This is a genomic window from Mucilaginibacter jinjuensis, assembly GCF_028596025.1.
In the GTDB taxonomy this organism is placed as follows: domain Bacteria; phylum Bacteroidota; class Bacteroidia; order Sphingobacteriales; family Sphingobacteriaceae; genus Mucilaginibacter; species Mucilaginibacter jinjuensis.
Genome location: NZ_CP117167.1, coordinates 3,572,121 through 3,687,463, shown reverse-complemented (window position 1 = coordinate 3,687,463; position 115,343 = coordinate 3,572,121). Strand labels below are relative to the sequence as shown.

Genomic DNA, 115,343 nt, shown 5'->3' with positions numbered 1-115,343 from the left:
CTGCAACAGCGGGCTGTAATTGTGGGTAATCAAGTCTGCGCCATTCGGCAAATGCTTCGAGTCCTTCACCAAACAGGGCAATCCATTTTTGGTTACCTATTGATTTTTTATAGTTTGTAGCATCATATTTCACCGCGGCCTGAGATAAGTAATTGTTTATATCTGCACTTGAGGTAATGCCGTATTGATTAAGCGATGCCGTTATAGCCTGGTTATACAAACTGGCTGCATCCCCGCTAATAAAGCCACGTGCCACAGCTTCAGCCTGATCAAACAATACTTCGGCATAGCTCATAATCACTGCCGGAGAATGCGGCGCCAGAAAGTAAGTGCCCGGTTTAGATGTTTTACTTAAACCCAAATTGCTGGCATCGCCCACTAATAAACCGTTAGGTATACCTACATATTTTTGTGGTGTGGCATCAGCAGTTGGGCTCGCATAAATTGGTAAGCGTGGGTCGTTCAATGCAAATAATTGATCGACCATGGTTTTACTGATACGGTAATCATCGCGGGTATCAAACAAATTGCTGATGGGGTTTTGATTAGGCGAGTCGAGGTAAACCATTTGTGCTGTGGCTGCATTTGAATTAATGTAACCGCTTCCTTCCGCCTGTATATCAGCTAAAACTTGTTGGGCTTTAGCAGGTTCGCGATCGGCAATGCGAAGCGCTATCCTTAAACGGAGCGAGTTGGCGAATTTTTTCCAGGCACTAATGCTGTTCGAATAAACTACATCACCTGCAATTGCTTTTCCATTAGGGTCAAGATCGGCCTGTGCCGCTTTCAAATCATCAAGCAATGCAAAGTAAACATCCTTTTGGGTATCATAAGCAGGGGTAAGGTACTGATCAATGTTGATAGCCTGTTTGTAAGGGATGTTACCATATTGATCTGTAAGTAATGTAAACACCCACGAACGTAATACCAAGGCCACGCCTTTGTAATTAGGGTTAGCCTGGGCATCAGCCAAAGAAATGATCTTATTGAGGTTAACGATGCTTTTAGAATAACCAGTGCTCCAAAGCTCCTGAAATGAAGTGTTGGTAAAAATATACCTGTCGGGATCTGTATATTGAATTTTGGCCCAATGCTGTACAATCAGTAAAGCTGCGCCCATATTGTTGTTTACCCCCCAGTAAGTATCAGCCGTATTTTTTATAGCTGCAGTTAACAGGTAATCCGGTTGTGGGTTCTGGGTAGCATTGGGGTTTTGGTTGGTGTCTACCAATTCTTTTTTGCACGATGTCGCCATTGTTAACAACATGGTACCTGATAGTAGTATAGAGATATATTTAAGTTTCATGATTATTAAAATTTAAGGTTGATGTTAAAACCAATGTTGCGTACTGTTGGCAGGGTAAGATCTTCAAGCCCTTGGCCGTTCCCTGTATTGAATGCCGTTTCAGGGTCGATGTTAGGGGCGTTTTTATGAATGATCAATAAGTTACGACCTACTGCTGCAAAACTTGCTGCCTGGAACCCAATAGCTTTTGCCCATTTCTGCGGAACGGTGTAGCCTAATTTTATCTCCCTTAGTTTAACATAAGTTGCATTGTAAACAAATGGTGCATCGGCGTTGGTAAGCGCTTTGTAATAGCTTTGTGCCGATAAAATAGTGGTGTTTTTGCTGCCATTGGCATTCACGCCATTGTAAATAATGCCATCGTGACTAACAGCCTGGCCATTTGGCCCTACACTGGCGTTTGTTGCAATGTTGGTTGTTCCATCGGTGTAATAACCTATACCACCATTAGCTGCACCACGGCCAGGCAGGGTTGAAGCTAGTATACCTGTATAAGTTCCTGTTGCATTAGTGCCTGAATATACTGAACCACCCACATGTGCATCTATTAACACACTTAGATTGAAATTTTTATAGGTGAAGCTATTATTTACGCTTCCTAACCAGTCTGGCGTGTATTTTCCTAAATATTGTATGGTTGGGTTAACAGCTGGTGTGCCATCAGCATTTACAATAACCTGTCCGTTTGCGTTGCGTTGAAAATCTAACCCGTAAATAGAGCCATAAGGTTTGCCTACTGCAGCAAGTACCTGCACCGTACCGTCTGAACCTAACAGATAGCTTTGTAAACTGCCGGTATTATCCAACGAAACAACTTTGCTATGGTTACGCGAGTAGTTTACGGTAACATCCCAGCTAAAATCTTTAATCTTTACAGGTGTTAAACCCAATTGAACTTCTAAACCTTTGTTGTTGATTTTACCACCGTTAATAAGCTTTTGGCTATAACCGGTAGATTGGCTTACGTTAACGTTAAGGATTTGGTTAATACTATTGGTATTGTAAACACTGGCATCCAAACGTACCCTGTTGTTGAAAAATCCGGCTTCAAATCCTGCTTCTGCAGATGTGGTAGTCTCTGGCTTTAAGTTTGGATTAAGATCTGTGCTGTTGGCGCTTTGTTGCGGATTGGTGCCAAATGGAGCAGTAAAATCATAAGTATTGATCAATTGGTAAGGGGTAGTAGGTTTACCTACTTTTGACCAACCGCCGCGCAGTTTTAAGTAGCTTAATACATTGCTTTTAATATCCAAAGCTTCTGATAATACCAAGCTTCCGTTAACAGAAGGGTAGAAGTAAGATAGGTTTGCCTTTGGCAGGGTAGATGACCAATCGTTACGTGCTGTAACGTTTAAAAACGCATAGTTTCTAAAACCCAATTGTCCAGACGCGAAATAACTGTACGTTTTATATTTGCTGAAAACATTTGATGAGATCAGCGGGTCGCGCGAATTGCTTAGCGTGTATAAACCGCTAACAGCCAGTTTGGGTGCTTTTTGATCGTTTTCTTCAAATGAATTTGCTTGTATGTTACCACCTATTAACGCATCGATAGAGAAATCTTTGTTGAGTTTTTTGGTATACTGTAACCTGCCTTCGGTATTGGTTTCGCTAACATCATAAGCATCTTCTTCGTACGAACCATAAGGTGTACCATTGGTGCCGTATGCTATTCTGATTTTGCGACGATCGTTATAATAATCCGTACCGGTACGGAAGTTAGCCGATAACCCATCGATGATCTTATAGTTTAACTCCGCGCTTCCTATAAAACGATTTTTTGTTTGGCCAACTGTATTTTCATAAGCCATAAAGTATGGGTTACTGTAATAGCTGTTATTCCAGTTAAAGGTGTTACCATTGGCATCTATGTAATTTTTAAGCTGGCTTACATCAACCTGGCGGCCAAACCATGTAAATTGTAGCATTGTACTGGTAGCCCTTTTACCACCTGATCCTGGTAAATCAGCAGCATCGTCCTTAATATAATTAGCAACTGTAGTTAAAGTCAGTTTAGGGGTAAGCTTGTAGGTTGCGTTTAATATAAACGAGTTTCGGCCTTGTTCTGAGTTAGGGATCACGCCTGTTTGATGCAAATTATTATAACCCAGACGGAAATCATACTTATCACCCGAACCAGCAAGCGAAACACCATTATTTAAGGTAACGCCCGTTTTAAAGAAACTGCGCACATTATCCGGGTGAGCCACAAAAGGCACTGCTACGCCGTTAGAATTAAATTGCGGTATCAATTGTCCGTTAAGTGCAGGTCCCCAGCTTTCGTCTACTCCATCATTAACGCCTCCGCCTTTACCATCAACATAGCTAAATTTGCCATTTGATCCCTGGCCGTATTCATTTTGGTAATCAGGCAAGCCCAGGATGTTTGAAAAAGAGGTATTTGAGTTAACCGTAACACCTAAGCCTTTAGATCCTTTGCCATTTTTGGTTTTAATTAATATAACACCGTTTGCTGCGCGATAACCATAAAGTGCTGCAGCATTGGGTCCTTTAAGCACGGTAAGCGATTCAATATCTTCCGAATTAATATCAGCAATACCATTGGCGAAATCCCTCGAGCCGCCGGTGCCCAGAAACTGACTGTTATCTACAGGCACACCATCTACCACAAATAAGGGCTGGTTATTACCCGAGATAGAGGTTTCGCCACGAATAACAATGCGGGACGAACCCATATCACCCTGGCTATTGGTTACGTTTACGCCTGCAATTTTCCCGGCTAAGGCGTTAACAAGGTTAGTTTCTTTGGCTTCAGATATATCTTTTGATTTCAGTCCCTGCACGGTATAACCTAAAGATTTTTTGTCCTTAGATATATTAAGTGCTGTTACAACCACCTCGTTAAGTGAGTTCTGGCCATCTTCTAAAGCAACCTTTAAATTGGTTTCAGCTTGTTTTACGGTAATTTCCTGTGGGGCGAGCCCGGTAAAGGAAATGCGGATAACATCATTAATATGAGGGTGGAGGGTAAACTTACCGTCAATGTCTGTTTGTGTACCAGAGGTAGTTCCTTTTATGATGATACTAACACCTGGTAAAGGCAGCCCATCCGATTTGGACGTAACCACCCCGCTTACCGTTACGGCCTGTGCGTAAAGGCTTTGAGTGAAAATTACCGGCAATACAAATGCCAGTATAAGTTTGTAAATTTTTAGCATAGTTTTAATTTGTAACAGATTTATAAAGCAATACAGTGGCAGGAAGGGCTTATTTCGGGCTCTCCGGTTAAGTATTTCTTTACTTTAAAAAATGATTTGAGGAAAGACTACCTTAGAAACTAGTAACCGCCGAACGGAAAATTACTAACGGTAATCTGTTGTGTTAGCAGCAACATCGCATAGTTGCCATGCCGGGAAGAAGCGCATAGCATTTATATGCCAGGGTATGAGATTTCTGGTGTAAAATGTTTTGACGTTGGTTGGTGTAAGTTTTTGTTTTCATTATTATTTGTGGATATCCCTGATGAGACATCCATTGTTTTATCATTCATCCTGCCTGCGTTTAGTGCATTCAGTAGGATGGTATATTATTTCTACTATTGATTGCTGCAACAGTTTAATGCAAAAGTATAATAATTCTACTAAATCCGTAGACTTTATTGTTTAAATCTTAATTTATGACATCGTTGTGCTAATTATTATTAATTAGTATGATTGAAGTGCAGTTAAAAGAATGTGAGCTTAGGATACCATTTAAAGGCGGTTAACCTGCGTATTTGAGATTTTATTGCGTAATACCGCCCTTGTTAGTTTTTTAAAAACTAACAAGGGCGGTAAGTGTAAGTTATCCAACCAAACACTTTGGTTAGTTAATCACTGGGTAATTTTGTATCGTTTTATCTGTTTTTTTTAGACGAAATAGCGTAAAACTGCATATTGATAAGCCCCAAACCCCCAAGCCTCCGTACAATAATACATTACTAAATGCATCCACAAGTACCATTTTAATATGACCAGCTGATACGCCAATTTTAGTAATAAGTATGTTGTTACCCGATATTATTCTTTCTGCCAGTGTATGTAACTCGGCGTGACTTACGTGGCCGGGCACAAAGCTTTTAATGTTGTGAAATATCCCATTAATTAATATAAGCCCCATAACTGCAATGTTGATGGCGAGGGTTATTAACCGTGCACTTGTATCAATACCCGAAGCCATTCCTACCCGGTCATTAGATACAGAGCCCGTTGCCGTATTAGTAACCGGCGTATTGGTTAAACCCAAACCTATGCCTGCTACCAACATCCCACCAAGTAACGTTTTCCAGCTTGCGCTTTCTATTATACAGCCATATCGCATTAGTAAGAAACCGGCACCGATTAAGAACAGGCCAGTTGGGATAACAACTTTTGCTTTATAGCGTAGTGTAAGATATTCTGCCAATGGAGGTACTACCAACGATGGTAAAGTATATGCTAATAAGCAAATCCCGGTAAAAATTACGCTATAGCCAAACCCTGTTTGAAACAAAATAGGCAGGTAGATAATGAAAGGCCAGAAACTAAAATTCATGCCGATTGAACCCATGATAGCCCCTGAAAAAGTATTGATCTTAAATACAGAAAAATCAAACATAGGATAGCTGCTTTTCTTTTCAATCCATATAAATATAATGAAACTTGCAACCGAGCATAGTAACACACCAATCATTTTAAAACTGCTGAAGCCGGCATCAGGGCTTTGTATGATGAAATAAGTAAGACTAAAAATAGCTATGGCCAGCAAAATTATTCCACCAATGTCTAACTTTTGGGCATTGCTATCTTTCGATTCCCTTATAAACCGGTAGCCAAATAATAATGTTATTAACGAAAGCGGTACATGTATTAAAAAGATCCAGCGCCAGTTTAATTCAGTCATAATGGCGCTGCCAATAATAGGCCCAAAACCCAAACCAACCCCCACAATTACGCCCCATACTGAAAAGGCCTTAGCGCGTTCCTTTGCATCTGGAAATTGATTGGACAGGTTGGCAATTGTGCAAATAAACATAGCTCCGCCACTTAAACCCTGTAAAAACCGGCTGATAATTAATATGGGCATATTTTGCGCTAATCCGCAAATAAGTGAGGTGATGCCGAATAGTATAACATTGTAGATAAATATCCGCTTACGACCATACTTATCGGCCAGTGTGCCCGCAGCCATAAGCACTGTGCAACAGGCAATTGTATAGGCGTTCATGATCCATTGAATGTCCTTGAAATTTCCTTGTAATTCTTTTTCAATAACTGGTAGCGAAACGGGTACGCTCGAAATTTCGAAGCCAAACATTAATGCGGCCAGGCAAACTGCTATCAGCGAGCCATTGTATCCTTTAGTTTGTAGTGAATTATTCATTTTGGTTAAATTTTATGACAAAATTATACCGATAAATAGCTATTTAATAGGTATATTTTTGTTATAATTAGGTAGATTTACAACATGCGGAAAGAAAGTTTAAGTCAGTTAGTAGAGGTATTGCATAGTAAATATGAGCAGTGTACTTACATAGCCCAGTTAACCTTTTTTCAAATTGTTTATGTAGTTTCTGGCAGTGGATTTTTGCATATTAATAACAACAAAATTTCTTACCAGGAAGGGAACCTGATGTTGCTTACACCTAATGATGAGTACCGCTTTGAAGTTGTGTGCCCTACTGAATTTCTTTTAGTAAAGTTTGCAAGAAAATATGTGCGTGATGCATCACGAGAGGATGTTAACTGCCTAGAATGTGTATTATACCATGCCCCTCATGTGCTGGGTTGCGTCTTAAAAAACAAACCAGACGAACCAATAGTAAAGCATATTGCCCAGGCTTTGATTCATGAAATTGCCAACAACGATGTGTACAGTAAAGAAGCTATATTACATTTTGTAAATGCCCTTATTGCAGTAACAGCACGAAACCTGACCAAAATGAAATCGGAGCATATCCAGGCTAATGCTGATAGCAGAATTCACTCCATAATAGATTATATACAGACCAATATTTATATACCCGAAAAATTGCGGGCCAATGTTATAGCGCAGAAATTTAATTTGTCTGAAACTTATTTGGGTACCTATTTTAAAAGAGAGAGCGGGGAAACACTTTCATCATTTATTACCCAATACAAATTGAGGTTAATTGAACACAAATTAAAATTTAGTGATATGCGTATTAATGAAATTGTGGCTGAATTTAAATTTTCAGACGAAAGCCATCTCAACAAATTCTTCAAAAAACACAAAGGCATTAGTTTAACAAAATTCAGAAGGGATTAAATTTAAAATCCGGACTTCAATTTTATCAGTTCACCTAACAACAGGGTTTGCTGGACTGCAATTTCCATATTCAAAGTTTTTGCAATTTCAACAATTTGTAGATTGAGGGTATCAATTTCTGTTGGCCTGTTATTGTTAATGTCTTGCAGGGTTGAAATAAGCTGACCATCTGATAATTTACTGATCTGTAAAACACTTTCGGTAACCTCATCTACAGTTAACATAATGCCTTTAGCCTGTGCAACACCAACACATTCTGTAATTATACGTTTGGCCATAAGCAGGGCAGAGGCATCCCGTTTAAAAATGCCGTTATCGATATTTAGCAAGGGGCATATAGAGTTAAATACACTGTTTGCAATGGCTTTTTTCCAAATAATGGTTTCAATTTCATATTCGGCTTTGAATGGTAAATAAGCATTATCCAAGGCCTCTATCACGTTGTTTAAGCTGGTACTTTTGTTGGCAACAACGCCAATCGGCGAAACAGCAACCGGTTTGTAGTTTACCTTGCCAGGTGCAATAACTACGCTGGTAATAAATAATACACAACGATATATTTCGGTGAACCCGGTCTCAATAAATGGTTGTTCGACACCAAGACCGTTTTGTAATAGCACAATAGGGGAGTTACCGGCTTTGCTTTTAAGTGTTTGGGCCAGTTGCTTATTTCCGTAAGATTTAGTGGTTAAAACGATTATTCCGTCCAGTTGCTCAAAGTTATTTAAAGTATTGATCTCGATCTTTGCTTCCAGCAAAGGTTTACCAGGTATAGCTACCTGGATGTTTTCAACACGACCTGGGCTGTTATCTGGCCTTCCCCGAAGGATAATGACATTTTTGCCTGCAAGTTTTAAAGCAACAGCCAGCGCCATGCCAACCGCACCGTAACCAATAATGTAAATTGGGTTTTCCATAAATTGCTTCTTAATCGGAGGCGAAATCAAGTATAGTATTACGCCGGTATACTCTTAACGTCCTTTTGCTTTATCCTCGTATAATGTCATCACGGTGCTGGTTACTGTAGCTACAACCTTGTCCTCGTTATTTTTAACTTCACACAAATAGTGCGTAATGGTTTTACCGCTTTGCAAAGGGCGTGCAATGGCTCTTAACCGGGATTGCCATACCGGCCTGTAGAAGTTAATTTTTAGTTCGATGGTTGTAAATGATTGTCCTTCTTCCATCAGTGTAGAATGCGCCGTTCCGATGGCTGCATCGGCCAGTTCGCAAATTAGTCCCCCATGTACCGTACCTTGTTGATTGCCATGAATCGTTGTGTCTGCATTAATTTCTACAGTGGCAGTTCCGCGCGCTACTTCGGTAATACTAATGGCTAAGGTTTGTGAAATAGCTGTCGGGTATTTCATGGTACTTTCCATATCTAGTGTAAGCGTACCGGCTAGCTGGTGCTGAAGATATTCTAAAACTGAAAGTTTGGGCATAGGGAATGAATTTAAAGTGCATTAAAGTTTCGCATGGTAGTTGCAATACCTTATTCAGGTTGTCCAAAAAGTTTGTTCAAATCAGCGGTCGGTATAGCCTGGTTGCCAAAACTAAATGTTCCCTGTTGAAGCACTTCGTTAGCTGCATTTTGAAGGCCTGCATAAGCGGCACGGAAAAAACCGCCACCCAGGCTTACCCGTTTTACGCCCAGATCGGCCAGCATGCTGAGTGTAAAGTTAGTATTGGGGATACCCATAACCACATTAACCGGGCAGGGAGCTACGGCTTTAACAACCGCCTCGATATCCTCCTTAGTTTTTAAACCCGGTGCAAAAAGCACATCTGCCCCGGCATCGGCATAGGCTTCGAGCCTGCGGATCGTATCTTTGAGGTCTATGCGGCCATGGATTAAGTTTTCGGCGCGTGCAGTTAACGTGAAATCGAAGGGAAGGCTTTTAGCTGCTTGTACTGCTGCCTTTACGCGTGCCACTGCATGCTCAAAATCATAAATCGGGTTTGCATCATTACCTGTTGCATCCTCTATCGAACCTCCCGCCAAGCCTGTTTTTGCAGCAAGCAAGATGGTTTCGGCACAAAATTCAGGATCATCACCATAACAATTTTCTAAATCGGCAGATACAGGCAGATGTGTCGCTTCAACAATATCTTTTGCATTTAATAAACTCTCGTCACGCGAAACAAGGCCATTGCCGTCAACTTTTCCCAATGAAAAAGCAAGGCCCGCACTTGTGGTTGCCAGCGCGTTAAACCCAAGCGATGCTAACACTTTTGCCGAACCTGCATCCCAGGCATTGGCTACAACAAATATCCCGCTCTGTTGGTGCATTAGCTTAAATGCCTTGGCTTTTTGGGCTTGTGAATTATTATCTGTGAGATTCATTCTTAGGTAGATTTAATAGGTAAAATATAATTTTTAAAGCCTCATATCTGTTCGGCTTTAATTTATAGCCAAAGTAAAATATTCTGTAAAAATTTATACAGATACAGAATATGAATATTGTACGGTAACAGTTGTTACAGACCTTGTAAAACATTGAGCAGTTGCCAGCACCTGACTTACGCTGCATTTCTAAAAACTTTTACAGCAATACAGGAGACAACAACTGCAACTATCCCAAATAACCTGAAGGTTTGATTTAAGCCGATATTAACGATCAGACTGAAAACCAGGCTGCCTAAGCCATAACCCATGAAGAGAAAGAATGCGAACAAACCTGTTGCTGCACCTTTTTTAGGAGAAAGCGTTGTGATAATTGCTGCGTATAAAGGTTGTGTTAAATCGAAGCCCAGCGATAGGGTTGCGATAAAAATACAAGAGGCTGCGAGCGAGTAATTCATGCTTAGAAAAATTGCCGATAAAGCACCGACAAGTATTCCTATCGGGATAATTTTATTGCGGCCAAATTTATCGGCAAGCTTGCCAAGCAATGGCCCAAGTAATAATCCTGGTATACCATATCCAAGCAAGGCAAAACCAATTTCTTTCTCATTAAAGTTATAATTTTTGTAAAAGAAGTAACCGGTCCACGCGAAAACGCCACTATGGAACATGCCGTTAAAAAACACAAAAAGGTAGGTTCGCCAGCCCCGTGGCAGGCAAAAGATCTCTTTAAGCGACTTGTACATGGCACGGAAACCATCGGCGTGTTTCTCGTTTTTTTGCTTAAAATTTTTGGAGTAGCCGGTCAATACCAGTAAAATGAAGATACCAACTGCGGCTACAGTCCAGAACATCATTTGCCAGCCTAAGTGGGCAGTTAGTAAAGCCCCTGCACTTGATCCAAATGCCATACCGCCTGCCATACACCCAAAGAAAATACCCAGGGCGTGCCCCCGCTTTTCATAAGGGAAACTATCGCCAATCCACCCGATGGTAGTTGGGGCTGCACCACCTGCGCCTAAACCTGTTAATAGCCTAAGTACTATCATCTGTGTGATAGAATGGCAAAATCCGGTACATGCAGTTAATACAATAAAGCAGGTTAGTGAAAACAAAATGATCGGGAACCTGCCGTATTTGTCTGATAAAGGAGCATAAATTAATGTCGCTACACCATAGCCCAGTAAGTAGGCGGGCTCAATAAAGCTTACATGGCGCACCGATACATGAAATAACATGGCCAAACCCGGTAAAATAGGTGCAACCATGAAACCCTGAAAGAAAATGATGAAAGTAGCTAATGACAAAATACCGACCAGGAACATTGGCGGTGCAATAGTATGATCAGCTGCCCGGGGATTAGCAGTTAACTGTTGTTCTGATTTCATTTTTGGTAATTTTTGATTGCGCGTTGTAATTACCATGGCTTTGATACCATGCAGCACAATCGTAAAGTGTTAATGATGATTTTATTAGGCTTGCCTTACCAGGCAGATTGATTGTAATTCAAGTTCACTCAGGTCAATTACCTCGTTTTGTTTGATAAAACCTTCTGACTCAAAAAAACTAATGAAAGGGTTTTCGGAGTATTCTGTAATCCAGACGGCTTCGTACGGTTTGCAAACAGACCAACACTTATTGAATAAGGATTGCCGTACCGCAAGGGTGTCATATTCTTTAAGGATCCCAAAATCTGCAATCCTGATGGCGCGCTTTTGCGCTAACGTTTTTGGTCGTTCGCCTTTTGATGTAATACGGGCAAATCCCGCTGGTTTATCGTCTGTGTAAACTACCAGCCATTGGTTAGACATACTATTAACTTCAACCATCAGAACTTTTCCGCTGAAGTTTTTTAAAATGTAATTTTCAACCTCCTGTGGTGTTAATATTGATGAGAATTTCTCCCTTGCAATTACTTGGGTTAGATATAACAGGGCATCTATACCCTGATCTGTTGCTATGGTAAATTTGGTGACGATTTTTGAATCCATTTTGATGTGTTAATACGCCAAAATTATGCTATGTAATAACAGCGGTACAGATACAAAACATTTAAAAATAGCCGGTACAGTTATGTTGCTGCCAGTTGGCCGGCAAGCTCAAACGCCTGGAGTTTTTGGGCCGAATACTGATCTGCAAAAACAATCCTAAAATATCTTGAAAACACATCCGAAAAAGAGAAGGTGTAACCCGGCGTAAATTTGATACCTATTTTTTCACATTGGCTGTAAAAATTATCCATGTTTACTTTATCGGCCATTTTGACCCATAAGTTATAACCACCAGACGGTGTTAATACAGATGTACCCTCCGGGAAATGTTTCGACAGCAGGTTTATGGTAAAGTAGGCATTTTTTGCAAGCTGCATTCTAAACGCCCGGATATGCCGGTCGTAGCTTTCGCCGGATAATAAACGATTAACTGTTTCCTGGTAAACAGGGGAGACGGTGCTTCCCATGGCAAACTTTACCTGCTCTGCTTGTGGCATAAATTTACCTGCCGACAACCAACCCAGCCGGATGCCGGGAGCAAGGGTTTTTGAGTAGGAGGTATAGGTGATCACTAAACCACTTTCATCAAAAGTTTTAAGTGTTGTGGGGCGCTTTCCACTAAAGTTCAGATCGCCATAAATATCATTTTCAATTACGGCAATGCCATATTGTTGTATGATACTAAGTAGCTCCTTTTTCTGTTCATCTGCCATTAATATACCTGTAGGGTTGTGAAAGTTAGGGGTAATAACAACCGCTCTGATTTTATTGTTAATGCAGGCTTTCTTTAAGAAATTGAGGTCAAAACCATCAATATCTACCGGTATTTCAATTACTTTTAAACCGAGCACCCTTATAACCTCTAATACAGAAAATACACAGGGGCTTTCTATGGCAATTATATCACCTTTGTTGCACACAGCTGCAAAGGCAATGTGAAGTGCTTGTAAAGCGCCGTCTGTAACCAACAATTCGTGTGGGTTAATGCGGGTCTGGTAATTGGCAGCATGTTTTATTATGTTACTTTTTAATTCTTCAGAACCATTTGTAGGGTAATATTTTAGTAATGAAACACCGCTTTCCCTTATTACCTGCTGCATGGTTCTTAATAATAACTTTTGAGAAATTATAAGATCGCCCGGAGTAGCCACATTAAATTCGGCTACTTTTTTTCCTCGTGCCGAAGATGTAATAAGTTCAACGTTTCGTTCAAATATTGCGTCTCTAACTACAGGCTTAAAATCAGGATTGATTTCCAGAGTTTTACTGATATGAGATGCAACATAGTAGCCCGACTTCGGGATACTTATAACCAACCCCATTGCTATTAGATGCTCATACCCATTTTGTATGGTAGTAATGCTGGTTTGGTATTGCTTTTTTAGTTCCCGAACTGATGGTAGCTTGTGGCCAGGTTTGTAAATCCCGCCGCGGATATTCTTTTCAATGTCGGAGGTAAACGTTTCAAACTTATATATCTTCACAATTGTACTGGATATATTTCTTAATTTCACTACTGTATTCAAAGTAATGAATAATTGAAGTGTAAGCCAAGTTTATCAAATTTATTACCTCTGTCGTTAATCAGCTGTGGCATACTTAAGACGCAATTTAAAAAAAAAGCCTCCCGTGAAAACGGAAGGCTCTTACACTTTATTAGAGGGAAATTATTATATCAGCGAAACCAGTTCAGCAATGCGGTTTGATATGCCTACTTCATTATCATACCAGGCCACTACCTTAACTATGTTGCCGATCACTTTAGTTAAACCACCATCAACAATAGACGAATGGGTGTTACCAAGTATATCCGACGATACAAACTCTTCTTCTGTATACTCCAATATACCTTTTAATGAATTTTCGGCATACTGTTTAAACTTTGTGTTGATTTCTTCAATAGTTGCTGCTTTTTTAAGATTGATAGAAAGATCGACAATTGATGCATCTATAACCGGCACCCTATATGAGTAACCGTCCATCTTTCCTAAAAGGTTGGGCAGTACGTTACCAATAGCTTTGGCAGCACCGGTAGTTGTGGGGATGATGGAGTAAGAAGCAGCCCTGGCACGGCGCAGGTCTTTATGCGGCGCATCCTGCAAATTCTGGTCGGCGGTAAAGGCATGCACTGTCACCATAAAACCAGACTCAATACCATACTCTTTATCCAGGATGTAAAGAACCGGCGCAATACTCCCGGTTGTGCAAGATGCTGTTGAGTAGATCTGATCGCCCCCAATTAAATCATTATTAACGCCATGAACAATGGTTTTAACACCGCCGGTGGCAGGCGCAGTAATCAGTACTTTTTTTGCCCCTGCATTGATATGCCCTTGCGCGGTGCTTTTATCGGTAAAGCGCCCGGTTGATTCTATCACAACATCAATCTGTAATGATTCCCACGGCAACTTCTCAGGGTCTTTTTCTTTGAGCATGGTAATCCGTTTTCCGTTAACCAATAGTGCATTATCATCAATGGCTATTTCGCCCGGAAAACGCCCATGAGCGGTATCATATTTTAATAGATGCGCAAGGGTTTGTACATCTGTAAGGTCATTAATAGCTACCACCTCTACATCTGGCTGATTTTGTAAAGCTCTTAAGGTCATCCGGCCTATGCGGCCAAATCCGTTGATTGCAATTTTCATGTTTATATATAATTAAATTGAGAAAAAAATGGATAATACTTATCCGTTAACGCTCATACTATGGTGCATTTTAAATTATTTATTCGGGAAAGATTAAACTGTGTTGATGTCTTCTGGTGATTGATTAATCAGCAGGTCTTCTATTCCTGCATCTTTTAAAGCGGTCTTAAAAATGCGGCGATAGTCTGATGGAGTAGTCATCAAATGGCGCAAAAAAGTACGTCTCATAGATACCAGGTTTCCCAGGCCACATTGCTCTGCAATTCTTTCAAGCGGTATATCCGTATCCTCTAAAAACTTGCGGGCAGTTTCAACTCTAAGCTTTTCGATAAATTTGGCAGGCGGTATACCCGTTTCTTTATGAAAAACCCGGGTAAAGTTGCGCGTGCTCATATTCATTTCACCGGCAAGGCGGCTAACCTCCAACGACTCATGCAGATGCCCGATTAGCCAATACTGTATTTTTTGGGCAATATTTTCGCTCTCGTAAACAGGCAGCAAATTACCAAATTGAGTTTGGAAGCCCGGCCGGCTCAGGTAAAACACCAGTTTGCGGGCAACCCGGATGGCTATGTCCTTACCAAAATCTTCTTCAACTAAGGCGAGTGAGAGATCGATGCCCGACGAAACCCCCGCCGATGTGTAAATATTGCCATCATTGGTAAAAAAGTGATTAGCATTTACCAGTACACCGGGGTACTCTTTTTTTAGCCTGTCGCTAAGATCCCAATGAGTGGTAGCTCTTTTGCCATCCAGCAAACCAACTTTGGCCAGCGTAAATGCACCACCACATACCGAAGCTATCCGGCGCGTATTGCCGGTGTTAATTTTTGAAAGCCATTTATAAAAGTCTGTAAACTTGGCCACGCTGCTTTCCCTGAAATCATTACCGCAAATAATGAGGGTATCAATCGGCGTGGTTATTTCCATTGCACTGTATGGGCAATGGATTTCTACACCTGTATTAGCTATAACCTTACGATCTGCCGTTGGTGCCGCTATTAAGACTTCATAACCATCCGCCGATTGCAAACTTTGGAGGCAATTATTGGCATTGGTAAAAACGTCTGACGGTCCCGAAAAATCAAGTAGCATGTTGCCTGTCATAACAACAATAACTACTTTCCTTTTTTCTAGCGGGCTAAACATATATCAAATATAAACATCGCGGGCTTTGTCTCAAAGGACATTAATTATACAATTTAGGCCAAAAATATTTGATCATATCATTATACACATCGTCCCTCGTGACGGAGGATTAGGGATGTCTGTCTAATATTTGACCGCATTTTTTACGTCTGGCGATAATTTAGAAATCAAATAAATGCGTACCACTGTTGCTATATGATCAAATTTTATTCAAAGAAGTGCGTAGTGTAAAAGGTGAGTTTGATTATGAATAAAATGAACAACAATTTTTTTGCTTTTGATCTCGAATATTTAATAAATTAGGGTCAAATAAACCTTTATCATGTCTTCCGAATCACAAAAAACCTAACCGGTGTTCAGTAAGCTATTCGCTTACGCAATCTTCCATCTATCAATTTAGCCAATCTTTTATATCGCTTATTTTGCTTACATGTGAAGCCAGTTTTTGCTGTAATTTTAAAAACCTAACCCATATTTATCATGTCTGACAACTCAAACCACGAGAACAAAACAGGTGCAGAAAGCACCGAACCGTTAAATCAAAACACTGATCAAGCCAAAAGCGAACCGACTGCAAATAATGTAGTATGCTGGGATAGCCATGGTGATACAGCCATTGCAACAGAGCGCCTTAAAGAGATGTTTGTTGAAATGGGGCAAAAAACCAAGATAGAGATGGGCCAAAAACCCGCAGAGCGTGCCGTGTTTCGCAAACAACATGGCATTGCTTACGGCAGGTTCACTATCAAAAAAGACATTAATCCGGAGTTTAAAGTCGGTGTATTTGCCGGCGACACTTACGAGTGCGTAGCCCGCTTTTCGAGCGATACTACACCTACATCGCCAGATCTGCATTCCACATTAGGCTTAGGTCTGAAGCTATTCGGGGTAGATGGCCCAAAACTATTTGGAGAGGGCACCAATGCAGATTTTATTTTCCAAAATATAGATCGTTTTTTTGCCCGTGATGTACAGCAAATGTGCGCCTTTACAACCGCCGGCGTAGTAGATCATGACTATGATGCCTATATTAACAAACACCCGGAACTTGCCGCTATTCTTGCAGCTATGACCAAAGAAGAAGCGAGTTGTTTAAGCGCCGGTTACTGGGCTATATTGCCTTTTAAATTAGGAGAAAGCAATATTGTTAAATACCGCTTAGTACCGGAGGATACAGATAGGGGAACCCCATTTAATGATAATAATTATTTAGCGCTTGATCTGCAACAACGCCTGCGTACCAAACCCGCAAAATTCCGTTTTGAGATACAGCTGCGGACTAACGAAGCTACCATGCCTCTTGATGATGCCCAGGTGGTATGGAGTACAGAAGAAAGCCCTTACATCTGTATTGCAGAATTAAATTTCCCGCAACAGGATATAACTGCTATTGGTCAACCTGAATTTGGCAGTATTTTGGCTTTTAATATCTGGAGAACATTGCCCGAAAACGCGCCGCTCGGTTCTATCGCTGAGGCGCGTAAGGTGGTTTACGCAGCCAGTTCTGAGGCACGCCACCAGGCTAATGGTCAGCAATTGGAAGAACCTAAAGAGATCAACCCTCATTTTGAAGGTAATACCGATGAAGATAGCGACTGTATTGTTACTGCCGGAATTTATCCGCCTATTGGTGTAATGCGTGTTGGCAATAGTGAAAACGAGTATTTTATTGGCCCCCTGGTAGCAGAACCGGAACCCAAAACGGATGATTATGCGTATCGTGATCAAACCGGGGCCTTGAAACGGCAGGCTGCTCAATTTCGCATTTATGGTTTCAATGCTGCCGGAAAAGCTGTTAAAGAGCTTACTGCCGAAAATGCTAAAATAACCTGGCACGTGCACCTGGCTAATCAAAAATCATCCTGGTACCAGTTTCAAATAGCCTTAGATATTCCGGATGCCGCAACTGCACCGGCTTCGATGCTGCGTAATATTAATGTGCCAGACAGAAATTCACTCATTATCGATGGTGGTGCACAAACCGTAAGCGCACCTAATATTACCGATGGTCCGCAGTTTGTTGGCCAATTTCAGGGACATGAAGTTTATCTGGGAGAAATGCATACTGATGATAAAGGACGTTTGATTATGCTTGGCGGTCATGGTGTGTCTGCAAACGTAGATGGTGATATCGCCATCACTTTTGCCAATAACGAAGGCTGGTATGATGATATTTCTGATGGCCCGGTTACTGCCGAAGTAGAGTACTTAGGCGTTAAACTAAAGGCAGAGCCGGCATGGGTAATTTGTGCACCACCTGACTATGCACCGATGCAAAAATCGGTTCGTACGATGTGGGATTTAATGAGGGATGTAGCTGTAAGTTCGGGCATGCTGGTACGCCCGGCGCGACCATCCTTTACCAAAGATATTCTACCGATTTTTCAACGGATGACTAACCTGCAATGGGTTAACGCTGGTTTTGGAGCCGCCTTTGGCTGGGGTGGTCAATTTGATTATACCACATCTAAATGGATGGTAAAGTTGAACGATCCTTCGCCCGCGAATTTGGAAATGCGACGTACCATTTCTAACAATTTCCGTCGCTATGAAGTATCGGGAGCAGAAGCTCCCCAATTATGGCCTTGGTTATATGGTGATGCCATCAGCATCCCAAGTGTTGGATCTGTACGCCAGCACGCCACCTTATCTCAACTACAGTTAGAGTTTATCGATCAATGGGTTAAAGGCGATTTCGATGCTGATTATGTAGACATGACAGGCTGCCCGCATATCCCGGAACCTATCACACTGGATAAATTACCGGTTGCTGACCAACCGGAAATGTTGACCAGGGCAGCAATGGAATTTTGCCTGGCGGATGCTTTTCACCCGGGTTGTGAAATGACCTGGCCAATGCGTACTGCCGGCATGTATTCATCAGCCTTCAGGTTAAAACATGCCCCTAAAACTCCGCCTGTTAACAATTCTTATTACGGCCCGGTGATGAACAGCGATGTATTCACCTTGGCTAAGGGGCCATTATTGGGCGGGCAGGTTGCCGGTGGTATTACCCGGTGGATGGCTATCCCATGGCAAACAGATACGGCCAGTTGCCGTGATGGTTATACTTCAGCCTACGATCCTTATCTGCCAACCTTCTGGCCGGCCAGGGTACCCAATAATATTTTAAGTGAAGAAAGGTACAGGGAGGCAATGGATACTAACCTGTCGGAAGAAACACGCAGACAGGCCTTTGCCGATCGTAAAGACTGGCTGGATGACTTGCCACTGGATGGTGAAGCCCCTAACTATACAAACCAGATCAATTGCATGGTTAAGTACTTTGATAAGCTTGCTGTAGTGCAGCCTCGTCCTGGTGTGCCTCACGATCCAAACTTCCCACCAAAAATGCAGGTAGGCATTACACCAAACGCCGAACAGGAAGCTACATTATTGAGAGAGACACTAAAAGAATTACAGGGTATTTTAGATACTAACGATGCACTGAACCCAAATGCACATCGTTTATTGGGTACGGCAATGCATGATTTATCGCACAAAGATCTGTTGAATGAGCAAGATTTGATTACAGGTGCAAAAGATCAGCTGATCGCATTGGTTGAACAGGAGTTGACAGCAGATTTTAAATCAACATCAGCCGTTAAAAAACTATTGGGCTTATTAGCATCTAAAGAAGCGAAACCAATAACTCCGCTGAATGCAAAACACAAGGTGAATATCAATGCGGCAAATACGGGTGTTACAGAAAAAATGACCCGTTTTTCACGATTTATACCTAAGTAAACGGTGACGAATTGTTTGATAATTCAAATCAACCGCAGTAACGATGGATGTTGATATTGCGATTATTGGCGGGGGCGTGGCAGGTTGTACTGCCGCCATTGCCCTCGCCAAATTTTATAGCGTTGTACTGATCGATAAATTAGAAGAACCTCCCATACGAATAGGAGAGTGCCTGGCCCCGGCAACACGCAGGATTTTGAAGCAGCTTGACCTGTTGGAAGGATTAGAACGTGCAGATAAAACGATTAAGGAAGGATTGCATCTAAAAAATATTGGTACACGCTCTTACTGGGGAAGTGAAGATGTGCATATTGTAGATCATTTAAGAAACCCGGATGGATTTGGCTGGCACCTGGACCGACATGCATTTGAGATTTATCTGCGGGAAACTGCATTGCAACGCGGTGTAAATTGCCTTTGGCCAGCCAGGCTACGTAATGTTGATTATAAAGATGATCACTGGAATCTTAGCGCCGTTATGGCCGACGGGATTGACAGGCAACAAATTTATAATTATACAGCAAAATTTGTGATTGATGCAAGTGGCCGGCAATCTCACTTCGCCAGAAAAATGGATATAGATCGCCAGCATTTTGATAAATTGGTTGCGTACTGGGCTACAATACCCAATTTGGAGCAAAACCAAATGAGTACAATTTCGGCAGGTGAGTTGGGTTGGTGGTACAGCGCACCGCTGCCCCATGCTAAAAGAGTAATTGCTTTTCAAACAGATTCAGATTTGCTTAAGGGTGGGAGTATAAGAACCGTAGATGAATTTATTGAATTAGCACAATCAGATCGGGAAATGGCGATGATTCTGGAAAAAGTAGGGCGACAAATTGAGATTCATAAAACTGCTTCTGCAAACTCTACCCGTTTAACCAAGGTTGCCGGCAAACAATGGGCGGCCCTGGGTGATGCTGCTATAAGTTTTGATCCCCTGTCGTCACAAGGCATGTTCAATGCCATGGCATCTTCGGTACAGCTTACAGAATTAATAACCACTTTGGATTTGCTGAATAATATGGAACCTGCAACCATGCATGAATTTGAAAGCCGGTATACAAAGCAAATCGATCAGATCTGGATGCACTATCTCAATCACAAATCTATATTTTACCGGCAGGAAAGGCGCTGGAAAGATGCACCTTTTTGGCGTAGGCGGCAAGACCTGATGCAGCAGGCCAGCGAATAACCCGCCTGCATCAGGTTCATAATAATCCGCAGTAATAAAGTATTATTTGGTTTCCAGGGGTAAGCTAAAGTAAAAAATAGAACCTTTGCCCGGTTCGCTTTCGGCCCAGACTTTTCCGTTATGCCGGCTTATGATTTCTGAACTGAGGTAAAGCCCGATTCCGAAACCGGCAATGTGCCGCGTTTGATCGGCCTCTACCCGATAATAGCGGTCAAATATTTTAGAAAGGTCTTCTTGTTTAATACCCATACCAGAATCCTTTACGCTGATAATGACTTGTTTATTACTGGCTGTACAGGCAACTTCCACTATGGTGCCTTTAAAAGAATATTTCTGGGCATTGCTGATCAGGTTTGAGATCACTGAACCGATTTTATCCCGGTCAGCTTTTACCTCAGTACCTCCACGTTTTTCGAACCGGATTTGTTGGGTAGTTGCAGTCAGGCTGGCTTCATCGATAACCTCTGCAATCAGGGTTTCTATATCAAATACCTGTTTATCAATATGGATTTTACCCGATTCCAGTCGCGAGATATTAAGGAAGCCATTGATCATCGTAGTCATTCGTTTAACCTGCTGATTGGCCTTATTCATAGCACTGGCCAAAAAGTTATCCTCACTGTTTTTCAGTTTCGTATTGGCTGCCTGGATGATCGCGCCAAGCGAGGTTAGCGGAGTTTTTAACTCATGGCTCACCATACCGATAAAATCATTTTTACGGGTTTCATCCAATTTCTTTTCGGTGATATCACGGGCGATTTTGGAGAGGCCGATAATATTCCCCTGTGGATCACGGACTGGAGAAATAGTTAGCGACACATCGATCAAACGGCCATCTTTTGTCCGCCTTTTGGTTTCAAAATGCTGTATCCGTTGTCCGGACGTTAACTGTTGCAATATCCATGGTTCTTCGTGGTGGTGCTCTTCAGGGATCAGTTTGTAAATGCTCTCGCCGATCATTTCTTCCTCTCTGTAACCGAAGATCCGCTCGGCCGCCGCATTCCAGCTGGTAATTACGCTTTCCAGCGTTTTGCTGATGATGGCATCATCCGTAGATGCAACGATGGCTGCTAGCTTTGCAGTCCGTTCTTCCGCAGCCTTCAACTCGTGAATATCTAATACTGTACCGATAAAACGAATTGCCTGGCCGTTATCAAAAAATACGTTTCCATGGGCTTTGATCCAACGTACTTCAGCATTATCGAACCGGATAATACGGTAGCTCAAATTGTATTCGCCATCTCCGGCCGGATCAAGGGCCCGTGCGATAGCTTCGTTCACCCGCGTGCGATCATCCGGATAAATGTGTTCAGAAAAGGTATCATAGGTTGGATATTCGTCTTTTGCAAGGCCGTAAACCTCCCGGCATTCTTTTGACCAGTAAAGTTCGCCGCTTTGAGGGTTATATTCCCAGGTACCCAGGTGCGTGGATGTGATAGCCATGCGGAGCCGCGAAGCGCTATTTTCCAGTTCCTGGTTAATGGCTTCGTTCCGGCGCTGCAGTTCTATGAGCTCGTCGTTGGTGGTAGCCAATTCCTCGTTGGAGGCAGCAATCTCCTCGTTGATTGATTGGAGCTCATCAGCATAAGCAGCCTGCCGCTCTTCCCATTGTTTACGCTCGGTAACATCACGGGTGGTACCGGCAACGGCTTCTACTTCACCTTCTTCATTTAGTACCGGTATTAATATATAATCATAGATCCGCCTGCCCAGGGTGGCATGCGGGAAAGCGACTTCACCACGTACTGGCTTTTTGGTTGCCCTTACCTGATCAATCTCCCGCTCATGCATTTGGGCATGCCATTCTTCATAACCGTTTTCGCGAAGGCCCTTACCAATGGCTGTGTCCCATGTTTTTCCCCACATGGCCAGCAACGCGCTGTTTACATAAGTAAAGCGGTAATCCAGGTCCCATACATACATCAGGTCGGGAGTGCCGGAAGTGATGGCTTCATAAATTCTTCTTTGCTGTTCGGCCTGCTCACGGGTTACACGTAACGCATTTTCAATTTCCTTACGTATAGTAATGTCGCTGGCTGTGCCAAACCATTCCATGATCTCGCCCTGTTCGTTGAGAATGGGCACAGCTCTCGAAAATGTCCATCCCGGAGACCCGTCTGCACGGATGACCTGGTGTTCTAACTGAAATATCTTTTTTCCTTGGATAGCCTCCAGGATTGCTGCATTGACCCTCTCTATATCATCCGGGTGGACATTCCGCTCCCGCCACCCGGTGATCGGCTCGTGTGTGTTCTTTAAAAAACCCCTCCCATCAAGTTCCCGCATAACTTCCCAGTCCGCGCTCAGGCTATAGATCACGTCCGAAGTCGCGGTCACCAAAGCTCGTAACCGTTGTTCATCAGCTGCAACTGCCCGGCGTTCATTTACCTGTTTGGTGTTTTCCATTACCCAAACGGCCAGTTTGGTCACCTTACCTAACTCATCAATGATCGGTGCATAAACAAAAGTGACGAATATTTTTTCTTCACGCCCGTGGCGGATCAGCATCAGATCTACTTCATTGGCAAAATAAGCCTGGCCGGTTTTCACAACGTTGCTCATGTCCGCCTCAAAATAGGACCGGGCCTCTGCGAAAGGTTCCCAATACCACCTATCCACGATTTCCTCCCTGGATTTACCGGCAATTTCTATAAACTTGTCATTAAGCAATTCCGTTTTAAAGGTGGTTGCGTCCAGAATACAAATACCGATGGGCGCATTTTGTACAAGAGTGTTTAATTGCTCGTTATCCTGAAATTTCATGTGGTTCTAAAACCGAAAAATACGTATTTTGTTTGAAGCAACACCATGCTATCAAGTAGTAATTGACAATTGCGCCGATTATGAAGCATGCTAAGGTTGAAGGCTTATTTCAGGCACTGATTAAAGAAACTTCGGCTTGTTTCAACCAGGATCAGACCAATCAATTAGTCATTTAATAATATTAAAAGCTGAGCAGATCAAACACTAAGTAAGTGTTTGATGGTCTGGGAATATTATGATCTTCTGAAAAGAAAAAACCTCATAGAAAATTGATTTTACATTTTGAAAATCAACTTTTATGAGGTTTTAATTTTACTGGCGGAGAGTTAGGGATTCGAACCCCAGGAACCTTTCACAGTTCAACAGTTTTCAAGACTGCCGCAATCGACCACTCTGCCAACTCTCCGGGCACAAAAGTACAAATCCGGGGCGGATTGACAAATTTGAAATACACTTTTTTTAATATTTTTTTAACGATTATAACACATTGAAATATAATTACTTATGTGTATTTGTTTTCTTAGCCGGATTTTTGAAGGTGTTAAAACGGGGCTTACTGATCTTAATATTCCGCTTGGAAAGGTCGATACTGGCGTTAAGTTCGAAGCCAATCAGGATGATCAGCGAGTTTAAATACAGCCAGATCATGATAACAATCAGGGTGCCAATCGAGCCGTATAATTTGTTGTATGAGGAAAAATGGTTGATGTAATAGGTAAACCCCAATGATGTAAATACAGCTAAGCCAGTTGCCAGTATGGCACCCGGACTAATAAATTTCCAACGCCTTTGTTTGTGGGCAGGGCCGTAACGATATAGCACAGATACCGTAAAAAAGAAGATCACAATTACGATAAGCCATCTACTTAAAAAAATCAAATAAGGCCAGAATGATCCATTACTGTCTATCTTCGATTGTATCGCATTAACTATAGCCTGGCCAACAATCAGTATAATGATGGCAAGAAACAAAGATATACTGATTACCACGGTTAATATTAGTGCAACCCAACGCTTCCGTAACCAGGTACGGGTTTCTACTATTAATGATGACTTGTTAAAAGCTTGCATTAACTTATAAACCCCGTTGGTTGCAAAAAAAGTGGCTGTTACAAAACCTACCGACAATAACTTACCATTCTGGTTTTTGATAATGTCTTTTAACGTCGATTCAAATGCCAGATAGGCATTGGTAGGCAAGATCACCTCGATAAGCCTTAATAAAGTGTCCTGAAAGTGCGGAACCGGGATGTAAGGTATAAGGGTAAACAGGAAGATAATTGCCGGAAAGAACGCCAGCATAAAGGTATAAGCCAGCGAAGAAGCTTTATTCACCAATGATTCCTGCTGAATTTCTTTAAAAAAGAAAACAGCAACGGTATGTAGTGGTAATGGGCGGAAACCGGGCAGGTATATCACCTTAGTCCAGTCTACTAAATACTGGTAAAATTTAAAGCGGCTTAAAAAACGGTGTACCCATCTCATTTAATCAAACTTACTCAAAAAAAGGCTTTAAAGCATCCAGAAAGTCTTGATTTGGTAAGCAAGGTCGCCCGGTAGCCATATTTACAAAGGCGAGTAATGTTTCGCCTTGATGTATCAGAACACCGGTTTCGTTATAAAGTTCGTAGGCGAAATGAATTTTAACACCGGGCATCTTGGCCATTATAACCTTTACGCTAATTTCTTCGTCGTAACGTGCGGGTTTTAAGTATTTACATTTCAGCTCCAATACAGGCATCATAATACCAGAGGCTTCCATTGAAGCATAAGTTAAGCCCAAACTGCGTAGCATTTCTACACGGCCAACCTCAAAAAACTCGGCATAGTTGCCGTAGTACATATAACCCATCTGGTCGGTCTCGCCGTAACGGACACGTATTTTAGTAGTATGAGTAAACATTAGCGCTTAATATTTCTGGCGTCTAAAGCTTGCTGAAAACGGCGTGCGTTAATTTTATGATCGGCCTCGTTAGTGGCAAAACTGTGGTAGCCCGAAAAATCTTCTTTTGCACACATATACAGATAAGCATTAGTCTCGTGGTTTAACACCGCTTTAACTGCATTAACAGACGGCATCATTACCGGGCCAGGAGGCAAACCTGTGTGCGCATAAGTGTTGTATGGCGAAGGATTAACCAGGTATTTATTCAACACGCGTTTAATCGTAAAATCATTCATCGCAAATATTACTGTTGGGTCCGATTGTAGTTTCATGCCTTTATTCAATCGGTTTAAGTATAATCCGGCAATACGTGGCATTTCTTCATCGTGCAACGCTTCTGCATCAACTATAGAGGCTAAAATTGAAACCTGAATAGGGGAGAGGTTAATGGCCGCTGCCTGCTGCTTACGCTCTGGTGTCCAGAATTTTTGGTAGTTAGCATACATGCGGTTGAAAAACTTCTCGGGCGAGGTGTTCCAATACATCTGGTAACTGTTCGGTAAAAACATGGTGTACACATCATCAGTAGTAAAACCAAATTTTTGTACATAAGAAGCTGAGTCTAATAAGCTGATAATCGATAGTGAATCGGGCTCAATCTTTTTAGATATAAAGCCTGCAAACTGTGTTTTTAAACGCAGGTTATGGAATGCTACAGTAACCGGTTCCTGGTTGCCCGATGCCAGCATATTGATAAACTTACGGTTACTCATGCCACTATGTAAACGGTAGCGGCCCGGTTTAACGCGAGTAGTGTAGTTCATGTTGTGGGCAGCCCAATCGAAACTGGTGGTATCGTTAACTATTTGTTTGGTACGGATGCTATCATATACCTGCTCATAAGTTGCGCCGGTGTGGATATATAAATACTCCTGCTTATCGCTTACGTTAGGGCCAAAGAAGCGCAGGTAGTAAAATATACCTGTGCCTGCAAGGGCTATTACAATAATGATAACCAGTGCAATGATGAATTTTTTGAATGTTCCGCCGTTTGAAGGTTTTTCAGACATAATATTTTAAATAGATTGAAGCTTTTCTATTGCCAGTATGCCACCAATAAGGTTCCTGACATTTTGATAACCATTTTGTTCGAGAATTGATTTAGCTGTTTCGCTACGCAGACCAACTTTGCATATAACAATTATTTCATCATTATATTGCCACGGGAGTTGGGCAATGTGCTCAGCTAATTTACCTACCGGGATATTGAGCCCGCCAATGTTATGGGTATGGTATTCAATAGGTTCGCGCACATCAAGCAAATTAAGGGGCTCATTATTATTTAAACGCTCCTTTATTTCGCCCGCTCTAATATCATTGCTGTGGCTCATCGGTTTTTTTGCCCTGTGAAACAGTAAGATTAATACGTGTGCCTATCGGTGTTTTGCTCAATGAATCTGTTTTAACCGGGAACTGTGCCGTTACTACCACATTGGCCGAATCGGTTATGGTTCCCTGGTACATAACGGTGCCAAGTGTTAGTTTAGCCCCGCTTATGGCAAATTTAGCAGCGTCCAGGTCAAGGTGCACCAAGTCCGGGATATCAACTTCGCTGGCACCGCCGCCATCGCCCAACACCAAATCAACCTTCGAGCCTTTTGGTAATTTAGTTCCTGCAGCAATTACATTACCGCCAAAATGTACCTCAAGGATGCGGTCGCGGGCAATATCTGCCTTATAAGTAGTATCGCCAATCTTCAAACCAAAGTTTGAAAGCGTAGCCTGGGCCTCACGGTAGGTACTCTGGCTTAAATCGGGCAAAGTAACGTTAGGGGCTAACCTGGTAACCACGGTTAAATATATGGTACGGTTCTCTTTAACGTTTACACCAGCATCAGGATCCTGCTCAATTACAGTACCTGGATTATGGTCGAGCACGTAAACAGAATCAACCTGGTATCTAAAACCTTGCTGATCTAACAAAGCGGTGGCCCGTTCTATACTTAAACCTTTTAATTGAGGTACAGGTACACCTTCGCCGTGGCGGGTATAGTAGCCCAATGAAAGATATGCTACCAACAATACAAACACAACAGTGCCTATAGCAGCAAGGAAATTATTACGAAAGCTTTTGGTTTTTAAGTAATTCCAGAATTTACTCATTTGTAATATTAGTCAGAATTTACGTCCTGAATTAAGCAATCAAACATAACCATAATTTTCTAATTCAGAATCTCAAATTTACAGCACAACCATGTTGCGCTGATTATACGATAATTACAATAACAGGTTATTGTTGGATATATTATATTTGACCATTATGTCGAAGAAAAACATCGCCCTGGTAGCCGGTGGATATACCGGTGAATATGAGGTATCTATCAATAGCGCCAAAAATATAGCAGCTAATTTACCTGCCGATCAGTTTAACGTTTACACCATTTTGCTTAACCGCGATAGCTGGTTTCATGAAGCAGTAAGCGGTAAGGTTAATGTTGATAAAAACGATTTCAGCATTACGGTTGATGGCGAGAAGATCACGTTTGATGCTGCATTTATAACTATACACGGCACACCGGGCGAAGATGGTAAGCTGCAAGGCTACTTTGATATGCTGGGCCTCCCTTATAATACTTGTGATGCTGCAACATCGGCCATTACCATGAATAAGGCTTATACTAAAACCATTGTGCATGGCATTAAAAATTTAAACGCTGCAAAATCTATGCGTTTGTTTAAATCGGATCTGCATGATATAGGTACTATAAGCGCGTCCCTGAAATTCCCGCTGTTTATTAAGCCGAACAATGGCGGTAGTAGTGTGGGCATGAGTAAGGTAAATAAAGCAGCCGAGTTGCCGCATGCTTTAGAGAAAGCATTTAAAGAAGACAGCCAGGTTTTGGTTGAAGAGTTTATCAAAGGCCGTGAGTTTAGCATCGGCATTGTACGTTTAAACCATCATTTAAAGGTGTTACCCGCTACGGAGATCATTAGCTCGAAAGAGTTTTTTGATTACGAGGCTAAATATACGCCCGGAGTATCTGAAGAAATTACACCTGCCGATTTAACGCCGGAACAGAACGAAATGATCGCCGAAATTGTAACCGAGGTTTACCTGCGTTTTAACTGTAAAGGTATGGTGCGTGTAGACTTTATTTTGCAGGAGCAAACCAATGATTTTTATTTTATTGAGGTTAATACCACACCGGGTCAGTCTGCCAGTAGTTTGATACCACAACAGGTTAAAGCTGCAGGTATGGATATTAAACAGTTTTATAGCGATATTATTAATGGCGCTGCAACGAGCGCATAAACATCTTAGAGGAGACACAAAATATTGTGTCTCTACGTTTTAAAAAGAAATAAAATTATCCAATGTAGAGACACAATATTTTGTGTCTCTTTTAATAAGGCACCGTCTCATGCTCCAATTTGTAAACTTTCAAAAGAATTACGGCAATTTTGCTGCTTTAAAGGTAGATGATCTGCAGATTGGGCAAGGCCTATACTGGTTAAAAGGAGTTAACGGATCAGGCAAGAGCACGCTGTTGAAATCTGTAGCGGGGATGCTCTCATTTGATGGTGATGTATTACTGGATGGAAATATCAGCGTAAAAAAGGATGCAATCAACTATCGCCGTCTGGTGAGCTTTGCGGAAGCTGAACCCTTGTTTCCCGAATTTTTAACGGGACGGGAGATGATCAACCTGTTTGCCAAAGCACGCGGCGCAGCAACAGGACAGGAGGAACAATACATAGAAAGCATGCAAATGCAAAGCTATGTTGATAGGCCAATTGGCTCATACTCCAGCGGGATGAACAAAAAGCTATCCTTATTACTGGCATTTTTAGGCAGGCCTAAACTGATATTGTTGGATGAGCCTTTAATTACCATAGATACAGCATCTCTGCTTATACTATACAAATGGATCAACGAGCGACAGGAGCAAGATGGCACCGGTTTTATCCTGTCATCGCACCAGGCGCTTGATCGTGATATATTACCAAGTGCCGGTGAATTGTTGATCGACAATCAAACCTTAACACATATTGCCTGATGAGTGCATTAACCAATGTACTTAATAAGGTTTTTGCACACGGCTTTTATCGGGCCCATGCAGGTATGTTTATATTTATATTCCTGGTGTTGTTTGGTGCGGTGCCTGGCGATATGCTGATAAGCTACCATAAATCTTTGATGCTGGCTTTTTTAACCAGTCCGTTATTATTGGCGGTGGTATTTGGGGTTTGGTTATTGTACATGGTTAAAGCCTGGCATTACGTGGCCGGACAGCTGGCCGCACCGCATCATCAGTTTTTATTTTATAGTATTTCGGCTTATAGTAAAAGAGACCAGTTTATAAGCTGGCTGGTTATCCAGTTTAATATCCTATTGCCCATAATTGTTTATGGCGGTATAACAATAGGAGTAGGACTAACGCATCAAAGTTATCTTGCCTCATTAGGTATAGTTGTCTATTTATTACTATTGAGTGTAGCAAGCGCTTTCTTCTGCATCAGGCTCACACAGGTATTGCCAGAGGGTAAGCAATTGTCCTTATTTCTGCGCTTTGGCAAATCTATGCCTAAACCATATTTCAGTTTGTTTATCTGGCATATCTTTAATCAGAAAAAGGTTGCTTATACCATCATTAAAGTAATATCGTGGATTGTAATAACGGCTGTATTTGCCCTGTTCGATGATGTGAAGCACGATACACGTGTAGCCGGTATCGCCGTATTAGCTATAATAGTAGCACATGTTGCTATTGTGTTTGAAGAGCGCGTATTCGAAGAAACCTTTCTGCGTTTTGGCAGAAACCTTCCTTATGGCCGGAGCAGTTTATTTGGAGGCTTTGTGTTGGTTTATTTTGCCATGCTTTTGCCCGAGATTATCTGGCTGTTTACCCGTTTCGATCCCATGTTTGCTGTCGAACTTACTCTGTTTGCTTTGAGTGCTATTATGCTCTTCCATAGTTTGTTGTATCGAATTGGTTTGACGATGGATATTTATATGCAATGGGTACTGGGGTTATTTATGCTAATATTTTGGATCGTGATGTTTAAAGCGATGCTCTTAGCCACATTACTTTGTATTGCTGCCGCATTCGTTTTGTTCTATTTTAACTATTATAAATCTTTCGCAGTATTACCTGAGAGCGAAAAATAATGGCAAAAAAAGAGACACAAAATGTTGTGTCTCTACGTAAAATGCAGTTCTTAATCCCCCTTTAGGGGGTTGGGGGGCTTAATGCTGATAATGATCAATAATATCCTGCGGTAATTTAGCCGCTTTATTGGTTTTAATATCAATCAGGCTAAAATCAATCCAGCCATCACTGCAGATTTTTTTAGTTTCTTTATTGCTGATTACAAAGTGTACGCGACAGCCTCGCTCATCAATGGTCTCGATGCCTGTTTTTACCAGGAAGCGGTCGCCCAGCATTAGGGCACGTTTGTATTCAATAAATGCGGTGCGTACCACCCAGCCATAACCGCGCTCCATGAATTTCTCCATAGACATGCCGTAGCAAACATCCATTTGCTCGTAACGGGCAGCCATTACATAATCAAAGTATTTGCTGTTGTGCACATGCTGAAACATATCGATATCATCGGGCCGTACCCGGTGCTCGGTTTCAAAATGGGCGTATTTCTTTTTTTCTGTCATTCGTGTTATTTGTAAAGTTTCGTTTCGGCGCCAAAAGTATAATTAAAAGCAATTAACGCAGTAGAAGTTTCGATGGTATCTGTATTTGCCACGAATTTTAAGCTATTATACAGTAGCCCGCATTAGCGATTGCAGCGGACACCGGCCCAGTGGTTAATGCCCGTGCAGTATAAGCGGAAAGCGCGACCGTGCTGTGGGCTAAGTAGGGGAAGGGAATGCCCTTATATTTAATATTGTAAGTTTAGGTGAATTTAACTTAAAGCCTTTATCCTTTGTCTTTTATCTTTGTTCCTTCCTTTCGTCCTTAATCTTTTATCCCTCTTCAGAAACTTTCCAATGCCCCTTTTTAATTTCAACTTAAAAAACTACCTTTGTGCCACAATTAACAAAAGTAATTACGCTTTAATATCATTCAAGTAATGTATCTAAGTAAAGAAGCGAAAGCAGAGATTTTCGCAAAACACGGTGGCGAAGCTACCAACACAGGTTCGGCAGAAGGCCAGGTTGCATTGTTTACAACCCGTATCGCACACTTAACCGGTCACCTGAAAAAAAACAAAAAAGATTTTTCTACTCAATTATCATTGCAAAAATTAGTAGGTAAACGCCGCGCGCTGTTAGCTTACTTGTATAAAAAAGATATTGGAAGATACCGTGCTATCATTAAAGCTCTTGAGCTGCGTGATATCATCAAGTAACTCTTGAGAAATTTTAACAAAAAGCCGTTCGATTTATCGGATGGCTTTTTTTCATTAAAAACAACGATTTTTAAACATAGAAAACGATACGCTCTGCAAGATGAAAAGCGTATCACAACACAACAAAAATGAGTTACAACGTAATTAGAAAAACCATCGATTTAGGTGACGGCCGCACCATTGAGATCGAAACCGGTAAACTGGCCAAACAAGCAGATGGCTCTGTAGTGGTTAAAATGGGTGATACCATGTTATTGGCTACTGTAGTTTCATCAAAAGAAGCGAAAGAGGGTGTAGACTTTTTGCCACTTTCTGTTGACTACCAAGAAAAATATGCTGCTACGGGACGTATCCCTGGTGGTTTTTTACGCCGTGAGGCGCGTTTATCAGACTATGAGGTTTTAATCTCTCGTTTGGTTGACCGTGCATTACGCCCAATGTTCCCTGAAGATTATCACGCTGATACCCAAGTGATGATCTCTCTGATCTCTGCTGATAAAGATATTATGCCTGATGCACTAGCCGGTTTGGCAGCATCTGCAGCTTTATCTGTTTCTGATATCCCTTTCAACGGACCAATTTCTGAGGTTCGTGTTGCTAAAATTGATGGCCAGCTGGTTATCAACCCAACCCTAAGCCAACTGGAGCATGCTACTTTAGAGTTTATCGTAGCTGGTTCTGAGCATGACATTAACATGGTTGAGGGCGAATCGAAAGAAATTCAGGAAGCTGAATTAGTTGAGGCTATCAAATTTGCACACACTGCTATTAAATTACAGTGTTTAGCTCAAAAAGAATTAACCATTGAAGTTGGTAAAACCGAAAAACGCGTTTACAGCCACGAACACAGCAACGAGGATTTGAAAAAAGCAATCTACGCTGCAACTTACGATCAGGTTTATGCTATCGCTTCTTCTGCTTCCGGCAAAGACGAGCGTGGTGCTAAATTTAAAGAAGTACGTGATACTTATATCGCTACTTTAGGCGAGATTGATGATGTTACCAAATTCTTAGCTAAAAAATATTACCACGATGTTGAGTACGATGCTATCCGTAATCTGGTATTAGACGAAGGTAAACGTTTAGATGGCCGTAAAACTACCGAGATCCGCCCAATCTGGAGCGAAGTAAGTTACTTGCCTGCTGCTCACGGTTCTGCCGTATTTACCCGTGGCGAAACTCAATCATTAACCACTGTTACTTTAGGTGCTAAGGATGATGAGCAAATGATTGATGGTGCGTTTATTAACGGCTACCAGAAATTCATTTTACACTATAACTTCCCAGGCTTCTCAACTGGTGAGGTTCGCCCTAACCGTGGTGCTGGCCGTCGCGAAATTGGTCACGGTAACCTGGCTATGCGTTCATTAAAACGCGTATTGCCTGATGCTGATGAGAATCCATATACTATCCGCGTAGTTTCTGATATACTGGAGTCAAACGGTTCGTCGTCAATGGCAACAGTTTGTGCAGGTACCTTGGCTTTGATGGATGCTGGTGTTAAAATTACTAACCCGGTATCTGGTATTGCAATGGGATTGATCACTAACGAAATGGGTACTAAATATGCTATCCTTTCTGATATCTTAGGTGATGAAGATCACTTAGGTGATATGGACTTTAAAGTAACGGGTACTAAAAACGGTATCGTTGCTTGCCAGATGGACTTAAAAATCAATGGCTTATCTTATGAAGTATTAACCAACGCTTTAGATCAGGCTAAAGAAGGCCGTTTACATATCTTAGGCGAAATGGCTAAGACTTTAAGCGCACCTCGTGAAGATTACAAACCGTTTGCTCCGCGTATCGTTACCATTAAAATCGATAAAGAATTTATTGGTGCAGTTATCGGTCCCGGTGGTAAAATTATCCAGGAAATGCAACGCGAAACCGGTGCTACTATATCTATCGAAGAGAAAGATAACCAGGGTATCGTACAAATATTTGCAGACGACAAAGCATCTATCGATGCAGCCGTTTCACGTATCCGCGCTATCGCTTCTAAACCAGAAGTTGGTGAAGTTTACGAAGGCAAAGTAAGATCAATTATGCCTTTCGGTGCATTTGTTGAGATTATGCCAGGTAAAGATGGTTTATTACACATTTCAGAAATCGATCACAAACGTATCGAAACTATGGATGGCGTATTTGAAGTAGGCGAGATGGTTAAAGTAAAACTGATCGACATCGATAAACAAGGTAAACTTAAGTTATCGCGCAAAGTTTTATTGCCAAAGCCAGAACGTAATACCGAGCCCAAAGCTTAATTTATTGTAAATCAATAAATTAAAAGGCCTTCAGTTTTGAAGGCCTTTTTTGTTTTAATTTTTTTTCAACATTTTAAAACAATTTACGCGATTGTGTATTTTAGAGAATAATAATGTTGCGTAATCCTGTGAAATACCCCGTTTGTTTTAAACTATGATAGCTACCGGACAAGATCCATTAGATTTTTTGAATGACAAGCCGGTAATTAGTCAAACTACACAAACCGACATTGTGCAGTCGTTGCTGTACGAAATTGTGCGGGTAAAAGAGCTGATTAAGTATTACGAAGAGATTCCCAACGGCGCAGGTCAGCTTGGCGCATCCATACTCACTGAACTGGTATCCGAAGCCTATAACTCTTTGGTAAATTATGATACCGAACTCATGAATAAATACTACGACCTGTTGTTGCATTGTGATTGATTGTTGTTCATTGGTTCAATGGCTCATTAGTTCATTGTCTTTTCTATTTAGATAATACCTTTCGATATTTTGGCTATAGATATGGTTATCCATTTGTCTTTTCTATCTAAAATTGACACCAATGAACAACTGAACCAATGAACTAATAAACCAATAACATATCTTTGGCCGCATGAACCACATCATTGCACCGTCTATCCTGGCAGCTGATTTTGCCAACTTACAACGTGATACCGAAATGGTTAATAACAGTGAGGCCGACTGGTTTCACATCGATATAATGGACGGCCTTTTTGTGCCTAACATCTCCTTTGGTTTCCCGGTAATGAAGGCTGTTGCCAAATACGCTAAAAAGCCACTTGATGTGCATTTAATGATTGTTGACCCTGATCGTTACCTGCAGCAATTTAAAGAAGCCGGTGCTTATAGCATTACTGTACACATGGAAGCCTGTACACACCTGCACCGCACAGTACAAGCCATTAAAGAGCTGGGTTGTAAAGCTTCGGTTGCATTAAACCCTCATACACCGGTGGCCTCGCTGGTTGATATTATTGGCGATCTGGATATGGTGCTTATCATGTCTGTTAACCCGGGCTTCGGTGGTCAAAAGTTTATACCCAATACTTACAAGAAAATAAAAGAGCTGAAAGCGTTGGCTTCCGCAGAAAATCCGGACCTGATTATTGAAATTGATGGGGGAGTAGACCAAACAAATGTTAATAACCTGCTCGAAGCCGGGGCGACTGCACTGGTTGCAGGTAACTCTGTATTCTCGGCCGCCGATCAACAAAATGCTATTAAACAGCTCAAAAACCCACTAAAATCATAGATTTTATATAGTTTGATACTTGTGTGCCCGTAAACTTATTAAACAGATCAGTATAATAATAGCGCACTGTTAATAAATCATTGATTTTTTTGCCAAAATAATATTCCAATTCTTTAATTTCGGGGCGGCTAATCAATCCTTTTAACCCTTAGCCCAATATAAAAATAACTGATATGAAACACAATTTTGGAGCCGGTCCAGGCATCCTGCCTCACGAGGTATTAAAACAAGCTGCGGAAGCTGTTGTGAATTTTAATGGTATTGGTCTTTCAGTACTTGAGATTTCGCATCGTTCGTCCGAGTTTGAGGCAGTGCTTGATGAAGCCGTTAAGCTTGTAAAAGAGCTTTTCAGCGTTCCGGACGGTTACTCGGTTTTATTTTTACAAGGCGGTGCAAGCACACAGTTTGCTTTGGTGCCTTATAACCTGCTACCAGAAACTGGTAAAGCTGCTTATGTAGAGTCGGGCGTGTGGGCAAACAAGGCGTTGAAAGAAGCCAAATACTTTGGTGGTGTAGAGGTTATTGCTACTTCTAAAGAAAGCAACTTTACTTATATCCCTAAAGATTTTACCGTACCATCTGATGCTGCTTATTTGCATTTAACTTCAAATAATACTATTTACGGTACGCAATTGCACGAGTTCCCGGCATCATCTGTTCCGGTTGTTTGTGATATGTCTTCAGATATCTTCAGCCGTAAAGTTAATGTGGCCGATTTCGGTATCATCTATGCCGGTGCTCAGAAAAACATGGGCCCTGCAGGTGTTACTTTAGTAATTGTTAAGGATGAGATTTTAGGCAAAGCAGATCGCAAGATCCCGGCTATGTTTAACTATCAGACGCAGATTGAAGGTGGCTCAATGTACAATACGCCTCCTGTATTTGCTATCCTGGTATCTATGCTTACCCTGCGCTGGTTAAAAGCTAAAGGTGGTGTAGAAGCTATCGAAAAAGAGAACGATGCCAAAGCTGCTGCATTATATGCTGAGATTGACCGTAACCCATTATTTAAAGGTGTTTGCGTACCGGAAGACCGTTCTAAAATGAACGTTTGTTTTGTGGTAGAAAACCCGGAGCACGAAAAACCATTCCTTAAATTCTGCGATGAAAAAGGTATCGTAGGTATTAAAGGCCACCGTAGCGTGGGCGGTTTCCGTGCATCAATTTATAACGCATTGCCAATTACCAGCGTACACGTGCTGATTGATGCCATGCAGGAGTTTGCTGAGAAAAATAAGTAATTAGTTGCGTGGTTGATTGTGTGAGTAGTTGATAGGTTTTAATCAACCTAATCCAGCTCAATCAACCTAATCAACTTTAGAAACCCATTCAAAGATAACGAAATGATCAAAATATTAGCCAATGATGGCATAGACCCGATAGGCAAAAAAATGCTTGAAGAAGCAGGCTTCGAGGTTGACACAAATACTATCCCACAGGATGAGTTACCTGTTAAACTACAGGCTTATGATGGTATTACAGTTCGCAGTGCAACTAAAGTGCGTAAAGCATTAATTGATGCCTGCCCTAATTTAAAAATGATTGGCCGTGGCGGCGTTGGCGTTGATAATATTGACGTTGAGTACGCTAAAGAAAAAGGTATCCCAACTTATAATACTCCGGCTTCTTCTTCAAACTCTGTTGCTGAATTGGTATTCGGCCACCTGTTTACAGGTGCACGTTTTCTGCAAGACAGCAACCGTAAAATGCCGGTTGAAGGCGGTACCAAATTTAACGACCTGAAAAAGTCTTATGCTAAAGGTGCTGAGTTACGTGGCAAAACTTTGGGTATCCTTGGTTTTGGCCGTATCGGAAAAGCGGTAGCTAAAATTGCTTTAGGTGTTGGTATGGATGTATTGGCGTTTGATGTTTACGACTTTGATACTGAGCTGGAATTAGAATTAGGCGGTGGTAACGTTGTTAAAGCTTCTGTTAAAAAAGCAACCCAGGAAGAGATCATTGCACAAAGTGATTTCGTAACCCTGCACACTCCGTTTATCGAAAAACCAATCCTTGATGCCGAAACCTTCGCTAAAATGAAAAAAGGCGCAGGTGTAATCAACTGTTCACGTGGCGGATTAATTGACGAGCTGGCTTTGGTTGATGCCTTAAACAGCGGTCAGATCTCATTTGCCGGTCTTGATGTATTTGATAATGAACCTACACCAAGAGCAGAGATCTTAGCTCATCCTAAAATCTCTTTAACCCCTCACATCGGTGCTTCTACCAACGAAGCTCAGGAGCGTATTGGTGTTGAGTTAGCTACGTTGATCATTAATCACTTTAAAGCTTAGTTATTAGAGACAATAAGCAAGAGACAGGAAACAAGACCTGATCTTACAAATAACAAGAAAGGCTGCTCAATTTGAGCAGCCTTTCTTGTTATTTATAAGGGTGGAACGTTCCACATGTTCCATATTACAAACTTAAAAGTCGGTATTGTACCAAGTGGTATAATTATATTTATATTTATTTGATATTCAATTTATTATATCATTAAAAGATATGCTTTTTGATTCGTGCCCTGTTCCACTAAAAATGACCTGAAAGTCCTTCTTAGTGACAAAATTTTGGCCGAAAATGCTCTACACCCGTCATGCCGAACTTGTTTCGGCACCCTACAGGACAGGTCGCAGATTTTACTCTACGCATTTGTCATTGCGAGCGATAGCGTGGCAATCTCGTCGCCAATGTTTATTCGATCGGTGTAGCAACGATTGCCACGTCGTTCCTCCTCGCAATGACAAAAAAGGGATGATTTGTCTAATAATTATACCTAAAATAAGTATCCTTAAAATCCTTATGCATGGCCTGGAAACGCTCACCTACGGTCTTCAAAAACGCCTCGTCCAGTATTTCAAATACACTGTTTACGCCATCAGTTAAGTCAATTTCGGGCACTTTGTAAATCTGTTCAAAAGTTCCGCGCTCAATCTTGATAATGAATTTCTGGTTCATGCTCAAAATCGAGATCTTAAAATCGGGGTGCGGTAGTTCGGCAATAATTCTCATTGTTCAACAAAATTAAGTAATCCTTTTAAAGGATCGGCATCATGCAAAGTGCCAAATGATTCGATGGGCCTGAAACGGGCGAAAAGTTCTTCACTGTACCAATCTTCGCTGCGGGTTTTCTTAATCACCTCGGCATGCTCGCGAGATCGGTAGGCGAATGCTTTTACATCATCCACACTTTCCCAGATCGAAAATGTAGCCTGGCGGTAAATAGGTGCTTCGCCAATACCTATCGAAGTTACGTAGCCTTTGGCAGTTGCCATAATATTAGCAACTTCATCCACGTTCGACCAAAAGTTTTTTAACCTACGAGTGCGAATGGTGGCACGGGTTAATACAGCAACCGGGCCGTTATAGTCGGCATTATTACCATTGCCAAAAGGCTGTTTGCCATCCCATTTGCCGTGGCTTTGAATGGGGTCTAAAAGTATAGTCCAGCCTTCCTGTGCAAAAAGCTTCCACCAGCCTGTTATAAACGATTTTTTCTGAAACTGATCGAAATCTTCACGGCTTTTCCAAACGGCTAAAAGTCCCCATTGCTGCCAATCGGGTTTAAGGTCAAAGGTGCCGTTACGGCCACTGCCTAGCAGTTTCCAAAAGGTGCATCCCTTGCGTAAACTTAAAGGTAAACGGTGTATGGCCATAGCTAACAGGGCTATAGGAATTAGTGGCTTACGGTAACGGATTATGGTAATACTGGTTAACATGGGTAGGGCGAAGTAAGCCAATAAATATGATATTTCGCTTATTAAACTAAGGCAATTGTGTTATACTTTTGTCAAATGGCAGAGGATTTAAAAATTATCGATACTACTGATAAAGCTGAGCAATATCAATCGCTCATCCCACAAATAGAAGGCCTTTTATATGGCGAAACAGACCTGGTTGCAAACCTGGCAAACGTGGCTGCTGCGTTAAAAGAGCAGTTTAAATGGTTTTGGGTAGGCTTTTACCTGGTGAAGAATGGCGAACTGGTTTTAGGCCCGTTTCAGGGCCCGGTTGCCTGTACACGGATAGCCAAAGGTAAAGGCGTTTGTGGTGCAGCATGGGAGCAGGCTAAAACTTTGGTTGTGCCCGATGTTGATGCTTTCCCCGGTCATATTGCCTGCAGTTCGTTGTCACGGTCAGAGATTGTTTTACCATTATTTAATAATGGTGAAGTTTGGGCTGTATTAGATGTGGATAGCGAAGAGCTTGACCAGTTTGACGAAACTGATGCCAAATACCTGGAGCAGATTGTAAAGCTGGTAGCTTTTAATGGATAAGATCTACCTGATCTCTGGCCTCGGTGCCGACTATCGCTTATTCAAGCATATCGAATTGCCGGGTTACGAGGTGGTTCATATACATTGGATAGAACCGGAAAGCAGTGATACTTTAACCACGTATGCCGGTAAGTTAGTAGCTGAATATGGTGTGCAGCCAAACGCCATTGTAATGGGCGACTCTTTGGGTGGGATGCTTACTATTGAAATAGCTAAACAGGTAAAGTTGCGTAAAGCTATCCTGATCTCAAGCATCAAAACCAGTGATGAAGCGCCCTGGTATTTTAGTTTCTTTCGCAATTTTCCTGTTTATAAACTCATTCCCGGTAAGTTTTTTACTTCGCTTGGTGTGCTTATAAAACCTGTTTTTGGAACAATGAGTAAAGAGGATGGAGCCATGTTTGGGTCAATGCTCGAAAATTCATCGCCCACGTTTATTAGCTGGGCGATGCATGCTGTTTTAAATTGGGAAAGCAAAACCCTTGTACCAAACGTTTACAATATTACAGGCAATAAGGATATGGTATTCAACTATAAAAAAATTAAAGACGCTACCATTATCGATGGCGGTACACACATTATGGTTTTTGATAAAGCGCAGCAAATTAACCAGCTATTGAAGGAGATTCTGCAGAAATGAAACTCCCAGAATCTTATTACCTCGATACCGACGTAGTTAAACTAAGCCGCGATTTGATCGGCAAATATCTATTCAGCCGACTGGATGGAGTGGTTACGGGCGGATATATTGTGGAGACCGAAGCCTACAATGGCGTTATTGATAAGGCATCGCATGCTTATGGTAACCGCTTAACGCCACGTACGCAAACCATGTTTATGCAGGGTGGCGTGGCTTATGTATATCTCTGCTATGGTATTCACGAAATGCTGAATATTGTTACCTCTGTAGAAGGCCAACCGCATGCCATATTAATCCGCGCTATTAACCCCACAATTGGGTTAGATATTATGCAGTACCGCCGCAATATGGCTGTTATAAAACCCAACATCACGATGGGGCCAGGATCTGTGGCTAAAGCATTGGGCGTATCGAGAAAGATTAATGGAATCAGTTTGCAAAGCGATACTTTATGGCTCGAAGACCAGGGTTTAACATTTACTGATGACGAGGTGGCTGCTATGCCCCGTGTTGGGGTTGATTATGCGGGCGACGATGCTTTACTACCTTATCGTTTTTACGTTAAAGGAAATAACTACGTAAGTAAACCAAATAGATAATATTTTAAACTAAAAGTAAATATTATGGTTGTATAATTAATAAATACAATCACAATATGGAATACGAATACGAACTAAAACGACTTGAAGGTATTGAACGTTTGCGCGGCATGATCGATAAGATTAAGACTGCCATGTTTACTACCTACAGCGCCACAGAAGGTTTCCATAGCCGCCCGATGGGTACCGCTCAACTGGATGTTGAAGGTAACCTGTGGTTCTTCACCAATCAGTTTTCGACCAAGATGGCCGAAATATCAATAGAGAACAAAGTATTGGTTACTTATGCAGATACAGAACGTAACAGCTATATAACTATAACCGGGCACGTGTATGTGTCTGATGACCGGGCTAAGATCCAGGAACTTTGGTCGCCTGTGTTAAATTTCTTTTTTCCATTGGGTCTTGATGATCCCAAGCTTGCTCTGATAAGGATTGATACTGAGCATGCCGAATACTGGGATACCAGCAGGAGTGAGATTGTGATCTTATTTAAACGGATTGAAGCGGCAATAAAAGGCAAAAAATTTGAACGCGATGAGCATAACGAGGTGGATTTATAAAATACAGGCGGATGAACATCTGCCTTTTTTGTAATATTGACCCAATGAATTTTGAAAATAGCCAGGCGTTTGCACAATCACTGGATGCGAACGATCAATTCCATAGTTTCCGCGATGAGTTTCATATCCCACAGCATGAGGGTAATAATGCCATATACCTTTGTGGCAACTCACTCGGGCTCCAGCCTAAAAGTACCGAAAGTGTCATAGCCAACCAATTGGCCGCCTGGAGGAATTTAGGGGTAGAGGGTTGGTTTGAAGGCAATGAACCCTGGCTGCAATATCATAAGCAGCTGATTAGCCCGCTGGCTAAGATTGTAGGTGCGCAAGAGAATGAGATTGCTGTTATGAACTCATTAACCGTGAATCTGCATTTGCTGATGGTGAGTTTCTATAAACCAGCAGGTAAACGATATAAAATATTAATGGAGGCAGGTGCTTTTCCGTCCGATCAATATGCGGTAGAGAGCCAGGTTAAGTTCCATGGTTTCGACCCATCAGATGCCGTTATAGAACTGTTTCCACGCGAAGGTGAATACATATTACGTACCGACGATATATTAGCCCAGATCGAAGCTAATGCCGATGAAATAGCTTTAGTGCTTTTTGCAGGTATAAATTACTATACAGGCCAACTGTTTGACTTGAAGGCCATTGCAGAAGCCGGGCACAAGGCAGGCGCTTATGTGGGGTTTGATCTGGCACATGCTGCAGGCAATGTGCCATTGAAATTACATGAATGGGGCGCCGATTTTGCCTGTTGGTGTTCGTATAAATACATGAACTCTGGCCCGGGTGGCATTAGTGGCATTTTTGTGCACGAGAAACATCATAACGATGATACGCTCGATCGTTTTGCCGGTTGGTGGGGCTACAGATTAGATACCCGCTTTAAAATGACGCAAGGCTTTCAACCAGAAATTGGTGCCGAAGGATGGCAGGTGAGTACAAGCCCAATTTTATTGATGGCTTCGTTGAACGCGTCGTTACAGTTGTTTGAAAAAGCAGGCAGCATAGAAGCTTTGAATAAAAAGAGCATTCAATTGACCGCATATCTCGAGTATCTGATTAATGAAGTAAATAAGGAAATTGGCTACGAGCATTTTAAGATCATCACACCGGCTAATCAACAGGAGCGGGGCAGTCAGCTTTCTATCATCTGCAAAAGTGATGGCAAGGCTATTTTCGATTACCTGGTAAGCAATGGTGTAATTGGCGACTGGCGCGAACCGGATGTGATCCGTATTAGCCCGGTGCCGTTGTATAACAGTTTCGAGGATGTTTACCAGGCTGCTAAATACCTGTTAGAAGCTGTTAAACAGGTAGTAAAGCAATAATGCTGAAGATAGCCTTCGACCCGATATACGCTCACCCATTACCGGAAGCCCACCGCTTCCCGATGCTGAAGTATGAGCTGATACCGGGGCAATTGCTGCATGAAGGTATTATCAGTCAGGAGAACTTGTTTTCCCCCGATCCGGTATCCGAAGAAATTGTGCTCTGGACGCACGAACAAACTTATTGGGAGCAGCTACGCGATTTAACTTTATCACCCAAAGATCAGCGCCGCACCGGTTTCCCGCTCTCAGCCCGTTTAGTAGAGCGTGAGTTAAGAATTGCGCAGGGAACTATAGATGGTTGCCATTATGCTTTTGAATACGGCATCGCTTTTAATATAGCTGGTGGCACCCATCATGCCGGCAGTAACTGGGGCGAAGGGTTTTGTTTGTTAAATGATCAGGCGATAGCCGCTAATTATTTGCTAAAGAAAGGTTTAGCGCAATCTATATTGATTGTTGATTTAGATGTGCACCAAGGTAATGGTACGACGCAAATCTTCGAGCATAACCCAGCGGTGTTTACTTTCTCGATGCATGGTGATAAGAATTTCCCATTCAGGAAAGAAAGATCAGATCTGGATATACCATTGCCGGATGATACCGGCGATGAAGAATTTCTCGAGATCCTCACCAAAACCCTGCCTAAACTCATCGCGCAGCAAAAGCCCGATTTTATATTTTATCTGGCAGGGGTAGACATCCTCGCTACCGATAAACTGGGCAAACTCAAAGTATCCAAAGAAGCCTGCAAAGCCCGTGATCAGTTTGTGCTGGAACAATGTAAGCTAAATAATATCCCGGTACAGGTAAGTATGGGAGGTGGTTACTCTACGGATATTAAGGATATTGTGGAGGCACACTGTAATACTTACAGAGTAGCGATTGATCTGTATTTCTGAGAGAAATAAATTAATCCGTCATGCCGAACTTGTTTCGGCATCCCACAGGACAGGTAGCAAACTTTGCATATCCGCTTAGCAAGTGGGGTGCTGAAACAAGTTCAGCATGACGGCAGCGGGTTATGCGGTATGGGTATAAGCGTGCTTCTTACTAATATTACTAAACCTCAAATAAAGTAAAACGGAAGCAGTCAACAACCCCAGCACCAACCCATACCAAACACCCATAACCCCTAAATGAAAATGTACGCCAAGTACATACCCAACCGGGATGCCTAAAACCCAGTAGGCCAAAAAGGTAATTAGGGTAGGGACGTTTACATCGCCCATACCACGTAATACACCCAAGCCAATTACTTGTGCGCCATCAAATAATTGGAATATTGCTGCCAAGATAAGTAGTTGTGCTGCAATAGCTATTACATTTTCATCTGAAGTATATATCCACGGTAACCAGTTGTGAAATATGGTGAAAATCAATGCAGTTATCGACATGAAAACCAATACCACATGGTAACTCGCAATGGCCGAATGCCGGAGATCGTCAAAGCGTTTACCTCCAAAAAAATTGCCCGACTTAATGGCTGCCGCTGCTGATACACCACTTGCCATCATGTAAGTAATAGAGGCCATATTAAGTGCTATCTGGTGCGCGGCCTGCGGTACAGCACCCATAGTACCAATAATAATAGCAGCGCCGCCAAATGCGCTAACCTCAAAGGTGTATTGCATAGCCACAGGTGCACCAATTTTAATTAATTGTTTAATGCGCGATTTGCTGATGCTCTCTAAAATAAAACCTTTTAAATAGGCTTTAAAACGTGCAGAGCGCAATACGTAAAACGACATGATAATGGCCATCATGGTACGGTCGATCAAGGTACTGTAGCCCACACCGCGGATCCCCATAGGATGAATGCCGAACAGGCCTTTTACAAATGTGATGCCCAGAATGATATTCAACACATTACCCCATATCGAAATCTTCATGGCCTGCTTGGTGAAGCCAAGCCCTTCTGCAAATTGCTTAAAGGTTGTAAACAACATCATAGGGATTACGGAGATGCCTAATAAAAGCAGGAACGGTTTCGCCTGTGCAATTACATCGGCAGATTGATCCAAGTGGTTTAACATTAATACCGCACCGAAGTAGATCAACAGAAATAGTATCACACTACTGATGATGTTTACCAGTAAACTATTGGCCAGTAGTTTACCGCATTCGTGAAAATCCTGTTTGCCGTTTTGCTGTGCGATGAGTGGTGTTAAGGCATAAGACATACCCAGGCCAATTACCATAACAATCATAAACATGGCATTAACCAGTGATACTGCCGCCAAAGCCACTGTACCTGCAAAGTGGCCCACAATAATGCTATCGGAAGTTTGTACGAGAATATGCCCCAATTGCGAGATTACCACCGGAATAGCCAGTTTAAGGTTGTCCCGGTAATGGGGTTTGTATTTGGCTAAAAATTGTTGCATAACGGCGGTTAGTATTGGCCGTCAAAAATAGGGTTTTTGAGTTTGATCTTATGCCGCTGTGTAAAACTCTTCTTTCTCGGTAGTATGCACACGTATAACACCGGATAATACGAGATCAACCATGATGCGCTGGGCACGGCGGCGGCTCAGGTTTAATAATGTACAGTATTCCTTTACAGTAATACGGTCGTGCGTTTCCAGGTATTCGAGCAAGGCTTTTTCTTTGGTAGAATATTCGATCAATACGCCTTTATCATCATTGGAGCGCTTCAGCACATCAACTACAATTTTGCTGGCCAATACGCTTTTGTCTTTCACGCGTACGTATACCCACCATTTGCCATCATCGCCCAGGGCATAGTGGGGTTTAAGGTCGCTTTCGGGTATTTCTACAATCAGAACTAACTTATCGTCAACATAAACCTCTTCGAAATTGGGTTCCAGTGCTGGTTTGGCAAAAAAGTGAGCCGCTTTAGTAATCATGTAGCGTTCTTCTTCTTCGTCTTTTACACCCTTAATGGTACCGTCATCAGCAACACCAATAAGCAAACGTCCGCCCTTGTTGTTGGCGAAAGACACCATAGTTTTAGCTATCTTTTCGCAGCTGGTTATGGTTTTCTTAAAATCTTGTGTTACGGTTTCACCTTCCAGTATCAGTCTCTTAATGTTCATGCCCCTCGTTGTGTTATGGTGTAATGTAAGGTGTTTTAATCTCCATCCAAGTATTTGGATCGGCCAATGGCACAAAACCAAACTGTTCGTACAGGCTATGTGCGTCTTTGGTAGCTAACGACCATCTGCGCAACCCCTGCAATTCGGGATAGCTTTTGATGGTATGTATCAGCCATTTACCCAAGCCATGCCCACGGTGTTCTTCACTGATAAATACATCGCAGATATAAGCAAATGTAGCCTTGTCGCTAATTACCCGCGCAAAACCTACTGTAACATTATCTTTATAAATGCCGAAGCATATTGAATTATCTACTGCGCGTTTGAAAACATCTTCGGGCATGCCTTTTGCCCAGTATGATTCATTGACTAACAGGTAATATACGGAATCTACATCAAGTAATTGTTTGTCTGTTGAAATACTGTATCCATTTTGTATGCAGTTGTTTATTAGTTCGTCAGTCACCATTACTTTGTAGATTTTATGCAGGTTTTTCGGTAAAGTTTAGATTACGAATGTAAACTTCGTTGTTTACTGTTACGCAAACTTCGCCCACTTTATTGTAAAATTCTATGTTGAAAATACGCGTGTATTTTCCCTCGGTGTTAATAATATTTTCGGCTTCGGCAATGTCGTCATCCGTAAGTGTAGCTGTAAAACGCAGGTCGGTGCTACCCGGTTTTAAAAAATTGATTTGGGCCGACTTACTCCATACAATAACCTTATATCCCTTGTTAATCAATACCTGGTGCATCATGATGGGATGGAAGGGGTCGGCAGCGCAAAACAATGTTCCGCCAAAGATGGCCTGATTATAATTGATGTTAAACAGACTCTTGTTAACCTTTACCGTAGTGCTTTTAAAATCTTTAGAGATATTAACCACCCAGATACGCTGAAACAAAAGCGGGGGATAAAACCGCAGTCCCCATTTAAGTAAAGAAGCCGTGATAGCCATAAGCCGAATATCAGTATAATGACTTATTGTTGAAATAGGGAAGGGTAATTATTTATGCACATTAGAGATGTCCATTTTGCTTTTGTCATTCAGAACGCAGTGAAGAATCTTCTGCGGTAATACACGACGGTAATACAGAGCGTAGAAGATCCATCGCTATCGCTCTGGATGACAAAAGATTAATCACCAATTAATAAATCCAAACATTTGATTAATGCCGGCGTTAATAGTATGCATCTGATTGATTAACAGTTTAATTCAATAACTATGAAAAAGAACATTTTAAAATTCGCTTTAGCGACAATATTTGCAGGTACTATGGCGGTAGGTTGTAGTTCCGAAAAATCGGCAAGCAGCAGTTCAGACAGTACCAAAATGGACTCCACTAAAATGAGCGCTCCGGCTACTGATTCTGTTAAGACCGATACAGTGAAGAGGGATACAACAAAGACTCCTGCTAAATAATATTTCTTTTATTAAAAGGAGAGGCCCGTCTATTAGTCGGGCCTTTTTGTGTTTTATGGCGAATTTTTAAATGAAAATTATTGTTAATCTATAGTTAATTATAATTGTTTATCAATTACTTGTGTATTTCAATTAATGTATTTATTTAGATTAAGTGAGAGGTTAAATAGGCACTTGCTAAAATATTGCAGCAGTCTTTGTGTACACGTTTCGAGTACTTCAGCAACGTATCTATCGAACCGATTTTGTCATTCTGAAAGTAATGGAGAATCTCCGGCGCCCTGAATTTATTCTGTTAATTCCTTAATTCAGTAAATTCTGGTTCAAGACTATTTATTGAAGAAGATTCTTCGCTGGCGCTCTGAATGACAAGATGCGGAATAAGAAAGTTTACAAACAAAAAAGGTCCGGCACATTTGTGCCGGACCTTTTTTAAGAGAGAGAAAACTCTTTAAGCGCTGACAATAGCCGGCTTAATAATTTTACCCGCAGAATATATTTTACGAACCTGGTAGGTTTTTTTGTTTTGCGATTCGAAGTAGGTACGCACGTTAATTTCAGCCAGGATACCCAGTGTGATTAGTTGCACGCCGCCTAGTAAAAGGATCAATCCCAGAATCAACATTGGTTTGCCCCAAATGTCGTGGCCCATTATTTTAAGTACCAGTAGATATAAATTAATCAGCACACCAAAGAAGAATAACGTAAAACCAATGCTACCGAAAAGGTGCATAGGTTTTTGGATATACTTGCGGAAGAATACCATCAGGATTAAATCGCTGATTACCTTAAATGTGCGGTTAATACCGTATTTAGATTTACCGTGGATGCGGGCATGGTGGGCAACATCCACCTGGGTAATACGGGCACCCTGTTGTTTAGCCAGTACCGGGATAAAGCGGTGAAGCTCGCCGTATAATCCTAAGTTCTGCGCAATTTCAGTACGAAAGATCTTTAAGGTACAACCGTAATCTTTAATGTAAACACCAGTCATCTTACGGATCATGGCGTTAGCAATTTTGCTTGGTATTTTGCGCAGAAACATACCGTCCTGGCGATTTTTGCGGTTACCTGCTACTACGTCCCAATCTTCATCCTTCAGCTTTTGCAGCATAGAGGGGATGTCTTTAGGGTCGTTTTGTAAATCACCATCCAATAGGGCAATATATTCGCCTTCGGCATGGTCAATACCAGCGGTCATGGCAGTACTTTGTCCGTAATTTTTGCGCAGCTCAACCAGTTTAACGCGGCTGTTATCGTTTTTAATAATCTCCTGTTGTGTACCATCTTCAGATCCATCGTCAACAAAAACTACCTCATAATCAATACCAGACAATGCTGAATTGATTTCGGCAATAAGCGGACTAATGTTTTCTTTCTCGTTGAGTACTGTAATGACTACTGAAAGTTCGGGCATGTGGAAATTATGTTATTGGGAGGCAAAGATAAGATTTTTAAATTTCGAATTTCGAATGTTCAATTTCGGATTTCCAAAAAGCGCGTCATTGCGAGGTACGAAGACAACCGACCATAGGGAGCTCATCAATACAAATGAAAAAACAAAACACATTTATTGATAATCTCAGACCTATTATCACTATCCTTACATAAGGCATAACCCGTTTTTTATTAGGAATGGTAGAGTGCTTTATCATCATCAGTGGATGTAACTTTTCTTTGACCGCCAAAGAAAAGTCACCAAAAGAAAGATCGTGGCTGCTTTATTTTCTATGAATGTTTCTGCTGTGGCTAATGTTGTGCTGCCCGAAAATCAAGAGGCCACATTGTTAGGTTATTAAAGGTTCGTCTGAGCAGTTGTCCAATTGGTTTCCTGTCTTGATTCTTGGCTCTCGATTCTTGATTCTCTTCGAAGCTACTCTTCCTGATCAGCATGCATCATTTCTTCCTTGCGCATTGGCATGGCATCAATAAGGCCAAATAGTTTTTTTGTGGTTACAGGCTGGTGGCTGCGTAGTTTTTCACCATTGTCTTTACCAATCAGCAATACTGTAAAGCCCGAACGGATGTGGTTTGTTTTGGCTGCAGCCGACTTTGAATCATAGATCATTACTTCAACATCGCGTTGTTGTAAACCTGCTTTATCGGCCATCAAAAGTTGCTCCTGCTGCTTCAACGCACTTTGTGATGATTTGTCTGCAAACAATAATACGGTACGTTTAGCGGTATGTTGTGTGTAATTGCCTATCACCAGCATGCCCATTATAAGGTGTTTCAACATAATACATTAACATGCTCAATTAAAAATTGTTGCGTAAAGTATATTATAACATTTTCGCGACAAATAGCCCTAAAACGGTTAATCTTAAAATTCTTATATTTGCGGCTTCAAAATGAATAAGAAAGTCGCTTTTTATACGCTGGGTTGTAAGCTGAATTATTCGGAGTCGTCTGCTATTGGCCGCCAGTTTACACAGGCAGGTTATCAGTCGGTTACGTTTACAGATGAGCCCGATATCTTTGTAATTAACACCTGTTCGGTAACTGAAAACGCTGATAAAAAGTGTAAAAAGATAGTAAAGGAAGCACTTAAAATTTCGCCCGAAGCATACATCGTTGTGGTGGGTTGCTATGCACAATTAAAGCCTGTTGAGATTTCCGAAATACCGGGTGTTGACATGGTGCTTGGCGCTGCCGAGAAATTCCAGATCATAGATCATATTACGGATCTAACCAAGCAGCCTAAAACGCTGATCTATAATCAGCCGGTGTCTGAGGCTAAGGAATTTGTTACCTCTTATTCATTTGGCGACCGTACCCGTACTTTCCTGAAAGTGCAGGATGGCTGCGATTACTCATGTACTTTCTGCACCATTCCGCTGGCTCGCGGTAACAGCCGAAGCGATAATATCGAAAACGTATTAAAGCAAGCTGCTGATATTGCTGCATCTGGTGTACGCGAAATTGTATTGACCGGTGTTAACCTCGGCGATTTCGGTTTGCAGAATGGCGAGCGTGTAAATAAATTCATCGACCTGGTAAAGGCGTTGGATGAGGTAGAAGGGATAGACCGGATCAGGATCTCGTCTATCGAACCTAATTTATTGACTGACGAGATCATTGAATTTGTAGCCACTTCGAAAAGATTTGTTCCGCATTTCCATATCCCGCTGCAATCTGGTTCTGATAAAATATTAGGCCTAATGCGCCGCCGTTACAAACGTGCTTTATATTCCGACCGTGTAGCCAGGATCAAGGCATTAATGCCAGACTGTTGTATTGGTGTAGACGTAATTGTTGGTTTTCCAGGTGAAACCCGTGAAGACTTTATCGATACCTATAATTTCCTGAACGAACTGGATATTTCATACCTGCACGTATTTACTTACTCGGAACGTGAAAATACTTTGGCCGCCGAAATGGGTGGCGAAGTGCCGGGATCAACCCGTGCCGAAAGAAGCAAAATGCTGCATATACTTTCTGATAAAAAACGCCGTTCTTTTTACGAATCGCAACTGGGATCAACCGGCCAGGTTTTGTTTGAGGGAGATATTAAAGAGGGTTATATGCATGGCTTTACCCGCAACTACGTGAAGGTAAAGACGAAATACGACCCCATACTGGTGAATGAGCTACGTACGGTTACTTTAACCGCCATAGCGCCAGATGGTGATGTTGAAATTACAGAAAGCGAAGAGATATTAGTTCATTAAGTTTTATATTCGCTCCAAAATACTACCTGAATGTTTCCAACCCTTTCTGACCTAATCAGATATTTTACCGGTGCTAACATACCGTTGCCTTTTCAAACTTTTGGCTTCTTTGTAGCCCTTGCTTTTATGGCTGGTTACGGGGCTTTTGGCGAAGAGTTTAAACGTAAAGAGAAACTGGGCTACATTAAGCCTGTTGAGAAAACGGTAACCATTGGCAAACCCGTTCAATGGACTGACCTGATAGGCAATGGCTTTTTCGGTTTTATTGCCGGTTATAAATTGCTTGATGCTGTACTGAACTATCACGACCTGGTAAATGATCCGCAGGATTTTATTTTGTCGCTTCGCGGAAACTGGATTGGTGGTATTTTAATGGGCGTAGGTTTTGTTTACTGGGCTTATGCCGATGGTAAAAAACAGGAACTGGCCGAACCAATTACCAAACGTGTAATTGTACATTCTTACGATTTATTGGGCAGCATTTTAGTTTGGGCGGCTGTATTTGGCTTTGCCGGAGCGAAGCTGTTTAATGCTTTAGAGAACTGGGACGATTTTATGAAAGACCCGGTAGGCATGTTGATCGGCTTTAGCGGATTAACTTTTTACGGTGGTTTAATTTGCGGCGGTGCTGCTGTATTATATATTGCCAATAAAAATGGTATTAAGCCATTGGATATGCTGGATGTGGGCGGTCCGGGTATGATGCTGGCTTACGGTGTTGGCCGTATTGGCTGCCAGATGAGCGGCGATGGCGACTGGGGGATCCCCAACCTTGACCCCAAACCACATTGGTTAAGCTGGGCACCGGACTGGATGTGGTCGTTCAAGTTTCCTCATAATGTTAACGGTGTCGATTTTAATAATCATATACCAGATTGTATAGGTAAGTATTGCAACGAGTTACGTTTGCCGGTTTATCCAACTTCGTTCTACGAATCCGTAATCTGTATCCTGCTGTTTTTGGTGCTTTGGAGCCTGCGCAATAAGCTTAAACCATTGCCGGGATTAATGTTCGGTATTTATTTGATCTTAAACGGCATCGAACGTTTCTTTATCGAGCTGATCCGTGTAAATACACGCTACCATATCGGCAGCCTATCATTCACTCAAGCCGAACTGATTTCACTTTGTTTAGTAATAGGAGGGATTGCACTTTGTGTTAATGCTTTCCGTAAAAAACAAACCTTAACGCATGCCGGATAAAACTTTAGGCCAAAAGATACTGGGTAACCAGTTTTTACGGTTCATTGTATCGGCAGGGGCTGGTTTCCTGGTCGATATTGGTTCTTATTACATATTCTATCATAACCTGTTTAAACGGGATAGTTACGAGATCATCAATTATCACGTCAGTAATTATATCCTGTCGTTAAGCATTTCGTTTTTTCTGGGCGTGATTGTCAATTTCCTGATTACCCGGTATATGGTGTTTTCGGAATCTAAATTGCAACCGGCACAGCAGTTTCTAAGATTTTCTTCTGTCGCATTTATTGGCTTCTTTGCCAACCTGGCCATCTTAAAAGTAATGGTTGTTTACCTGCACATGTATCCACCGGTTGCACGCCCGGCTGCTGCTTTAAGTTTATTTTTCGCAAGCTTTTTTATCCATAAACTGTTTTCATTTAACTTAAAACTACGAGATCATGCTGGAAACCATAACCCTGCAGGTAATTGAAGTAGCCAAACAGGCAGGCGCTTTTATCCGTGAGGAACGCACCAAATTCAATTCAGACAAAATAGAGTATAAAGGCCTTAACGACCTCGTATCGTACGTTGATAAAACAGCCGAAGGTATAATTGTTGAAGCCCTCGAAAAGATATTACCCGAAGCTGGTTTCCTTACCGAAGAAAAAACCATCAAGCGTACCGGCGAACGTTACAACTGGATCATCGACCCGTTGGATGGTACCACTAACTTTATTCACGGTCTAACTGTTTTCTCAGTAAGTATCGCCCTCAAAGAATACGATGAACTGGTTGCCGGAGTAGTGTATGAAGTAAATCTCGATGAATGTTTCTATGCCTGGAAGGGTGCACCGGCTTATCTGAACGGCAAGGAGATCCATGTAAGTAAAGCACCTAAAATTGCTGATAGCTTACTGGCTACCGGTTTCCCTTATTACGATTTTACTAAACAACCCCAATACATTGCCCTGTTTACCGATCTGATGCAGCACTGTCACGGCTTACGCCGTCTGGGTTCTGCCGCAACAGATCTGGCTTATACTGCTTGTGGTCGCTTTGATGGTTACTATGAATATAACTTAAAGCCATGGGATATTGCAGCAGGTATCATCATCGTTCGCCAGGCTGGTGGTACGGTTACAACCTTTATAGGTGGTAATGATGTGTTGGAGAAATGTGATATCGTTGCTACCAATGCTTTAATTGGTGATGAATTGGTAGAAAAGATAGGGGAGTATTTCGTTTCTTAGATTTCACTGATTTTAGACGGTGATTTCACCGATGCATTCCATTGCGTCATTGCGAGGTACGAAGCAATCCCCGACCTACAGAGCCGCTCTGTACCGTTCGCGATTGTTTTATACCCTTACTTCAACAGCCTGAATATCTCCCAATGATGCCCAAAACGATCAGCGATTCTGCCCAGTCTGTACCCATAATCCTGATTTGCTACCGGATAAATTTCTTTGGCACCAGCAGCAATAGCACGAGCTGCTGCTACGTCCGGATCCATTACCTGTAAACCCATGCGAATGGTTGTGCCACCCAATGTCTCCGGACTAAAATTGCCATGTTCGGGGCTCTCGTCTGCTACCAGAAAATTGACGGCATCAATAGCAAGTTGCGCTACAACTGCACCATCTGGGTCTCGTACAACAAATACTTCTGTTGCGCCGAAAGCATTTTTATAGAACTCTATTGCAGCATTGCCATTCCGCACGGATAAAGTAGGGAGAAGGATTGTTGATATGATTTCCATAAGAAGGTAAATTGGTATGTGAAGTTAGGAAATTTATTTTACGCTATTATCGTCATTGCGAGGAACGAAGCAATCCCCGACCTGCAGAGCCACTCTGTATAATTTGCGATTGCTTCGTTCCTCGCAATGACGGTGTGCTTAGGTAACAAAAAAGGCGATCCAATTTAGACCGCCTTTTTATATATCACTGAAATCACCATGCAATCGGTGAAATCAAATTCAATTACATAGCTTCAGAAACAACTTCCTGTACTTCTGGTACCATACGTTTAAGCAGGTTTTCGATACCGGCTTTAAGGGTAATGGTTGATGATGGGCAACCACTGCATGAACCACGCAATTCAACAGTTACAACACCTTCAGTAAATGATTTATAAGCGATAGCGCCACCATCCTGTTCAACAGCCGGGCGAACGTAATCGTGCAGGATTTGCTGGATTTTAACCTCTGCATCTGTACCTTCAAAGTTTACATCAGCTTGCTCTTCTTCCTGAACCTTTAATTCAGACTCAACAGCACCTTTTACAAACTCCTTGATAATCGGTTCAATATCATCCCACTCGCTGCCTTCGGTTTTGGTTACCGTAACAAAGTTACTGGCGAAGAATACACCATTTACAAATGAGAATTTAAAAAGCTCTTTTGCAAAAGTTGATTTTTCTGCGCTTTCTTTGGTAGGATAATCCACACTGCCATTGATCAGCAACTTGTTAACAATGAACTTCATTGTTGCCGGGTTAGGTGTGCTTTCGGTATATACGTTGATATTCATGAGAATTTCTTTTTAGTCTTAATCTATATTAGCAAAGTTATACAGTAAAATCATTTAAAGTGTTATGCTATGTTGTTTTGACCTATACATGACTATATGCCCGTATAGTTTCCTGGCGTTATATTCTTCAGTTCCTGTTTGGTGCTTTCATTCACATCAAGTCCGTCCACAAAACCTGCTATCGTTTCAGCATTAATGCCTGTATTAACGCGTGTAAGCTCTTTTAAAGCCTCATAAGGGTTTGGATAGCCATCGCGACGGAGAATGGTTTGTATAGCCTCTGCAACCACGGCCCAGTTAGCTTCCAGATCGGCATTTAAAGCAGCTTCATTTAGCAATAACTTGTTTAAGCCTTTCATTGTCGATTTAATGGCGATCAAAGTATGCGCAACCGGCACGCCGATGTTACGCAGTACAGTAGAATCTGTTAAATCGCGCTGTAAACGAGACACCGGCAATTTAGCCGCTAAGTGCTCAAATAAAGCATTGGCAATACCCACGTTACCTTCCGAGTTTTCAAAATCAATCGGGTTAACCTTATGCGGCATGGCCGATGAACCAATTTCGCCTGCTTTAATCTTTTGTTTGAAGTAGTTCATCGATATGTAAGTCCACATATCACGGTCAAGGTCAAGAATGATATTGTTGATGCGTTTCAGTGCATCACATTGTGCCGCAAAATTATCATAATGCTCAATCTGCGTAGTAAATTGCGAACGGTGTAAACCTAAAACATCATTCACAAAATGATTGCCAAAGCCTTTCCAATCATGAGTTGGGTAAGCAATATGGTGTGCGTTAAAATTGCCTGTAGCGCCGCCAAACTTAGCCGAGAATGGTACTTGTTTTAATAAAGTTAATTGACTTTCCAAGCGCTCAACAAATACCTCTATCTCTTTACCTAAACGGGTTGGTGATGCAGGTTGGCCGTGAGTGTGTGCCAGCATCGATACATTTTTCCAGTCGGCTGCATATTGTTTCAGCAGGTTAACTAACTCGGTAATGGCCGGGTAGTAAGCCTCGTCTAAAGCTAATTTAAAAGTGTAGGGGATAGCGGTGTTATTAATATCCTGAGAGGTTAAGCCGAAGTGGATAAATTCCTTGTATTCGGATAAACCAATCTCATCAAATTTTTGCTTGATGAAGTACTCAACTGCCTTAACATCGTGGTTGGTGGTTTTCTCGATGTCTTTGATAGACTGTGCATCTGCTTCGCTGAAGTTTTTATAAATGCTTTGTAACTTCTGTGTAACAGTAGCATCTAAAGTACTGAGTTGTGGAAGCTTAAATTGCGTAAGCGTTATGTAATACTCAATTTCTACAAACACCCTGTACTTAATCAGGGCGTACTCTGAGAAATAAGCAGCAAGGTCTTTGGTTACGTTGCGGTAGCGACCATCAACAGGCGATATAGCAGAAAGGGCAGTAAGGTCCATCAATTAATATATAGTTTATGCAAAGGTAATAATTAAGCAATGGTGAGGGAAAGTAATTTCAAATGGAAACTTTGAAATCAAAAAATGTTTCCATAGTTTTGCTCGCGATATGAGTCAGACACAGAGGATATTAGAAGGAGCGTTTGAGCTTTTTATGCAGGCCGGCATAAAGAGCGTGACCATGGATGATATTGCGAAGCACTTAGGGATGTCGAAAAAAACCATCTATCAGCATTTCTCTGACAAAAATGAACTGGTGGTAGAATTGGTTAAAGAGCGACTGGAACACGATAAGAAAGATATAAATGATATTATGGCGCAGTCTGGCAATGTGATTGAAAAGATGCTGAACATGATGAAGTGTTCGGAAGATCTGATTGCCCGCATGAACCCGATTGTAATGCACGATATGCAGAAATATCATTCGGATGCGTGGAAAGAGTTTCAGGCTTTTAAGGCAGAGATCATGGTAGATACGCTTGTTGATCTGTTAAATAAGGGCAAGGAGCAAGGTTACATCCGCCCCGAAATTGATGCCAAAATAATGGCATTGATGCGGGTTGCACAAATAGAAACAGGCTTTAATAATGCCATTTTCCCTTTTAATGAATTTAATGTGTGGACGGTACAGCAACAGTTTTTTGAGCATTTTAACTACGGCATCTGTACACTAAAAGGCTACAAATTGCTTAACGAATACCAAAATATAAATCAGGAATAATCAACCACTCAATATATAAACGCAACAAATGAAGAATGTAATTAAAGCGGGATTGGTGTTATGCATGGCTACCTTAAACAGTTATGCACAGCAAACGCCTGCGGTTAGTCCGTCCTATGATTTTACACTGGCGGATTGTATTCAATATGCATACTTACACCAGGATACCATAGTAAATGCACGCCTGGATGTTAAGAGCGCCGAATACAAAGTAAAAGAAACAACAGGCATCGGTTTGCCTCAAATTAATGGTTCGGCCTCATTTTTAGATTATGTAAAAATACCAACCACCTTAATACCGGGTGAGTTTATAGGGCAGCCGGGTACTTATATCCCCCTTAAATTTGGTGTAAAATACCAGTCTAATTTAGGTTTGGATGCAAGCCAGATCTTGTTCGATGGCAGTTACCTCGTTGGCTTAAAGGCTTCAAAAACCTACAAAGAGCTTTCGCAGCGTAATGTTACACGTAGTTTAATAGAAGCCAATGTGCAGGTTACTAAAGCTTACTACCAGGTATTAGTTAGCGGCGAAAGCATTAAGTTACTTGATGCCAATATTAAACAGATTAAAGAGCAGTACGACCAAACTGCTGCCCAGAATAAACAAGGCTTTGTTGAAAAGATTGATGTTGACCGTGTAAGCGTACAACTAAATGATTTGGTTACTACACGCGCCAACACGCTTAGGTTATTGGTACTTAATATCCAGATGCTTAAGTTTCAAATGGGTATGCCTATTGAAACCCAGTTAACGCTTAAAGATAAGTTAGAGGATGTTAAGCTTGAAGAAACTGAAACTATACTTGCCGCTACAGATACAGCAGCTTACCATAAACGGGTAGAGTATAGTTTATATGAAACACAATTGAAATTAAACAAACTCGATCTTCAAAGACAGAAATCACAGTTCCTGCCAACGCTGTCTGCTGTTGCAAACTATACTTCGTCTTATCAGAATAACAGCTTTAATACTTTATATAACTCACAGTTTCCGTCGAGCTATATTGGCATTAATCTGAAAGTTCCAATTTTCAATGGTTTCCAACGTACTAACCAGGTTAAGCAGGCCAAAATTTCTGTTCAAAAAACACAGAACGATATGGACAACCTGAAGAATGCTTTAAACCTGCAAACCAGTGCTGCTCGTATTGGCTACATCAACGGCTTGCAAACTTTAAACAACCAAAAGCATAACCGTGAGGTTGCAGAAGAGGTATTAAGGGTTTCAAGGATTAAATACCAGCAGGGAGTGGGCTCAAGCATTGAGGTAACCCAGGCCGAAACATCATTAGTAACGGCAGATAACAGTTATATACAAGGTTTATACAATGCCTTAATCAGCAAAGTAGATCTTGACAGAGCATACGGACGCATTCAATAATCACAGCTAATCAATCATAGACAAAACATACATGAAAAAAATATTATACACCAGTACAGTTGCTTTAATGGCTTTGGCGGCCTGCAACAACAAGCCAAAAGACCCTAAAGCCGAACTGGCAGACCTGAAAAAACAACAATCTGAAATTGCAGGAAAAATTGCAGCGCTTGAAACTAAAGGCGGAGCACAGGATTCGGCAAAAGTTACTGATGTTAACGTGGTTGAAGTAAAGCAAGGCAATTTTACTAACTACATACAAATACAGGGCCGTATTGATGCGCAGGATAACGTAACTGCTTATCCGCAATCGCCGGGTACAATTACATCTATTTATGTAAAGGTGGGCGACCACGTAAGCAAAGGCCAGACACTGGTTCAATTGGATGATAACGTGTTGAAACAAAACATTGCCCAGGTTGCAACCCAGGTTGATTTAAACAAAACTTTATACCAGCGCCAAAAGAACCTTTGGGATCAAAAAATTGGTACAGAGGTACAATTCCTGCAAGCAAAAACTGCTTTAGAAGGCAGCCAAAAACAACTGGCTTCGTTACAGCAACAGGCTGTAATGTATAGCATCAAATCGCCAATTAATGGTACTGTTGACCAAATGGATTTGAAATTGGGTCAGGTTGCTCAGCCGGGCCAAAATGGCATCCGTATTGTAAATGCCGATGTATTAAAGGTTAAGGCCGATGTACCAGAGTCTTATTCTGGCCGCGTAAACCAGGGCGACCATGTTAAAATATTGGTTCCTGATGCTGCCGATTCACTGGATGCTGTGGTAACATTTGCTGCTAAAGTAATTGATCCGGGATCGCGCAGTTTTGCTGTGGAGGTAAAATTACCAAGCCGCAAAACATTGCGCCCTAACATGACAGCTACCTTAAAAATTGCCGATTATAATAGCAAAACTGCATTAGTTGTTCCTTTTAAAGCAATTCAAAAATCGGAGCAGGGCGATTATGTTTTTGTTGATGACAATGGTATCGCTAAACAAAAAACGGTTAAGGTAGGCAGAGTTTACGGTGGCAGTGCCGAAATATTATCAGGCATCTCAGCAGGTGATAAACTGGTAACTGATGGTGCAAATGATATTGAAGATGGTGATAAAGTTAAAGCTTCATCAGCTAATTAATCTTTTAAACTAATTTGAAATGAAAGATTTAGACAAAGAATTTGGCCCCTCGAGTTGGGCCATAGATAACAAAACAGCAGTTTATGTAATGATATTCCTCATTACGTTACTCGGGCTGTTGAGTTATAACAGGTTACCAAAAGAGAACTTCCCGGATATTGCTCAGTCGAAAGTGTATATCACTACTGCGTATGCGGGCCAGTCTCCTCAAAATATTGAGACACTGGTAACCAAACAATTGGAGAAGCAACTAAAGTCGTTAAAGGGCTTAAAAAAGGTTACTTCAAATACCCAGCAAAACGTATCAATAATAACGGCTGAATTTAACGCTGATATTAAAATCAAGGATGCTAAACAGGATGTGAAAGATGCGGTTGATAAAGCCAAACAGGATTTACCACAGAATGATAACAATCTGAAAGAATCTGTTATCTCCGACATCAACGTAGCCGATTTGCCTATTCTATACATCAATATTTCTGGTAACTACGACCTGAAAAAATTGAAGGAATATGCAGATAATATCAAGGATGATATTGAGGGCATGAAAGAAATATCTAAAGTTGAGGAAGTTGGTGCCTTAAAGCCTAACATCCAGATCAACGTAGATTTGAATAAGATGACGGCTGCTCAAATCAGTTATAATGATATCATCCAGGCTGTGGGTAATGAAAACGTGATTTCATCGGCGGGTGCACTCGTAAATGATGGTGTACAGCGAGCTATAGATATTAAACAGGACTTTAAAAGTGCAGACGAGGTTAACGCCTTAATTATCCGTAACCCGCAAGGCAAGGCAGTATATCTGCGCGATATTGCCCAGGTTGTAGATGGGTTTCAGGATCAGGAGAGTTTTGCACGTTTAAAAACGCCTAACAACCCTAATTTTAAAAATGTAATTACACTTAACGTTAGTAAAAGATCGGGTGAAAACCTGATCGAGGCTTCAGATAAGATCTATGACCTGATTAAAGTAAAACAAAAAACAGTTTTCCCTAAAGGATTAGATATTACCATTACCGGCGACCAGTCTGACAAAACACGTTCTACCCTGAACGATTTGATCAATACGATCATCATTGGTTTTATATTGGTTACCGTTATCCTGATGTTTTTTATGGGTAGCACCAATGCTATTTTCGTGGCCTTGTCGGTACCGCTATCATGCTTTATCGCTTTCCTTGTAATGCCGGCAATTGGGTTTACTCTCAATATGATTGTGTTGTTCTCCTTCCTGCTGGCGCTGGGTATTGTGGTGGATGATGCCATTGTGGTAATTGAAAACACGCATCGGATATTTAATAATGGAGCTGTACCAATTAAACAAGCCGCTAAAATGGCTGCAGGTGAAGTATTCTTACCCGTATTCTCTGGTACCATGACTACGCTCGCACCGTTTGTGCCTTTGGCATTCTGGAACAGCTTAATCGGTCACTTCATGTTCTTCCTGCCAATTACGCTGATCATTACCTTATTAGCGTCGTTATTGGTAGCCTATATTATGAACCCGGTTTTCGCGGTTGATTTTATGAAACCTCACCATGAAGGCGAGCATGATAATCCAAAATTCGATAAGAAGGTATTACGTGTATTGATGTTTATGGGTGGTGCTGCTGTTTTAGGCTATCTGATGAACAGAGGGGTAGGTAACTTCGTTGTATTTGCCATTCTATTATACTTGTTAAATCACTTTGTGCTGTTACGGGTGATCGATAAATTCCAAAAAAATCTCTGGCCGCGTTTCCAAAACTGGTATGCCCGCATATTGGAAAAAGCAGTTCAAAGCCCATGGTGGATATTGGGAGGCGTTATTGTGCTGTTCTTCGTAAGTATTGCCTTTACAGTTGTAAGTAACCTTAAGGTAGAGCAGTTCCCATCGGGCGACCCTAACTTTGCTTATGTATATGTGACGATGCCAATTGGTACCGATCAGAATTATACCAACGATGTGGTAGCTAAATTGGAGAAACGTGTTGCACAGGTTGTTGAGCCGGATAAAGACGTGGTATCATCTATCATCTCTAACGTTTCGGTAGGGGTAACAGACCCAACAGATGAAGATCAGGGCACTTACTATAACAAAGGAAAAATCACAGTTGCCTTCGTTGAATTTGCGAAGCGGAATGGAAAAGATACTAAAGCAATATTGAACAGGATTCGCCAGACAGTTCAAGGTGTTCCCGGTGCTAAAATTTCAGTAGCGCAGGAAAACTCTGGCCCACCGGTACAAAAGGATATCAGCCTTGAAATAACCGGCGATAACCTTGATACATTGGTTAAAACTGCCGAACGTATGAAAAAGTACATCGATCAGCAAAAAATTGCAGGTATTGAAGGTTTAGTACCCGATGTAGAGAATGTTAAACCCGAGATTGTGTTTGATATTAACCGTGAACGTGCTAACCGCGAGGGTATTACAACGGCCCAGATAACTCAATCTTTGCTTACTTCTGTATATGGCTGGAAGGCTTCTGATTTTAGAAATACTAAAGAAGATAACTATGAAATAAACGTGCGCGCACAGGAAGATCAGCGTTATAATATCGATCTGTTGCGTAATATGAAAATGACCTATCGCGATTTAGCCAGTGGTGGTGCAATCCGCCAGGTACCTATCTCGGCTTTTACAGATATTCGTTATACCAATACGTATGCTAATATCAAGCACAAGCAATCGAGACGTGTTTTAACTCTGGGATCGAGCGTTATCAAGCCTTATAATCCTACAGAAGTTAACGCAGCTATAACAAGCGCACTGCGTACCTTCAGGTTCCCCGATGGGGTAACTTATAAAATGGGTGGTGCGCAGGAAGACCAGATAGAAACGGCAACCTTCCTGGGTACAGCGTTAATGATCTCATTCGGATTGATCCTCATCATTCTGATGGCGCAGTTTAACTCGGTTGGTAAAACGTTTATCATCCTCAGTGAGATCTTCTTCAGTATTATTGGTGTGTTACTTGGCTTAAGTACCTTCCACATGACGTTCTCTATCGTAATGACCGGTGTAGGTATCATTGCCCTTGCGGGTGTGGTAGTACGTAACGGTATCTTACTGGTTGAGTTTACCGATATGCTGATGGAAGAAACCCACAACGTGCACGATGCCGTGGTTGAAGCTGCACGTACCCGTATGACGCCGGTATTGTTAACAGCCAGCGCTGCCATTATGGGCTTAATACCATTGGCCGTTGGTTTCAATATCGATTTCGTTGGTTTGTTTACCGACTTTAAACCGCATATCTATTTCGGTGGTGATAACGTTGCCTTCTGGGGGCCATTATCGTGGACTATGATCTTCGGTTTGGGTTTTGCAACTATTATTACCCTGATACTGGTGCCGTGTATGTACATCATCCGAATCCGTCTTAAAGATCGTTTCTTTAAAAAGAAAACGGTTGTTGAGGAGAAGGAGCTGACTCCGGCGGTTTAACCCTACATAACGGAGACACAAAGTATTGTGCCTCTACGTAAATAGAGAAAGGGCGATATGATTTTTCATATCGCCCTTTCTGTTTAATACATCTCCGTAGAGGCACAATACTTTGTGTCTCTTTACAGGTCGGCTCTGTATGACGGGAGACACAAAATATTGTGTCTCTACAATTAATGGATGTTCCGTAGAGGTACAATATTTTTTGTCTTTCTTACTCCGTGATGTCTCTTTACAATATCGCAGATTAATATTTCAACTTACTAATTAAACCTTTCAATTTCAACTGCCTAACCAGTTTATCAAATTTACGTTCTTGTTTGGCACCTGCGTTTAAGGCTTCGAAAGCCAAGCCTGCTGCCACAGCATATACCGCATGGTGCAGGGCATCAATAGCAATGGCTTTAGGGCTTTCTTCGGTTACAGGAGGCGCTGCATGAAATTTAGGTAACATCACCATAGCAGCAGTCCACACCAGGCCAAAATGCAGTAGGGTAGCGGGTACGCCTTTTAAACCCGTTAGGGATATAATTCCCCGTGATACACCTAATGCTGTACCATAGCCCCAGTGAATTTCATTGTTTACTTTTGTTTTCTCGGCCTCGCTGGTTGGCTTAATATCTGCAACCTGTGAAACCACTTTAATTGGCGCATCGCTGGGCTCGCGTTTTGTGATCTTCATTTCAATCATTTGCGAAAGCGTCATGGCTGCCGTGCCGGCCAAACCGGCCAGCAGGCCTTTACCTATTGCGCTGCCAAATTCGCCTGCAGCATTATCTTGTTTTAGTCTCATGGTATCGATGTTTATTTTGTAAATCAACACCGGTAATTAATTATTGATTTAATTTTCTGTCATAAAGTAGAATTATTTAGGTTAATAGTAAAATTAGAATGCTTTTGCAGAAACAAGCGGAGGTGCTGCTGGTTATTAACAAAACAGGTAATAAAGAAAATCATGGCATTAAAACTAACAGACCCATTTTGGCAAACTATAGGTTTAGGTACATTGGCAGGCATGCGTGCCATGTCAGCACCGGCAATAACCAGTCATATACTAAGTCATCACCATTCTAATAAGTTAGAAGGAGGGCCTCTTAACCTCATGCAATCAGAGAAAGTGGCCATGGTTTTAAAAGTATTAGCAGTGGGCGAATTTTTAGGTGATAAATTACCATCAGCCCCAAACAGAATTAATCCAATAGGCCTAACCGGGCGATTCTTATCGGGTGCATTGGCCGGGGCAAGTATCTACAAGGCATCGGGAAATAATGCAATGACCGGCGCTTTAATAGGCGGTACAACTGCGGCTGCATCAACTTTTGTAAGCTTCTTTATCCGTAAAAATACAGTGAAGCGTACCACTATCTTAGATCCGGTTATCGGCATGATAGAAGACGCTTTGGTAGCAGCCAGCGGGGCAACTTTAGTTACGGCTGCTTAACTGCGTTACCCAGCTCTGCTGAGGGTGGTGTTTGGAACGGAGTACCAATAAATTCGGCACGCAATTTTGGAAGGCTTTCCGGGTAATTCTTTTGTATGTACGTGATCATATTTTCACGGATAAAACAACGCAGGTCAAACGCGTCTGATGAATTACCTGAGCTCATCAACAAACGGATTTCAATGGTTTTCTCCTTGGCATCCGTAATCTGTAACACTTTTACTTTACCGTCCCACAATTTGGTTTTAGTAAGCAAATCATCAAACTCTTTACGCAAGGGTTCAATTGGAATTGAATAATCCATGTAGATGAACACCGTACCCAAAATATCTGCAGAAATCCGCGTCCAGTTTTGAAATGGCTTCGTTATAAAATAATTGATCGGTAAAATCAGCCTGCGCTGATCCCAAATTCTTAACACCACGTAGGTAAGTGTAATATCCTCCACACGCCCCCATTCGCCTTCTACAACCAGTACATCATCAATACGGATAGGCTGGGTAAAAGCAATCTGAAAACCTGCTAACAAGTTCCCTAACGAGGTTTGTGCAGCAAAACCTACTATAATACCGCCAACACCAACACCGGTAAGTAAGCCTGTGCCAATTTTACGCATACTCTCAAAGCTGAGTAAAATAATGGCGATGGTTACAAAGATGATAATAGCCACAACAAGCTTCCGGATAAAGGATAATTGTGTGCGTATTTTCCGTTCTTTTAAATTATCGGCTTTGTTAAGGTCATACAGGTGATAAATATAATCTTCACCTACACGTATACAGCTTATTAATATGTTGGCAAAAGCGAGCGTGAGAAGAATATCAATCAGCCTGTCGAGCGGGTCATAATACAACTTATCCATCCGCATCAGCGGCAATGATATATTTAATAAAAAAAGTGGGATAAAATAAGTGAAGGGTACACCCAAGTGTATGATGAAGGAGCGGAAGAAGGAATAAATCTTATAATCGGCTTTCTTCTCATAATATTTTAATATACGTGTAATGATAGCCTTGGCTATTAAACCTATAAATATAGCTATGCCGGCCACCAATGCATTCCAAACAATGGATGGCATTCTTTCAGAAATTTCGAGCAGTTCAGGAGGTAATTTGTTCGGTAAACTCATTAAGTATCAGAAAGCATGTGATACTAATGAAAGTCGAAAAGCGGAAAAAAGTTTTAAAATGCAATCAATTGTCGTACAGACACAATGAATGCAATAATTCTACGTTTTAATAGGCTAAGATAGTGTAAGTATGACTTAAATCACTGTCATACAGAGGTCAAAACCAAAATAAGTGTCCGTGTTACACGTTAATAGTCCGTATCTTTGTAGTATATTAAATAAGCAAATAGGTCAATACATAAGTATTGTATATATAAAGAGACTTCTATAGTTAGAGGTGATTGTTTTAGAGTGATTGAAGCAGGCCGGATTTATTTCTGGTCTGCTTTTTTTCATTTATACAATCTGGGTTTTAACCATAATATCGCCCACTAATATTTTATGGATAGGGCAGGCATCAGCAATTTGTTCAAGGCGTTTCTTTTGGTCGTCGTTTAGTTCGCCTTTAAAATGCAGGGTTCGTTCAAATACAGTCCCACCGTTTATCTTAAACATTTCTACATTCACGGTAATCTCGTCCACTATCCACATCTTACGGTCGATATACATGCGCAAGGTAATAGAGGTACAACTGGCCAGGCTACTCATTAATAAACCAACCGGGTCAATGCCTGTATCTGTACCTTTCGATGATTCAGGCTCATCAATCACAAGCGCATGCTTGTTCCTGGTAACAATAGTTTGGTATTGGGTTAAACCGGTTTTTGCCTGGGCACTGCCTACAGATTCGCGAATTAAATTTAATGCCATCAGCAAATATACAAGATCAATCTTTATTGATGTTCATCAATTCCCAACTGTCCTGTTCATCAACCGTACCGCCCTTATAGCGCATGGTTACCGAAAAATCCCCTTTTTTAAGATCACCGCCATCCAGGTGTTTTTCAAAGGTTGACTTAATTACATAGATCGAATCTGTTTTTTTACCAATGGAGAAGCCGTCGTCAGAGAAATCAATCTGTTCAGAACCCGGGGAATCAGCTTTTAGAAATTGCTTGGCCATTTGATAAGCTTCTTCTTTATCAGGTAAGCCACGGCTGCCTATTTTCATTGAACTGCCCTGCACATATCTTAGTATTACAAATACAAATACTGCTGCGGCTGCCAATATAAACCATACACCTTTAAGCGCTTTCTTTTTCTTCTCAGACTTCGAACCCAGGTAAATATTTTTCTCCATAGGTATAAATATCTGACAAAGGTTTCAACTCTCAAAACAGATTAATAAAAAATCGTAACAACGTATGGCTCTTAAAAACAGACTAGTAAAAATCATAACAACGCCTGGCATCCTGGAATTTACGATATGGGTCTGAACGTGATGGGAGCGTGGTTTCATAATCCAGACTACCCTCTGTTGTACCGCTGGTATTAGTATAATTTAACTTTGAAGTTTGTGCATCGTGACTAATACCGAAACGGAACTTTTCGCCGCCATCCTTATTCACAAAAATATCGAATATCAGGGACACAACTATTGCGCTTGGCCCGTCTACGCCGCCGTTACGGTACCATAAACCTGCATTTATACCGCGCCTTTTAAATTGCATACCCACATTTAGGCTGGATGAGGTTACCTGTTTGTAAAACACAACTGATGGAATAAGATAAGGTTTGTCTTCATCGTCAATATTATCCTCTCCTGAGAGATCAAGCATGTAACTTGCATGGGCGGTGGTGCGGACAGGTAGCTTAACTTTAACACCGCTGAAAGATTCATCGGGCTGGTTTAAGTGTTGCATAGCTGTGCCTATCATAAACTTACCTGCAACCAGGTTAATACCTGCACCTGCATCAAAATAAAAGCGATTATCGTAAGCAGGCTGTTCGGCAGCAGTTGCAGAGCCCGGCAAATAACCCAGCCTAGGGTCTATCTGGTCACTGAAAATAAGTTTACTGAAATCGATGGTACGGTTAGTGATACCTGCCTGTAAACCAAATGAAAGTACATAGTCTTCAGAACCAACACTGTAAGAGTACGTCCCTGCAATGTTGTTGGTGTTAAGATAGGCTGTACCCTCGCTGCTGCGGGTAAACATTAAACCAAAGCCGCCACCAAACTGGGGTACGTTATAATCGATAGATGCGGTAAGGTATTGGAAACCGTTACCACTTCCCAATGTCGACCATTGATTACGGTAAATCATGTTCATGCGTAAATCTCCTTGAAACTGCCCGGTTAATGCAGGGTTAAGGTAAATAGGAGAGTTAAAGAACTGCGAATACATGTGATCCTGCGCTGAAGCAAACAGGCTTGTTAATAGGAAAACGGCTAATATTAAACTCTTCTTCATAAATAATTATCTTAATACGTGTATTACACCTGTGCGCTTGGGGGCAGAACCATCACCATTATACGACATCCCTTTCCATTCATTCCCATTTATAAATGTGCCCGAGGCCTGCCAAACGTATACGCCCTGCGGCACAGGTTGCCCTTTAAATGTGCCATCCCAAGCCCCTGTCGGTTCACCTCGTTCATTCAAATCTGTTGTATCATAAATCAATTGGCCATAGTTGTTAAATATTTGTAAGTGCCATGTTTTTAACCCTGATCCCTGTGCATAAAACTTCCGTAGGGAAGGCGTCACACTGTTGGGCATAATCGCATTGGGCATGTAAACCTGTCCCGGGATACCGGTAATGCGTACATAATGTGATTTAGTACTGTCGCAATAGGCATTGGCTGTGGTTAGGGTTACCTTATAACGGCCTGTATCTGCGTAAGTATGTTCCGGATTTTTTTGGGTTGAAGTTGTTCCGTCGCCAAAATCCCAATGCCAGCTAATGGGGCCGCCTGTGCTTTGATCCAAAAATGAGAAAGTATAAACCGGGATATTAACCACCGAATCGGGCTTCACCACAAAATCAGTTAATGATGAAGAATTAACCGTAATCATATTTTTTATCACCGTAGTACTGGTACAGCCAGTACCATTAGTGGCCGTTAGTGTAACTGTGAAAGGCGAACCCACAAACCCATAATGGTGTGCAGGGTTTACTGCGCTTGAGTGTGGCGAACCATCGCCAAAATCCCAGTCATAGGTAAGATCGGCTGTTTGGCTGGTACTTGGGTCTGTGCTGGTATTGGTAAACTGCACGTCCAGCTTCTTACAGCCGGTAGTATTGTTGGCGCTAAAAATCAACGTTGGCGCTGCCAGTACATGTATAGTAATAGGGGCCGATGCAGCATCTGGCGTACAACTGTTAGATGAATGCAGTACAACAGTGTAATCGCCGCCTTTAGTAAAAGTATGGTTTACATCGCCGGTACTGGTTGTGGTTAATGGCGCAGTGCCATCGCCAAAATCATAACTATAGGCAGATGCCCCGGTGGTATTATTGTGGAAGGTTACAGTTAACGGGCCGCAACCGGTGCCATCGGTTCCATTAATAATTAAACGGGGAGTAATAGTTGCGGGTGTAACTACCAATGTGTAAGATGTACTTTGGGCAGTACCGCACTGGCTGGTGGCAACCATGTACACCTTATAAGTACCAATCGTATTGATAGTAAACTGTTGCGGGTTTTTATCTGTGCGCATCTGTTGCGAAACGGTGTTACCGGCTGCATCAACTAAGGTATAAGTATAAGTATCATTTGTGCCTGGTGATATGTTTTCTACATTAACAATAAAGGGTATGCAGCCCAAAGTACGGTCGGGAGATATTTGCGCTATTGGTGTTTGCGGCTTAATGGTAATGTTCATCGATTTGGTATCGATACTGCAACTGTTTGATATGGTAAGTTTAACCGTATACACCGAATCTTTACCATTGGTTTGTGGTACAAAGGTTACAGCTTGTGGGTTCATTAGGTTTGATGTTACGCCGTTACCAAAATCCCAGGCATAGTTTAATCCCGATGGTGGGGTTGACGTATTTGTGAAATTAATAGTAGTTGTACCGCAAGCAGTAGTTTTATCAGCAGTAAAATTTGCTGTTAAGGCGCTTTGTACAACTCTTATGGTTACTTCGTCATAACTATCATTACATGGAGCGGTTCCCTTTGATGTCCATCTGAAAACATAATCTTGATCGGGCTTTAAATTTCTGACCGTAGTATTATACACGGTCGGATCATCGAAAGTAACATCAGTCTGCCCGGATTGCACTGTCCATAAGCCATTTCCGTTAGGGCCAAGGTTGTTTCCCTGGAGCTGATAAGAAGTAACATTACATAAGCTTTTATCATCGCCGGCACTGGCTGTTGGTGGCGCAGGTTGTATGTATACGGTTACTGTTTGGCTGTTACCTGGGCAGTTATCGTTACTGCCTCCATTTGCCGAATTAATAATATAGGTTACTGAAGCTACAGATGTGCCCGTGTTGCCTAAAATATCCTGTATCTGCGTAACGTTAGATGGGGTAGCCACGCTGGTATAACCGGTTACATTGGCAGGATCTGAAGCGGTAGCCGTCCAGGTATAAGTGGTATTGCTAACGTTAGATGATAGGTTGATATTTGCAGGTTGCCCGCTACAGATAGTGCCTGGCCCGCTTGCCGAAATAATAGGTTTAGGAACAATACTTACGTTAAGGGTAAACGGTGTGCCATCGCAATTATCGCTGTGCGGAGTAATGATATAGGTAACTGTTGCATTGTTTACAGCATCACTATTGTATAAGGCTTGTTCGTTAATATCGCCGGTACCAGAGGTTGTATAGCCACTTGCATTAGCCGAGCCAGAGGCCGTCCAGGTAAAGGTGCTGCCAGCAACGGTTGATGTAATATGGTAAATTAATGAATTGCCGGAACAGGTACCTATGGCAGGTGCGCTGGTAATGGTATTAAAAGGGTGGAAATTAATAATAACCTGGTCTGATACGGTACTGCATGAGCCCTGCAAATTAGTAGGCACAGTGACGGTTAGTGTTACAGATCCGGCATTTACCTCAGCTGCGGTTGGCGTATATGTTGTAGAAAGGTTATGCGGATCGCTAAACCCCGAAGCTGTGCCACCGCTCCAGGTTGGCGGGCCGTTTACACTGGCTCCGTTAGTTATTTGTGCCACTAAAGAGGCTGATTGATTAGCGCAAATGGTTTGGTCGGGACCTGCATCTATAGTTGGGGCGTTCTGGAAAGTAATATTCTGCGTGGCCGGGGCCGAGGTACCGCAACCGTTTTTCTGGGTTACAGATACTGTATAAGTACCAAAATCAGGGAAGTTAATAGTTGGCGATTGGCTGTTGGCCGTTGTTCCAGCCGTAAATGTGGCAGGGGCGCCTCCCGGAGGCGGCGTAACAGTCCATGTGTAAGTATCAGGCTGTAATTGATAAGTGCCTGAATAGGTTACGTGTGTGTTACCGGCCTCGGGGCCAAAACGTAAGGTTTGGTTATTACCGCATATTGCAAAATTAGGCGAAAGGGCAATTTGTGGTAAAGTATTGGCATAAACCGTATCCACAGCTGTTGCCATACATCCCCCGCCAGGCGATGTTATTTGCAGTTGAACGGTATATTTTCCTTTGGTGGTAAAATTAAATACAGGTTGTGTGCTATTTTTATTGGTGCCTACATAACTAACGCCTGTTGATGGGGTTACCGTCCACAAGTAGGTATAACCCGGATTACATAGATTATCAATTATGGAATTATCTGTTACAGAAACTGTACCTGGTGTACAAACAGTGTTGGTGCTTAATGTAAATTTGGGCTGAGGCGGATCCTGGATACAAATCTCTTTCGTTATATCCATCGGTATACATCCACTGGCGCTATTTTCCAGATGGATGGTGACTGTATGCTTACCATGCGTGGTAAAAGTATATTTAAATGGAGTGGTTGATTTTAAGCCAGATGCTTGCTGTACACCATCAACAAACCAGCTGTAAGTAGCTGCATTATCTGTACAGGTTGATGTTGTTGTACTGATAGACTGCCCCGGATAAGAAGTATTTCCAACCGTTACAACTGTATTGGTACATGCCGCAGCAGGTAGGTTGAAACTATTGGTAGGGGGGGTTAAAATAGGTTGCTGACCAAATATGGAGCTATTGCTTGAGCAAAAGGTGTTTTGGACAGTAAGTGTTACTTTATATTTGTTAGTTATAACATTGCCATCCTTTTGCCCGCAGGATGACTGCAGGTAATTATGAGTAAGGTGGCCGCCTGCTGCCATAATATCACAAATGGTAATATCGCTGTTTGAGCCATCGCCCCAGTTAATATTATAGATGGTACCCGGATAGTTAAATTGTAAACCATCGGGCGATTGATAATCCAGGTTGTATGTAACGGCAGCGCCTGTACCGCTTAAACATGCCGGCCCGGAACCAGAAAAACCAAACGTAGTATTGTTTTTATTATTGATCAGCAAGTAAGCTTTTGTGCTAACTACGCTGCCGTCATCATTGGTTGCCCTTACAAACACTGTGTAATTAGCAAAATGGGCATTGAAGCTTACAAAAGTGTTAATACCTGTGAATGCAGAGCTTTGCACATCGGTATTGTCCATATCGTTATGAAATGTAGCCGAAACTGTTCCATTTGTTGCAGTCGTATTTTTAAAAGAATAAGGAAAATTATCAGAGGCGCTACACTGGCCAAAAACCTGCGGATAAGATGGGTTTATTGCAGAGGATGAAACCGATGGTTGCAAACCCGCACCTGCAACTATTTGGAACGCTGTTGAAGGGGCACTTGCTGAAGCCGGTAATGTGGTTTGAACCCTTACCTGGTATCCTGTACCGGGAGTAATATTGGTTGGGATTATACCGTTAACGAAAGTTGCGTAAGTGCCATTGGTGCCAAAACCATCGTAAGTACCTATCAGAGTTTGATTGGCAAAATTGCCATTGGCATCAGAAAGGTATAAATTAAATTTATTGGTTTTTTGTAAACAGGCAGCACTGTTATTCAATGCTATTTTTACGGCAATTGATGAACCCGGACCATAAGGGCCGGAGTCAATGCCGGTTATGCTTACTGTTTGTGCGACAGCGTTTGTGGCTAAGAATAATAAAACAGTATAAGCAAAAAAATTAAATAACCTCGTAAGGCTCCTCTTCATGTAATAATTTTTTTAGTAGCAATAAGTATCTTCTAAAAAAATTGTGACAGGCTAATTATTCACTCAACACTTCTTAATAGAAAATGTGTTTTTATTTCAAGTTAAATAATTGTTACCGTGTGGCTTATAAACTGGTTTGAATATGTATACGGAGGTGGTTTATGTAAGGTTTGTTTAAAAAATGTCATTAAAGTAAAAATGCCTAACTTGTAGGCATTTTATAATGATAAAATCGATTTTTATTAATTAAATATGAAATAAAATATAATTTAATTAATTAAATTTCATTGTGATTAAAGTGTCTCTTTTAGCCAATTAAAAAACTCTCGTTGCCAAACCAATGCGTTTTGTGGCTTTAATACCCAGTGGTTTTCATCGGGCAGGTATAATAACTTAGATTTTATACCTTTTAACTGTGCAGCCTGAAATGCACCTAACCCTTGTTCAATTGGCACGCGGTAATCTTTGCCGCCTTGTATTACCATAATAGGGGTGTTCCATTTATCAACCAGATTGCTTGGGTTGAATTTAGCGTATGAGTTTTGAGCTACCTTATTATCCTTATCCCAATAGTTTCCGCCCATATCTTTGTTGGCAAACCACAATTCTTCGGTGGTGCCATACCAGCTTTTCAGGTCGAAAAGACCGTCGTGTGCAATAAAGGTTTTGAAACGATTGTTATGTACACCTGCCAGCATATAAACAGAGTAACCGCCATAACTGGCACCAATACAACCTAACCTGTTTTTGTCAACATAAGGTTCTTTAGCGATATCATCAATTGCTGATAGGTAGTCCTGTATCGGTTGGCCGCCCCAATCACCGCTAATTTCACGGTTCCACTCTACACCGTGGCCAGGCATACCACGGCGGTTAGGCGCTATTATAATGTATCCCTGAGCAGCCATGAGCTGAAAATTCCAACGGAACGAATAAGCCTGTGTTAATGGAGACTGCGGACCGCCCTGGCAAAACAACAGGGTAGGATATTTCTTAGCCGGATCAAAATCTGGCGGATAAATTACCCAGGCCAGCATATCTTTGTTATCAGTGGTTTTAATGTGGCGCTCTTCAACCCGGCTCATCGGCAGGTGATCGTAAATCTCCTTATTGATCGTGCTTATCTGCTTCATGCCGCCATCGTTCAGGTTTAACGAGTAAAGTTCGGTGGCATGGTTAAGATCAGCGCGTTGTACAAATAGCGTATTGCCGCTTTGGGCTACAATGCCATTTATATCAAACTGGCCTTTGGTTAGTTGCTTAATAGCCTGCGGCGAACCCGGTGCTAAGCGTAAGCGCAAATCGATCTGGAATAATTGCTCTGTGCCATTTTTAGGGGCGATGAAAAAGATCCGGCTGCCATCATCACTAAACCTGAACGAGGATACGGTTTCGTCCCATTGTTCGGTCAAGTTTACTTTGTTACCGGTTTTAAAGTCTTTAATTACAATGTCGTTTTTGTCCGACTCATAACCATCTTCTTTCATGCTTAACCAGGCCAGTTTATCACCGGTTTTGGTGAAGGCTGGATTGGTATCGTAACCCATCATGCCTTCAGTTAGGTTTTTGGTTGTGCCTGCTGCAATATCATATTGGTAAAGGTCGGTATTGGTGCTTTGCGCATATTCCTTACCAAACTTCTTTTTGCAAACGTAAATAACACTTTTACTATCCGTGCTAAAGATCAGGTCTTCGGCACCGCCTGATGGTTTCTGAGGGGTATCGTAAGGCTCATTGGCCATTATATCTTTCGCGTTACTTACTTTGCCATTGGCGTAATCGGCCACAAATACATGCGAAAATTTACCGTCTTCCCAGGTATCCCAGTGGCGATAGTTAAGGTCTGTAAATACATAAGCATTTGATTTCGGCAAATCTTCATAGCGGTCCTTACCTAATATTTTAACAACAGGCACATCAATAGTATAGATGATCTTTTTGCCATCGGGTGATATCTGTATGTTATCAGCATCTTTTAATGGTTCGGCGGTTAATTTGATTATCTGCTTACCTGCAGCATCCATTTGCCAGATGTTATCATCAGCAAAGTAAATAATGCGTCCATCGGCTTCAACTTTAATTACCTGTTTGCTTCCGGGCTCATTTGTCAAAGTTGTTACTTCGCCACCAGTGACAGGGATGCTGTACAGTTTGGCTTCCGACTTAGCCTCTGTCATATTATAACGTGTAACACTATATATCAAATGTTTGCCATCCGGGGTCAGGTTCTCGCTACCCAGGCGGCCTAATTTCCAGAGCAGTTCCGGAGTCATTTTTAACTGGGTTTGGGCCGAAGCATTATTAATTGCCATACCTAATAATAAAGTATAAAGAAATCGTTTCATGATTTTTAGAAAAGAGAATATTAACCGAAAAATAAATAGCATATAAATATGCCTACAATAACACCAACCAAATCGCCAAACAGGCTCACTGGTACCACATACCTGGTTTTTTTAATACCTACCGAACCAAAATACAAGGCAACGATATAGAATATGGTATCAGAAGAACCATACAAAACACCCGCTAAATGACCGATAAAGTTATCGGGGTTAGGTTTCATTAATACGATCATCATTGCGCGTGCTGCCTGCCCGCTCATTGGCCGTATTAAAATAATAGGTATGGTATCAACAAACTTAGTGTCAATGGCCATTAATCCGAAGAGGTAACGGAAGCCATCAGTAATCCAATCCAGTACACCGCATGTACGTACCAGGCTAATAGCAGCTAATAAACCCACAAGGTATGGGATAATACGTACGGCGGTTTCGAAACCACCTTTTGCACCTTCTATAAAGCTTTCGAAAACATTGATCTTTTTATACAAGCCACCAACCACAAATATGGTTGGTATGGCCAGGAGCATTACATTACTAAATACTTTAGAAACTTCGCCGATTTGTTGTTTTGATAGATATTCTGCAAAATAATATACCACGCCACCTATAAAAAGGGAAAGCCCGCCTAACCACGCCAGTATCACCCGGTCGAACAGATTGATACGCTGCTTAAGGGCAACTATGATTAAGCCGGTAAGGGTAGATACATAAGTGACTATGATAATAGGAATGAAAATATCGCTCGGATCTTTTGAATGTAGGATAAACCGCTGGGTAATTACACCTACAGGCAATAAAGTAAGCCCCGATGCATGCAGTACCATAAACATAACCTGTGCGTTAGATGCTCTTTCTTTATCCGGATTGAGCTCCTGTAAACTTGCCATTGCCTTGATACCAAGTGGGGTAGCCGCACTATCCAAACCAAGTAAGTTGGCCGAATAATTCATCAACATGGCACCGTTAGCAGGGTGATCTTTCGGAACTTCAGGGAAAAGACGGTGAAAGAAAGGGCCAACAATGCGTGATAATAAATTAATAGCTCCAGCTTTTTCGCCGATATTCATGATGCCTAACCAAAAAGCCATGGTGCCCGCAAGTGGTAGGGCAAAATCCATAACCGAGGCTTTGGTGGTATCAAACAAGCCTTCTACCATGAGCTTGAAGATCTCGGTATCACCTAAAAAAACTAACTTTACGAGCCCTACAGTAAAGGCAACCACAAAAAAAGCTATCCAGATATAATTTAATGCCATGCGATTGATTAAGGGTTTGAAGTTAGTTTTTTTGTTTGATTTTATAAACCGTATTTAAAACACAAACAATGGCAGGATACTCGGCAACTCCATTAGCCAAAAAATTAGGCATTAAGGATGGTTTTCAAATTAACCTGATCAATGCGCCTGATTATTATTTCTCCTTGTTTACAGATCTGCCCGCAAATTTATCCATCAATACAATAGGAGACAGGGAGCTCGATTTTGTCCATTTCTTCACCAAACAAAGAGATGAATATGAGCAACAGCTGCCTTTAATAAAGGCAGCTATCAGGCAAAATGGGATGATCTGGGTTTCGTGGCCGAAGAAAGCTTCGAAAGTACCAACAGATATAACAGAAGATATAATCCACAATTACGGCTTACAAATTGGACTGGTTGATATTAAAGTATGTGCTGTAGATGAAGTATGGTCTGGTTTAAAATTGGTGATACCCGTTAAAGACCGTGTTTAGTTAACGGCCGTAACGTTTTTATCGGGTACAATCTGTATATCATAATCTTTTTTCAGCGGATCGTATGGTGCGCTATCATTTACAGTAATGTAGATAGTGCCAAGGTCTTTCACCTGATATACCTGCACATCGCCTATATTAGAATTTGTTGTTTTGTATTGAGAGATAGAGTTGAGTAACAGATTGTACTGCTCAAGCACATTGGTTTGCAAAGAGATAAAGATCTTTTTACCATCAGAGCGCATTTCGATATTATTCTGTGTGTTTTGAGGCTGGTTTAATGTATATTTTTTAGTTTTAGCATTGGGTTTGCTCTCCTTTAGTGTATAACCTTTAGCTACTAAAAAGGTATCTGCCTTACCGAGATTATTATGCAGTAAGTACTTAATGTCCTCATAAGAGATTAAACTTTGTTGGGCAAAGCTTACGTATGCAATAAAAGAGAATAATAAGGTTAAACAGGTTTTTTTCATAGAATAGTCATTTCAGATAGTGTAAGGTAGGCTTTAATTGTTTTGTATATCGAAATGAACGACAAAATCTTAACTTCGCAACTAACATTTTACATATCATATCATGCCTACCATAGAACTAAAAAGAGTAAAAGGAGATTTTGGTTTTGAAGCTACTGACGAAGCCGGACACATTGTTAAGATGGATAGCAGCCCCGAAAGTGGTGGCTGGGATTACGGTGTTCGCCCGATGCAAATGTTGCTGATGGGTTTGGGTGGTTGTGCAGGTATTGATGTGATCAGCATTTTAAAGAAACAACGCCAGGATGTAAAAGACTACAAAATGACCATCAGCGGCGAACGCGAACCGGGAAAAGAACCATCTTTGTGGCAAACTGTAAACATCGATTTCCATATTTATGGTAATGTTGATGAAGATAAAGCCAAGCGAGCGGTTGACCTATCGCTTGAAAAATATTGCTCTGTTGCTGCTACATTGACAGGCTCTGGTACTAAGATACAGACTAAAGTTTTTGTGCACCATATATAACAAAAGCATTATTTATAGCATACTTTAGTAGAGTATGCTATAAATAATTATATTTAGCCAACTATTTCATATTCCTCCACTTATACAAACATCTGCTAACTTTTAAGTTAGTTACCTATTCCTTATGTTAACAAGTTTGTTACAATTGAGCAAACAATAACTCCGGTAGCTGGTTTAAGGGTTAGTTAATGGCACGCATGTTGCTATTGATGGCACATGCAGGTTAATCCCTGTTATTTCTATACTTAACCAAATAATATGAAAATCAATTCTAACAAAAAGATGCTACTAATGGCAGCAATGCTAGTGAGTGGTAAACTAATGGCTCAAACAGATTCGCTTAGCAAAGCAGATTATGTGCAGCCTTTCGCAAAAGGACAACAATTCCGTACCTGGTCTATTGGTGTTGACGGAGGCTTATTAACCCCTTATACTATTTTCAGAGGTCACGACGATTACGGAACCCCACGTAGTAATGTTGGATATGGCGCTTACGTAAGAGATCAACTGTCTCACTCATTCGGTGCGCAATTAAACTTTTTCCGTGGTAACGTAGAAGGTGCAGGCCCTGTGCCAAGCGCTACTGCAGGTATCCGCGATAGCTACAAAACACAAATTAATTATGCAGTTGATTTACAAGGCCAGTTTACATTGGCTAACATCAGCTGGAGAAATGAGAAAAATGCTATTCAACCTTACTTCTCAGCAGGTTTTGGTTTAATGGGTTTTAAACCAACCCTTAGAACTTTAAGCGGTGTTGAAACTCCATACAAACAAGATGGTGGTAGCATTAAACAAGCTTACATCCCTGTAGGTTTAGGTTTCAAAATCAACCTATCAAGTGTTGTTGGTTTAGATTTAGGTTACCAGGTTAATTTTGTTGACGGCGATAATTTCGACGGATACAAAATCGGTAGCACTAACGATAAATTCTCTTACGCACACGTTGGTTTAGAATTTGCTTTAGGTAAATCATCAAAACCTAAGTTAATTCAACACAACCCGGTTAACTCAATGCGTACTGAGTACTTAATTAAAGATGCACAATTAGACGCTCAATTAGCTGCAGAACGTGCTAAAAATGATAAATTAAGATCAGATTTGGATGCAACCAACGCAAATTTAGCAGCACTTAACGCTAAATTTACTGCAGACCAAGATGGTGATGGTGTTATCGATTTATTTGATAAATGCCCTAACACGCCAGCGGGTGTAAAAGTTGATGGTGCAGGTTGCCCATTACCTCCGGCAAAAATTGTTATCACTGAAGAAGACAGACGTATTGTTAAAAATGCGATTGCAAACCTTGAGTTTGATTTCGGTAAAGCAACAATTAAAGAGCATTCACATGAAAGCCTTGACCATGTTGCTGAGATCCTGATCAACAAAAACTTCAGCCTGAAATTAGCTGGCCACACAGATAACGTAGGTTCTGATGCTGCTAACTTAAAACTGTCTAAAGACCGTGCAGAAGCAGTTAAAGAATACTTAGTAAGCAAAGGTGCCAATGCTTCAAGAATTGAAGCTACCGGTTACGGTAAAGGCCAGCCAATTGCAACTAACAAAACCGCAGCAGGACGTCAACAAAACCGTCGTGTTGAGTTTACCTTGTTGTAATCGACATTTATAAAACAAGAAAGCCGCTTAGCGTAATGCTAAGCGGCTTTCTTGTTTTATGTTCATTGGTTCATTTGTTCAATAGTTCATTGGGGATAAGCCATCAACAAATCAACAAATTACCTCATTAACAAATTCATTGTCAAATTGCCGAATCGAAAAATTAGCTAATTGCCTAAATGCTTCCGAAAAAATCATCTAATCCGCTTAGATAAGCATCTACCCACCCTTCGGTAATATCAGTATACGCTTCATCGGGGATGTTTGTGTGGCGAACTTCTACAGAAGTGCCGTCATCATGCGGATGAAGTTTTATGGTTACGATGGATGGCTCATCTTGCCCATCAAAATACCATTGTTGCACAATTTTCTTATTCTCTTCAAACTCGAGGTTTTTGCCGATGATGCTATCTTCCCATAAAGAGAACTCTGATCCCGGTACGGTCGACATAACAGCCGGATCGCCGGTCCATAATTGGATCGTAACCGGGTTGGTAATGGCATTATAAACGTCCTGCGGATCGGCAGGGATGATGTAGTATTTTTTAAAATCTTTCACGGCTGCAAGTTACTAATACCTTTTTATTTTGCAGCAACTGGACCAATAGGTAAAACAGTTTTTCCGTAAACCTCATTGAGTACGTTGGCTATACCAGTATAAACGGCAGACAGGCCGCAAATAATACCTTCGTATCCGGCTAAATGTTTAATGGCAGGGTTACCTGTGGCATCGCCCGCTACCAGTAAAAAGAATAGGACAGTTAACGATGCGAACACAAATTGTAATGCACGGTTTAATCTTAAAGTACCAAAAAATAGGCAAAACGTGAATAGTCCCCAGATACTTAAATAAGCAATCATAGCACTTTCTGAAGCTGGGGCTACCCAGCCCAGTTTAGGCATCACTAATAAACCTACCAGCGAGAGCCAGAAGAAACCATAAGATGTAAATGCGGTGAGGCCGAAGGTATTGTTCTTTTTGGCTTCGATAATACCGGCTATAACTTGTGCCAGGCCTCCATAAAATAAGCCCATAGCAAATATCATGGAGTTCATTTCAAAAAAGCCGGCATTGTGCAGGTTGAGTAATACGGTTGTCATACCGAAAGCGCAAAGGCCGAGCGGTGCAGGGTTGGCAATGCCATTACTATCTTTCACCGTAACGGGTGTAGTTGGGATAAAGCTCATAAAAGGTTTTTAATAAATTGGTTACTGCAATGTAGCTGATTTGTAAACAATTAACAATAAGCAAAAACTGATGGTAGTAATTTCCGTTATTTGGGATATGCAAAAGCTGGTATTGATACGACATGGCGAGAGTACATGGAACAAAGAAAACCGTTTTACAGGCTGGACAGATGTAGACCTATCTGAAGAAGGTTTCGCCCAGGCCAAAAGGGCAGGGCAACTGCTTAAAAAACACGGCTATACTTTCGATATTGGTTTTACATCGGTACTAAAGCGTGCCATTAAAACGATGCATGTGGCGCTGGATGAGCTGGATATGCTTTGGATCCCCGTAGAGAAATCATGGCGGCTTAATGAACGTTTTTATGGTGCCTTACAAGGATTGAATAAAGCCGAAACCATTGAAAAATATGGCGAAGAGCAGGTGCGTAAATGGCGCCGCGATCCACTTGAACATCCACCTGCTATTACTGAAGAGGACGAACGTTTCCCCGGCCATTACCTGCGTTATAATGATTTAACCTATCGCGAATTACCACTTACCGAAAACCTGAGCGAAACCATGGACAGGGCACTACCTTTCTGGCACGAAAGTATTGTACCGGCATTACGCCAAAACCAAAAAGTAATTATCTGCGCACACGGTAATAGTCTGCGTGCGCTGGTTCAGTATATTGATAACCTGTCAGACGAGGAAGTAGCAAAATTGGATATCCCGACTGCAACGCCCTGGGTTTATGAACTTGATGACAGGCTGAACCAGATTAAACATTATTACCTGGAGTAATTTGGAATTGAAAGATTTTCAGTCATATTTGTGCACCTAAATTTTTTTGCATGAAAAAAACTGATGTCTATGAAATAGCTGTAAGGCTGATGGGGATTTACCTGATTACCCAAATTATTTATTCATTAAGAGGCATTCTTGAAATACTATTTTACAGCGCAACCAGCACTACGCAGGGCTTTGGCGGCACTATTTTATTAAGTGCTGTTTTCGGGTTGGTGATGTTTTCGCTGACATCTTATTTTCTGATATTTAGAACAAAAATAATTGTTGCCAAAATAACCAAACCTGACAACGTGGAAGATGAGGTTAAACTATTTGCCGGCAAGAAAACCATTTATGAAATAGCATTGGTTTTAATCGGAGGGTTAACCTTTATCTGGAGTTTACCAGATGTGTGTTATGGCATATATAATTATTTTCATTTGCGCAGTAACGGTTTAATGCCACCAAATCAATTACCCGGCATAACCATTGAAGTAATAAAGCTCTTATTTGGTATTCTGATAATACTTAGCGCCGATTTGCTGAGCACTGCTTTTAGTAAAGAGAAATAATATTTTATACTAATTGTAGCAATATATTATAGCCTGTCGTAATGACATAAAACCTTCATTATGAAAGCACTCAAGCTATATATTCCAATTGTAGCAATCTTATTATCGGCAGGATGCAAGAAAGAGAAAACTATTCCAACGGTAGCGTCTAATCTGGATGGATCTTATTACGGCGATTTTGCTTATAGCGCAATTGGAGCTACAGTTTATACGCCAATAAACGGCAAGGTTAGTATAAATATGCGTGCCAATAAATATACAGCGTCGTCTCCGGTAAGTACTTTTGGGGCTGGCGGGGGCGGCCATTTCAGTATCAGTAACAATCAAATAGCTTATACAGACACAACAGTACATACAGCCAATTTTGATTGGGGGATTATTTTGAACGGCACATACACATATACCACTAGGGGGGATAGCCTTTTTCTGACGAAAAAAACAACTTCAAGCAGTTACACCTATAAACTGGCAAAAACTACCATTTTCTATACGGCTAACTAGATATTTAGCAATAAAAAAGGGTTCGATTTTATCGAACCCTTTTCCCGTAGAGACACAATACTTTGTGTCTCTGTTTAAATTATTAAGGAGACACAAAGTATTGTGTCTCTACGTTGAGTGCCTATTTGTCCAGCGTAAATCCCCAATCCTTGCCTTTATCTACAGCAGGTACGCCTTTGCTCATCCATTCGGGCATTGGTGCGCCTTTCAGAAAATGGTCAAAGTATTGGCCTTCGCGTATGGTAATGTCTTTACGGTTTTGGCGGAGTACCAGGTTATGTGCTTCGTTGTTGTATTCTAATAACCAAACCGGTTTACCCAAACGGCGTAGGGCTGTAAACATCTCGATACCCTGGTACCATGGTACCGCGCCATCAGCATCGTTTGACATAATTACCACAGGCGTGTGAACTTTTGGTAATTGGAACAACGGTGAGTTCTCGATATATAATTGCGGGTTGCTCCATAAATCGGTACCTATGCGGCTTTGGGTTTTTTCGTACTGGAATTCACGGCTTACACCACTTTCCCAACGGATACCACCGTATGCCGAAGTCATGTTGGCAACAGGTGCACCTGCCCATGCAGCAGCATACATATCTGTTTGGGTGATCAGGAATGCTACCTGATAACCGCCCCAGCTTTGTCCCTGGATACCGATGTGTGCACCATCAACCCAGCTATTTTTCTTTAATGCCTCAACACCAGAGTTAATAAACTCAACAGCTGATGCTCCGGGGTGACCGGTTTCGTAACTAATATCCGGTGCAAACACTAAATAACCATTACTTACAAAATAAGAAATTGGTAAACGAGACGGCGTTGGTGCAGCCGGAATGTATCCATATAAACCATCGCTTAATTTTTCATAGAAATAAACGATCATCGGGTACTTCTTAGTAGGATCGAAGTTTTCTGGTTTGTACAAGATACCGTCTGAATGGTAGCCTTTAGGCGTAGTCCAGTGAACCAACTCGGCAGTCCCCCAGTTATATTGTGCTTGCTGCGGGTTGATGGCGCTTAAACGAGTTTCTTTCTTCAGATTATCAGACACATACAAGTCTGGCGATTGCAGATAGCTTTGTTTAGTGTAGATAAATATATCCGCGTTTTTCGCTTTTTGTAAAGTGCTGTAAGCAAAAGGAGCGATAATTACTTCCTGCGGAGCGGTTGTTGTACCAAATGATTTTTTATAGAAGCCCCATTGTTTGGTTTCATCATTTTGTACCAGCATCCAGTAAGGTTTAGTAACCGGGATAGCCTTATCTTCTTCACTTGCCGAACGTTCTATCAAAATACCATTACGGAAGATTAGTTTGTTTTTACGGCCAACACCATTAGTGAAATTAATTGCCGCGCCTGTAGATGGATCGATACTCCAGATATCGTAGCGGTCGTACACCAACACAGCTTTATCGCCTGTTGTCCAGCCTGCAAGGCCATAAGCGTTTGGATCATCGGGTACGTCGTTTTCTTCGTCGCCCATTTTGGTGCCGGTGGTGGCAGTCAAATTGATTTTTTTACCTGTTGCAATGCTGTAGCTAAACCAGTTTTGCTCCTTAGGGTCAAACCAAACTACATAATTGCCACCCGGAGAAAGCTGGTAGCGGCCTTTAGAACGTTCGCTGATCTGCTTACGCACACCAGTTTTGGTATCAATTAACCAGGCAACGCTTCGGCCTCCGCCTTCCCATTGCGATTGGATGCGGGTGCCGGTATCGGTAGTACCCAATACATACCTAGCATCATTATTGGCGGCCACGGCAACATCTTGTACACCTAAATCGGCCAGTTGGATTAATTTATTGCTTTCTGATGGTTCGATAACTGCCAAATAATTACGACGCAATTCGCGCTGTAAGTTTTTTAATTGTTGCGGTTGCAGATAATCGTCTTTGTAATTCCAGATATCGAGTTTGGCAACTTCGAAATCAACAATGGTAGTATCAGCAGGTTTAGGAATAGGGGCAGTGCCGAAAAATAATTTGCTTCCGCTTTTGCTGAAGTAAACCCGACCATCGCCGCTAACAGCCCATTTAGCAGGCATGCCATCAGAACCCGGAGCGGCAACAACTTTGGCGCTATCTGTACCGATGGTATAATAGTATAATTTAAATGGCTTTACCTGCGCTTTTTCCGGATTCTTCTCGGCAGTAAAAGCTACCTGTTTAGCCGTTTCGTCAAAAGCTATGTTTTTATAAGTGCCACGGCCATTGCTGATGTCTTTCAGATCATCCTTCGCCACATCATAAATGTAAAAGGCCGATTTTGCGTCCTTTGATCTTTTTGGTGCGGTAACAGCAAATGCCAGCAGGTTTCCATTTTTAGAAAGCTGATATTCGGTCACATATTTAAACGTGCGTTGTTTGCCATTCAGTAATTGTAAGATGGTTAGGTTACCACCTTCTTTAGTAGGCGGGGCAATAGTGGTTGCTATTGCTTTTTTAGAAGTATCACCAGCCGCTGGTTTTTTAACGGTATCAGCAGGGGCAAGGTAGGCTATAACCGGGGCAGTTTCGGCCATTTTAAATGAGCGTACAGAGGGTATTTTAGTTACGGCTTGCGCACCTAAAGCCACATAACCTAAAGTATCTTTAGGCATATCTTCCGGTTTTTTCTTCTTGATCTTAGCCTGGCGGATGTCTTTATAGAATGGACGGATCAAAAACACCGCATATTTAGAATCGCCTGTAAACCTAACGGTATCTGCCCGTTGAATTTTAAACGGAGCTTTGTTTTTAACGTCGGTGATAACGAGGTTGGCATCACCCTGTTGTGGCTTAACCACGTAGGTAACCCATTTGCCATCATTGCTGATACGCTCGTTGGCTACATTTTGCCAGCCATCATACACAGAATGATCGATAGGTTTTTTGGATACTTGCTGGGCATTTGCACCATAAGCGGCAGCAATACCAAGCGTAAGCAGTAAAAATTTACGCATAAATCGAGTTCAAGTTTAATTAAGACACTAAATATCTTAAAAATTGAAACTCAATAACGGTAAGTGATTAAAAAGTTACATTGAGGAACGTTGTAAGTTATTTAGGTTATACGTGGGACGTTTGACGTTATACGTTTTGAAGATCACGTACAACGTCAAACGTATAACGTCCAACATACTTATGCCATCGCCTTATTTAACGCTAAAATTGATTTATCAAAATCTTCACGGGCTACTAAAAACTGGATGTTTACTTTGCGTAGGGCAAAGCCGCAGCTTTTAATGTTGATGCCATTCTCGGCAAATGCATGGGCAGATTTGGCTAATAAGCCCGGCTGATCCATGTTAGAACCGATGAGGCAAACCATCGCCATGTGTTCTACTGTAACTTTCTCAAATTCGTCTTCCAGTTCCTGGATCAGTTTTTTGCTGAAATCTTTCTCCCAGATCACAATAGAGATGCTATTGGCGCTTGTTGCCTTAAAGCTATAGCTTACACCGTGTTTGTAAAACAACTGCATAATCTGTAAATCCGACCCTACGTTACCAACCATCAATGGGTCGTAAACATCAATCATCATTACTTTTTTGGTACCGCTGATTACCTCTACACGTTTATGCGGAGATACAAAATCCTGTGTAATTAATGTACCTGGGTGCTCAGGCTCGAACGTATTTTTAATACGCAGGTTGATACCATGGATCTCTAAAGGTTTTGATGCTTTAGGGTGGATAGCTTCCATGCCAATATCAGCCAGTTGATCGGCTACATCGTAATTGGTGAAGCCAATAGGAGAGCAGTTATCTACACCAACCAAAACCGGGTCTGCTGTACACAGGTGGTATTCTTTATGAATGATAGCTTCTTCCGGTTTTACCGCAACAGCGATTTTGCTGAAGGTAACTTCCGAATACCCACGATCAAACTCGCGCATAATACCCTCTGTGCCTTTGGCGTAGCCGGTTACAATGCAAATGGTTTTCTTGAAATCGATATCTTTCATCGTTTTCTTAATCCGCTGATCGATGGTATAAGAGTGATGATCGTCGAACCCGCTCAGATCAACTAAAGTAGCATTAATACCTCTGCTTTGCAGGATATTAGTAAATACATAGGCAGAGTGGCTTTCGCCAATAGATGCCAAAATCTCACGAGCAGCCAATAAAATGCCTTCTTTATTTACATAGCCTGAAGCCAGGATATTAGATAAATTATCTAAATAACCGGCAGCTTTTTTAACATGGTATTCGATGTATTCATCAGCTATAGAAACATTTAAGCCGATGCTTGCATAACTTTTATTGATCTCCTTTAAACGGATAATCAGTTTTTTAAGCGGTTGGTGATAATCCTGAAAGTTAGCCAGCTTATGGTAAACACCCGGCTTGCCGGTCTTCTTATCTTCGAGCAATAAGTTGGTTACGCCCGAGAAGGCAGATACTACAAAGATGCGGTTGTAAAGCTGCTCGTCTTTGCGGTTAAATAAGATGATGTTGTTAAGTACATCTTGAAGGGCAGTCATCGAGGTGCCCCCAATTTTTTCTACAGTTAACATTATTTAATTGTGAGTTGTGAATTTTGAGTTATGAGTTTTTGCCTCTGTTGCGAGGGATACTGACAACAGATAACTCACAACAGACAACCGATTAGTCGTTCTTATATAATACCCCGGCCTTTTCTGCCGACATTTTAATACCCTTAATCATAGCAGAGCTGAAACCATTATGTTCCATCTCGTTAAGCCCGGCAATGGTACAGCCTTTAGGCGAAGTTACCTTGTCAATTTCCTGTTCTGGGTGTGATGCCAGTTGCAATAACAGATCAGCAGCTCCTTTAGCAGTCTGTGCAGCCATTTTAAGCGCATCATGTGCATGGAAGCCAATTTCGGTACCACCTTGCGATGCTGCACGGATAGAGCGCAGGAAAAAGGCTATACCACAGGCACAAAGTGCCGTGGCCGAAGTCATCAATTCTTCATTGATCTGGATGCTTACACCCACAGTATCAAACATTGATTTAACCAACGCCAGGTTTTCTGCCGATGCATTGCTGGTAGCCAAGCAGGTCATAGACTGGCCGATGGCAATAGCTGTATTCGGCATAGCACGCACCACTTCGATATCAAAACCTAAATGGTTGCATACATCCTGGCAAGAAACGCCTGAGATGATCGATATTAATAAATGTTTTTCCGGATTAAGCGATGGTTTTATTTCATCTAATACCTTATTCAATTGTTGGGGTAATACGGCTAGCACTACAATGTCGGCCTTAGTTACAGCTTCGGCATTGTTTGCAGTAGTGTTGTAACCCAGTTCTGCATAAGGTTGCAGGGCAGTCGCGTTACGGCGCGTAAGCGTAATATCTACAGGCTTAAATATTTCGGCTTTTACAAGGCCTTTTGCTAATGAGAGGCCTATGTTACCGCTACCTAAAACGGTTATATGTTTTGTATCCATGTTTATTTGCTTAAACGTGTGCCAAATGGCTCATTCTTTTGCAAGGTACTTAATTCATCGGCCTTGCCAATAATTACCGCTTTTACACCACATGATATTGCGGTAAATGCATTATCCAATTTGGGCAGCATGCCGCTGTGGATGATCTGCTTTTCTTTTAATTCTTCGTATCGTACCGGGTCAATCTCGCGGATCAACGAATCTTCGTCATTAACATCGTGCAGCACACCTTTTTTCTCGAAGCAATAGATCAGCGTAGTTTCGTAATGTTTAGACAACGCAACTGCAAGTGCAGAGGCAATGGTATCTGCATTGGTATTCAGCATTTGACCTTCACCATCGTGGGTTAAGGCCGAAAATACAGGTGTGAACCCGGCTTCCATTAAACGGCCGATGGCATCGGCATCAACAGAATTATCTTTAATATCTCCTACAAAACCATAATCAATTGTTTTTACCGGGCGTTTTACCGCACGGATAAAATTACCATCGGCGCCGGTTAAGCCAATGGCATTGGTGCCAAAACGTTGTAGTTGAGCAACTATATTTTTATTGATTAACCCGGCATAAACCATCGTAACCACACGCAGGGTTTCAATATCAGTAATGCGGCGGCCATCTACCAGTTTCGATTCGATGCCTAAAGTCTCAGACAATTGCGTAGCTACCTTACCACCACCATGTACCAAGATCTTATGGCCTTCTAAAGCTGTAAAATCTTTCAGAAAATGATATAAATTCTCAGAGTTATCTATCACATTGCCACCAATTTTGATGACATGAAGTGGACCCCTCCCGGCCTCCCCTGAAGGGGAGGTGATAATATCTTTATTTGTACTCATTATTTAGCTAAGAATGAATTAATTATAGGGAATTCCTTTTCAGGTTCTTCCACTTGTGGGTTATGGCCCGATTTTTCGAACATTACAAACTGTGCTTGCGGGCAGTATTCTTTATATTTTACCATCATCCAGGGCACAGCCACACGATCGTAACGGCCACCGATGATAAGTACGGGCATTTTCAGATCTTTCAACTGTTTGCGATAGTCGAATGTGCCGATGTCGCTGCCTACAATGAAGTCGCCATCTTTACCCACCATTTGGTAGTAAAGTTTGCTATTCATTGAGTTGGGATATTGCTTTTTGCCCCGGCCTTCAAATTTAGAAGGGTTGTAGGCATACAGGAATCCGTAAGGAACCTGGCCGTAAACGTCCTGGTGTTTAGCGTCGCTTGATATAGCGCCTTGCTCACGCAGTTCACTCAGCTCTTTCCAAACTTCCGGGTAGTTGGTTTTAATCTCGCGGTTCGAATTATCGTCGTTTTCCTGCCACATTACAAAACTATGGAAGGTATCGGCCAATATCAGGTGGCTTAAATGATCTGGATATTTAATGGCATAGCCTTGTGCAACTACACCACCATAAGAATGGCCTAAAACAGTGATCTTGTCTAAATGCAATGCTTTGCGCAAACCTTCAATATCTTCAATATCACGCTCTAAAGTGTACTCGCTTACTACTTTGGCAGTATCAGATTTACCACGGCCAAATGCATCGAAGTAAATTAACTGGTGATGATTATCAGCTAACGGGTCAAAACTTCTTAAGCCAACATGCGCACCGCCCGGGCCGCCGGCAATGAAAATAATAGGGTCGCCTTCGCCAACGGTAACCACCCAAAGTTTGGCACCATTTACGGTTATGTACTTGCCATCAGTCCAACTGTCAACAGGTTTTTGCTGGGCTAAAGTGGTCAGGCTTAGTAATAGTCCTGTCAGTAATAAGTAAATGTTTTTCATTTGTATTTAAATCGCGGCTAAAATACTAATTATGCATAATCAATTTCATAAAATTGGTTTTTATGAAACATAAGTTTGCCGTAGGGGTTAAAACTGTGACAATCAAATTTTAAAATAGCTGTATCTACCTATATGAATTTATCAGAAACCACACCCGGGCTACCGAGAATTGTAATTGTTGGCGGCGGGTTTGGCGGCATCCAGGTTGCTAAAAGATTAAAAGGTAAACCTGTAGAGGTTATCATGTTGGATAAGCATAATTACCACACCTTCCAGCCTTTACTTTACCAGGTGGCTATGGGGGCCATAGATGGCGATTCTATTGGTTTTCCAATCCGCAGGATGTTTCACAATCAGAAGAATTTCACTTTTCACTTGGCCGAAGTTCAAAAGGTTAATGCAGAAACCAATACGGTTACAGCCAATATTGGCGATATTAAATACGATTACCTAGTGATTGCTACCGGTGCCAACACCAACTTTTTCGGTAATAATGAAGTGGAGCATTTCAGTATGCCGATGAAAAATATTCCGGAGGCGCTGAATATCCGCAGCTTGATATTGCAGAATCTTGAGAAAGCATTGGTAACGAGCGACCCTGAAGAAGCCAAAGCCTTGCTGACCTTTGTGGTAGTAGGAGGTGGGGCAACAGGTGTGGAACTGGCAGGTGCTTTAGCCGAAATGCGCTTACACATGCTGACAGCTGATTATCCGCAGCTAACACCTGATAAAATGCGTGTTTATGTGGCGGAAGGTAAACCCGAATTGTTAGGTGCTATGTCGCCGCAGGCATCAGCCAAAGCCAAAAAGTATCTTACTGAAAAAGGTGTAATTATTTATAACAATGTACACGTACAGCATTATGATGGCGATTGCGTGAGTATTGATAATGGCGTAAAAATTAAAACCCGTAACGTGTTCTGGGCTGCAGGAGTGAAGGGTGAAGTTCCTGAAGGTATTCCTCCTGAAATTATTGCACGTGGGCAACGTATCCAAACTGATGAAATAAACCGCATTAAAGGTTTTCAGAATGTATTTGCCATAGGCGATGTGGCCTTGGTAACTACTGCCGAAACTCCTAACGGCCATCCGGGCGTAGCACAGGTGGCTATACAGCAAGGTAAAACGCTGGCTAAAAATTTGATGAACCTCATTAATAATAAACCTACACAAGCCTTTAAATATGAAGATAGAGGTACACTGGCAACCGTCGGCCGTAATCAGGCTGTAGCCGATTTAGGTAAATTGAAATTTCAGGGCTTTTTTGCCTGGGTGCTTTGGGTTATCGTGCACATTATTTCACTGGCCGGTTTCAGTAATAAACTAATCGTGTTTTTTAGCTGGGCTATCAATTATTTTACTAAGAATAGCGACAACCGTTTAATCGTGAGGTTCTTTGATAATAAAACAATGATGGTTGATCCAATTTCTAAATAACTAAATCCTGATTTTATTGTTATGCATGAAAATACTGCGTAACAATAAAATTAAAGGATGGATTTATTTGTAATTATAGCCTTATTGGTAATTGTAAGTGCGGGTTATTCATATATCAATGCCCGCTTTATAAAGCTCCCGGTTACCATAGGCATTATGACTATCGGTACACTGGTTTCTATCCTGATCATTATTCTTGATCGTTTTAACCCAGCCTTCCAAAAATACCTCACTGCGCTTGCTAAGAATATCGATTTCTCTGAAGCGGTATTGAATATTATGCTCGGCTTCTTGCTCTTCGCCGGCTCGTTTAATATTGATACCAATAAGCTGAAACGTGAAATGCGGCCTGTATTGCTGTTGAGCACCATCAGCGTAATTTTATCTACCGCGGCTTTCGGCTTCCTGTTTTATTATGGCATGCGTGTGTTTGACATTAAAGTGCCGCTTATTTATTGTTTCTTGTTTGGCGCGGTTGTGTCGCCCACAGATCCGGTTGCTGTATCGGCAATAATTGGTAAATCTAAACTACCCTCACATCTCGGAACCATTATTACCGGCGAATCGTTATTTAACGATGGGGTGGGGTTAGTGCTTTTTATTACCATATTGGAAATCATAGAAACCAATACTACCAAAATAGATGTTATGCAAACCATTATATTATTTTGCCGCGAAGTGTTTGGTGGAATTGCATTAGGTTTAATTTGCGGCTATTTTGTTTATCGATTAATGAAATCGATTATTGATTTTCAAACCATTGTATTGTTATCGCTGGCGTTAGTAATGGGGATTTCTGTAATAGCCACTTATGTGCATTTGTCGGTACCATTGGCAGTAGTCTCGGCAGGTATTTTGATGGGGGTGCGTTCTATCAATACTTCAAATAAGGAAACCTCACATCAATCACTCGAACGATTCTGGAAACTGATTGACGAGATTTTGAATACCATTTTATTTGTAATGATAGGCCTACAGATTATCGAGCTGCCTTTTCTAAATAATTACTGGATCACCGGCTCTGTTTCTATTGTATTGATATTGGTCGCCCGGTGGATCAGCATTGCTTTGCCGCTTACGTTCTTAAGGCAATCGCTCAACATCAAATACGCAGATGTAAAGGTTTTAACCTGGGCAGGTTTACGGGGAGGGATTTCAATTGCACTAGCTTTATCCTTACCACATAACAGGTATCGTTACATCGTGCTGGCAGGCAGCTATTTTATAGTATTGTTTTCGGTAATTGTACAGGGCTTATCGCTTAATACGCTAATTGGAAGGAATTACAAAAAAGACGAGGAGTTACCTTCCTGATTCTTTAGCCATATAAGCGGCAATTTCACGCTCGTTAGTATCCGTGCTTTTACCCAAAGTATTGATGATATTTTCCTTTTCGAATGGCGTTTTATTTTGGCTTAATTTCTTTTGCCCTTGCAAATCATCAACCACAATGTTGAAGGCGGTAATACCTTTGGCCATTTTGGCTTTGAAATCTAAAGGTAGCTTAGTCCATTGCTCCAGATAAACGATATCGTTATAGAAACGGATCATCTCTTCGAGCATTACCAGCTTAGCTTGCTCGTCCTCAATCAATTCTACTTTACCATAAGCATGTACCGCAAGGTAATTCCAGGTGGGTACGCTTAATTCTTTTTCGTAGTGGATGGGAGAAATGTAGGCATGGGGCTCAGTGAAAATCACCAAAACCCGCTCATTTAATAATGTTTTAGACTGAGGATTAGCCAACGAGATGTGCGAATTGAGGATCAACTGCTCATCGCGTTGCTTTATAGTAAAGGGAACATGCGTAGCTATAGGCAAACCATTTTCGGTAGTAATCAGCGTACCAAAGCTATAACGTTTGATAAAATCAATTGCTTCCTGCTGGTCGCTGATCCGAAAATTGTTTGGTATGTACATGTTTACAAGCTTTGCAGCATTTCTTTTAGCACAGCCTGTGCTGCCCACACCCGGTTACCCGCTTCGTGGATCACTACAGAACTGTCGCTATCTAAAATCTCGTCGCTTAGCTCAACATTGCGCCTAACGGGCAGGCAATGCATTACTTTGGCATCGTTAGTTGGTTTCAGTTTATCTAAGGTAAGCATCCAGTCTTCATTACCCGGTAAAACCTGGCCGTAAGGCTCGTAAGCCGACCAGTTTTTTACATAGATAAAATCTGCATCTTTTAAAGCTTCGTCCTGGTTATCAGTAATAGTAGCACCATTGGTAAAATCGGTATTCAGCTCATAACCTTTTGGGTGAGCAATAACGAAATCAACGTCGGCTTTACACATCCACTCGGCAAACGAGTTTGGTACTGCTTGTGGCAATGCCTTAACGTGTGGTGCCCAGGTTAAAACCACTTTAGGGCGAGTCTTGGTTTTTAATTCTTCAATAGTAATTAAATCGGCCAGACTTTGCAGCGGGTGGCGGGTAGCTGATTCCAGACTTACCACAGGTACGCCGCAATATTTAACAAACTTATTGAAGATAGATTCGCTGTAATCCTCATCACGGTCTTTTAAACCGGGGAATGAACGGATACCGATGATATCACAATATTCACCCATCACGGCAGCGGCTTCTTTAATGTGCTCAACAGAGCCGCCATTCATAATAGCGCCGTCTTGCAGTTCTAAAGCCCAGCCTTCTTTATCCATGTTAAGCACAATTACGTTCATGCCTAAGTTTAAAGCTGCTTTTTGTGTGCTTAAGCGGGTACGCAAGCTTGGGTTAAGGAAAACTAAACCAATGGTTTTATTTTTACCCAAATCCTGAAATGCATACGGATTTTGTTTAAGCTTTAAGCCTTCGGCCACAAGCTCGTTGATATTGGTTACGTCGTTTACAGAAGAAAAAAGTTTCATAAACCCTATCCTGATCCCCGAAGGGAGATTAAATATTATTTTACTAAAGTAGAAAATGCCTCTAAGAACCTATCAGCATAAGCTTTGGTTAAGTTAAGCGCAGGTAACAAACGGATTACGTTTGGTTTAGCTTCGCCGGTAAAAATGTGGTGCTTAAACAGCAGGTCTTTTTTAACGTTGCTTAACTCGGCAGGTAAATCAATACCGATCATTAAACCGCGGCCGCGTACTTCTTTAACTTCGCTGAATTTCTTCAACTCTTCAATTAGATATCCGCCAACTTCGGCTGCATTTTGCATCAGCTTAAATTCAGACATTTCTTCCAATACAGCCAATGCAGCAGCGCAAGCCAAATGGTTGCCGCCGAAGGTTGTACCCAACATGCCATAGGCCGGTTTAATTTTAGGCGCAATGCTAATAGCTCCGATAGGGAAACCATTGCCCATGCCTTTAGCCATGCTGTAGATATCGGCATTTACACCGGCAAAATCGTGTGAATAGAATTTACCTGTACGGCCATAACCGCATTGTACACTATCGGCAATAAATACGGCGTTATGGGTGTCGCACAAACTACGGATCTTTTGCAGGAAGCTTTCTGTAGCTACCTGGATACCGCCAACACCCTGGATACCTTCGATAATTACTGATGAGATCTCATCTTTGTGATCGATAAAAGCTTGCTCCAACGCCGCTTCGTCCAACCATGGTAAAAAGATTACGTTAGGCGTCTCGTTAATCGGTGCAACAATCTTAGGGTTATCGGTAACTGCAACAGCTAATGATGTACGACCGTGAAATGAACCTGTAAATGCAATTACTTTCTTTTTACTGTTGTAGAAAGAAGCCAGTTTCAAAGCATTCTCATTAGCTTCGGCACCAGAGTTACATAAGAATAACTGATAATCTGTTTTACCAGAAACCTCTCCCAATTTCTCGGCCAGTTGCTTTTGCAACGGGATTTCGATAGAGTTCGAGTAGAAACCGATTTGATGTAACTGATCTTCCAATCGTTTTACATATCGTGGGTTAGTGTGGCCTATAGAGATAACAGCGTGACCGCCATACAAGTCAAGGTACTCGGTACCTTTATCATCAAAAACCAAACTACCTTTTCCCTTAACGATGTTTATCGGATTGATAGGGTACACATCAAACAAATTCATTTTATAGTAGAGTTAATTGTTAAAAGTTAAAAAGCCACAGCTTTTAGGTTCAATCCCGACTTCTCGTCAAGACCAAATAGTAAATTCATATTTTGTACTGCCTGACCAGATGCGCCTTTAAGTAGGTTATCCATAATGCTGATAATGAAAAGCTTATTGCCTTTCTTTTGAACCTGGATAAAGCACTTGTTGGTGTTTACAATCTGTTTCAGATCGATGTTACGGGTGCTAACGTGTGTAAACGGATGACCAGCGTAATATTCGGTATAAAGATTAACAGCTTCTTCTTCAGTTAAATCACTGTTCAGATACATCGAAGCAATGATTCCACGGGTAAAATCACCACGGTAAGGAATAAAGTTTATATCCTGATCGAAGTTATTTTGAAGCTGTGTAAGCGATTGTCTGATCTCCTTTAAATGCTGGTGGTCAAATGCCTTGTAAACAGATAGGTTATCGTTTCTCCATGTAAAGTGCGATGTAGGGGCGAGGCTTTGGCCAGCGCCTGTTGAACCTGTAGTAGCTGTAATGTGTACTTCGTTGTTCAGTATGCCTTTAGCGGCTAATGGTAATAGGCCTAATTGTAAGCAGGTTGCAAAGCAACCCGGGTTAGCGATATTAGATGCTTTTTTAATAGCATCGCGGTTTAATTCGGGCAAACCATAAATGAAGTTACGAGTTGCGGGTTGCGAGTTTTGAGTTGCCTCGTATGAAATAGACGACTTTTCTGTATGGCGAAAATCCTGGCTCAGATCAATGATCTTAACACTTGCCGGGAAAGGATTTGCATCTAAAAACTTACGTGCATCACCATGGCCAACGCATAAAAATAATACGTCGATATTAAAGTTGTACTCACCTGTGAACTTCAGTTCGGTTTCACCGAAAAGATCAGTGTGTACTTCGTAGATATAGTTACCGGCGTTACTGTTGCTGTGTATAAAAGCAATTTCTACCGATGGGTGATTAATAAGGATCCGTAATAACTCGCCGCCGGTATAACCCGCACCGCCAATAATTCCGGCTTTTACCCCCCGGCCTCCGCCGATAGGCGGAGAAGGGAATATTGTATTTTGATCAGACATATTGTCTTTTTATTTAAGAGTAATTATTTTACTCCCCCTTCAGGGGGCTGGGGGGCTACTGAGCCCCGTTTACTTTATGATAGATCATTACCTGGTTACCGAAGATTTTAGAGAAACCTTTAACATCTTCGCCGCTCCATGAGTTGTTCATTTCGCCATAAGTACCAAACTTGTTCGACATTAAATCGTGATCAGACTCGATACCGGTAACCTGGAAACGGTAAGGGAACAGTTCAACAAACACAATACCACTTACTTTATCCTGTGTGCTGGTCAGGAAAGCTTCGATATCGCGCATAATCGGGTCGTGAAACTGACCTTCGTGCAACCAGTTACCGTAGAAAGATGATAACTGATCTTTCCATGAAAGCTGCCATTTGGTTAATACATGTTTCTCCAGTGTATGGTGAGCTTTGATAATTACCATCGGTGCAGCAGCTTCGAAACCTACACGGCCTTTAATACCAATAATGGTATCACCAACGTGAATATCGCGGCCAATGCCGTAAGGTTGTGCAATTGCTTGTAAAGCCTGGATTGCTTTAGTAGGGTGGTTGTAAGTTTCGCCATCGATACCAACTAATTCGCCTTTTTCAAAAGTAAGGCTTAATTTTTTAGGCTCACTTTCTGTAACCTGTGTAGGCCATGCTTCTTCAGGTAAACCTAAGTTAGAAGTAAGGGTTTCTTTACCACCTACAGATGTTCCCCAAATACCTTTATTGATAGAGTATTTAGCTTTTTCGAAGTTCATCGCCACACCATGCTCTTTCAGGTAAGTGATTTCTTCTTCGCGGCTTAATTTAAGGTCGCGGATAGGGGTAAGGATCTGGATTCCCGGAACCAGGATATTGAAGATCATATCAAACCTAACCTGGTCGTTACCCGCGCCTGTTGAGCCGTGTGCTACATACTCAGCACCAATTTCTTTAGCGTAGTTGGCAATAGCAGTTGCCTGGCTAACACGCTCTGCACTTACCGATAGTGGGTAGGTGTTGTTTTTTAATACGTTGCCATAAGTTAAAAAGCGAACGCAGGTATTGTAAAAGTTTTCGGTTTCGTCAACCACGTGGTGTGAGGTAACGCCCATTTTAAAAGCACGCTCTTCAACGCCTTTTAATTCTTCGTCGCTAAAACCGCCTGTGTTTACAATTACCGAGTGGACTTCAAGGCCCAGATCCTGCGTTAAATAGATGCAGCAAAATGACGTGTCTAAACCGCCGCTATACGCAAGTACTACTTTTTTCTTCATGGTTTGTATTAATCAAAAAGTTTGTGAATAAGGGCAGATACCCCTAAAATGGTTATTACTTTAGTTGAACGCCTTAAAATGGCATTCTCGATACGCTCTAACAAAGTGGCTTTGTGCGCTATTTTTTTGAATTTTTCTTCTTCATTCTTTTGCTTGTCGGCAGGGTCGTAAAGCATGGCGGTGCACATGCAGTTTTTACGATCTTTGCTCATCAAAATATCGTAGTTAACGCAACTGCGGCAGCCTTTCCAAAACTCTTCGTCCTGGGTAAGTTCAGAGTAGGTAACCGGTTCGTAACCCAGTTCTGAGTTAATTTTCATTACGGCCAGCCCGGTTGTTAAACCAAATATTTTCGCTTCAGGATATTTCATACGAGACAGCCCGAACACTTTGTGCTTGATAGCCTTAGCCAGACCGGCTTTTCTGAATTCGGGATTAACGATCAGGCCCGAGTTGGCCACAAAATCGCCGTGGCTCCAGGTTTCTATATAGCAAAAACCTGCCCATCTGCCATCATGATGGAAAGCGATAACCGCCTTTCCCTCAAGCATTTTATTAGCCACATACTCTGGCGATCGCTGTGCTATACCAGTGCCGCGTGCTTTCGCAGACTCAGCCATTTCTATTGTAATTTGCTCTGCAAAATCAATATGCTTCTCTGAGGCTACTATAATGTCAAAATCTTTTATGGTCATTGAATAAACCCTTTAAACGGTGGCTTTTATGCCGTAAGTAAACAATTTGTTTTAGGGAGAAAAGTGTTTTTACACTTTATGGGTAAAGATGGATGCAGCATCTTAAGCTACATTCAAACCCGGGGGATAAAGATCCGTCGTCGTGACGGTGTAATAACAAAATCAGTTAAACTCAAAACAGCAGCAACAGGAGCAAAATTTGCTCTGTAAGCCGGTCTATTTAAGTTTTGAACGTTCATTTTTATATGCGTTTTGCTGTTTTGTAATTTTGTGCAAATTATTGCATTATTTTTTTCTTATGCAAGTAAAAAATACGATAGTTTAATAATAGGTTTTTAACCTGACATACTATCTTGTACAAGTATACTTTAAAATAGCCTCCTGAATGTTTTTGATGTATTAATATATCGTTAATTTAACAGAATAGCAGGCGCTCGGCTGGTTGTTATGGGGCGTTTCCTTTCAGGCCGGGCTTTCCACTTATACGCCTGCCCCCAAGTGCAATGTCCATAGTGCGGGCCTTACACACAAGCCGGTACCCGTTTCAATCCCTAACCCAAATAAATTTTTATTACGCTGCTATAAATATTAGTAAAAACCGGTTACTTTGTATTTCAAATATGTCGGTATTTATAGCTTCATTAAATTCGGGTAGTAATGGTAACTGCTATTACGTGGGAAATCAGCACGAAGCTGTATTGATTGATGCCGGTATATCATGCCGGGAGACCGAGAAACGCATGGCCCGTATCGGCTTATCTATGAGCAAGGTGAAAGCCATATTTATATCACACGAGCACTCCGATCATATTTCCGGCGTACCTGTTTTGGCTAAGAAGTATCAACTGCCGGTTTATATTACGCCCCGAACTACGTTTACAGGCAGGCAATTTTTAAATGCGCAAATGGTTTATCCGTTTGTAGCTTATCAGCCTATCCGTATCGGTGAACTTACTATTACCGCTTTCCCTAAATTTCATGATGCTGCCGAACCACACAGTTTTGTGGTAAGCTGTAATGAAATTAATATTGGTGTAATAACCGATATTGGCAGTGCCTGCGAGCACGTGATCCGCAACTTTGCGCAATGCCATGCTGCTTTTCTGGAAGCTAACTATGATGAGCAAATGCTGACCAACGGGCGTTACCCATATCACTTAAAACGTAGGATAAGCGGAGGAAGGGGCCACTTATCAAACACCCAGGCACTCGAGCTTTTTATCAAACATAAGCCTGCTTATATGAGCCATGTGTTGCTGTCGCATTTATCGAAAGATAATAATGACCCGCAACTGGTTAAAGAAATGTTTAATGAACATGCCGACGGTACCGAAATTATTGTGGCTTCGCGCTACCAGGAATCGGCGGTTTATGAGATAGGAGAGCTTGTATCAACTGTTACGGTTCCTCACCACCAGTTTGTACCAGAGTATATACAATACTCATTGTTCCAATAGTTGGAAACAATGAGTATTGATTTATAGTGATGTTTTCTTAGAATTTTCTTTCCTCGTAAGCCGGAGAAGGTTTAGCATAAATTGCCATCATCAATAACAGAATTCCTAAAATTACCTGTGGCCAAAATACAATGTTACAGAAGCCATAAAGAAATGGTGAAACCAATAACCAAAAGCCTACAAATCCATTCAGGAATGAGTGCAAAGGCATTGGAAGTACCTTCATAATACCCAATTCATAATTGCTGAAAATGGCCATGATAATTTGCATCGCGCCTAAAAAAACAGGGATAAATAAGGCAGCGCTGCTGATGTTGTAGTAACCGAATAACCACGGTGATGCAATAAGAATAATACCGGTGATATAATCTAATGCGCCGATAAGTTTGGTTGAAATAAATCCGTTGTCCATAGAGTTTAATATTTGAAATTGTATTTGCAGATTAAGCTTTTGTTTCAACGCAAATATCTGTCCTTTGTTCCGAATTTTTAAGTCTTATTTCGGCTTATTTTTACACCGTCACCCAATATTTACACATTTACTATTTCGAATTCGATTGTTGCTTCATTGCTATTAAAACTCAATGGTATGGCTTCAAAGCCGGGCACATAATTAAATATCCTGCCGTTTGTAGTGGGTAATGTAATAAATGGTTGATCTGCTGATATTTTAACCGAAGCCAATTCTTTCGTTATACTAATCGCCTTATTGTTTATGGCTGTAACTTTCTCGGTCGATTTAGAAATTACTGGAACGATGATCTTTACCTGTCCGTCAAATTCACCTTTATCGTATTTAAACCGGATACTTGTTTTTTGATGATCGAAATGATAAGACACCTGGCAATTAATAATTGTTGATGGATCAGCCTGGTCTTTATCTACCAATTTAGAGAATGTATTGATAGTGACTTGATCCGGATTTTGGTCTATTTCCGTCCGCGCATTCAGGTCGCTGATATTCATGTAAAGCTTGTCGCCTGTTCGTAGTTCAATACGTGGGGTTAAAGCCATTGAATGCGGATCATTATCAGCCTGTTGGTTACCGGCCTCAAAAATCTGGTACTCATTCATACCCCCCGAAAGTATTGAACCTGTTTTAGCGTGCCATAGTGTAGTTAAAGCTCCACCGGTAGCATGGCCGTTTTTAGTTTTTTTATATTCTTTATCGTATCCAGTTATCGTAGCCTTAAATCCACTCTTAGCCACTAAATAAGTTTGTGTATCTTCCATAAACCGGCTGCCATAATTGTTTTCGCGTGGGAGTGAGACTTTAGCAATATCGACCGGTTTCTGCGATTTGCTGTAATCTAATACAGTAGTAAGCGCTTTAATGTGCGAAAACGTGTGATGCACACAAACCGGCACCTGATGAGCTGCATAATGCGGGCCACCCTGCAATAACCCGTTAACGGTTAATTGCTGCATTAGCTGCGTGTTGCGCAAGGCTGCTTTGTAAAATCTGGGGTCGCGGTCAGCCATTAAAGCGTAGGCAGTTTGGCATCCATCTGATGTACGGCTGCCCCAATAGGTCCATTTGTAGTTTCGGGTTCCCCAGCTATTGTCCCAGCCACCATCGGGCAACATAAATTCCAAATGGGCTTGCATAGATTGGGTTACGGCATCCAAAACTTCATTGTCGTTATTCAACAGTCCGTACATAACCAGTGCAGGCAATGATTCTTCAACATTGTAACCCAGATCGATAGAGTAGCAGCCTTTTTTGCTTGGTGTGATAATATCTCCTTCACCATAAAGTAGTTTGTTTTTGGGCGAAAAATACTTCAGCGCTTCATACGCCAGTTCTTTACCACGCTGCTTAAACTTCGGATTGTCTAAAACTGTACCTAATAATGATAGGCCGTAAGAGGCAGTTACCGGGTAATTGATATTGCCATAAGCGATATTGAAATTATTATAGATATAATCTCCGGCTTTAACCAAGCGTTCTGATATTCTTGATTTTAAAGTACTATCAACCAGGTTGCCATGATTTTTCAACGTTTCGGCCAGTGCGATAGACGCAAATACGGTAGTCCCTTTCCATGACCCGGTCACCGGTTCGTTTAACCATGAACCGTCTGGCTGGCTAACCCTGCGTTCAATCCATTCGTACAATAAATTGGCAGCATCGCTGTATTTGCTATTTTTTGTTTTAGCGGCAAGGTAAAAGAGCGGATAGATGGTATCACCAACGCGTCCATGCACAGCTTGGTCTGCGGTGCAATAAATGCCGCCGTAATCAAGCGTGCGGGACGTATCCAGTACTTGTAAAGCTAATAAGGCATCAGCCCACTGTTGTACAAGGTGTTGGCTTAAGGCATATAAATCATTTGATGGGGCAGGCGGGCCTAATGCAAAGCTTTTGCTAAGGCTGGCAACACCCATTAGGCTTAAACCACCAATAGCAGTGGTTTTAATAAAATTTCTTCTCGAATAATCAGACACAGGCAGATTGGTTTATTTAGGATATTGAATGCTATATTCAATTTGCTACTGCCTAAATTAAAGTTTCTTAACCTTTTTGGCGTTTGTGTATCACCTTTTTTTACGATAACGATGTAGATCGCAGGATGATTTGGTGAATGCAGATTTTCAGGAATTCATATATAGTTATGGAGCTACAAAGCTATAGGTTACAGTTGTATTATAAGTACCTGCGGGTTTACCCAATAGCTGCGGCGAATTAGCAGCAGGTATTGAATATCTCACATTCAAGGCTTTATCTACCGCAGGCACAAACCCCGATAATATTTTTTGACCAGTTGCCGATAAGCTTACTGTTGTAAAACTACCTGCATAAGCAGGCATTGGTGCAATGGTAATTACACCAACCGGTATGGTATTGGTTCCGTTGCTTAAGGTGCTGCTGCTGGCTTTTACGTATACATCAAATGGGTTGGTGTTACTTAATGTGAGATGGCCGGCTGCATCGGCAAAAATTCCGTTAACGTAATCGCTCGAACCGGTATAATTGAGGTTAATGTCAGTTTGATTTACTTTTAGTTCCGACAGGTCACTTACGGTAATAGTAAGCGGGCAGCTTAACGTTTGCGTGGTTGCAGTAGGTGTGGTTTGTGCATCAAAAATTTCGAAGTTAACCGAAGTGGTATAAGTCCCCTTTTGCAAAAAAGCTGCTTTTAAATTGGCAGGGGTAATGCTTAGGGTAATTACATTGGTTTGCAGGTTGTTGGTTGGCACACTTAAACCGGTGGCCAAATTGGTAAATGATGTGCCCCCGGTAATGGTAGAGCCGGTTGTTGGCGATGTCATTTGGCCGGATAATCGTGTAGTTGCAGCGCCGGGATCCGTAGCGCCAGAGTAACCATTACTATATGAAAATGCAGATGCATTATTTTTTAACCTGATACCATAAGGCACTGTAGTCGTTGTGGCAATGCCATACGTGCCCGACAGGGTAGTTGTACGGTAATAATTAAGTGAATTTACAGTGAGCGCTATGCTGGTTGGTGTGGGTGTTACAGCAATAAAAGAAGCCACATTAACGGTTAACGAGCCGACAGTAGGATTTAATGTACCAGGTGGCAGGGCTACGGCGCTGGCTGCAAAAGTTAAATCGGTGGTGTAAGAGCCAGCTACCCATGTAGTGGCGTTAACGTTGCTTAAGGTTGCATACCTGAGGTTTATAGCCCCGGTTGCTATTGCACTAAGTACCGATGTATAAATGTTTTGTGCCGAGTTTGATAGCGTTATGGTTGGAGAGGTGCTGAGCACATTGAGTAAACTGCCGCCAGTGCCAATAATTTTAACCGTAAATAATCCGGGGGATAATCCAGTTCCGCCGCCGGTTCTTGCCAGTATCCCGGCTGCTGATTTTACGGATATGGTAGGTGCAAGTGCAATAACAGGGGCTGTATAAACAGTTGTTGCATTATCTACACTAAGAGGCGAGGCGTTTGTAATATTACTCGAAGTAATGTTAAAAACCACCTGTGCGTAAGCATGTTGAACTGTAAATATTAATACAGAACAGATGCAGGCACTAATTCGTAAAGTCCACTTCTTTTTTTGCAACTTTTAAATTTGTTTCGTCTCCGGCATCTAACAGGGCAACCAGTAAATAATGCCCGGTGAGTGTAATTGGCAGGTCTACATAAATTACCTGTTCGTCATTAGGCAACATGCTGATGGCTTTTGCAGGTATTTTAAATTCATCGCCCGTGTTTTTATTGGTAACCTCAAAGCTGATGAAACCATCAGTCATAACCTCTCCACGGTTTTTAACCTTAACAGCAACACGGTGTACCTGTATATTACCAGCGGCTTTTACACCGGCATTATAAAAAGCCAGAAAATCAAGGTCTTTTTTGCTGATAAGCGGAGCGGTGTAATAAACATGGATACCAAACTCCAGCTTTACAATAACACCTATAGCTGCGTGTGTAGCTGATGTTTTGGCATTAGCTTGCTCATTAATCTGCGTTAAAAATAGCATGGAATGGGTTACTGCATTGGCCGGTAAATCTGCCGGTACATGCATGGTTACGGTAACCTGTTGTTTAGAGCCCGGTGGTATTTCTACTACGCTGGGTGTAACCTCCAGCCATTTGGCATTTGATAAGGCCTGTGAGCCGGCGGGGTAGTATTTCTTTTCGCCAATACTATCGCGTCCCCAATCCATCAGCGATGCTTTGAATGAGAGGGCTGTAGTACCTGTATTAGTTAAAGTTACCTGCTGGGTTAGTTCTTGTCCCTTTTCGCCGGTAAAAAACATGCGTGAGGGGCTAATAGAGATAGCCTGGGCCAGCGTATGCCGGCCTTCGGCTACCATTAGAAACATCATTACAAAAAAACACCAGCAATGCCTTAGCTTACTTAAGCGCTTGTGGTGTTTTTTTATTTCTTGCATAACAGTTAATATGGGTTAGGTTAAATTATTGGGTAATAGTATAAGTTACTGTTGTGGTGTAAGTGTCGGCCTTTTTACCAAGCAGGGCAGATGTTGTTGATACCGATGATGGCACGGTGTAATTAACATCGAGCAGTTTCAATAAACCAGGCGTAGCGCTGGTAACCAAAGCCGCATTAGTAGTACTTAAACCAGAAGCAGTTGTTGGCACAGCACCAAGCGTGGTGTTGTTACCGGTTGTTGGTAAAGCTACTGTTAAGACAGAGGGGTCTAACACGTCTGTATTAGCGCCTGTACCTGCAAGGTTACCGGCTGCTTTTACATTTAATGTGTAAGGTTGATTACTGGTTACCGTAAGGTGGCCGGGCATGGCAACGGTTACTCCATTTTGATAATCAGACGCGTTGTTGAAGTTGATGTTAACGTCGCTATTGTTGACGGTTAGCGCCAAAATATCAACCAATTTTACGTGTACACTGGTGGTACCGGTTACCTGAGCTTTAGCTACACCAAAGCATGCCAAAATAATTGACAATGAGATTGTTAAGAATTTTTTCATTTTGAAATAATTAAGGATTTTTGATAAACATTTATAAATTAACTTTCGTACAAGCACATAATTTTTTACGGGTTTGATTTTATTTCCTAAATAAAATTTCCGTTTTGATACTCAAGATTATTTGCTTTGAACCGATTTAAACTCTTTCTTTTTTTATTGATTTTTATTGAGTTTCCCTTCTACTCATTTAGCCAATCTACTGGGGTATCGTGTTCATTTATTTCTGATACTGTAGTAGTTGGTTACGGGCAAACTTTCTCAAATAAAATCAGGTTCGAGAATAAAACCAGCCAGGCAATAACCCTTTTTCAGAGCACTACTACGGCCGACGTTTTGTTAAAGTTACCCGACACGGTTCGGCTGAACCCGGGAGCATCAGCTACTTTCCCTGTAAAATATTTCGCATCACAGGCTTTATTATCGGGTAGTGCAGGCGGTATAAAAGTGGGTTACACCAACCAGTTGAACGGACAAAAAGTAGAGGCTTTTTTTATGGTAAAGGTTAATCAGCCCAACAAAATTTTCATCAATTTGCCCGAACCCATTGTGTATTTAAATAGTGTAACGGGGCTGGCAAACTTTAAGCTGCATTGTGCCAACAGAGGGTTTTCATCAGTAAATGTTAATCTAAAATTGACTATAAATCCATCTGGAATACAGATAGTTACACCAATTAGGAATATTGTGCTTGATGCAAGCTCTGATCAAATGATAGAATTTGAAGCCAAACTTTTGAGTGGAAATACCAACTATTCTACCAATTATAATGTAACGATTGAATGTACAGATGATAATGGAAACAGCCTGGCAATAGCCACATTGCAGATTGCCGAAATTGGTAATAATAAACGCGAACAGACTGCCGCAACCGGCCAGTATTTTAACCAGTTAAGCAACACTGCCGAGCTGAGTTATACGGCTATAAACCGTTCTTATTCATTTTATTCATTCTTGGCAAACGGTAACATTGCCCCAAATGCCGACAGCCACCTGGGCTATAATCTTAATTTGAACTACTATGATAAGCAACATGCATTAGACGGATACAATACCTGGTTAAATTATAATAACAAGTATTTCGGTGTTACGGTAGGCAACCTGATGGAGAGCCTTGATTATTCCTTATTTGGCCGCGGGGCAAAGGCATCTGTTTTCCTGGATCAGCATAACAGCGTCGATCTGTATTATGTGCAAAATAGTTATGTATTGTTTTCGCAGCTGCTTAACCAATATCCGGGTTCAACCATATTTGCCGCGAGCTATAATTTTATCAATGCCGGTAATATGGCCAGGGTATCGTTACTGTACAGCCATAATCCTTTAACCGGTGTAGATACACGCTTTACCAATGGTTACATGCATTTTGCGTTAAAGGGTAACCAGCGTTTAGATGTTAAGGCAGGTTACAGTAACGAGCAGGAACCATCAACAGGCGAATCGCACAACGGTGTTGCCGGTGGTTTTGTTTACAGTTACAGGCCAACCCGGTGGGATCTTAGTCTCAACAATTATTACAGTTCGGCTTATTACAGTGGCTTACAGCGCGGCACTACGCAGTTAGATAACTTTTTGGGCTATCATTTTACACCTAAAACAACTCTGTTTGGGCACTACGAGTTAATTAAAAATTCGCCTAAATATCTGATCGATACCTTAACCATCGCCGGCTTTTATAATAATACGCTGAAGTATGAGCTGGGGCTTAACCTAAATTTCAGAGCACTAAATATTACTCTACATCCTTATTGGTATAAGCAGGATATTAACCAAACTTATAGTACGCAATATATCCAGGTTAACGGGCCTTTGTCATCAAAATCAATCAGAACTGGTCTCGATATCAATTATGCATTAGGCCGTGGCCAGCAACTTACGGCACTAACAGATTTTGGTTATACCCGAAGCGATAATCCGCAGCTTACCAATCAGCATTATACAGGCTTCCGCATCAATACCAATTACTTTAACAAATGGTGGGGCATGAGTGTGCTGCTTCAGAACGCACCGTACTACCTGGCCGAAGAAATTGCTACCACCTACAATAACCAAAAGCAGCGCTATCACAATTATTCATTCGGGCCCAATGTTCATTTCACGGCATTCAATAACAAGTTAAGTGTTTCGGCTAATGATTATCTCAACTTTACCAGCTACAACATTAAACGGAATAATGCTTTAAATGGGCAGGTATATTACAGGGTTAAAGGCGGCTGGCAGCTTTCTGGTCAGGTTTTTTATAATACTTACCCGTCTTACGTAAACAGTTACAACCTGCAAACCAGGGTAGGGATAAGCAAGCAATTTATCAGAACCAGTACGCCAGGCACACATAGCTTGCAATTACAGTTCTTTGATGACGAAAATAACGACGGCATTTTCAACAGCAATGATAAAGCAATTGAAGGCCTCGTTATTAATATAGCGGCCGAAAAAAGTACAAACAACAGCGATCTAACCACCATTAGTGATAAAAGCGGAGTAGTTAAATACAGCAATCTGCAAAATGCGGTGTATGAGCTATCGGTTGTGCGCGGCAACGGCTGGCACCTGGCGCAAAAGCTAACGGTAGATCTTGTGCATAATCAAAAAATGATGATCCCTTTGGTGCGTAGTGGCTGGTTAAAAGGAGTGATAACACCGGTTAAACAAGAGTATACAACAAGCAAACCTAATTTAGAGGGCCTTAGAGTGGTTGCCGTTGATGATAAAAACCAAACATTTACCACCCTTACCAATGAATTTGGCGAATTTGAGCTGGCATTACCGGTAAACAATTATCGTATTAGTGTTGATGTAGACAATCAAAAGTATTCGATAAGTAACCCCAACCAGGTAGTTTTTATTGATCAGAAGGTTAAAAAAGAGGTCACATTCAGCCTCGTTGATCAAGCCCATAAAGTAATTGTTAAACAGTTTTAAAACAAATGAAAATTTATTTTCTTTAACTATAGTTGTAATCTATAAGAGCGCCAATAGTAATTTAAAAAATAATTTATTTTATTAATTGCTAATTTAATCTACTATATTGTTATTGTAATAAGAATACTGCTATATTTATAACACCAGTTAGCCGAATTAAACCTTATTCCAGGTACTGTATTGTGAGAAGATACATCTTGGGATTATAACACCATAATTGCCCATGCGAATTGTATTGCCTTATGTTTTCGAACAGTTGAAGCAAGAAGTATTAGATAAAGCAGGATTAACAATTATTACCCCCTCTGATTGTCAGCTGTTAGCGCTTAACATTTCTAAACAAACCAGAAAGCAAATAAGCGATACCACTATAAAAAGGATATATGGTTTTGCATTAAGCAGTTCTGTACCATCACTTTATACATTAAACCTGCTTTCGGAATATTGCGGCTATTCTTCATGGGATTATTTTTGCGATGAACATTCTAAAAAGCAGATTAAGCCCCAGGCAAAGTCTGTTGAGAAGACAAGTGATGTACTTGATGTTTTGCGTAAAACTACGCACAATACGCTCCAGGCGTTAAAAAATAAATCAGTAATCCCATTTAATTTAACTATTGAAAGAGAAAGCATTAATGAGCATCTGGATGTTTTTTTGGCAGGAGAGTACCGCGCAACCATTTTAACATCGCCGGCAGGCTATGGTAAAACAATTGGTTTATGCCGATGGGTCGAATCGCACCTTAACAAAATGCTGGTTACCCATAATACTGATGTTGTGCTTTTTTTAAATAGCAAGGTATTAATGGGGCTTTCGCCGGGTATCAATTTAACTGACTGGCTTTTGGCTTTAATGGGTTTACCTGCAGGTAATGGTTTTGATACGATAGTAGATATCGACGGGTTAAGACACAATAACTTTTACCTGATAATAGATGAGTTTGATGGCAATGTTTTTAAGACTGAGCAATTAGATTTGTTATTTAGTATGCTGCTTGATTTTTTAGCAATCAGTAGTGACTGGCCTGGTTTTAAGTTGATATTAACTATGCGTTCGGCTTCATGGATTACCTGCAAACGGAGACTTTTGCTTGATAACCGCATGGATGAATGGTTTATTGGTTTTATGAGCGATGAGCACGAGGAAAGAAACGTGCCGGTATTCAGCACTCATGAAATTAAAGAACTTTGCAGGCGCATTAACCCGGCTATAAAAATACCTGATGTGCTACATCCAGAGGTATCCGCATTTTTTAGTTATCCTTTGTTTTTCCAGTACTATTATCAGAAAAACCATACCGATTTCCTTTTAGATGAGCTGGATCATTTCAGGATTTATGAGGTGATCTCATCTTATATATTTGATAAGATTTATGCAGGGAAATTTACTACTGAAAAGGTTTTATTACTTAGGATACTGATAGCTAACGGCCAATTTAAAGACGGGAAATTTTTAATAGACAAGCTAAAGATCTACGATCATTTAAAAACTTACAGGGATGCATATAATGACCTGATTAGTATAGGCTTTTTGCGCGAGTTAAATCGTTGCAAAGAGGCCATGTACGATGAGTACATTGAATTTACCAATAAACGGTTATTTGCAGCTGTAATGGCCGCCCAATTATTGCATGATTGCGGCGACTATAATAGTGAGTTATGCCTCAAAATATCGGATACGATAATACCAGAGTACAGGGTTATGGTACTTAAATGGTGCATATTTAATGGGGTTAAAAATAAGCAATACCAGATATTTACCCACCTGCATAAAATTGACCTGTATGCTTCCGAAAGGGCAATACTGCTCACATTTTTAAGCAGCCTTATTAAAAGAAATTTTCTGCTTCCTGCAGATGCCAAAGTGGGTGAAATATTCTTTGCCGATCAGAATGGCATATTCAATTACTTTTTTGGGTACGAGTTTGTATCACTTGAGTACGAACAGGCATTAAAGGAGCTTTTAACGCTCAATTTAAATGAAACTTTAAAAATATGGATCAATACCTGTCTATCCATCGTTTATATTATCCAGCTTAACAGCGAGGCATTAGAAGAGCGTATAAAAATATTAAGAAGATTCCCTGACGAGGCTTTTGTCGACTTTCCGATCAATCCTCTTTACTGTGTTGAAACTATTTACAGTTACTTTAAATTTGGTGTAATACCTAAAAGGGCATTGGTGCAAATCACCCGCTTTTTGTTTAACGGGCCATCTGCAAAAAATAACCCGATCGGCTCAAATAATGTTTTGTATCTGCTGGCTTTAACCACACTGTCTTTGTCAAATAATAAATCGAAGATGATTAGGTTTATTACTCAGCTTAATCATTATAATAATGTTGGGGGCACACACAATTTAACGTACCATTTCTTCCTTCAAATAGGGCTTGCTGATACTTATTTTGCTGCCGGTGATGTTGAAACGGGGCTTCAGATCTATACCGAACTACAGAAAAATTATAAGGTCGATCATCTTAAATATACACCTTACATGCGGGCTTGTCTTGATTTATTATCAGCCCACGCACTTCAATATCATAGTGATATCGACTATCTGAAGCGGGTTATCGAAAAAATGATCAATAACACAGAGAAGTCTGGTTATAAGCTACTTAAAGCCAATACGCTGTCTTATTATCTCGAGTATGAGAATTTCAATAAAATGTCTGATCTGAACAGGGCTGCTTATATGAAGTTTAAAAAATACCTGCATTCTACCAGTTTTAACCCACAATGCTACCTGTTTAATTATTACACCGCAGGAGAGAAGATAATGTCCTGATCATCGATCAATAATTTTGTTAAAGCCCGCTTTTTTGCGGGCTTTTTTTGTGCAATAATTTTAAAAACAGGCAGCATAATTGCAATGGTTTGATCGCCTACGAAATTTATTACGTTCCGGATTTAAAAATCTTAAAATAACTAAAATGAACAGCTCCTGAATATCATGAATAAAGTGTTCCTAACACTATTTTAAAGTACGTCGTAGATATGTATAAATATTTTTTCACCGACGTGCCTTATGAAAGTTTTTACCTTTATCACCTCGTGCTTCCTGCTCATAATCTGCTTATTAACAGGAATAACAAGCAATGCGGTCGCCCAGCGAACCTTTGCTTCATCCACACAAACCGGATCTTCAAGTGTACTCTGTCTCGGTTGTACGGTAACCAATCCGGGTAGCGCAGCCGATGGTAATTTGCAAACTTTTTCAACGCTGAATGTTGGCGTTGGCGTGGGAGCATCAACCTGGGAAGAATTATTATTTCCCGGCGCACCTACTACAAAAGTGCCTGCAAATACCCCGGTATCCATCAAATTGGGGAGCGGCAACAATTTGCTCAGTGTGCAGGCTTTGGGTGCAATCACCGTGCAGGCATACAACAATGGCACTGCAATTGGTTCACCCATTTCGGCCAGTAGTTTGATAACCTTGCTGGCTAATAATAATCAGACAGAATTAACGTTTACGCCAACGCAGCAGTACGACAGGGTAAGGGTAACACTCAACGGAGGTTTAGTCGGTGCGTTAAACACAATTTATTTATATGAGGCATTTTACCCCGTAAGCGGGGCGGTTGCCTGTAACACTGCATTTGATGAATTGGATGGGATCTCATCCAACCTGCTCGGCCTTGGCAATTTAGGGATAGGCGGAGTACAAAACCCGCAAAATGCGATAGATGGCAACCCAGCCACGGCAGCAACATTGAACGCCGGCATAGGTTTGGCGGGGGCTGCTGCAACAGAAACAGCCATCTTTTCAAACGTATCTACCATAGGCGATTCTGTTCGCTTAACCATATCACTTCCGCAGGCGTTAATTGATGCGGGGGTAACCAGCCATATCTCGGTAACCACATTCAATGGTAATACAAGTAACAACGATACACAAAGTTTAAGCGGCGGATTATTAACACTGAGGCTGCTCGATGGGGCCACTGGCTTGCAAACGGTAACTTTTGCACCAACAAGCACTTTCGACAGGGTGCAGGTTACCTTAGGGGGAGGGTTAGCCAATGTGCTATCAACCATGAATTTGTATGAAGTACAACGGGTTATCCCAAGGCCTATTGTTAAATTTAATAACATAGTAACAAACAATGTACAGCTTTGTACAGGAGGTTCGGCGGCGTTAACTGTTACAGCTGTTCCAAATACTACTTTTACCTGGTACACTACCGCAACCGGCGGTAGCCCGGTAGCTACAGGTACAAGTTTTACTGCCGGCCCACTAAATTCAACTACTACTTATTATGTGCAGGCTAACCGTACCGGTTGTACCGATGCATCAGACCGTACGCCAGTAATCATAATAGTAAACACAATACCAACAGCACCAGTTATTGCCAACAATGCTCAAACCATTTGCCCCGGCCAAACAGCCACATTTACAGCAACAGCTGTTACGGGTGTTACCGTAAATTGGTATACCGCGGCAACTGGCGGAACGCCAATAGCCACTGGTAATAGTTTTACTACACCTGCATTAAGCGCAAATACAACTTATTATGCCGAAGCCGTTTCGGGCGGCACTTGTACCAGCCCGGCGCGTACACCGGTAACTGCAACAATAAGCACTTTACCAGCCACACCGGTAATTACTACACCTAACCCAATGATATGCGATGGTGCAAATGCGGTGTTGGCGGTTGATAACCCCGTTGCCGGTTTAACTTATAACTGGTACGGCACATCAACAGGCGGAACGCTTTTAGGTACAGGTACTAACTTTACCACGCCGGCTTTACACAACAATACCAGTTATTATGTAGAGGCTGTAAATGCCACAGGTTGCAGCAGTACAGCGCGTGCGCAGGCAAATGTTACCGTATCACCACTTCCGGCCGATCCAACATTATCTGCCAATAATACAACGGTAACAGCGGGGCAGGCGGCAACTATCAATGTAACCAATGCGCAAACAGGCGTAAATTACAATTGGTATACATCGGCCACTGCAGCTACTCCTGTATTTACAGGCAATACTTACACTACACCGTTACTGTATGCGCCAACTACTTATTACGTGAGTGGTAGCAACAGTACTGGTTGTACATCTGTTAACAGAACGGCAATTACTATTAACGTTACTATTAATAATAATACACCATGTAGCTTTGCCAATGTACAAACACAGGATGTTAATGGTTTATGTATTGGTTGCAGCATTACCAACCCGGCTTTATCTGCCGATGCCGATACCACAACCGCATCAACAGTTAGCGTTTTAGCTGGTTTGATTGGAGGCTATGCTGGTCAGCAACTGGTTTTCCAACAACCAGGTTTGGCAGGCGATACCATTAAATTAGGCTTACAATCAAACGCTAATTTATTAACTGCCGGGGTTGCAAGTTCAGTACAGGTAATTGTATACAACGGCGCAACACAGGTAGCTACTTACAATTTAGATAACTCACTCATTAAGGTGAGATTATTAGGCGGCGGTACTGGTCGTTATGTTGTGACTATACCCGCAACAGGAGCTTATGACAGGGTAACCATCCGGTTAAACTCTGGCGTAGCCGGATTGATAAGTACCCTGCAAATTTACTATGCGCAGCAAATATTCCAGCGGCCGGTAATCAACCCGCTTAGTCCTGAGATTTGTAAAGGCAGCTCGGCCACATTAAATATAACATCACCAGCCAGCGGAACCTTTACCTGGTACGATGCCCCAACCGGCGGCACCGTTGTAAATAATGGCGCAAACTTTAATACTCCTGCGCTAAACGCCAACACAACGTATTATGTAGAATATTCGCGCAATGGTTGTGTTAGTCCGGTACGTTTCCCGGTATCTATATTGGTTGATAATACACCTGCGGCACCAACGGTGGCTGCAAACAACGTAACCATCACCAGCGGACAAACTGCTACACTGGTTGCAACTCCGCCAACCAATGCAACTATTAACTGGTATACTGCAGCAACAGGCGGCACGCCGGTAGCTACAGGCAGTACATTTACTACGCCTCCGTTAACAAACAATGCAATTTATTATGCCGAGAGTGCATCGGGCAGTTGCGTATCGCCAACCCGTACCCCGGTTAACGTAACTGTAAACCCTATAGTAATACCTGATATTACAGTTACACCGCCAACGCAAACTATTAACCCAGGCCAGACTACCACATTCACCGCATCTTCAACCACACCGGGTGCAGTGTTTAACTGGTACACAACTGCAACAGGCGGCACACCAATTTTTACAGGTGCAACTTATAACACACCTGCCGAGTTTGCCAATACCACTTTTTATGCCGAAGCCACCGTACCTGCAACAGGCGCTGTATCTGCAACAAGGGCACCTGCCAATGTAGTAGTAACCCAAACCGGTGTTAACCCGGTTGCCTGCGACGCTGCCATAGCGCAAACCACAGATGTTAACGGCCTGGTTTGTATAGGATGTAGCGTTAACAATGCTGCCGGTGCAGTAGATAACGATAGAAACACCTTCTCTCAATTAAATACTACCGTTGGCTTGGTTGGTGCTTACGTAGGCCAAACACTTCGCTTTGCTGCTACAGGCCACGCCGCCGATAGTGTTGTTGTTGAATTAGGTATCCCTGGTTCGTTGGCTAATATCAGCGTACTTTCTAACATCAGCATCGCTACCTATAATGGTACAACATACAATAACGACCGCTTTAATGTAAACGGCGCACTATTACATATTACTTTACTAAACGGAACAAACCTTTTCAGAGTAGCATTTGCTGCAACAGCAGATTTCGACAGGGTAGAGATCAGGAATAACTCTACTGTTGGAGTGTTAAGCTCATTAAATGTTTATGATGCTACGCAGGAGGTAGCTGCGCCAACCATCGCATCTACAGGTACTAATATTTGTGCCGGATCGCAAACTACACTAACGGCAACCGCCAGCAGTGATGCAACCGTAAAATGGTACACAGCAGCAACCGGTGGTACAGCAATAGCAACAGGCCTTGTATTTACCACACCGGTTCTTAATGCCAATACAACTTATTATGCCGAAGCCAGCAGAACAGCTGATGGTTGCGCGCAAGCAGTGCGTACACCTGTTACTGTAACTGTTAACCCGATACCTGTAGCACCGGTGGTGGCAACCAATAACTTTACCATCTGCTCTGGCAGTACAGCTACTTTTGCTGCAACTCCTGTAAGCGGTGTAACAGTTAACTGGTACGATGCTTTAACCGGCGGTACACTGGTAGGCACAGGCAATTCATTTACCACTCCTGCTTTAACTGCAACTACTTCTTACTATGCTGAAGCTGTCGGCGCAGGATCATGCCCAAGCCCGGCACCACGTACACAGGTAACAGCTACTGTTAATAATACAGTTACAGTGCCGGTATTGGCACAAAATGCAGTAGCTGTATGTTCTGGCTCGCCGGCTGTGCTTAGTGCAACTTCAACACAACAAGGTGTAACCTTTAACTGGTACACTACTGCAACAGGTGGTACGCCGGTATTTACAGGTGCACAATTTACCACGCCTGCTTTAACAGCAAATACAAGTTATTTTGTAGAAGCCGTAGCCGGTACCTGCGTTAGCCCAACCCGTGCCGAGGCAGATGTTACCGTAAACCCGCTACCTGTAGCGCCAACTGTAGCTATCAATCCGGCAAATGCCCAGATCCAATCCGGTCAAACTGCTACGCTTACAGCGTCGTCAACAACTTCGGGTGCAACCTTTAACTGGTATACTGCCGCTACAGGTGGCACACCAATAGCAACGGGTGCTACATTTACTACCCCAGCTTTAACATCAACTACAACCTATTATGCTGAGAGCATTAGCCCAACAGGTGGTTGCCCAAGTAGCACACGTACTGCGGCTACTGTAAATGTTATACCGGTATTTTCTACCAGTTGCGATTTTGCATCATCACAAACTTTTGATGTAAACAGTGGTGCATTATGTGCTGGTTGTGGAGTTGACA

At 41.6% G+C, this 115,343-nt stretch carries 96 protein-coding genes and 1 tRNA gene (2 of these 97 cut by a window edge); 40 read left to right on the top strand and 57 right to left on the bottom strand.

Features of this window, described 5'->3' with window-relative positions; genetic code table 11:
• The 3 genes from PQO05_RS16490 to PQO05_RS16480 form a co-directional block, all read right to left on the bottom strand.
• Positions 1 to 1,306: the 5' portion of a SusD/RagB family nutrient-binding outer membrane lipoprotein gene (locus tag PQO05_RS16490; RefSeq protein WP_273628480.1), read on the bottom strand. It extends 140 nt beyond the left edge of the window; the window shows 1,306 of its 1,446 coding nt (coding positions 1-1,306); the start codon lies at positions 1,304 to 1,306; the stop codon falls past the left edge of the window.
• A gap of 5 nt (positions 1,307 to 1,311) precedes the next feature.
• Positions 1,312 to 4,485, bottom strand: a complete 3,174-nt coding sequence (locus PQO05_RS16485) for a SusC/RagA family TonB-linked outer membrane protein (protein WP_273628479.1) — start codon at positions 4,483 to 4,485, stop codon at positions 1,312 to 1,314.
• Between the two features lie 646 nt (positions 4,486 to 5,131).
• Positions 5,132 to 6,667, bottom strand: a complete 1,536-nt coding sequence (locus PQO05_RS16480; protein WP_273628478.1) for an MFS transporter — start codon at positions 6,665 to 6,667, stop codon at positions 5,132 to 5,134.
• Positions 6,668 to 6,751: 84 nt separating this feature from the next.
• Between PQO05_RS16480 and PQO05_RS16475 the strand changes: the two genes are divergently transcribed.
• On the top strand, positions 6,752 to 7,573 hold the full coding sequence (locus tag PQO05_RS16475; protein ID WP_273628477.1) for a helix-turn-helix domain-containing protein: 822 nt from the start codon (positions 6,752 to 6,754) through the stop codon (positions 7,571 to 7,573).
• Positions 7,574 to 7,575: 2 nt separating this feature from the next.
• On the opposite strand, the gene PQO05_RS16470 is transcribed toward PQO05_RS16475, so the two are convergent.
• From PQO05_RS16470 to PQO05_RS16435, 8 genes are all read right to left on the bottom strand, one after another.
• Positions 7,576 to 8,490 carry a ketopantoate reductase family protein gene (locus PQO05_RS16470; RefSeq protein WP_273628476.1) on the bottom strand — a complete coding sequence of 305 codons (915 nt, stop codon included), beginning with the start codon at positions 8,488 to 8,490 and terminating at the stop codon, positions 7,576 to 7,578.
• Between the two features lie 54 nt (positions 8,491 to 8,544).
• Positions 8,545 to 9,018, bottom strand: a complete 474-nt coding sequence (locus tag PQO05_RS16465; protein WP_273628475.1) for a PaaI family thioesterase — start codon at positions 9,016 to 9,018, stop codon at positions 8,545 to 8,547.
• A 50-nt stretch (positions 9,019 to 9,068) separates the two neighbouring features.
• On the bottom strand, positions 9,069 to 9,920 hold the full coding sequence (locus PQO05_RS16460) for an isocitrate lyase/PEP mutase family protein (RefSeq protein ID WP_273628474.1): 852 nt from the start codon (positions 9,918 to 9,920) through the stop codon (positions 9,069 to 9,071).
• A 176-nt stretch (positions 9,921 to 10,096) separates the two neighbouring features.
• Positions 10,097 to 11,308: an MFS transporter gene (locus PQO05_RS16455; RefSeq protein WP_273628473.1), complete on the bottom strand. Its 1,212-nt coding sequence runs from the start codon at positions 11,306 to 11,308 to the stop codon at positions 10,097 to 10,099.
• An 84-nt stretch (positions 11,309 to 11,392) separates the two neighbouring features.
• Positions 11,393 to 11,911 carry an N-acetyltransferase gene (locus tag PQO05_RS16450; protein WP_273628472.1) on the bottom strand — a complete coding sequence of 173 codons (519 nt, stop codon included), beginning with the start codon at positions 11,909 to 11,911 and terminating at the stop codon, positions 11,393 to 11,395.
• 80 nt (positions 11,912 to 11,991) lie between these two features.
• Entirely contained in the window at positions 11,992 to 13,395 is a 1,404-nt protein-coding gene (locus PQO05_RS16445) for an aminotransferase-like domain-containing protein (RefSeq protein WP_273628471.1), read from the bottom strand.
• A gap of 186 nt (positions 13,396 to 13,581) precedes the next feature.
• The gene (gap, locus tag PQO05_RS16440) at positions 13,582 to 14,559 is read right to left on the bottom strand and encodes a type I glyceraldehyde-3-phosphate dehydrogenase (RefSeq protein WP_273628470.1); all 978 of its coding nucleotides are present in this window, start codon (positions 14,557 to 14,559) and stop codon (positions 13,582 to 13,584) included.
• Positions 14,560 to 14,652: 93 nt separating this feature from the next.
• Positions 14,653 to 15,708 carry a GlxA family transcriptional regulator gene (locus tag PQO05_RS16435; RefSeq protein ID WP_273628469.1) on the bottom strand — a complete coding sequence of 352 codons (1,056 nt, stop codon included), beginning with the start codon at positions 15,706 to 15,708 and terminating at the stop codon, positions 14,653 to 14,655.
• A 480-nt stretch (positions 15,709 to 16,188) separates the two neighbouring features.
• Here PQO05_RS16435 and PQO05_RS16430 point away from each other — a divergent pair, with 480 nt between their 5' ends.
• Both PQO05_RS16430 and PQO05_RS16425 read left to right on the top strand, forming a co-directional pair.
• Entirely contained in the window at positions 16,189 to 19,455 is a 3,267-nt protein-coding gene (locus PQO05_RS16430) for a LodA/GoxA family CTQ-dependent oxidase (protein ID WP_273628468.1), read from the top strand.
• Between the two features lie 43 nt (positions 19,456 to 19,498).
• On the top strand, positions 19,499 to 20,650 hold the full coding sequence (locus PQO05_RS16425) for an NAD(P)/FAD-dependent oxidoreductase (protein WP_273628467.1): 1,152 nt from the start codon (positions 19,499 to 19,501) through the stop codon (positions 20,648 to 20,650).
• A 42-nt stretch (positions 20,651 to 20,692) separates the two neighbouring features.
• Here PQO05_RS16425 and PQO05_RS16420 read toward each other — a convergent pair whose 3' ends face one another.
• The 7 genes from PQO05_RS16420 to PQO05_RS16390 all read right to left on the bottom strand — a co-directional run bounded on the left by PQO05_RS16420 (position 20,693) and on the right by PQO05_RS16390 (position 27,461).
• Entirely contained in the window at positions 20,693 to 23,413 is a 2,721-nt protein-coding gene (locus PQO05_RS16420) for a PAS domain S-box protein (protein ID WP_273628466.1), read from the bottom strand.
• Positions 23,414 to 23,729: 316 nt separating this feature from the next.
• Positions 23,730 to 23,819 (bottom strand) — tRNA-Ser (locus PQO05_RS16415).
• A 92-nt stretch (positions 23,820 to 23,911) separates the two neighbouring features.
• Positions 23,912 to 24,898 (bottom strand): YihY/virulence factor BrkB family protein, encoded by a 987-nt coding sequence (locus PQO05_RS16410; protein ID WP_273628465.1) that lies wholly within the window; start codon positions 24,896 to 24,898, stop codon positions 23,912 to 23,914.
• A 10-nt stretch (positions 24,899 to 24,908) separates the two neighbouring features.
• Positions 24,909 to 25,316 (bottom strand): acyl-CoA thioesterase, encoded by a 408-nt coding sequence (locus PQO05_RS16405; protein WP_273628464.1) that lies wholly within the window; start codon positions 25,314 to 25,316, stop codon positions 24,909 to 24,911.
• Positions 25,316 to 26,368 carry an endolytic transglycosylase MltG gene (mltG, locus tag PQO05_RS16400; RefSeq protein ID WP_273628463.1) on the bottom strand — a complete coding sequence of 351 codons (1,053 nt, stop codon included), beginning with the start codon at positions 26,366 to 26,368 and terminating at the stop codon, positions 25,316 to 25,318. The genes PQO05_RS16405 and mltG overlap by 1 nt, the downstream gene beginning before the upstream one ends.
• A gap of 6 nt (positions 26,369 to 26,374) precedes the next feature.
• A complete protein-coding gene (locus PQO05_RS16395) occupies positions 26,375 to 26,689 on the bottom strand; it encodes a rhodanese-like domain-containing protein (RefSeq protein ID WP_273628462.1) in 315 nt (104 codons plus the stop codon).
• Positions 26,673 to 27,461, bottom strand: a complete 789-nt coding sequence (locus PQO05_RS16390; RefSeq protein WP_273628461.1) for a PASTA domain-containing protein — start codon at positions 27,459 to 27,461, stop codon at positions 26,673 to 26,675. Before PQO05_RS16390 ends, PQO05_RS16395 begins: the two co-directional genes overlap by 17 nt.
• Positions 27,462 to 27,618: 157 nt before the next feature.
• Between PQO05_RS16390 and PQO05_RS16385 the strand changes: the two genes are divergently transcribed.
• From PQO05_RS16385 to PQO05_RS16375, 3 genes are all read left to right on the top strand, one after another.
• Positions 27,619 to 28,611 carry a D-alanine--D-alanine ligase gene (locus tag PQO05_RS16385; protein ID WP_273628460.1) on the top strand — a complete coding sequence of 331 codons (993 nt, stop codon included), beginning with the start codon at positions 27,619 to 27,621 and terminating at the stop codon, positions 28,609 to 28,611.
• A 109-nt stretch (positions 28,612 to 28,720) separates the two neighbouring features.
• Positions 28,721 to 29,356, top strand: coding sequence for an ABC transporter ATP-binding protein (locus PQO05_RS16380; RefSeq protein ID WP_273628459.1), 636 nt, complete (start codon positions 28,721 to 28,723; stop codon positions 29,354 to 29,356).
• The gene (locus PQO05_RS16375; RefSeq protein ID WP_273628458.1) at positions 29,356 to 30,468 is read left to right on the top strand and encodes a hypothetical protein; all 1,113 of its coding nucleotides are present in this window, start codon (positions 29,356 to 29,358) and stop codon (positions 30,466 to 30,468) included. The genes PQO05_RS16380 and PQO05_RS16375 overlap by 1 nt, the downstream gene beginning before the upstream one ends.
• A 78-nt stretch (positions 30,469 to 30,546) precedes the next feature.
• Here the strand turns inward: PQO05_RS16375 and PQO05_RS16370 are convergent, their stop codons facing one another.
• Positions 30,547 to 30,969, bottom strand: a complete 423-nt coding sequence (locus tag PQO05_RS16370) for an acyl-CoA thioesterase (RefSeq protein ID WP_273628457.1) — start codon at positions 30,967 to 30,969, stop codon at positions 30,547 to 30,549.
• A gap of 419 nt (positions 30,970 to 31,388) precedes the next feature.
• Here PQO05_RS16370 and rpsO point away from each other — a divergent pair, with 419 nt between their 5' ends.
• The 6 genes from rpsO to PQO05_RS16340 all read left to right on the top strand — a co-directional run bounded on the left by rpsO (position 31,389) and on the right by PQO05_RS16340 (position 37,484).
• Entirely contained in the window at positions 31,389 to 31,667 is a 279-nt protein-coding gene (gene rpsO / locus PQO05_RS16365) for a 30S ribosomal protein S15 (RefSeq protein ID WP_273628456.1), read from the top strand.
• 128 nt (positions 31,668 to 31,795) lie between these two features.
• The gene (gene pnp, locus PQO05_RS16360) at positions 31,796 to 33,934 is read left to right on the top strand and encodes a polyribonucleotide nucleotidyltransferase (RefSeq protein ID WP_273628455.1); all 2,139 of its coding nucleotides are present in this window, start codon (positions 31,796 to 31,798) and stop codon (positions 33,932 to 33,934) included.
• A 154-nt stretch (positions 33,935 to 34,088) separates the two neighbouring features.
• A complete protein-coding gene (locus PQO05_RS16355) occupies positions 34,089 to 34,358 on the top strand; it encodes a hypothetical protein (protein ID WP_273628454.1) in 270 nt (89 codons plus the stop codon).
• Positions 34,359 to 34,530: 172 nt separating this feature from the next.
• Positions 34,531 to 35,190 (top strand): ribulose-phosphate 3-epimerase, encoded by a 660-nt coding sequence (gene rpe, locus PQO05_RS16350; RefSeq protein ID WP_273628453.1) that lies wholly within the window; start codon positions 34,531 to 34,533, stop codon positions 35,188 to 35,190.
• Positions 35,191 to 35,363: 173 nt separating this feature from the next.
• Positions 35,364 to 36,431 (top strand): 3-phosphoserine/phosphohydroxythreonine transaminase, encoded by a 1,068-nt coding sequence (gene serC, locus PQO05_RS16345; protein WP_273628452.1) that lies wholly within the window; start codon positions 35,364 to 35,366, stop codon positions 36,429 to 36,431.
• Positions 36,432 to 36,533: 102 nt separating this feature from the next.
• Positions 36,534 to 37,484, top strand: coding sequence for a D-2-hydroxyacid dehydrogenase (locus PQO05_RS16340; RefSeq protein ID WP_273628451.1), 951 nt, complete (start codon positions 36,534 to 36,536; stop codon positions 37,482 to 37,484).
• A 469-nt stretch (positions 37,485 to 37,953) separates the two neighbouring features.
• Here the strand turns inward: PQO05_RS16340 and PQO05_RS16335 are convergent, their stop codons facing one another.
• Entirely contained in the window at positions 37,954 to 38,202 is a 249-nt protein-coding gene (locus PQO05_RS16335) for a hypothetical protein (protein WP_273628450.1), read from the bottom strand.
• Positions 38,199 to 38,909 carry a DUF3291 domain-containing protein gene (locus PQO05_RS16330; protein ID WP_273628449.1) on the bottom strand — a complete coding sequence of 237 codons (711 nt, stop codon included), beginning with the start codon at positions 38,907 to 38,909 and terminating at the stop codon, positions 38,199 to 38,201. Before PQO05_RS16330 ends, PQO05_RS16335 begins: the two co-directional genes overlap by 4 nt.
• A gap of 75 nt (positions 38,910 to 38,984) precedes the next feature.
• Here PQO05_RS16330 and PQO05_RS16325 point away from each other — a divergent pair, with 75 nt between their 5' ends.
• The 6 genes from PQO05_RS16325 to PQO05_RS16300 are packed head-to-tail and all read left to right on the top strand — an operon-like array spanning position 38,985 to position 43,508.
• Entirely contained in the window at positions 38,985 to 39,467 is a 483-nt protein-coding gene (locus tag PQO05_RS16325) for a GAF domain-containing protein (RefSeq protein WP_273628448.1), read from the top strand.
• Entirely contained in the window at positions 39,460 to 40,107 is a 648-nt protein-coding gene (locus tag PQO05_RS16320; RefSeq protein WP_273628447.1) for an alpha/beta fold hydrolase, read from the top strand. Before PQO05_RS16325 ends, PQO05_RS16320 begins: the two co-directional genes overlap by 8 nt.
• A complete protein-coding gene (locus PQO05_RS16315; RefSeq protein ID WP_273628446.1) occupies positions 40,104 to 40,706 on the top strand; it encodes a DNA-3-methyladenine glycosylase in 603 nt (200 codons plus the stop codon). The genes PQO05_RS16320 and PQO05_RS16315 overlap by 4 nt, the downstream gene beginning before the upstream one ends.
• A gap of 56 nt (positions 40,707 to 40,762) precedes the next feature.
• A complete protein-coding gene (locus tag PQO05_RS16310) occupies positions 40,763 to 41,269 on the top strand; it encodes a pyridoxamine 5'-phosphate oxidase family protein (RefSeq protein ID WP_273628445.1) in 507 nt (168 codons plus the stop codon).
• Between the two features lie 44 nt (positions 41,270 to 41,313).
• Positions 41,314 to 42,606 (top strand): kynureninase, encoded by a 1,293-nt coding sequence (gene kynU / locus PQO05_RS16305; protein ID WP_273628444.1) that lies wholly within the window; start codon positions 41,314 to 41,316, stop codon positions 42,604 to 42,606.
• Entirely contained in the window at positions 42,606 to 43,508 is a 903-nt protein-coding gene (locus PQO05_RS16300; protein ID WP_273628443.1) for a histone deacetylase family protein, read from the top strand. The genes kynU and PQO05_RS16300 overlap by 1 nt, the downstream gene beginning before the upstream one ends.
• A gap of 120 nt (positions 43,509 to 43,628) precedes the next feature.
• On the opposite strand, the gene PQO05_RS16295 is transcribed toward PQO05_RS16300, so the two are convergent.
• From PQO05_RS16295 to PQO05_RS16280, 4 genes are read right to left on the bottom strand one after another with little or no spacing between them, the layout of a single operon-like run.
• Positions 43,629 to 44,993: an MATE family efflux transporter gene (locus tag PQO05_RS16295; RefSeq protein WP_273628442.1), complete on the bottom strand. Its 1,365-nt coding sequence runs from the start codon at positions 44,991 to 44,993 to the stop codon at positions 43,629 to 43,631.
• Positions 44,994 to 45,041: 48 nt separating this feature from the next.
• Positions 45,042 to 45,665: an AlbA family DNA-binding domain-containing protein gene (locus tag PQO05_RS16290; RefSeq protein WP_273628441.1), complete on the bottom strand. Its 624-nt coding sequence runs from the start codon at positions 45,663 to 45,665 to the stop codon at positions 45,042 to 45,044.
• Between the two features lie 13 nt (positions 45,666 to 45,678).
• Positions 45,679 to 46,134: a GNAT family N-acetyltransferase gene (locus PQO05_RS16285; protein WP_273628440.1), complete on the bottom strand. Its 456-nt coding sequence runs from the start codon at positions 46,132 to 46,134 to the stop codon at positions 45,679 to 45,681.
• A 13-nt stretch (positions 46,135 to 46,147) separates the two neighbouring features.
• Entirely contained in the window at positions 46,148 to 46,624 is a 477-nt protein-coding gene (locus tag PQO05_RS16280) for a DUF4442 domain-containing protein (RefSeq protein ID WP_273628439.1), read from the bottom strand.
• Positions 46,625 to 46,891: 267 nt separating this feature from the next.
• On the opposite strand from PQO05_RS16280, the gene PQO05_RS16275 reads away from it, so the two are divergent.
• Entirely contained in the window at positions 46,892 to 47,089 is a 198-nt protein-coding gene (locus PQO05_RS16275; protein WP_273628438.1) for a hypothetical protein, read from the top strand.
• Positions 47,090 to 47,540: 451 nt separating this feature from the next.
• Here PQO05_RS16275 and PQO05_RS16270 read toward each other — a convergent pair whose 3' ends face one another.
• Complete coding sequence (locus PQO05_RS16270) at positions 47,541 to 48,506, bottom strand: glycosyltransferase family 2 protein (protein WP_273628437.1); 966 nt, start codon at positions 48,504 to 48,506, stop codon at positions 47,541 to 47,543.
• 456 nt (positions 48,507 to 48,962) lie between these two features.
• Positions 48,963 to 49,328 (bottom strand): DUF4174 domain-containing protein, encoded by a 366-nt coding sequence (locus PQO05_RS16265; protein ID WP_273628436.1) that lies wholly within the window; start codon positions 49,326 to 49,328, stop codon positions 48,963 to 48,965.
• A 112-nt stretch (positions 49,329 to 49,440) separates the two neighbouring features.
• On the opposite strand from PQO05_RS16265, the gene mtaB reads away from it, so the two are divergent.
• From mtaB to PQO05_RS16245, 4 genes are read left to right on the top strand one after another with little or no spacing between them, the layout of a single operon-like run.
• Complete coding sequence (gene mtaB, locus PQO05_RS16260) at positions 49,441 to 50,760, top strand: tRNA (N(6)-L-threonylcarbamoyladenosine(37)-C(2))-methylthiotransferase MtaB (protein WP_273628435.1); 1,320 nt, start codon at positions 49,441 to 49,443, stop codon at positions 50,758 to 50,760.
• Positions 50,761 to 50,790: 30 nt separating this feature from the next.
• Positions 50,791 to 51,963 (top strand): prolipoprotein diacylglyceryl transferase, encoded by a 1,173-nt coding sequence (locus PQO05_RS16255; RefSeq protein WP_273628434.1) that lies wholly within the window; start codon positions 50,791 to 50,793, stop codon positions 51,961 to 51,963.
• Positions 51,953 to 52,435 (top strand): GtrA family protein, encoded by a 483-nt coding sequence (locus tag PQO05_RS16250; protein ID WP_273628433.1) that lies wholly within the window; start codon positions 51,953 to 51,955, stop codon positions 52,433 to 52,435. The genes PQO05_RS16255 and PQO05_RS16250 overlap by 11 nt, the downstream gene beginning before the upstream one ends.
• Complete coding sequence (locus PQO05_RS16245) at positions 52,404 to 53,195, top strand: inositol monophosphatase family protein (RefSeq protein ID WP_273628432.1); 792 nt, start codon at positions 52,404 to 52,406, stop codon at positions 53,193 to 53,195. The genes PQO05_RS16250 and PQO05_RS16245 overlap by 32 nt, the downstream gene beginning before the upstream one ends.
• 116 nt (positions 53,196 to 53,311) lie before the next feature.
• Here PQO05_RS16245 and PQO05_RS16240 read toward each other — a convergent pair whose 3' ends face one another.
• The 3 genes from PQO05_RS16240 to purB all read right to left on the bottom strand — a co-directional run bounded on the left by PQO05_RS16240 (position 53,312) and on the right by purB (position 55,912).
• Entirely contained in the window at positions 53,312 to 53,704 is a 393-nt protein-coding gene (locus PQO05_RS16240; protein ID WP_273628431.1) for a VOC family protein, read from the bottom strand.
• A gap of 223 nt (positions 53,705 to 53,927) precedes the next feature.
• A complete protein-coding gene (locus tag PQO05_RS16235) occupies positions 53,928 to 54,476 on the bottom strand; it encodes a NifU family protein (protein ID WP_273628430.1) in 549 nt (182 codons plus the stop codon).
• A 92-nt stretch (positions 54,477 to 54,568) separates the two neighbouring features.
• The gene (gene purB / locus PQO05_RS16230) at positions 54,569 to 55,912 is read right to left on the bottom strand and encodes an adenylosuccinate lyase (protein ID WP_273628429.1); all 1,344 of its coding nucleotides are present in this window, start codon (positions 55,910 to 55,912) and stop codon (positions 54,569 to 54,571) included.
• A gap of 109 nt (positions 55,913 to 56,021) precedes the next feature.
• On the opposite strand from purB, the gene PQO05_RS16225 reads away from it, so the two are divergent.
• The 4 genes from PQO05_RS16225 to PQO05_RS16210 are packed head-to-tail and all read left to right on the top strand — an operon-like array spanning position 56,022 to position 62,585.
• Complete coding sequence (locus tag PQO05_RS16225; RefSeq protein ID WP_174314365.1) at positions 56,022 to 56,633, top strand: TetR/AcrR family transcriptional regulator; 612 nt, start codon at positions 56,022 to 56,024, stop codon at positions 56,631 to 56,633.
• A 28-nt stretch (positions 56,634 to 56,661) separates the two neighbouring features.
• On the top strand, positions 56,662 to 58,014 hold the full coding sequence (locus PQO05_RS16220) for a TolC family protein (protein WP_273628428.1): 1,353 nt from the start codon (positions 56,662 to 56,664) through the stop codon (positions 58,012 to 58,014).
• Between the two features lie 31 nt (positions 58,015 to 58,045).
• Positions 58,046 to 59,152 (top strand): efflux RND transporter periplasmic adaptor subunit, encoded by a 1,107-nt coding sequence (locus PQO05_RS16215; RefSeq protein ID WP_273628427.1) that lies wholly within the window; start codon positions 58,046 to 58,048, stop codon positions 59,150 to 59,152.
• 19 nt (positions 59,153 to 59,171) lie between these two features.
• On the top strand, positions 59,172 to 62,585 hold the full coding sequence (locus PQO05_RS16210; protein WP_273628426.1) for an efflux RND transporter permease subunit: 3,414 nt from the start codon (positions 59,172 to 59,174) through the stop codon (positions 62,583 to 62,585).
• 247 nt (positions 62,586 to 62,832) lie between these two features.
• Here the strand turns inward: PQO05_RS16210 and PQO05_RS16205 are convergent, their stop codons facing one another.
• Entirely contained in the window at positions 62,833 to 63,378 is a 546-nt protein-coding gene (locus PQO05_RS16205) for a hypothetical protein (RefSeq protein WP_273628425.1), read from the bottom strand.
• A 162-nt stretch (positions 63,379 to 63,540) separates the two neighbouring features.
• Between PQO05_RS16205 and PQO05_RS16200 the strand changes: the two genes are divergently transcribed.
• A complete protein-coding gene (locus PQO05_RS16200; protein WP_273628424.1) occupies positions 63,541 to 64,026 on the top strand; it encodes a DUF4126 family protein in 486 nt (161 codons plus the stop codon).
• On the opposite strand, the gene PQO05_RS16195 is transcribed toward PQO05_RS16200, so the two are convergent.
• From PQO05_RS16195 to PQO05_RS16165, 7 genes are all read right to left on the bottom strand, one after another.
• Complete coding sequence (locus PQO05_RS16195; RefSeq protein WP_273628423.1) at positions 64,013 to 65,155, bottom strand: mechanosensitive ion channel family protein; 1,143 nt, start codon at positions 65,153 to 65,155, stop codon at positions 64,013 to 64,015. The two genes, PQO05_RS16200 and PQO05_RS16195, sit on opposite strands and share 14 nt — an antisense overlap.
• A gap of 336 nt (positions 65,156 to 65,491) precedes the next feature.
• A complete protein-coding gene (locus PQO05_RS16190; protein WP_273628422.1) occupies positions 65,492 to 65,905 on the bottom strand; it encodes an OsmC family protein in 414 nt (137 codons plus the stop codon).
• Positions 65,906 to 65,921: 16 nt separating this feature from the next.
• Positions 65,922 to 66,335 carry a hypothetical protein gene (locus PQO05_RS16185; RefSeq protein ID WP_273628421.1) on the bottom strand — a complete coding sequence of 138 codons (414 nt, stop codon included), beginning with the start codon at positions 66,333 to 66,335 and terminating at the stop codon, positions 65,922 to 65,924.
• 82 nt (positions 66,336 to 66,417) lie between these two features.
• The gene (locus PQO05_RS16180; RefSeq protein ID WP_273628420.1) at positions 66,418 to 67,449 is read right to left on the bottom strand and encodes a PorP/SprF family type IX secretion system membrane protein; all 1,032 of its coding nucleotides are present in this window, start codon (positions 67,447 to 67,449) and stop codon (positions 66,418 to 66,420) included.
• A gap of 6 nt (positions 67,450 to 67,455) precedes the next feature.
• Positions 67,456 to 72,168: a PKD domain-containing protein gene (locus PQO05_RS16175; RefSeq protein WP_273628419.1), complete on the bottom strand. Its 4,713-nt coding sequence runs from the start codon at positions 72,166 to 72,168 to the stop codon at positions 67,456 to 67,458.
• A gap of 293 nt (positions 72,169 to 72,461) precedes the next feature.
• Positions 72,462 to 74,513, bottom strand: coding sequence for a S9 family peptidase (locus PQO05_RS16170; RefSeq protein WP_273628418.1), 2,052 nt, complete (start codon positions 74,511 to 74,513; stop codon positions 72,462 to 72,464).
• Between the two features lie 20 nt (positions 74,514 to 74,533).
• Positions 74,534 to 75,769, bottom strand: coding sequence for a nucleoside recognition domain-containing protein (locus tag PQO05_RS16165; RefSeq protein WP_273628417.1), 1,236 nt, complete (start codon positions 75,767 to 75,769; stop codon positions 74,534 to 74,536).
• Positions 75,770 to 75,837: 68 nt separating this feature from the next.
• On the opposite strand from PQO05_RS16165, the gene PQO05_RS16160 reads away from it, so the two are divergent.
• The gene (locus PQO05_RS16160; RefSeq protein ID WP_273628416.1) at positions 75,838 to 76,245 is read left to right on the top strand and encodes a DUF3052 domain-containing protein; all 408 of its coding nucleotides are present in this window, start codon (positions 75,838 to 75,840) and stop codon (positions 76,243 to 76,245) included.
• Here the strand turns inward: PQO05_RS16160 and PQO05_RS16155 are convergent.
• Entirely contained in the window at positions 76,242 to 76,718 is a 477-nt protein-coding gene (locus PQO05_RS16155) for a hypothetical protein (protein ID WP_273628415.1), read from the bottom strand. The genes PQO05_RS16160 and PQO05_RS16155 overlap by 4 nt on opposite strands.
• Positions 76,719 to 76,821: 103 nt before the next feature.
• Here PQO05_RS16155 and PQO05_RS16150 point away from each other — a divergent pair, with 103 nt between their 5' ends.
• The gene (locus PQO05_RS16150) at positions 76,822 to 77,247 is read left to right on the top strand and encodes an OsmC family protein (RefSeq protein WP_273628414.1); all 426 of its coding nucleotides are present in this window, start codon (positions 76,822 to 76,824) and stop codon (positions 77,245 to 77,247) included.
• A 258-nt stretch (positions 77,248 to 77,505) separates the two neighbouring features.
• Positions 77,506 to 78,864, top strand: a complete 1,359-nt coding sequence (locus PQO05_RS16145) for an OmpA family protein (RefSeq protein ID WP_273628413.1) — start codon at positions 77,506 to 77,508, stop codon at positions 78,862 to 78,864.
• A 175-nt stretch (positions 78,865 to 79,039) separates the two neighbouring features.
• On the opposite strand, the gene PQO05_RS16140 is transcribed toward PQO05_RS16145, so the two are convergent.
• Together PQO05_RS16140 and PQO05_RS16135 are read right to left on the bottom strand one after the other, a co-directional pair.
• Entirely contained in the window at positions 79,040 to 79,423 is a 384-nt protein-coding gene (locus tag PQO05_RS16140; RefSeq protein ID WP_273628412.1) for an SRPBCC domain-containing protein, read from the bottom strand.
• Between the two features lie 23 nt (positions 79,424 to 79,446).
• Positions 79,447 to 80,052 (bottom strand): acetate uptake transporter, encoded by a 606-nt coding sequence (locus PQO05_RS16135; protein WP_273628411.1) that lies wholly within the window; start codon positions 80,050 to 80,052, stop codon positions 79,447 to 79,449.
• A gap of 70 nt (positions 80,053 to 80,122) precedes the next feature.
• Between PQO05_RS16135 and gpmA the strand changes: the two genes are divergently transcribed.
• From gpmA to PQO05_RS16120, 3 genes are read left to right on the top strand one after another with little or no spacing between them, the layout of a single operon-like run.
• On the top strand, positions 80,123 to 80,839 hold the full coding sequence (gene gpmA, locus PQO05_RS16130) for a 2,3-diphosphoglycerate-dependent phosphoglycerate mutase (RefSeq protein ID WP_337941285.1): 717 nt from the start codon (positions 80,123 to 80,125) through the stop codon (positions 80,837 to 80,839).
• Between the two features lie 50 nt (positions 80,840 to 80,889).
• A complete protein-coding gene (locus tag PQO05_RS16125; RefSeq protein WP_273628410.1) occupies positions 80,890 to 81,396 on the top strand; it encodes a hypothetical protein in 507 nt (168 codons plus the stop codon).
• Positions 81,397 to 81,456: 60 nt separating this feature from the next.
• A complete protein-coding gene (locus PQO05_RS16120; protein WP_273628409.1) occupies positions 81,457 to 81,897 on the top strand; it encodes a hypothetical protein in 441 nt (146 codons plus the stop codon).
• A gap of 121 nt (positions 81,898 to 82,018) precedes the next feature.
• Here PQO05_RS16120 and PQO05_RS16115 read toward each other — a convergent pair whose 3' ends face one another.
• The 5 genes from PQO05_RS16115 to PQO05_RS16095 form a co-directional block, all read right to left on the bottom strand.
• Entirely contained in the window at positions 82,019 to 84,841 is a 2,823-nt protein-coding gene (locus tag PQO05_RS16115) for an alpha/beta hydrolase family protein (RefSeq protein WP_273628408.1), read from the bottom strand.
• A 179-nt stretch (positions 84,842 to 85,020) separates the two neighbouring features.
• Complete coding sequence (locus PQO05_RS16110) at positions 85,021 to 86,397, bottom strand: aspartate kinase (protein WP_273628407.1); 1,377 nt, start codon at positions 86,395 to 86,397, stop codon at positions 85,021 to 85,023.
• 91 nt (positions 86,398 to 86,488) lie between these two features.
• A complete protein-coding gene (gene proC, locus PQO05_RS16105; RefSeq protein WP_273628406.1) occupies positions 86,489 to 87,301 on the bottom strand; it encodes a pyrroline-5-carboxylate reductase in 813 nt (270 codons plus the stop codon).
• A gap of 2 nt (positions 87,302 to 87,303) precedes the next feature.
• Positions 87,304 to 88,143: an acetylglutamate kinase gene (argB, locus tag PQO05_RS16100; protein WP_273628405.1), complete on the bottom strand. Its 840-nt coding sequence runs from the start codon at positions 88,141 to 88,143 to the stop codon at positions 87,304 to 87,306.
• A complete protein-coding gene (locus PQO05_RS16095; protein ID WP_273628404.1) occupies positions 88,143 to 89,102 on the bottom strand; it encodes an alpha/beta fold hydrolase in 960 nt (319 codons plus the stop codon). Before PQO05_RS16095 ends, argB begins: the two co-directional genes overlap by 1 nt.
• Before the next feature lie 132 nt (positions 89,103 to 89,234).
• Here PQO05_RS16095 and PQO05_RS16090 point away from each other — a divergent pair, with 132 nt between their 5' ends.
• Positions 89,235 to 90,539: an NAD(P)/FAD-dependent oxidoreductase gene (locus tag PQO05_RS16090; RefSeq protein ID WP_273628403.1), complete on the top strand. Its 1,305-nt coding sequence runs from the start codon at positions 89,235 to 89,237 to the stop codon at positions 90,537 to 90,539.
• A 57-nt stretch (positions 90,540 to 90,596) separates the two neighbouring features.
• On the top strand, positions 90,597 to 91,853 hold the full coding sequence (locus PQO05_RS16085; RefSeq protein ID WP_273628402.1) for a cation:proton antiporter: 1,257 nt from the start codon (positions 90,597 to 90,599) through the stop codon (positions 91,851 to 91,853).
• On the opposite strand, the gene PQO05_RS16080 is transcribed toward PQO05_RS16085, so the two are convergent.
• From PQO05_RS16080 to PQO05_RS16055, 6 genes are read right to left on the bottom strand one after another with little or no spacing between them, the layout of a single operon-like run.
• The gene (locus tag PQO05_RS16080; RefSeq protein ID WP_273628401.1) at positions 91,842 to 92,459 is read right to left on the bottom strand and encodes an FMN-binding negative transcriptional regulator; all 618 of its coding nucleotides are present in this window, start codon (positions 92,457 to 92,459) and stop codon (positions 91,842 to 91,844) included. The genes PQO05_RS16085 and PQO05_RS16080 overlap by 12 nt on opposite strands.
• A gap of 2 nt (positions 92,460 to 92,461) precedes the next feature.
• Complete coding sequence (locus PQO05_RS16075; RefSeq protein ID WP_273628399.1) at positions 92,462 to 93,409, bottom strand: Rossmann-fold NAD(P)-binding domain-containing protein; 948 nt, start codon at positions 93,407 to 93,409, stop codon at positions 92,462 to 92,464.
• Positions 93,410 to 93,444: 35 nt separating this feature from the next.
• Complete coding sequence (locus PQO05_RS16070) at positions 93,445 to 94,575, bottom strand: aspartate aminotransferase family protein (protein ID WP_273628398.1); 1,131 nt, start codon at positions 94,573 to 94,575, stop codon at positions 93,445 to 93,447.
• 26 nt (positions 94,576 to 94,601) lie between these two features.
• Positions 94,602 to 95,660, bottom strand: coding sequence for an N-acetyl-gamma-glutamyl-phosphate reductase (gene argC / locus PQO05_RS16065; protein WP_273628397.1), 1,059 nt, complete (start codon positions 95,658 to 95,660; stop codon positions 94,602 to 94,604).
• Between the two features lie 55 nt (positions 95,661 to 95,715).
• Positions 95,716 to 96,909: an argininosuccinate synthase gene (gene argG, locus PQO05_RS16060; protein WP_273628396.1), complete on the bottom strand. Its 1,194-nt coding sequence runs from the start codon at positions 96,907 to 96,909 to the stop codon at positions 95,716 to 95,718.
• Between the two features lie 8 nt (positions 96,910 to 96,917).
• On the bottom strand, positions 96,918 to 97,604 hold the full coding sequence (locus PQO05_RS16055) for a GNAT family N-acetyltransferase (RefSeq protein WP_273628395.1): 687 nt from the start codon (positions 97,602 to 97,604) through the stop codon (positions 96,918 to 96,920).
• Between the two features lie 620 nt (positions 97,605 to 98,224).
• On the opposite strand from PQO05_RS16055, the gene PQO05_RS16050 reads away from it, so the two are divergent.
• On the top strand, positions 98,225 to 99,061 hold the full coding sequence (locus PQO05_RS16050) for an MBL fold metallo-hydrolase (protein WP_273628394.1): 837 nt from the start codon (positions 98,225 to 98,227) through the stop codon (positions 99,059 to 99,061).
• A 37-nt stretch (positions 99,062 to 99,098) separates the two neighbouring features.
• Here PQO05_RS16050 and PQO05_RS16045 read toward each other — a convergent pair whose 3' ends face one another.
• The 5 genes from PQO05_RS16045 to PQO05_RS16025 all read right to left on the bottom strand — a co-directional run bounded on the left by PQO05_RS16045 (position 99,099) and on the right by PQO05_RS16025 (position 104,490).
• Positions 99,099 to 99,473 (bottom strand): SPW repeat domain-containing protein, encoded by a 375-nt coding sequence (locus PQO05_RS16045; protein WP_273628393.1) that lies wholly within the window; start codon positions 99,471 to 99,473, stop codon positions 99,099 to 99,101.
• Between the two features lie 119 nt (positions 99,474 to 99,592).
• The gene (locus PQO05_RS16040; protein WP_273628392.1) at positions 99,593 to 101,509 is read right to left on the bottom strand and encodes an ulvan lysase-like protein; all 1,917 of its coding nucleotides are present in this window, start codon (positions 101,507 to 101,509) and stop codon (positions 99,593 to 99,595) included.
• A 165-nt stretch (positions 101,510 to 101,674) separates the two neighbouring features.
• Positions 101,675 to 103,096 carry a hypothetical protein gene (locus PQO05_RS16035; protein WP_273628391.1) on the bottom strand — a complete coding sequence of 474 codons (1,422 nt, stop codon included), beginning with the start codon at positions 103,094 to 103,096 and terminating at the stop codon, positions 101,675 to 101,677.
• The gene (locus tag PQO05_RS16030) at positions 103,065 to 103,931 is read right to left on the bottom strand and encodes an Fn3-like domain-containing protein (protein ID WP_273628390.1); all 867 of its coding nucleotides are present in this window, start codon (positions 103,929 to 103,931) and stop codon (positions 103,065 to 103,067) included. The genes PQO05_RS16035 and PQO05_RS16030 overlap by 32 nt, the downstream gene beginning before the upstream one ends.
• 25 nt (positions 103,932 to 103,956) lie before the next feature.
• Complete coding sequence (locus PQO05_RS16025; protein WP_273628389.1) at positions 103,957 to 104,490, bottom strand: hypothetical protein; 534 nt, start codon at positions 104,488 to 104,490, stop codon at positions 103,957 to 103,959.
• Positions 104,491 to 104,646: 156 nt separating this feature from the next.
• Between PQO05_RS16025 and PQO05_RS16020 the strand changes: the two genes are divergently transcribed.
• The 3 genes from PQO05_RS16020 to PQO05_RS16010 form a co-directional block, all read left to right on the top strand.
• Positions 104,647 to 107,409, top strand: coding sequence for an SdrD B-like domain-containing protein (locus tag PQO05_RS16020; protein ID WP_273628388.1), 2,763 nt, complete (start codon positions 104,647 to 104,649; stop codon positions 107,407 to 107,409).
• A 223-nt stretch (positions 107,410 to 107,632) separates the two neighbouring features.
• Positions 107,633 to 110,194: a hypothetical protein gene (locus PQO05_RS16015; protein ID WP_273628387.1), complete on the top strand. Its 2,562-nt coding sequence runs from the start codon at positions 107,633 to 107,635 to the stop codon at positions 110,192 to 110,194.
• A gap of 240 nt (positions 110,195 to 110,434) precedes the next feature.
• A protein-coding gene (locus PQO05_RS16010) for a T9SS type B sorting domain-containing protein (RefSeq protein WP_273628386.1) crosses the window boundary here: on the top strand, positions 110,435 to 115,343 show its start. Its footprint extends 5,102 nt past the window's final position; only the first 4,909 of its 10,011 coding nucleotides appear in the window; the start codon lies at positions 110,435 to 110,437; its stop codon lies beyond the right edge, outside the window.

Coding starts and splice junctions, on each gene's coding strand:
- PQO05_RS16485 (WP_273628479.1), bottom strand. CDS start 4,485: ATGCTAAAAATTTACAAACTTATACTGGCATTTGTATTGCCGGTAATT.
- PQO05_RS16480 (WP_273628478.1), bottom strand. CDS start 6,667: ATGAATAATTCACTACAAACTAAAGGATACAATGGCTCGCTGATAGCA.
- PQO05_RS16475 (WP_273628477.1), top strand. CDS start 6,752: ATGCGGAAAGAAAGTTTAAGTCAGTTAGTAGAGGTATTGCATAGTAAA.
- PQO05_RS16470 (WP_273628476.1), bottom strand. CDS start 8,490: ATGGAAAACCCAATTTACATTATTGGTTACGGTGCGGTTGGCATGGCG.
- PQO05_RS16465 (WP_273628475.1), bottom strand. CDS start 9,018: ATGCCCAAACTTTCAGTTTTAGAATATCTTCAGCACCAGCTAGCCGGT.
- PQO05_RS16460 (WP_273628474.1), bottom strand. CDS start 9,920: ATGAATCTCACAGATAATAATTCACAAGCCCAAAAAGCCAAGGCATTT.
- PQO05_RS16455 (WP_273628473.1), bottom strand. CDS start 11,308: ATGAAATCAGAACAACAGTTAACTGCTAATCCCCGGGCAGCTGATCAT.
- PQO05_RS16450 (WP_273628472.1), bottom strand. CDS start 11,911: ATGGATTCAAAAATCGTCACCAAATTTACCATAGCAACAGATCAGGGT.
- gap (WP_273628470.1), bottom strand. CDS start 14,559: ATGAAAATTGCAATCAACGGATTTGGCCGCATAGGCCGGATGACCTTA.
- PQO05_RS16435 (WP_273628469.1), bottom strand. CDS start 15,708: ATGTTTAGCCCGCTAGAAAAAAGGAAAGTAGTTATTGTTGTTATGACA.
- PQO05_RS16430 (WP_273628468.1), top strand. CDS start 16,189: ATGTCTGACAACTCAAACCACGAGAACAAAACAGGTGCAGAAAGCACC.
- PQO05_RS16425 (WP_273628467.1), top strand. CDS start 19,499: ATGGATGTTGATATTGCGATTATTGGCGGGGGCGTGGCAGGTTGTACT.
- PQO05_RS16420 (WP_273628466.1), bottom strand. CDS start 23,413: ATGAAATTTCAGGATAACGAGCAATTAAACACTCTTGTACAAAATGCG.
- PQO05_RS16410 (WP_273628465.1), bottom strand. CDS start 24,898: ATGAGATGGGTACACCGTTTTTTAAGCCGCTTTAAATTTTACCAGTAT.
- PQO05_RS16405 (WP_273628464.1), bottom strand. CDS start 25,316: ATGTTTACTCATACTACTAAAATACGTGTCCGTTACGGCGAGACCGAC.
- mltG (WP_273628463.1), bottom strand. CDS start 26,368: ATGTCTGAAAAACCTTCAAACGGCGGAACATTCAAAAAATTCATCATT.
- PQO05_RS16395 (WP_273628462.1), bottom strand. CDS start 26,689: ATGAGCCACAGCAATGATATTAGAGCGGGCGAAATAAAGGAGCGTTTA.
- PQO05_RS16390 (WP_273628461.1), bottom strand. CDS start 27,461: ATGAGTAAATTCTGGAATTACTTAAAAACCAAAAGCTTTCGTAATAAT.
- PQO05_RS16385 (WP_273628460.1), top strand. CDS start 27,619: ATGTCGAAGAAAAACATCGCCCTGGTAGCCGGTGGATATACCGGTGAA.
- PQO05_RS16380 (WP_273628459.1), top strand. CDS start 28,721: ATGCTCCAATTTGTAAACTTTCAAAAGAATTACGGCAATTTTGCTGCT.
- PQO05_RS16375 (WP_273628458.1), top strand. CDS start 29,356: ATGAGTGCATTAACCAATGTACTTAATAAGGTTTTTGCACACGGCTTT.
- PQO05_RS16370 (WP_273628457.1), bottom strand. CDS start 30,969: ATGACAGAAAAAAAGAAATACGCCCATTTTGAAACCGAGCACCGGGTA.
- rpsO (WP_273628456.1), top strand. CDS start 31,389: ATGTATCTAAGTAAAGAAGCGAAAGCAGAGATTTTCGCAAAACACGGT.
- pnp (WP_273628455.1), top strand. CDS start 31,796: ATGAGTTACAACGTAATTAGAAAAACCATCGATTTAGGTGACGGCCGC.
- PQO05_RS16355 (WP_273628454.1), top strand. CDS start 34,089: ATGATAGCTACCGGACAAGATCCATTAGATTTTTTGAATGACAAGCCG.
- rpe (WP_273628453.1), top strand. CDS start 34,531: ATGAACCACATCATTGCACCGTCTATCCTGGCAGCTGATTTTGCCAAC.
- serC (WP_273628452.1), top strand. CDS start 35,364: ATGAAACACAATTTTGGAGCCGGTCCAGGCATCCTGCCTCACGAGGTA.
- PQO05_RS16340 (WP_273628451.1), top strand. CDS start 36,534: ATGATCAAAATATTAGCCAATGATGGCATAGACCCGATAGGCAAAAAA.
- PQO05_RS16335 (WP_273628450.1), bottom strand. CDS start 38,202: ATGAGAATTATTGCCGAACTACCGCACCCCGATTTTAAGATCTCGATT.
- PQO05_RS16330 (WP_273628449.1), bottom strand. CDS start 38,909: ATGTTAACCAGTATTACCATAATCCGTTACCGTAAGCCACTAATTCCT.
- PQO05_RS16325 (WP_273628448.1), top strand. CDS start 38,985: ATGGCAGAGGATTTAAAAATTATCGATACTACTGATAAAGCTGAGCAA.
- PQO05_RS16320 (WP_273628447.1), top strand. CDS start 39,460: ATGGATAAGATCTACCTGATCTCTGGCCTCGGTGCCGACTATCGCTTA.
- PQO05_RS16315 (WP_273628446.1), top strand. CDS start 40,104: ATGAAACTCCCAGAATCTTATTACCTCGATACCGACGTAGTTAAACTA.
- PQO05_RS16310 (WP_273628445.1), top strand. CDS start 40,763: ATGGAATACGAATACGAACTAAAACGACTTGAAGGTATTGAACGTTTG.
- kynU (WP_273628444.1), top strand. CDS start 41,314: ATGAATTTTGAAAATAGCCAGGCGTTTGCACAATCACTGGATGCGAAC.
- PQO05_RS16300 (WP_273628443.1), top strand. CDS start 42,606: ATGCTGAAGATAGCCTTCGACCCGATATACGCTCACCCATTACCGGAA.
- PQO05_RS16295 (WP_273628442.1), bottom strand. CDS start 44,993: ATGCAACAATTTTTAGCCAAATACAAACCCCATTACCGGGACAACCTT.
- PQO05_RS16290 (WP_273628441.1), bottom strand. CDS start 45,665: ATGAACATTAAGAGACTGATACTGGAAGGTGAAACCGTAACACAAGAT.
- PQO05_RS16285 (WP_273628440.1), bottom strand. CDS start 46,134: ATGGTGACTGACGAACTAATAAACAACTGCATACAAAATGGATACAGT.
- PQO05_RS16280 (WP_273628439.1), bottom strand. CDS start 46,624: ATGGCTATCACGGCTTCTTTACTTAAATGGGGACTGCGGTTTTATCCC.
- PQO05_RS16275 (WP_273628438.1), top strand. CDS start 46,892: ATGAAAAAGAACATTTTAAAATTCGCTTTAGCGACAATATTTGCAGGT.
- PQO05_RS16270 (WP_273628437.1), bottom strand. CDS start 48,506: ATGCCCGAACTTTCAGTAGTCATTACAGTACTCAACGAGAAAGAAAAC.
- PQO05_RS16265 (WP_273628436.1), bottom strand. CDS start 49,328: ATGTTGAAACACCTTATAATGGGCATGCTGGTGATAGGCAATTACACA.
- mtaB (WP_273628435.1), top strand. CDS start 49,441: ATGAATAAGAAAGTCGCTTTTTATACGCTGGGTTGTAAGCTGAATTAT.
- PQO05_RS16255 (WP_273628434.1), top strand. CDS start 50,791: ATGTTTCCAACCCTTTCTGACCTAATCAGATATTTTACCGGTGCTAAC.
- PQO05_RS16250 (WP_273628433.1), top strand. CDS start 51,953: ATGCCGGATAAAACTTTAGGCCAAAAGATACTGGGTAACCAGTTTTTA.
- PQO05_RS16245 (WP_273628432.1), top strand. CDS start 52,404: ATGCTGGAAACCATAACCCTGCAGGTAATTGAAGTAGCCAAACAGGCA.
- PQO05_RS16240 (WP_273628431.1), bottom strand. CDS start 53,704: ATGGAAATCATATCAACAATCCTTCTCCCTACTTTATCCGTGCGGAAT.
- PQO05_RS16235 (WP_273628430.1), bottom strand. CDS start 54,476: ATGAATATCAACGTATATACCGAAAGCACACCTAACCCGGCAACAATG.
- purB (WP_273628429.1), bottom strand. CDS start 55,912: ATGGACCTTACTGCCCTTTCTGCTATATCGCCTGTTGATGGTCGCTAC.
- PQO05_RS16225 (WP_174314365.1), top strand. CDS start 56,022: ATGAGTCAGACACAGAGGATATTAGAAGGAGCGTTTGAGCTTTTTATG.
- PQO05_RS16220 (WP_273628428.1), top strand. CDS start 56,662: ATGAAGAATGTAATTAAAGCGGGATTGGTGTTATGCATGGCTACCTTA.
- PQO05_RS16215 (WP_273628427.1), top strand. CDS start 58,046: ATGAAAAAAATATTATACACCAGTACAGTTGCTTTAATGGCTTTGGCG.
- PQO05_RS16210 (WP_273628426.1), top strand. CDS start 59,172: ATGAAAGATTTAGACAAAGAATTTGGCCCCTCGAGTTGGGCCATAGAT.
- PQO05_RS16205 (WP_273628425.1), bottom strand. CDS start 63,378: ATGAGACTAAAACAAGATAATGCTGCAGGCGAATTTGGCAGCGCAATA.
- PQO05_RS16200 (WP_273628424.1), top strand. CDS start 63,541: ATGGCATTAAAACTAACAGACCCATTTTGGCAAACTATAGGTTTAGGT.
- PQO05_RS16195 (WP_273628423.1), bottom strand. CDS start 65,155: ATGAGTTTACCGAACAAATTACCTCCTGAACTGCTCGAAATTTCTGAA.
- PQO05_RS16190 (WP_273628422.1), bottom strand. CDS start 65,905: ATGGCATTAAATTTAATTCGCGAATCTGTAGGCAGTGCCCAGGCAAAA.
- PQO05_RS16185 (WP_273628421.1), bottom strand. CDS start 66,335: ATGGAGAAAAATATTTACCTGGGTTCGAAGTCTGAGAAGAAAAAGAAA.
- PQO05_RS16180 (WP_273628420.1), bottom strand. CDS start 67,449: ATGAAGAAGAGTTTAATATTAGCCGTTTTCCTATTAACAAGCCTGTTT.
- PQO05_RS16175 (WP_273628419.1), bottom strand. CDS start 72,168: ATGAAGAGGAGCCTTACGAGGTTATTTAATTTTTTTGCTTATACTGTT.
- PQO05_RS16170 (WP_273628418.1), bottom strand. CDS start 74,513: ATGAAACGATTTCTTTATACTTTATTATTAGGTATGGCAATTAATAAT.
- PQO05_RS16165 (WP_273628417.1), bottom strand. CDS start 75,769: ATGGCATTAAATTATATCTGGATAGCTTTTTTTGTGGTTGCCTTTACT.
- PQO05_RS16160 (WP_273628416.1), top strand. CDS start 75,838: ATGGCAGGATACTCGGCAACTCCATTAGCCAAAAAATTAGGCATTAAG.
- PQO05_RS16155 (WP_273628415.1), bottom strand. CDS start 76,718: ATGAAAAAAACCTGTTTAACCTTATTATTCTCTTTTATTGCATACGTA.
- PQO05_RS16150 (WP_273628414.1), top strand. CDS start 76,822: ATGCCTACCATAGAACTAAAAAGAGTAAAAGGAGATTTTGGTTTTGAA.
- PQO05_RS16145 (WP_273628413.1), top strand. CDS start 77,506: ATGAAAATCAATTCTAACAAAAAGATGCTACTAATGGCAGCAATGCTA.
- PQO05_RS16135 (WP_273628411.1), bottom strand. CDS start 80,052: ATGAGCTTTATCCCAACTACACCCGTTACGGTGAAAGATAGTAATGGC.
- gpmA (WP_337941285.1), top strand. CDS start 80,123: ATGGTAGTAATTTCCGTTATTTGGGATATGCAAAAGCTGGTATTGATA.
- PQO05_RS16125 (WP_273628410.1), top strand. CDS start 80,890: ATGAAAAAAACTGATGTCTATGAAATAGCTGTAAGGCTGATGGGGATT.
- PQO05_RS16120 (WP_273628409.1), top strand. CDS start 81,457: ATGAAAGCACTCAAGCTATATATTCCAATTGTAGCAATCTTATTATCG.
- PQO05_RS16115 (WP_273628408.1), bottom strand. CDS start 84,841: ATGCGTAAATTTTTACTGCTTACGCTTGGTATTGCTGCCGCTTATGGT.
- PQO05_RS16110 (WP_273628407.1), bottom strand. CDS start 86,397: ATGTTAACTGTAGAAAAAATTGGGGGCACCTCGATGACTGCCCTTCAA.
- proC (WP_273628406.1), bottom strand. CDS start 87,301: ATGGATACAAAACATATAACCGTTTTAGGTAGCGGTAACATAGGCCTC.
- argB (WP_273628405.1), bottom strand. CDS start 88,143: ATGAGTACAAATAAAGATATTATCACCTCCCCTTCAGGGGAGGCCGGG.
- PQO05_RS16095 (WP_273628404.1), bottom strand. CDS start 89,102: ATGAAAAACATTTACTTATTACTGACAGGACTATTACTAAGCCTGACC.
- PQO05_RS16090 (WP_273628403.1), top strand. CDS start 89,235: ATGAATTTATCAGAAACCACACCCGGGCTACCGAGAATTGTAATTGTT.
- PQO05_RS16085 (WP_273628402.1), top strand. CDS start 90,597: ATGGATTTATTTGTAATTATAGCCTTATTGGTAATTGTAAGTGCGGGT.
- PQO05_RS16080 (WP_273628401.1), bottom strand. CDS start 92,459: ATGTACATACCAAACAATTTTCGGATCAGCGACCAGCAGGAAGCAATT.
- PQO05_RS16075 (WP_273628399.1), bottom strand. CDS start 93,409: ATGAAACTTTTTTCTTCTGTAAACGACGTAACCAATATCAACGAGCTT.
- PQO05_RS16070 (WP_273628398.1), bottom strand. CDS start 94,575: ATGAATTTGTTTGATGTGTACCCTATCAATCCGATAAACATCGTTAAG.
- argC (WP_273628397.1), bottom strand. CDS start 95,660: ATGTCTGATCAAAATACAATATTCCCTTCTCCGCCTATCGGCGGAGGC.
- argG (WP_273628396.1), bottom strand. CDS start 96,909: ATGAAGAAAAAAGTAGTACTTGCGTATAGCGGCGGTTTAGACACGTCA.
- PQO05_RS16055 (WP_273628395.1), bottom strand. CDS start 97,604: ATGACCATAAAAGATTTTGACATTATAGTAGCCTCAGAGAAGCATATT.
- PQO05_RS16050 (WP_273628394.1), top strand. CDS start 98,225: ATGTCGGTATTTATAGCTTCATTAAATTCGGGTAGTAATGGTAACTGC.
- PQO05_RS16045 (WP_273628393.1), bottom strand. CDS start 99,473: ATGGACAACGGATTTATTTCAACCAAACTTATCGGCGCATTAGATTAT.
- PQO05_RS16030 (WP_273628390.1), bottom strand. CDS start 103,931: ATGCAAGAAATAAAAAAACACCACAAGCGCTTAAGTAAGCTAAGGCAT.
- PQO05_RS16025 (WP_273628389.1), bottom strand. CDS start 104,490: ATGAAAAAATTCTTAACAATCTCATTGTCAATTATTTTGGCATGCTTT.
- PQO05_RS16015 (WP_273628387.1), top strand. CDS start 107,633: ATGCGAATTGTATTGCCTTATGTTTTCGAACAGTTGAAGCAAGAAGTA.